The organism is Delftia sp. Cs1-4 (assembly GCF_000214395.1).
Lineage (GTDB): Bacteria > Pseudomonadota > Gammaproteobacteria > Burkholderiales > Burkholderiaceae_C > Comamonas > Comamonas acidovorans.
In genome coordinates, this window is the sequence record NC_015563.1 from 672501 (window position 1) to 787843 (window position 115343).

A 115343-nucleotide genomic window follows, 5' to 3' on the forward strand; every position below is an offset into this window, starting at 1 on the left:
TCTGCAAACACGAAAGTGGACGTATAGGGTGTGACGCCTGCCCGGTGCTGGAAGATTAAATGATGGGGTGCAAGCTCTTGATTGAAGTCCCAGTAAACGGCGGCCGTAACTATAACGGTCCTAAGGTAGCGAAATTCCTTGTCGGGTAAGTTCCGACCTGCACGAATGGCGTAACGATGGCCACACTGTCTCCTCCAGAGACTCAGCGAAGTTGAAATGTTTGTGATGATGCAATCTCCCCGCGGAAAGACGGAAAGACCCCATGAACCTTTACTGTAGCTTTGTATTGGATTTTGAACGGATCTGTGTAGGATAGGTGGGAGGCTTTGAAGTGAGGACGCTAGTTCTCATGGAGCCGACGTTGAAATACCACCCTGGTGCGTTTGAGGTTCTAACCCAGGTCCCTTATCGGGATCGGGGACAGTGCATGGTAGGCAGTTTGACTGGGGCGGTCTCCTCCCAAAGCGTAACGGAGGAGTTCGAAGGTACGCTAGTTACGGTCGGACATCGTGACGATAGTGCAATGGCATAAGCGTGCTTAACTGCGAGACTGACAAGTCGAGCAGATGCGAAAGCAGGACATAGTGATCCGGTGGTTCTGTATGGAAGGGCCATCGCTCAACGGATAAAAGGTACTCTGGGGATAACAGGCTGATACCGCCCAAGAGTTCATATCGACGGCGGTGTTTGGCACCTCGATGTCGGCTCATCTCATCCTGGGGCTGTAGTCGGTCCCAAGGGTATGGCTGTTCGCCATTTAAAGAGGTACGTGAGCTGGGTTTAAAACGTCGTGAGACAGTTTGGTCCCTATCTTCCGTGGGCGCTGCAGATTTGAGGAAGCCTGCTCCTAGTACGAGAGGACCGGAGTGGACACACCTCTGGTGTATCGGTTGTCACGCCAGTGGCATTGCCGAGTAGCTAAGTGTGGAAGAGATAACCGCTGAAAGCATCTAAGCGGGAAACTCGTTTCAAGATGAGATCTGCCGGGGCCTTGAGCCCCCTGAAGAGTCGTTCAAGACCAGGACGTTGATAGGCTGGGTGTGGAAGCGCAGTAATGCGTTAAGCTAACCAGTACTAATTGCTCGTGAGGCTTGACCCTATAACTTTGATGACGTGATCATCAAGGTGGTTATGCCAAGTAAGGCGCAGTCAAAATACAAAGCTGATTACAGACTCTATGAATTCGTTGTGTTGCTCCGTGAGCAGCATGACAACAAGTTATGCCTGATGACCATAGCAAGTTGGTACCACTCCTTCCCATCCCGAACAGGACAGTGAAACGACTTTGCGCCGATGATAGTGCGGGTTCCCGTGTGAAAGTAGGTCATCGTCAGGCTCTTACAGCCCAAGAAACCCCGTAGCCCAAAGCTACGGGGTTTTTTGCATTGGGCCGCAGGAAACGGGGAAACAGGCAGAACAGCCAAAACGGACAGCCAACCGAACATTCAAAACGGACATCCCAAAAAAAAGAGAGCGCTGACGCGCTCTCTTTTTATTCCTGCCGGGCTTCTTCGTCGCACCCGGATGCAACATCCGGCGCAGTTTCCTGTGGCCAATTCCGCTAGCATTGACGTTAACGTCAACGTCGCATTCCCATGGCCGCCGGCTGTGGATGCTGGCGGACTCTCCAGCCATGTCGACCACCTACACCATCAGCGATCTTGCCAAGGAGTTCGATCTCACGACCCGGGCCATCCGCTTCTATGAAGACATGGGCTTGCTTGAGCCCGAGCGCGCCGGGCCTGGCGGGCGCAATCGCGTCTACAGCGCGCGTGATCGCACGCGTCTTCGCCTGACCTTGCGGGCCAAGCGGCTGGGACTTTCTCTAAACGAAGCCAAGGAGATCATCGATCTCTACGACAGCCCCCGCGACACGGGCGTGCAACTGCGCAAATTCCTAGAAGTGCTGGCTGTGCATCGCCGCCAGCTCGAGGACCGCCTGGCCGATCTGCAGGCCAACCTGGCCGAGGTGCGAGAGCAGGAATCCGAGGCCCGCACTCTGTTGAAACACCTGGATGGGAAAAATGCTTCATAATTGACGTTTACGTAAACGTAATTTGTGAGGCTTGCCTTGACCGTGCCCCGCCTGGAACCTGCCAACAGCGACTTTGCCCGCCGTGTGCGAGACAGTTTTGCACGCCAGGGCGCGATGCACACCCTGGGCGCCGAGCTGTCCCTGCTGGAGCCCGGCGCCGTCGATGTCTGCCTGGCCTGGGCGCCCGGGCTGACGCAGCAGCATGGCTTTTTGCATGCCGGCATGGTTTCCACGGCGCTGGATTCCGCCTGCGGCTATGCAGGGCTGACCCTGATGCCGGCCGATGCTGCCGTGCTCACCATCGAATTCAAGATCAATCTGCTGGCCCCCGCCAAGGGCCAGCGCTTTCGCATGGAAGGCCGGGTGATCAAGCCGGGCCGCACGATCATCGTGACCGAAGGGCGCGCCTATGCCATCGACGAAGGCCGCGAAAAACTGATTGCCACCATGGGCTGCACGCTGATGTGCGTGCAGGGCCGCGATCTGGCCGACTGAGCCGGGCGGCGTTCTTTCACCAAATTTCCACAGGAGACACGAGATGAGCCTTTCCAACCTGCCGGGCCTGAACTTCCAACTGGGCGAGGACATCGACGCGCTGCGCGATGCCGTGCGCGAGTTCGCACAGGCCGAGATTGCACCGCGTGCCGGCGAGATCGACCGCGACGACCAGTTCCCCATGGACCTGTGGCGCAAGTTTGGCGATCTTGGCGTGCTGGGCATTACCGTGTCAGAGCAGTACGGCGGCGCCGACATGGGCTACCTGGCCCACATGGTGGCGATGGAGGAGATCTCGCGTGCCAGTGCCTCGGTGGGCCTGTCCTATGGCGCGCACAGTAATCTTTGCGTGAACCAGATCAACCGCAACGGCAACGAGGCGCAAAAGGCCAAGTACCTGCCCAAGCTGATCAGCGGCGAGCATGTGGGCGCGCTGGCCATGAGCGAGCCCGGTGCCGGCTCGGACGTGATCAGCATGAAGCTCAAGGCCGAGGACAAGGGCGGCTACTTCCTGCTCAACGGCACCAAGATGTGGATCACCAATGGTCCCGATGCCGACACCCTGGTGGTCTACGCCAAGACCGAGCCCGAGCTGAACGCCCGCGGCGTGACTGCCTTCCTGATCGAGAAGGGCATGAAGGGCTTTTCGATTGCCCAGAAGCTGGACAAGCTGGGCATGCGTGGCAGCCACACGGGCGAGCTGGTGTTCGAGAACGTCGAGGTGCCGGCCGAGAACGTGCTGGGCGGCCTGAACAACGGCGCCAAGGTGCTGATGAGCGGCCTGGACTACGAGCGTGCCGTGCTGACCGGCGGGCCGCTGGGCATCATGCAGTCGGTGATGGACAACGTCGTGCCCTACATCCATGACCGCAAGCAGTTCGGCCAGAGCATTGGCGAGTTCCAGCTCATCCAGGGCAAGGTGGCGGACATGTACACCGTGCTGCAAGCGGGTCGCTCATTTGCCTATACGGTCGCCAAAAACCTCGATCTGCTGGGAACGGAGCATGTTCGCCAGGTTCGCAAGGACTGTGCCAGCGTCATTTTGTGGTGCGCCGAGAAGGCGACATGGATGGCCGGCGAAGGCGTTCAAATCTATGGAGGTAATGGGTATATCAACGAATACCCACTGGGTCGCCTCTGGCGGGATGCGAAACTCTACGAGATCGGCGCCGGCACCAGCGAGATCCGTCGCATGCTGATCGGCCGCGAGCTGTTCGCAGAGACCTGCTGATCCCGCACCTGCCTGCCGCGCCGTTCTTGAGTTTGACCCAACAAAAGGATTGCTTATGAGCACAACCTCCATCGAAGAACTGTTTGTCCATAACCGCGAATGGGCCCAGCAGATGGAGCGTGACCGGCCCGGTTTCTTCACCGGGCTGTTGTCGCAGCAAAAACCCCGCTACATGTGGATCGGCTGTTCCGACAGCCGCGTCCCTGCGAACCAGATCACGGGCCTGGAGCCCGGCGAGGTGTTCGTGCACCGCAACGTGGCCAACGTGGTCGTGCCCAGCGACCTGAACTGCCTGTCCACCATCCAGTACGCGGTGGACCAGCTCAAGGTCGAGCACCTGATGGTCGTGGGCCACTATGGCTGCGGCGGTGTGCTGGCGGCACTGGAGGATGTGCGCGTGGGCCTGGCCGACAACTGGATCCGCCATGTGAAGGATGTGCGCGACAAGCACCAGGCGCTGCTGGCCAGCCTGTCTCCGCAATGGCGCCACGATGCGCTGTGCGAACTCAATGCCATCGAGCAGGTCATCAATGTGGCGCAGAGCACGGTGATGCAGGATGCCTGGGCGCGCGGCCAGAAGGTCACGCTGCACGGCTGGTGCTATGGCCTCAAGGACGGCCTGATCACCAATCTGCAGATGACCGTGCCCGGTGTCGGCGGCATCGCCAACATCCATGCCGAGGCTGTCGAGCTGGTCGCCAGCCGCCAGCGCGACTGAGCGGCCATGGCAGGCGGGACCCCGGGAGACTTCATGCCGATGCCTGCCCAGGACACCCTGCTTGCCCATGACATCGCGCGGGCGATGATGGATGGCTTCAATCGCCATTACCGCCTGTTCCGCGCCGAATCCGCCCGCGCCAAGCACCGCTTCGAAACCGCCGACTGGCTGGGCCAGCAGCGTGCCCAGCGCGAGCGCATCGAGTTCTACGACCTGCGTGTGCGCGAATGCGTGCGCCGGCTTGAAAAGGAATTTGCGGCCGGCGCCCAGCCCATGCCGGTCTGGCAGCAGATCAAGCGCCACTACATCGGGCTCATGGTCAACCACCTGCAGCCGGAGCTGGCCGAGACCTTCTTCAACTCGGTCACCACCAAGATCCTGCACCGCACGCATTTCCACAACGATTTCATCTTCGTGCGGCCCGCCGTCAGCACGGAATACATAGAGAACCAGGAGCCGGCTGCGCGCCCGGCCTACCTGGCCTTCTACCCCACGCGCGAGACGCTGCCGCAGACGCTGCGCGAAGTCGTGGAGCAATTCGCGCTGCAGCGCCCCTTCGAGGACCTGGAGCGCGACATCGCCCGCCTGGCCGAGCGCCTGGAGCCGCAGCTGCAGGCCATGCGCCTGTACGCCAACTTCCAGATCCAGGTGCTGTCCAGCCTGTTTTTCCGCAACAAGGGCGCCTACATCGTCGGCAAGATCATCAACGGCTTTGCCGAGCTGTCCTGGGCCGTGCCCATCCTGCACGGCGACAACGGCCGGCTGGTGCTGCATGCGGCCCTTTTCGGCGAGAAGGACTTCCACGGCCTGTTCAGCTTTGCGCGCGCCTACTTCATGGTCGATACCGACGTGCCCAGCGCCTACGTGCAGTTCCTGCGCAGCCTGATGCCGCGCAAGCCGCGCGCCGAGCTGTACAACGCCCTGGGCCTGGCCAAGCAGGGCAAGACGCTGTTCTACCGCGACTTCCTGCACCACCTGCGGCATTCGCGCGACCAGTTCCGCATCGCGCCCGGCATCAAGGGCATGGTCATGCTGGTGTTCGATCTGCCCAGCTTTCCCTATGTGTTCAAGCTCATCAAGGACCGCTTCGCCGCGCCCAAGGAGATCACGCGCGAACAGGTCAAGGCCAAGTACCGCCTGGTCAAGCAGCACGACCGCGTGGGGCGCATGGCCGACACGCTGGAGTACAGCCTGGTCGCCTTCCCGCGCGAGCGCTTTTCGGATGCGCTGATCGCCGAGATCCTGGAGCATGCGCCCAGCCAGGTCGAGATCAGCGACCGCGACGGCGATGGCCGGCAGGAGGTCATCATCTCCCACCTCTACATAGAGCGGCGCATGGTGCCGCTGAACATGCTGCTGCAGGAGTGCTTCGATGACGGGCTGGACCTGCCGGCACCGCGGCAGCGCCTGGAGAGCGCCGTGATCGAGTACGGCAATGCCATCAAGGACCTGGTCGCGGCCAACATCTTTCCGGGCGACATGCTGTGGAAGAACTTCGGCATCACGCGCGGCGGCAAGGTGGTGTTCTACGACTACGACGAGATCGAATACCTGACCGACTGCCACTTCCGCCAGGTGCCCGCGCCGCGCAACGAGGAGGACGAGCTCAGCGGCGAGGTCTGGTACCCCGTGGGCCCGCGCGATGTGTTCCCGGAAACCTTCGCTCCCTTTCTGCTGGGCAACCCGGCCGTGCGCGAAGTCTTCATGCGCCACCATGCCGACCTGCTCGACCCCGCCTTCTGGCAGGCGCACCAGCAGCGCATCCGCGAAGGCCATGTCCACGATGTCTTCCCCTACGAGCGCAGCCGCTGGCTGGCCTGACCCGTTTTCCCTTTCTTTCACCATCACGACAACCCAGGAGACAAGCATGCAAGACCCCATCGTCATCGTCGGCGCAGCCCGCACCCCCATGGGCGCCTTCCAGGGCGACTTCGCCGACCTCGCGGCCCATGATCTGGGCGGCGCTGCCATCAAGGCGGCCGTGCAGCGCGCGGGCGTGGCGCCCGAGAAAGTGGACGAAGTGCTGTTCGGCAACTGCCTGATGGCGGGCCAGGGCCAGGCGCCCGCCCGCCAGGCCGGCTTCAAGGGCGGCCTGCCGCGCAGCACGGGCGCCGTGACCCTGTCCAAGATGTGTGGTGCCGGCATGGAGGCCACCATCCTGGCGCACGACCAGCTGGTCGCAGGCAGCCGCGATGTCGTGGTCTCCGGCGGCATGGAAAGCATGACCAATGCACCCTACCTGCTCAAGAAGGGCCGTGGCGGCTACCGCATGGGTCACGACAAGGTCTATGACCACATGATGCTCGACGGCCTGGAGGACGCCTACGAGCCTGGCCGCTCCATGGGCACTTTTGGCGAGGACTGCGCCGCCAAATACCACTTCACGCGTGAGCAGCAGGACGCCTACGCCATCGAAAGCGTCAAGCGCGCCCAGGCGGCCACTGAAAGCGGCGCCTTCGCCGCCGAGATCACGCCCGTCACCGTCTCCACGCGCAAGGGCGACGTCACGGTCAGCATCGACGAAGGCCCGGCCAAGGCCAAGCTGGACAAGATTTCCAGCCTCAAGCCCGCCTTCAAGAAGGACGGCACGATCACGGCCGCATCGAGCTCCAGCATCAACGACGGCGCCGCCGCCCTGGTGCTGATGCGCGAATCCACGGCCAAGGAACTGGGCTGCAAGCCGCTGGCGCGCATCGTTGCCCATGCCACGCATGCCCAGGAGCCCGAATGGTTCACCACGGCCCCCGTGGGCGCCACGCAGAAGGCCCTCAAGAAGGCCGGCTGGACGGCGGCGGACGTGGACCTGTGGGAAGTCAACGAAGCCTTTGCCGTCGTGCCCATGGCCCTGATGGCCGAGCTGGGCGTGCCGCGCGACAAGGTCAACGTCAACGGCGGCGCCTGTGCGCTGGGCCACCCCATTGGCGCCAGCGGTGCGCGCATCCTGGTCACGCTGCTGCACGCCCTGCAGGCGCGCGGCGGCAAGCGCGGCCTGGCCACGCTGTGCATAGGCGGCGGCGAGGGAACAGCCATGGCGATAGAAATGGTCACCCCCTGAGGCGCTGCGCGCCCTCCCCCTGAAAGGGGGACGACACCCTCGGTGCGGGGCGGCCCTTCCTCGGTGTCTCTGATTTGCATTGCGCCAGTTTTATGGGCAGCGCCACAGACGTCCAGAGAGCTAGACTTGGATCGGCCGATCCGCTATTACTTTGACCTCTCGACCATGATTACCAGCGAAGAACAGTTGCGCAGCCTGTATGCCATGCCGGCCGAAAGGGCCTTGCTCAAGCAGCAGGTGGACCTGGACCGGCACTGCCTGCGCTTCATCGCGCTGTCGCCGCTGTGCATCGTGGCCACGGGGGGCGGGGCGGGCGCGATGATGGATGCCTCGCCGCGCGGCGGCAAGCCGGGCTTCATCAAGGCGCCCGACAACCAGACGCTGCTGATTCCCGATTCGGGCGGCAACAACCGCCTGGACAGCTTCAGCAACCTGATCGCCGATCCGCGCATCGGCCTGCTGTTCATGGTGCCGGGTTTCGACGAGACCCTGCGCGTCAACGGCGTGGCCAAGCTGCGCGACGAGGCCCATTACACGGCGCTGTTCGCCAGCGAAGGCTTCCGGCCCAAGATCGTTCTGGAGATCCAGGTGCACGAGGCCTATCTGCACTGTGCCAAGGCCCTGATGCGCGCCCGGCTCTGGAAGCCAGAGTCCCAGGTGTCGCGCAACGTCATGCCCTCGGTGAACCAGATGGTCCACCAGCAGATCGGCCTGCCTGCGCCCACCGAGACGCAGGAGGCCATGGTCGAGCGCTACGAAAAGCAGATCGCGGACGAGCAGGGCCGCTGACCGCATTCCATTTGAAAGGTCGAAAGACATGGCAGTCACTCTGGTGTTGGGAGCCTCGCGCGGGCTTGGTTTTGCCTTGGTAGAGGCCTATGCGGCCCAGGGCCGCAGCGTGGTCGCCACAGTGCGCAGCGAGGCCGACCGCGAGCGCGTCGAGGCCACGGGCGCCAAGGTGCTGCTGGTGGATGTGGCCGACCCGGCCAGCGTCAGCGGCCTGGCCTGGCAGCTCGACGGCGAGAAGATCGAGCTGGCGCTGTACGTGGCCGGCGTGTGGGATGCCCACAGCTCGGCCACGCCGCCCACGCGCGAGCAGTTCGACCGCGTCATGCACACCAATGTGCTGGGCGCCATGCAGGTGCTGCCCCAGGTGGCGCCGCTGGTCGAGGCGGCGGGTGGCGTGTTCGGCCTGTTCTCCAGCCAGATGTCGCTGCTGGCCGACGCCGAATCCGACGCCTGGCTCTACCGCGTCAGCAAGGCTGCGCTCAACATGGTCGTGGCCAGCGCACAGCCGCAATGGCCGGGCGCCACCGTGGTCGCGCTGGACCCGGGCTGGGTGCAGACCGACATGGGTGGCGCGGCTGCTACCTTCACCGTCGAGCAAAGCGTGCAGGGCCTGGTGCGCACGCTGGCCGGCGTCACGCCGGCCGACCGGGGCCGCATGCTGCGGCATGACGGGCAGCGCATCGCCTGGTAGATCCGACGGCAGATCCGGCCAGCGCAACGGACAACGAACAACGAAACAAGAATCAGGAGACAAGACATGCTGCTCAACGCAGACCAGGAAATGATCCGTGATGCGGTGCGCGACTTCGTGCGCACCGAAATCACGCCCCATGCCGCACGCTGGGACAAGGAACACCACTTTCCCAAGAACGTGCACCAGGGCCTGGCGGCGCTGGGCGCCTACGGCATCTGCGTGCCCGAGGAATACGGCGGCGCCGGCCTTGACTACCTGAGCCTGGCCCTGGTGCTGGAGGAAATCGCAGCCGGCGACGGCGGCACCAGCACGGTGATCAGCGTCACCAACTGCCCCGTCAACGCCATCCTCATGCGCTACGGCAGCGAGGCGCAAAAGCAGCAATGGCTGGCGCCGCTGGCGCGCGGCGAGATGCTGGGCGCCTTCTGCCTGACCGAGCCGCATGTGGGCTCGGACGCCTCGGCGCTGCGCACCACGGCCACGCGCGACGGCAGCGACTACGTGATCAACGGCGTCAAGCAATTCATCACCAGCGGCAAGAACGGCGACGTGGCCATCGTCATCGCCGTCACCGACAAGGCGGCGGGCAAGCGCGGCATGAGCGCCTTCATCGTTCCGACCTCCGCACCCGGCTACCAGGTGCTGCGGCTGGAGGACAAGCTGGGCCAGCACAGTTCGGACACGGCCCAGATCCAGTTCGAGGGCTGCCGCATCCCCGCCGCCAACCTCATCGGCGCCGAGGGCGAGGGCTACAGGATTGCGCTGTCAGCGCTGGAAGGCGGGCGCATCGGCATTGCCGCGCAAAGCGTGGGCATGGCGCGTGCGGCCTTCGATTGCGCGCTGCAGTACTCCAAGGAGCGCGAGAGCTTCGGCCAGCCCATCTTCAACCACCAGGCCGTGGGCTTTCGCCTGGCCGACTGCGCCACGCAGATCGAGGCCGCGCGCCAGCTGATCTGGCATGCGGCCAGCCTGCGCGATGCCGGCCTGCCCTGCCTCAAGGAAGCGGCCATGGCCAAGCTGTTCGCCAGCGAAATGGCCGAGCGCGTGTGCAGCGCCGCCATCCAGACCCTGGGCGGCTATGGCGTGGTCAGCGACTTCCCCGTGGAACGCATCTACCGCGACGTGCGCGTCTGCCAGATCTACGAGGGCACGAGCGACGTGCAGAAAATTCTCATCCAGCGCGCCCTGGCCTGAGGCCAATCCCCCACGCTGCGGGTCGGGCCGGATGGCCCTGACACCCGCAGGGCTTAGCATGGAGCATCGCCGGCACGGCGCCCGAGAGAGGCGGGCGGCCGTTTCCGGCAGGTTTGTGACCACCTTCGCAGGAGATCCCGACATGCCCATCGCTTCCGTCAACGGCCAGAACCTGTACTACGAGGACACGGGCGGTAGAGGCCCGGTCCTGGTGTTTTCGCACGGGCTGCTCATGGACCACACCATGTTCGCTCCCCAGGTCCAGGCACTGCAAGGGCGCTTTCGCTGCATCAGCTGGGACGAGCGCGGCCATGGCCAGACGGCAGACCCCGAGCAGTGCGCACCCTTCGACTACTACGACTCGGCCGACGACCTGGCCGCCCTGCTTGAGCACCTGGGCGTGGAGCGCGCGGTGCTGGTGGGCATGTCGCAGGGCGGCTATCTGTCGCTGCGCTGCGCGCTCATCCACCCCGAGATCGTGCGCGCGCTGGTGCTGATCGACACCCAGGCCATGCTGGAAGACCCCGAGCAGATGCCCCACCACGAAGCCTTGCTGCGCGCCTGGATGGAGCATGGCCTCAGCGACGACATGGCGACCACGGTGGAGCGCACCATCCTGGGCCAGGGCTGGAGCGGCGCGGCGGCCTGGCGTGCCAAATGGAAGAAGGCCACGCCCATCAACCTGGGGCAGAGCTTTCTGGCGCTGGCCCAGCGCGATGACATCAGCCCACGCCTGCCCGACATCCATGTGCCGGCCCTGGTCATCCATGGCACGGACGACACCGCCATCGCGCCCGACCGTGCACGCGCCATGGCCAAGGCCTTGCCCAGGGCGCAGTGGGTGGAGGTGCCGGGTGCCGGCCATGCGGCCAACCTCACGCATCCGCAGCCCGTGAACCTGGCCATCGAGCGCTTCCTGGAGCAGCTCGACTGACAGGGCCTGCCGGGCAGGGGGTCAGACCGGCGGATCGCCGTCGTTCTCGCTGTCGCGGCGGCGCAGGACGACGGTGATGCTGCCGTCGGTCTCCAGCGTGGCGCGTTCCACCTCGCGCAGGTGCAGGCAGCCGCCCGCGCGCAGCGCGGCCTCGATATCGTCGCGCGTGATGCGTTCCTCGCGCATCAGGTCCTTGTTCAGGTGTCCGTCCCTGATCAGGGCCTTGGCCTTGCCGTCGATGAGCCGCTCCAGCGCGGGAAAGCGAAAGGTCAGCCAGGACAGCAGCAGATGGCACAGGATCAGCGTGGAGGCCGAGACCATGCCGCCGATCAGCGAGTTGTCCCCGGCATTCATGGAGTTCTGCACCGCATTCGACAGGATGAGCAGCAGCACCAGGTCGAACGGCGCGTACTGCCCCGTCTGGCGCCGCCCGGTCAGGCGCAGGAATACCAGCAAAAACAGGTACACGGCCACGCCGCGCACCACGAACTCCCACCACGGGACCGACATTGAAAACATGGGCTCTCCTTACAGGCCCGAGGGCCCGCGGTCAGTATCATGGCCCGCCTGTCCTCCATCAAGAACCCGGTCGCAGCAAGGCGGCCGTGACTGACATGCATTCCTGCTCCCGCGACGTCCTCCCCCAAGTTCCGCAAGTTCCCCAAGTTCCGCAGGGCCAGCCGCTATGAGCGCTGCCGCCACCTCCCCGGCCTGTCCCTGCGGTCTTCAGGATGCCAAGGGCCGTCCCCTGGCCTTCGATGCCTGCTGCGGCCGCTATCTGGACCATTTCGACGACTGCCCTGCGCCCGACGCCCAGGCGTTGATGCGCTCGCGCTACAGCGCCTTCGTGCGCGAGGACGCCGCCTATCTGCTGGCCACCTGGCACGCCAGCCAGCGGCCCGCCACGCTCGACTTCGAGCCTTCGGCACGCTGGCTGGGGCTGGCGGTCAAGGACTTCCGAAGCACCGGCGAGGACAGCGCCGAGGTGGAATTCGTCGCGCGCTACCGCGTGGGCGGCCGCGCCGTGCGCCTGCATGAGCGCAGCCGTTTCATGCGCGAAGCCGGGCGCTGGCTCTACGTGGATGGCGACCAGTTCTGAACACGGCGGCGGCCCTGCCGAGCCGCTGTGGAAACTGCAGCAGCGCCAGCGGCTGCTGCTGTCCATCGCATCGCGGGGCTCGTCCGAGGCGGCGGCCCTCATCATCCCCGGCATCGTGGTCTGGCTGCAGCGGCACGAAACGGGCGCCTTCCAGGCGCCGCTGCTGCTGTGGTGGCTGGGCATGGCGGTCATGGCCTGCGTCTTTGTCGGGTTGCGGCGCCAGTTGCGTCGGGACCTGGGTGCTGCCGTGCCATCGGCCGAGTTGCCGGCGCGGCTGCAGCGCTGGGAGCGCGTGATGGGCCGCATGGCCCTGCTCAACGCCGGTTCCTGGGCGCTGGCGATACCGCTGACCCATGGCAGCGGCCATGAATTCCGGCTTTTCATCTACCTGGTGCTGTGCGGCGTCGTGGCCTCGGCCGCCACCTTCCTGGCGCCGGCGGCTGCCGTGTTCAAGCGCTTCTTCGGCGTGCTGTACGGCGCCATGTTGCTGGCCGTGGTCTGGTACTTCCCGAACAGGGGCCTGTACCTGCTGCCGCTGCTCATGCTGTATGGCGCCACCATCGCGCGCCATGCCTGGGGGGCGCGCCAGCTCATGCTGCAGCAATGGGCGCAGGAGCGTGACCGCCAGCTGCTGGCCGAGCGCTACCTGGCCGCCAAGGAGCAGGCCGAACAGGCGCTGGAGGCCAAGAGCCGCTTCCTGTCGGCCGCCAGCCATGACCTGCGCCAGCCGCTGCATGCCCTGGGCCTGCTGGTGGAAACCGCCCGCCAGCGCAATGCCGACGGCGCGCTGGCAGGCGTGCTTGACGATGCCCAGGCCTGCGCCCAGTCGCTGGGCACCATGTGCAACGACCTGCTGGACCTGTCGCGGCTGGAGAACGGCACCTGGGAGCTGCGCGCCCAGGTGATGGACCTGCGCATTCTGCTGGGCGATGCCACGCGCCTGTTCGCGGCCGAGGCGCGCCAGCGCGGGCTGGTGCTGCGCTGGCGCGTGGCGCGCGGCATGGACAGCCTGGTGCGTGCCGACGAGGCCCTGCTGCGCCAGATGGTGTTCAACCTGCTGCACAACGCCCTGCGCTACACCCAGCGCGGCGGGGTGCTGCTGGCCGCCCGCGTGCACGGCGGGGGCTGGCGCATCGAGGTCTGGGACACGGGCCTGGGCATTGCGGCCGAAGACCGGCCCCATGTCTTCGCACCGCACTTTCGCGCGCGCTCAGGCCAGGCGGCCCGGCGCGCGGCCCAGCCTGCGGCCGGCCCCCTGCCCGGCGTGAGCAGCCAGGGCCTGGGCCTGGCCGTCGTGGCCGCAGCCGCGCGGCGCATGGGCGTGGAGCACGGCCTGCTGTCCACGCCAGGGCGGGGGTCCTGCTTCTGGCTGCAATTGCCGTCCAGCCTGAATGTGCAGGCGGCCTTGCCGCAGTCCGAGGGACCGCAGGCACAGGCGCAGGCCCGGCCGCCCCTGCTCCAGGGCCGGTGCTGGGTGGTCGATGACGATGCGCAGGTGGCGCGGGCCCTGGCCGGCCTGCTGCGCGATTGGGGGCTGCAGGTGGATGTGGCTGCCACGGGCCGCGAGGTGGTTGACTGGCTGGCGGCGGGACAGCATCCCGATTTCGTGCTGTGCGACCACCATCTGGCCCGGGGCGAGAACGGCTTTGCGCTGCTGCAGAACGTGCTGGCGCAAGCGCCGCAGGCGGCGGGCGCCCTGCTCAGCGGCGAGCCGTCACCGGCGCTGGAGCAGGAGGCGCAGGAACTGGGCTATCTGCTGCTGCGCAAGCCCGTGGACCCGCTGGCGCTGCTGGCCCTGCTTCAGCGCAGGCTGGCCGTGGCCGGCGCCTGAACCGTATCGGTCGGCGGGACGGAGGGCGGCAGCTCCAGCGCAATGCCCTGCATGCGCGTGATGGCGTCGATGCGGCTGTGCACGCCCAGGCGCTGCAGGGCGCCGGCCACATGCTCCTTGACCGTGTGCGGCGACAGATGCAGCAACTGCGCAATGCTGGGATTGGGCAGGCCGCGCAGCACCAGATCCAGCACCTGGGCCTGGCGCGGGGTGAGGCCCAGCTCGGCCGCCGTCATGCGGATGGCATGGGCGCCGCCGGGCGCCTGTGGCGCCAGCGGGGCGGCGGGGAACCAGGTCTCGCCGCGCAGCAGGGCCGCCACGGCCTGCTGCAGCACCTGCGGCGGCTGCGACTTGAGCACAAAGCCATGGGCCCCGGCCGCGCGTGCCTTCAGGGCAATCGCGCCATGCGTGTCGCCGCTGGTCATGAGCACGCGGCAGGCGGGCGCCAGCGTGCGGATTTCGCGCACCACGTCCGTTCCCGCACTTGCACCCAGCCAGAAATCCACGATGGCCAGATGCGGCGATCCCCTGCCGGCCATGCACTGCAGGCCTTCACCCGCATCGGCCACGGCATGGACTTCGGACAGGCCGAATTGTTTCAGGAATTCGGACACGCCCATGGCCGTCAGCGGGTGGTCGTCGATCACCAGGGCATAGCGCCCCGATTGGAGACAGGAGGAATCGGTCAGGAGGGGATGGCTGTGCATGGTCCGCGCAAAGGCATGTCGAAAGGGCTGGAGCGCCAGGGCGCGCCCGGATACACCTTGCGCACATCGTAACGATTACCCCCCGGCCGGGGGGTGACCGGATGTCGGCCAACTCCCCAAAATCGCCGCCGATGCCCTGAGATTCCGCATGGAACGGGCACGTATTCAACGAGAAGGGGAGATAGTCATGAAGATGGTACAGCTCACGCGCCGCAGTGCGGCATTGATGCTTCTGGGAACCCTGGCCGCCTGTGGCGGTGGTGGTGGTGGTGGATTGGGAGAACCGGGCGGCGGAGATCCCGGCAATGGCGGAAATCCTGGCAACCCCGGCACGCCCGGCAACCCCGGCGGCGGCACAACGACCCCGGTGACCGGCCAGTACCGCATGGAGACGGCTGCCGAAAACTTCGACGCGGCCCTGTCCGCCATGAACACGCTGGGGGCGCAAGGCTATGCCTTCACCTACAGCCTCGCCTCGGGCGGCACGACCTTTCCCGTTCCCATCGGTGACTTCTACGTTACCGACACGGCCCACACCGGCACGCGCCTGGACTACCGCATGGTGGCCGACGTGGCGGGCGTCTCGGCCCTGGTGGCCCAGCTCAATGCGCAGGGTGCGCAGGGCTACCTGTACAAGTCGGGCATGGCGTTTCCCAGCAGCACGCAGGACCTGCGCAACCTCTATGTGCGCAGCAGCAGCGCCGCCGCCACCTACAGCTACGAGACGCGCCCCGCCGTGGGTGCGCTGGACACGTCCGGCTTCACGCAGCAACTGGCCGAGATGAGCGGCCGGGGTTTCCGCTACACGGGCCCGCTGATCTCGGGCGACGAGATGTTCAACCTCTACGTCAAGGACTCCAAGGCACCGGCCTTCGAGTACGCGGTGTTCGCCCTGGCCGCGCCCTTCGGCATGGCCAACGGCACGGCGCTGAAGCAGCGCCTGGACGAGATGGGTGCCAAGGGCCATCTGCTGCGCGGCGCCCTGGTGCTGCGCGGCAATACCGAAGGCGTGCAGCTGTACGAAAAGAGCGGCGACCAGCAGGGCGCCATCGAGTACCGCCTCGAATCCGTGTCCAACAACGCCAGCCTCGCGCAGCGCCTGGAGCAGTTCAACCGCAACGCGGCCGAAGGCTTTTTCGCCTTCGGCGATGTGGTCACCGACGATGGCCAGTTCCATTCCATCTCGGTGCGCAACGTCAAGCGCATGGTCCATCCGCTGGCCGGTGCCTCCTTCCCCTGAGCAGGGCACAGGCATGCGCGGCCGGCGCATAATCCGGCCATTTTCCGCAGCAAGGGCGCCCCAGGGCGCCCTTGCTCAGTTTGTTTCGAGAATCCATCCATGACTGCTTTCGAGGCCGTGCTCTTCGACTGTGACGGCGTGCTCGTCGACAGTGAATCCATCACCAACCGCGTGCTGTGCACCATGCTCAATGAATCGGGCTGGCCCATCAGCACCGAGGAATGCCTGCGCGAATTCATCGGCAAGACCGTGCGCAGCCAGGCCGCGCTGATTGAGGCGCGCACCGGCAAGCCGCTGACCGACGCATGGATGGCCGCCTTCTACGAGCGCCGCAACGCCGCGCTGCGCGCCGAGCTGGTGGCCATTGACGGCGCGCTGTCCGCCGTCAGCGAATCCCATGCGCTGTGCGCTGGCCGCATCGCCTGCGCCTCGGGCGCGGACCGCGCCAAGGTGGAGATGCAGCTGGCCCAGGTCGGCATGGCCCCGTATTTCGAGGGCCGCGTCTTCAGCGGCCATGAGCTGCCGCGCAGCAAGCCCTTTCCCGATGTGTACCTGGCCGCCGCCGCCGCCCTGGGCGTGGAGCCGGCGCGCTGCCTGGTCATCGAGGACACGGTGACCGGCGTCACCGCCGGCGTGGCCGCAGGCGCCACGGTCTGGGGCTACTTCCCGGCCGACCAGGGCCACGCATCGGCCGAGCAACTGCTCGAGGCCGGCGCCAGCTGCGTGTTCGGCGACATGGGCGAGCTGCCGGCCATGCTGCGCGCCATCGGGCAGGCCAGCGCCAGCGCCAGCGCTTGAGCTTGGGCTTGGGCTTGGGCTTGGGCTTGAGCCGGCCCTAGCGCAGCCGCGGCGAAGGCGTCTCGTCCACGGCCTGCGCACGCGCGGCCTGCTGCTCGGCCTGCAGCGCCCGCTGGAAGGCGGGCCGCTGCTGCAGGCGCTGCCAGTAGGCCTGGGTGGCAGGCCCCCATTGCGGCTCCATCTCCAGGTGCGCCGACAGCATCAGCGCATAGCCCACAGCCACGTCGGCAGCGGTGAAGCGGTCTGCCGTGAGCCAGTCGCGCTGTTCCACGGCCTGCTCCACGGCGCGCAGCCGCGCGAGGAACCAGCGCTGGTAGTCCTGGGCCACCTGGGGCTGGCGCCGTTCGGCCGGCTCGAAGTGCGCATAGCGCAGCACCAGGGTCTGCGGGAAGGTCAGCGTGGCATCGCTCATGTGCAGCCAGTTGAGGTAGGCGGCAAAGCCCGCCTCCTGCGGCTGCACGGACAGGCCCGCCCCGGGGTGCAGGGCGGCCAGGTATTCGCAGATGGCGGCTGACTCGGTCAGCCTGGCCTCGCCGTGGCGCAGCAGCGGCACCGTGCCCAGCGGGTTGAGCTCCAGGTAGCTGCGCTGCAGCACGCGCGGCGGAAACGGCAGCATGTGCAGCGTGTAGGGAAGCTGCAATTCTTCGAGCATCCACAGCGCGCGGAAGGAGCGCGCGCTGACGCAGTGGTGGAGATGGTGCATGCGCAAAGCCTAGGCCAGATGCGCGGACGGCGGCTGTCGCGCAGGATGCAAATCGCGCCAGGATGCGCGCGGCCCTCACTCGGGCCGGGCTCGCGCGCTCTTGCGGAATTCGGAAGGCGACAGCCCCGTCCACAGCCGGAAGGCGCGGATGAAGCTCTTGTCGTTGAGAAAGCCGCAGGACTGGGCGATGCGCTTGATGGGCCGGCTGGTGCGCAGCAGCAGGGCCACGGCACGCTCGCGCCGCACCTCGTCCTTGAGCGCCTGCAGCGAGGCGCCTTCTTCCTTGAGCTGGCGATGCAGGCTGCGCTGGGACAGGTGCAGCTGGCGCGCCAGCGTGTCGGCCGTCTGCAGGCATTCGGCGTCGGCCGCCAGCAGCTGGCGCACGCGCTGCACCAGCTGGCGCTCGCGCCGGTAGGGGCGCACCTGCAGCGGCAGGGCGCGCTGCAGCATGCGCTGCAGCGCAGGCTCGTCGCGCGTCAGCGGCATATCCAGAAAACGCGCGTCGAACTGGAGGCAGGCCCGGGCCGCGCCAAACTCCACCTCGCCCGGCGGGAACAGCAGCGCATACACGCCCGCATGCGGCGGGGGATCGAAGGGAAAGCAGGCGCGCCGCAGCGGCAGCGGCTCATCGATGAACCAGCTGGCCAGGCCGTGGATATTGCGCAGCACCGACAGCAGGCAGAACTCGCGCATGGCGCCCAGCGCGGACAGCTCCTCGATGGCCAGCGTGGCCAAGCCGTCTTCCTGCGTCAGCGTGAGCCGGATGTCATCGGCCAGCAGGCCATGGTGGCGGCACCAGCGCGCCAGCGCCAGGCCCAGCTGCTCGCTGCCCATGCTGGCGCGTGCCAGCATGCCGTAGCTGCCCCAGGGCAGGCGCCGGGAGAACCAGCCCAGGGCCTCGTCGTCGAGTTCGCGCATGGCGGCATCGGACAGTGCCTCCATCTGCAGCGCCGTGATGCACTCGTTGCGCTCTTTGACGGAGTCTGGCGCGATTTGTGCCTTCTCCAGGGCGGACAGGGCGCTGATGCCCCGGCGTTCGTAGGCCAGCATAATGGCCTGCACAAAGGCCATGGGCGTGACTGCAGGGTGTGCGGAGGCCATGGTGGCGGCCGCCTGGGGCAGGGGGGTCTTGACCAGCGAGGGGGTGAACATGCTGGCAATTATTGCAACCTTCGTGGCCTGTTCTGCTCGGGGTTGGCCCTTATGCTGCCACGCAATAGCTGCCGTGACGGGGCAGGCCACTGCATTTGCCCGTCCCAGGCGCCGCCGACGACACAGGAGACAACGCATGCCCGCCCAGAACGCCCCGCTCGCTTCCAGCCATGCCCAAGGCCGCACCGATGTGCCGCTGATCGAGCAGACCATCGGCGATTTCTTTGCCGACATGGCGGCCCGCCAGCCAGATCGCGAGGCCCTGGTCAGCCGCCACCAGGGCCTGCGCTACAGCTATGCCGGCCTGCACACCGAGGCGCGCCGCCTGGCCAGCGCGCTGCTGGGCCTGGGGCTGGACAAGGGCGACCGCGTCGGCATCTGGTCGCACAACAACGCCGAATGGGTGTTGATGCAGCTGGCCACGGCCCAGGTCGGCCTGGTGCTGGTCAACATCAACCCGGCCTACCGCACCTCCGAGGTGGAGTACGCGCTCAACAAGGTCGGCTGCAAGGCGCTGGTGACCATGGCGCAGTTCAAGACCAGCGACTACCTGGGCATGCTGCGCGAACTGGCCCCCGAGCTGGCCACGGCCGAGCCCGGCCGCCTGCATTGCGCGCGCCTGCCCCAGCTGCGCAGCGTGGTCTGGATCGACGTGGCAGGGCAGGGCGAAGAGCAGCCCGGCATGCTGCGCTTTTCCAGCCTGCTGGCCCGCGGTGATGCGCAGGATGCGCGCATCGACACCGTGGCCGCCACGCTCAAGAACACCGACCCCATCAACATCCAGTTCACCAGCGGCACGACGGGCTTTCCCAAGGGCGCCACGCTGACCCACCGCAACATCCTGAACAACGGCTTTTTCATCGGCGAGTGCATGCGGCTGACGCCCGAGGACCGGCTGTGCATTCCCGTGCCGCTGTACCACTGCTTCGGCATGGTGCTGGGCAATCTGGCCTGTTTCACGCATGGCTCGGCCATCGTCTACCCGAATGACGGATTCGATCCGCTGCTGGTGCTGGAGACCGTGCAGGCCGAGCGCTGCACGGGCCTGCACGGCGTGCCCACGATGTTCATCGCCGAGCTGGACCACCCGCGCTTCAAGGAGTTCGACCTGAGCACGCTGCGCACCGGCATCATGGCCGGCTCGCCCTGCCCCATCGAGGTGATGAAGCGCGTGGTCAGCGACATGCACCTGTCCGAGATCACCATCGCCTACGGCATGACCGAGACCAGCCCTGTCAGCTGCCAGAGCGATGCCGACACGCCGCTTCAGCGCCGCGTGTCCACCGTGGGCAAGGTGCAGCCGCACCTGGAGGTGAAGATCGTCGACCCGGCTACGGGCGAGGTGGTGGCGCCCGGCGTCTCGGGCGAGCTGTGCACGCGCGGCTACTCGGTCATGCACGGCTACTGGGGGGACGAGGCCCGCACGCGCGAGGCCATCGACGACGAGGCCTGGATGCACACGGGCGACCTGGCCACCATGGATGAGCAGGGCTACGTGAACATCGTCGGCCGCATCAAGGACATGGTGATCCGCGGCGGCGAGAACATCTACCCGCGCGAGATCGAGGAATTCCTCTACCGCCACCCGCAGGTGCAGGACGTGCAGGTCGTCGGCGTGCCCGACGCGCGCTACGGCGAGGAGCTGTGCGCCTGGATCATCGTCAAGCCCGGCCAGGCGCTGACCGAAGACGGCGTGCGCGACTTCTGCAAGGGCCAGATCGCCCACTACAAGGTGCCGCGCTACATCCGCTTCGTCGAGGCCTTCCCGATGACGGTGACCGGCAAGATCCAGAAGTTCAAGATCCGCGACGAGATGATCGCCATGCTGGATCTTCGCCCGGCCAGGACCGCCTGAGGGCTGCTTTCATGCGCTGCCGCCAGCTGTCCACCGCGTGCCGCCTAGTGCGTGCCGCCCTCGGGCGCGGCCACGGCCGAGGCGGCAGCGCGGCGCGCCACCACCAGGCGCTTGCGCAGCGAGATCTCCTGCATGTCCAGCTCGCTGACCAGGCGGCGCAGCGACTCGTCGTTGATGCGGTGGGCCTGGCGCTCGGCGTAGAGCGCGTCGCGCTCCTGGTGGATGCAGCGCAGGCGCAGCTCGATCTCCAGCAGGTAGCGCAGCTTGCGCTGGCGCACGACTTCGGGCGCCTCGCGCTGGATCTCGATGCTGGAGGCCGTGCCGCTGCCGTCGTCCAGCAGCTGGACGCGGTTGCGGTACTCCTGCGTCAGGTGGCCCATGACCTCCTGGTGCATGGCCACCCATTCGGGCGTGTGGCCCTGGATCTCTTCCTCGCTCAGCGTCAGCCCGCCAATGGCGGACTGGCAGGCGGCCACGCGCGCCAGGCGCTCCTCGCGCACCGTGGGCGATTCGCCGGGCTGGGGCATGCGGCGCAGGATCAGCGGCAGCGCGATGCTGCCCAGCACCAGGGTGAACAAGATGGTGCCGGTGGCCAGGAAGATCAGCATCTCGCGGCCCGGAAAGGGCTGGCCGTTGTTCAGCAGCATGGGCACGGACAGCGCGCCGGCCAGCGTCACGGCGCCGCGTATGCCGGCCATGGTGGTGGCCAGGTTCAGCAGGTGGGAAGGGCGCTCGGCCATCTTTCCCTGGAAGTGGGCGCGAGCCAGGCTGCGCTGCACGCCCAGGGTCAGCCAGATCCAGCGCATCAGCAGCAGCGCGCTGGAGATGATCACCACATAGCCCACCAGCACCCACCATTCGCTGCCCGCATCGTGCAGCGTCACGCCGATGATGGAGGGCAGCTGCAGGCCCAGCAGCAGGAAGATGGCGCCGTTGAACGAGGCTTCCACCATGCTCCAGGTGCCCTCGGTCTGCAGCCGCTCGCTGATGTAGCTGCTGCGCTCCAGGTCGGCGAAGTTGGTGGCAATGCCCGCGGCCACGGCCGACAGGATGCCCGACACGCCGATCTTTTCGCCCACGATGTAGGCGGCGAAGGGCAGCAGGATCAGCAGCAGCACCATCTGCGTGGCCGCCACGTCGCCCAGGCGGCGCGTGATGGTGCTGCGCGCATAGGAAAAGCCCCAGCCGATCAGCGTGCCCACGCCCAGGCCGCCCAGGGCCATCCACATGAATTCCTTGGCCACCTCGGTCCACGAGAACAGGCCGGTCAGCGTGGCGGCAATGGCGAACTTCAGCGCCACCAGGCCCGAGGCATCGTTGAGCAGGGACTCGCCTTCGAGGATGTGCATGGTCTTCTCGGGCATGCCCAGGTTGCGCGTGATGGCCGAGACGGCCACGGCATCGGTGGGCGAGACCACGGCGGCCAGCGCGAAGGCCACGGTCAGCGGCATGCCGGGCACCAGCCAGTGGATCAGCCAGCCCAGCCCCACCACCGTGAACAGCACCAGGCCCAGCGCCAGGCGCAGGATGGGGCGGTACAGCGAAAAGAACTCGCGCTTGGGGATGCGCCAGCCGTCGGCGAACAGCAGCGGCGGGATGAACAGCAGCAGGAACAGCTCGGGATCGAAGGCGATGTGCAGGCCCTTTTGCGGCCAGGCGATCAGCGCTCCCAGGGCGATCTGTATCAGCGGCAGCGGGATGGCGCGCACATAGCGCGCGGCAATGCCGGTCAGTGCCCCCAGCAGCAAAACGAGCAAGACGATTTCAACGGTGTGCATACGGCATTTTCCCCAGCCCGGGCCGCCGTTCTTTGCAGCACATTCGAAAAAACCAAGCGCCCGCATCGGGCAAACACAAGAAGAGGCCACACATGAGCATTCTGGGCACCCAACTCAATCCGCGTTCGGCGGACTTCCTGGCCAATGCCGCCGCCATGCGCGCCGTGGTCGAAGACCTGCAGGCCCAGGTGGCCAAGGTCGCCGATGGCGGCGGCGAGGCCGCGCGCGCCAAGCACGTGGCGCGCGGCAAGCTGCTGCCGCGCGATCGCGTGGCCATGCTGCTGGACCCGGGCACGCCCTTCCTGGAGATCGCCCCGCTGGCCGCGCTCAACATGTACCGCAACGATGCGCCCGGCGCGGGCCTGATCGCCGGCATCGGCCGCGTCAGCGGCGTGGACTGCATGATCGTGTGCAACGACGCCACAGTGAAGGGCGGCACCTACTACCCGATGACGGTGAAGAAGCACCTGCGCGCCCAGGAGATCGCCGCGCAGAACCGGCTGCCCTGCATCTACCTGGTGGACTCGGGCGGCGCCAACCTGCCCAACCAGGACGATGTGTTTCCCGACCGCGAGCACTTCGGCCGCATCTTCTTCAACCAGGCCAACATGAGCGCCGAGGGCATTGCCCAGATCGCCGTGGTCATGGGCTCGTGCACGGCCGGCGGCGCCTATGTGCCGGCCATGAGCGACGAGTCCATCATCGTCAAGAACCAGGGCACTATCTTCCTGGGCGGCCCGCCGCTGGTGAAGGCCGCCACGGGCGAGGTGGTCAGCGCCGAGGACCTGGGCGGCGGCGACGTGCACACGCGCCTGTCGGGCGTGGCCGACCACCTGGCCCACAACGACACCCACGCGCTGGCGCTGGCGCGCCAGTCCGTGGCCAACCTCAACCATGCCAAGCAGCCTTCGGCTGGCGACCTGCCCCCCGAGGCGCCGCTGTTCGACGGCGGCGAGCTGTACGGCGTGATCCCCGTGGACACGCGCAAGCCCTTCGATGTGCGCGAGATCATCGCCCGCGTGGTGGACGGCAGCCGCTTCGACGAGTTCAAGGCCCGCTTCGGCGCCACCCTGGTCTGCGGCTTTGCGCGCATCGAGGGCATGCAGGTGGGCATCATCGCCAACAACGGCATCCTGTTCAGCGAATCGGCGGTCAAGGGCGCGCACTTCATCGAGCTGTGCTGCCAGCGCAAGATCCCGCTGGTCTTCCTGCAGAACATCACGGGTTTCATGGTGGGCCGCAAGTACGAGAACGAAGGCATTGCCCGCCACGGCGCCAAGCTGGTCACGGCCGTGGCCACGGCGGCCGTGCCGAAGTTCACCATCATCATCGGCGGCTCCTTCGGCGCGGGCAACTACGGCATGTGCGGCCGCGCCTACTCGCCGCGCTTCCTGTGGATGTGGCCCAACGCGCGCATCTCGGTCATGGGCGGCGAGCAGGCGGCCAGCGTGCTGGCCACCGTCAAGCGCGACGGCATCGAGGCCAAGGGCGGCCAGTGGACGGCCGAGGAGGAAGAGGCCTTCAAGGCCCCCATCCGCCAGCAGTACGAGGATCAGGGCCACCCCTATTACGCGACGGCGCGCCTGTGGGACGATGGCGTCATCGACCCCGCCGACACGCGCCGCGTGCTGGCGCTGGGCCTGGCGGCCACGCGCAACGCTCCCATAGAGGACACGCGCTTCGGCGTGTTCCGCATGTGACGGCGGCCCCCCTTTCCTTGCAGCGAGGTACTTCATGAAAACCACCGCACTGACCCTCGAATTCCAGGGCCCCCTGGCCACCATCACGCTGACCCAGCCCGAAGTGCGCAATGCCTTCAGCGACGAGGTCATCGCCGACATCACCCAGGCCTTCCACTCCGTGGGCAAGCGCAGCGACGTGCGCGCCGTGGTGCTGGCCGCCGAGGGCCCGGCCTTTTGCGCAGGCGCCAACCTCAACTGGATGCGCCGCATGGCCGACTACTCGCGCGACGAAAACCGCGAGGACGCCGGCCTGCTGGCCGAAATGCTGCGCGTGATCTACGAATGCCCGCAGCCCACCATCGCGCGCGTGCAGGGCGATGTCTATGCGGGCGGCATGGGCCTGGTCGCTGCCTGCGACATGGCCGTGGCCGCCGAGGGTGCGGGCTTTTGCCTGTCCGAGGTGAAAATCGGCCTGATCCCCGCCACCATCAGCCCCTACGTGATCCGCGCCATGGGCGCGCGCGCCGCCCACCGCTACTTCCTGACCGGTGAGCGCTTCGACGCGGCCGAGGCGCTGCGCATCGGCTTCGTGCACCGCGTGGTGGCGGCCGACGAGCTGGACAACGCCGTGGACGGCCTGCTCAAGCACCTGGTCAGCGCCGGTCCCGCCGCCGCCCGCGCCTGCAAGCGCCTGGTGATCGACGTGGCCGAGCGCGAGATCAACGAGCAGCTGATCGCCGCCACCGTCGAAGGCATCGCCGACATCCGCGCCAGCGCCGAGGGCAAGGAGGGCGTGCAGGCCTTCCTGCAAAAGCGCAAGCCGGCCTGGCTGGCCTGACACGCGCGGGCTGCCCATTCATCGCGCCACCACCGAGCAACGCCGAGCCAACGCCGAGCCAACACCATGAGCACCCTGACCGACTCCCTCGTCCAGTGGCTGCAGTCCGTGGGCCTGTACCCGGGCCCGGCCGTGCACCACACGGTCACCGAGGCGGCTGGCGAAGTGGCCGAGCGCGTGGGCCAGGCCACCAGCGGCATGGACATGGCCGGCCTGCTGGCGCTGGCCGCCGCACTGGGCTGGGCCAGCGGCTTTAGGCTCTACGCCGTGGTCTTCGTGACCGGGCTGCTGGGGGCGCTGGGCTGGGTGGCGCTGCCGGGCGGGCTGCATGTGCTGGAGCATCCGGCCCTGCTGTTCGCCAGCGGCGCGCTGCTGTTCGTGGAGTTCTTCGCCGACAAGATCCCCGGCGTGGACTCGGTCTGGGACCTGCTGCAAAGCGTGATCCGCATCCCGGCGGGCGCGGCGCTGGCGGCCGGCGTCTTCGGTGCGGACAGCGCGACCATGGCCACCATGGCGGCCCTGATGGGCGGCTCGCTGGCCCTGTCCAGCCAGGTGGCCAAGAGCACGGCGCGCGCGGCCATCAACACTTCGCCCGAGCCGTTTTCCAACGTGGGCGCGAGCCTGGTGGAGGATGGTGCCTCGGTGGGCGCGATCTGGCTGGCGCTCACGCATCCGCTGGCCTTCGCCGCCGTGCTGCTGGTCGTGGTCATCGCCCTGTGGCTGCTGACCTGGGCGCTGTGGCGCTTTCTCAAGGCCGTGGTGCAGCGCCTGCGCTCGCTGTTGGGCGGGTCTCCCGCGATGAATCAAAAACCATAGCCGCCGGTCGCCGAATGACCGGGGCTGCAGAGAAAACACTGGAGATAACGCATGTTCAAGAAGATCCTGATCGCCAATCGCGGTGAAATCGCCTGCCGCGTCGCGGCTTCCGCCCGCCGCATGGGCGTGCGCACCGTGGCCGTGTACTCGGACGCCGATGCCCGCGCCAAGCATGTGCAGGCCTGCGACGAGGCCGTGCACATCGGCGGCAGCGCGCCCAAGGACAGCTATCTGCGCTGGGAGCGCATCCTGGAAGCCGCCAAGGCCACGGGCGCCCAGGCCATCCACCCCGGCTACGGCTTTCTCAGCGAGAACGAGGAATTCGCCCAGGCCTGCGCCGATGCCGGCCTGGTCTTCATCGGCCCGCCGCCCTCGGCCATCCGCGCCATGGGCCTGAAGGCAGCCTCCAAGCAGCTCATGGAAAAGGCCGGCGTGCCCCTGGTGCCCGGCTACCACGGGGCCGACCAGGACCCGCAGCTGCTGCAGCGCGAGGCCGACCGCATCGGCTACCCGGTGCTGATCAAGGCCAGCGCCGGCGGCGGCGGCAAGGGCATGCGCCTGGTCGAGCGCAGCGAGGACTTCGCAGCCGCCCTGGCCAGCTGCCAGCGCGAGGCCATCAACAGCTTCGGCGACGATGCCGTGCTGGTCGAGAAATACGTGCTGCGCCCGCGCCATATCGAGATCCAGGTCTTTGGCGACACCCAGGGCAACTGCGTCTACCTGTTCGAGCGCGACTGCTCGGTGCAGCGCCGCCACCAGAAGGTGCTGGAGGAGTCCCCCGCGCCCGGCATGACGCCTGCGCTGCGCCAGAAGATGGGCGAGGCCGCCGTGGCCGCCGCCCAGGCCGTGAACTACGTGGGCGCGGGCACGGTGGAATTCATCGTCGAGCAGCCCGGCGGCTACGACCAGCCCGAGGCCATGAAGTTCTACTTCATGGAAATGAACACCCGCCTGCAGGTCGAGCACCCGGTGACCGAGGCCATCACGGGCGAGGATCTGGTGGACTGGCAGCTGCGCGTGGCCAGCGGCCTGCCCCTGCCCAAGCGCCAGGACGAGCTGCGCATCACCGGCCATGCCATCGAGGCGCGCATCTGCGCCGAAAACCCCGACAACGGCTTCCTGCCCGCCACCGGCACCCTGCATGTCTACCGCAAGCCCGACTGCGCCAGCTTCCGTGTCGGCGACGTGCGCGTGGACGACGGCGTGCGCGAGGGCGATGCCATCAGCCCCTTCTACGACTCCATGATCGCCAAGCTCATCGTGCATGGCGACACGCGCGAACAGGCGCTGGCGCGGCTCGATGCCGCCCTGGCCGAGACACGCATCGTGGGCCTGGCCACCAATGTGCAGTTCCTGCGCCTGGTCATCGCCAGCGATGCCTTTGCAACCGCCAAGCTGGACACGGCGCTGATCGAGCGCGAGAAGCAGCATCTGTTCCACCAGCAGCGCCTGCCGCAGGCCCAGGCCGTGGCCGCCGCCGTGGCCCAGGTGCTGCAGGCCGAGCGCGCGCAGGAAACCGCCGACCCCTTCAGCCGCCGCGACGGCTGGCGCTCGCACGGCGTGGCCGAGCGGCGCTGGGACTTCCGCCAGGGCGAGGCCGCCGTGCCCGCGCGCCTGCGCTACCTGCATGACGGCGCGCTGCAACTGGCCGTGGGCGAGGGCGAGTCCCTCGCCGAGGGCCTGCTGTCCTGGCAACAGGCCGGGGACGGCGCCTTCGAGGTGCAGTTCGCGGGCCAACGCCTGCGCGCCCAGGTCCATGTGCTGGGCGAGCAATGCCATGTGTTCGCCCCCCAGGGCGCAGCCGTGCTGGGCCTGGCCGATCCGCTGGCCCATGCGGGCGAGGTGCAGTCCGAAGGCGGCCGCCTGACGGCGCCCATGCCGGGCAAGGTGGTCTCCTTTGCCGTCAAGGCCGGCGACAAGGTCAGCAAGGGCCAGCCGCTGGCCGTGATGGAGGCCATGAAGATGGAGCACACCATCGCCGCGCCCGGCGACGGCGTGGTGGCCGAGCTGCTGTATGCGCCCGGCGACCAGGTGACCGAAGGCTCCGAGCTGCTGCGCCTGGAAAGCTGAGCCCGCAGGCAAGACAGTTTTGCGCAAAAGTCGCGCGTGGGCGTCGCCAGGCCGTTAGGCTTGGCCACCTATGCGAGTGACTTTCTGCTGCGAAGACACCAGGCCCGACGCCTGGCTGCAAGGACTGCGCGCGGCCCTGCCGGGCGCCGAGGTGGACATCTGGTCGCCGGGCGCGCCGCAGGCCGACTACGCCCTGGTCTGGGCGCCACCCCAGCGCTTCATCGACGAGCAGCCCGGCCTCAAGGCCGTGTTCAACATCGGTGCGGGTGTCGATGCGCTGCTGCCGCTGCGCCTGCCGGCCGGGCTTCCCGTCTACCGCCTGGAGGACGCCGGCATGGCCGTGCAGATGGCCGAATATGTCAGCCAGGCCGTGATCCGCTTCTTCCGGGGCCTGGACGGCTACGAGGCCGACATGGCCGCCGGCCTGTGGCAGCACCGGCCCAATCCTCGGCGCGTGGACTACCCCGTGGGCGTCATGGGGCTGGGCCGCATGGGCGAGCGCGTGGCGCGCGCGCTGACGGTGTTCGATTTCCCCGTCAACGGCTGGAGCCGTACGCCGCATGCCATCGACGGCGTGCGGGGCTTCTGCGGCCCGCAGGACTTCGACGCCTTTCTGCGCGCCACCCGCATCCTCGTCAACCTGCTGCCGCTGACGCCCGAGACCGACAGCATCATCGACGCGCGCAGCCTCGCCCTGCTGCAGCCGGGCGCCTATGTGATCAACGTGGGACGCGGCGGCCATGTGGCGGACGAGGACCTCATCGCCGCCATCGACGGGGGCCATGTGTCCGGCGCGTTGCTCGACGTGTTCCGCACCGAGCCGCTGCCCGACGGCCATGCCTTCTGGCGGCATCCGCGCATCACGCTCACACCCCACACCTCGGCGCGCACCCTGGCGCGCGACAGCGTGGAGCAGATCGTGGGCAAGGTCGCGGCGCTGAGCCGGGGCGAGGCCGTGAGCGGCCGCGTGGACCTGCGGCGCGGCTACTGACGGGCGCGCTCAGTCCAGCGTCACGCCGGTGCTGCGCACCAGGGCACCCAGGCGCTGGGAGTCGCTCTTGATCAAGGCACCGAATTCGGCCGCCGTGCCGCCCACGGCCGGCGTGCCTATGGCCTCCCAGCGCGTGCGGAAGGCCGGGTCCTTGAAGATGGCGTTGACCGTGGAATTGAGTTTGTCGATGGCGGCGGGCGGCGTGCCCGCGCGCACGGCAATGCCATGCCAGCCCGTGATCTGGTAGCCGGGCACGCCGGCCTGGGCCATGGTGGGCACATCGGGCAGCACCTTGGTGCGCTCGGCCGAGGTGACGGCCAGCGGGATAAGGCGCCCGCCCTGGATGTGCTGCAGCGAGCTGCCCACGATGTCGAACATCACGCCCACCTGGCCGCCGATCAGGTCGTTGAGTGCCGGTCCCGCACCCCGGTAGGGGACATGGCCCAGCTTGACCTGCTCCATGGAGTTGAACAGCTCGCCCGCCAGGTGCTGGGGCGTGCCATTGCCGGCCGAGGCAAAGCTCAGTGTCTTGCCCGTTTTGGCCAGCGCCAGCAGCTCGGCCACGGTCTTGACGCCCAGCGAGGGATGGACCTCCAACACCAGCGGGAAGGCCGACAGCTGCACCACGGGCTCCAGGTCCTTGAGCGGGTTGAAGGGCATGCTCTTGTACAGCGAGGAATTCACGGCCATGGGGCCGCTGGCGGCCAGCAGCAGGGTGTGGCCGTCGGCCGGTGCCTGGCGGGCCACCTCGGCGCTGCCCAGGTTGCCGCCCGCGCCGCTCTTGTTCTCCACGATGACGGTCACGCCCAGGCGCTGCTGCAGCTCGGGCTGCAGCATGCGTGCCATCAGGTCGGTGGGGCCGCCGGGCGGGTAGGGCACGACGAAGCGAATGGTCTTGCTGGGGAACGCCGGCGACGGGGTCTGGGCCGAGGCCTGGCCCGCCAGGCCCAGGGCCATGAAGGCCAGGGGAAGCGCCGTGAATGCGGTGGCTGCCTTGATTTTGGCGATGGCGTCACGCCGCGTGCCGTGGGTGGGCTGTTGCATGGTTGTGTCTCCTGCCTGTGGTTGGAATGGAAGGCCCGTCTTGTGCGGGCTCATGGGCCTATCGGCTTATCGGCTTATGGGCTTATGGGCTTATGGGCCTGTAAGGCGCCTGGTGCTCAGCCCGGTGTGAAGCGCCGGCGTATGTCGTCGGCCGTGGCCAGGGGGCGGCCCAGCGCCTGGGCGGACACCACGGCCTGGCGGACCAGGGCGGCGTTGTCGGGCGCGGTGTGGCCGTCCCGCGTCAGCAGGTTGTTCTCGAAGCCCACGCGCGCATGGCCTCCGAAGGCGGCGGCTGCCGCGATGCAGGTGTTTTCCGTGGCGCCGAAGGCGCACACGGCCCAGGGCTCGCCGCCGTCATGCGCCGCAAGAAAGGGCAGCAGGTCCTGCGGCCGCGAGGTCTGGCCCGCGCTGTAGCGGCCCAGCACGAAGAGCAGGAACCAGGGCGCCTCGGGCACCACGCCCTGGGCGCGCAGCGCCTGCCAGCGGCGCAGGTCGGCCACGTCGTAGAGGATGACCTGCACCATGACCTGGTCGCGCACCAGGCCCGTGAAAAAGTGCGCCAGTCCCGCATCGCCGATCTCGGGCTGGTCGATCTCGCGCAGGCCGATGGAGACGGCCTCGGGCCGCAGCGCCTGCACCATGGCGATCTGCTCGGGCGCGCGGTAGACGCCGGCCGCCTCGCTGGTGATCTGCACCACCATGTCCGTGCCCACGGCCTCGCGCACCACGCGCCAGGCTTCGCGGTAGCCGTCCACATCCAGGCTGTGGCGCCCCTGGGCGTCGCGGATGTGCATGTGGATCATGGCCGCGCCGGCATCCAGGCAGGCGCGTGCCGTGGCGGCCAGCGCCTGCGGTGTGATCGGCAGGGCTCGGTGGTCGGCCGGCTGCTTGTAGGCGCCGTTGGGGGCCACGGTGACGATCAGCGGGTCGCTCCACTGCGACGCGGTTGACGTGGGCGACGTGGTTGACGTGGGGACCGGCGTGCTCATGGCGTGTCCTGTGCCTGCTCCGGCACCGGCAGCTCGCTGGCCAGCAGGGCCAGGCCCTGGCGCAGCAGCGCGTCGTAGCGTGCACGCTCGGCCAGGCGGCGCTCTTCGGGCCAGTCGAAGAAGCCCTTGCCGGTCTTCATGCCCAGATCGCCGCGCGCCACGCGATCGCGCAGGGCCTGGGCCGGCACATCGGTGTTGGACAGCGTGGGGTACATGGTGGCGGCGGCCGCGCAGTGCACCTCGATGCCCGCATGGTCGCGCTGCAGCACGGGGCCGGCCGCCAGGAAGCGGAAGCCGAAGCCGAAGCGCACGGCGGCATCCACGTCCTCGGGCGAGGCAATGCCCTCGTCGATGAGGGCGAAGGCCTCGCGCGACAGCGCGTGCTGCATGCGGTTGGCCAGAAAGCCGGGCTTGTCCTTCTTCACCAGCACCGGCACGCTGCCGCAGCCGCGCATGAAGGCGTGCAGCCACTGGCCCAGGGCCGGGTCGCTGCGCTCGCCCAGCACCACTTCCACCAGTGGCACCAAATGGGCGGGCATGAAGAAGTGCAGGCCCAGCATGCGCTGCGCCGTGGGCAGGCCGCTGGCGATGGCGCTGATGGGAAAGCCCGAGCTGTTGCTAGCCAGCACGGCGTCGGCCGGCGCATGCGCCTCAAGTTCGGCGAACAGCGCCTGCTTGGCATCCAGCCGCTCGGTGATGCATTCCACCACCAGGGCCACGCCGTCCCAGGCCACATCCTCCAGCGCCGCGCAGACCGAGACCTGGGACGCGCACCGGGCAAAGCCGGCCGTGGCCAGCTCGATGGCAATGTGCTGCAGCAGCAGCTCGCGCCGTGCCGCGCCGGGGTCGACCACGGTCACCAGGGCACCGCCCCGGGCCAGGACCACGGCCACATCGGCACCCATGGTGCCTCCCCCGACGACCACCGTGCGCGCGTTGCGCGGCGAACTGCTGTGCATGCTGTCTCCTGCTGATTTCATGGATTCGAGGCGCAGTCTAGGCAGCCGTCATTGAACGGTAAAGACGCATTTTTCGATAAACTGATCGGCCATGAAGATCAATTGGTCGGCCCGCGAGGTTGATGTCTTTCTGGCGCTGGCCGATTCGCTGAGCTTTCGGCGCACGGCGCTGCAGATGCACCTGTCGCAGTCGGCCGTCTCGGGCACGCTGGCGCGGCTGGAAGAGATGCTGGGCGCGCGCCTGTTCGAGCGCACCACGCGCGCCGTGGAACTGACACAGGCCGGCGAGGTCTTCGCCGAGCAGGCGCGCATCCTGCGCCACCAGATGGACGAGACCGTGCGCCGCGTGCAGGAGGTGGCCCAGGTGCAGGTGGGCCGGCTGGCGCTGGCGGCCCTGCCTTCGCTGGCCGCGGGCCTGCTGCCCCGCGTGCTGGCGCGCTTCGCGGCCGAGCATCCGGGCGTGCATCTGGAGCTGTTCGACAGCCTGGCCGGGCCGGCCTTCGACATGGTGCGCGCGGGCCGCGTGGACTTTGCGCTCACGGCGGCCAACCCCGCCTATGCCGACCTGGACTACCTGCCGCTGGCCTCCGACCGCTTCGTGCTGCTGCTGGGCCGCGGCCATGCGCTGGCGCGCGGGCGCGGCGATCTGGGCTGGGCCGACGTGGCCCATCTGCCCCACATCTCCATGCCGGCCGGCACCAGCGTGCGGCAGTACGCCGACGAGGCCCTGCTGACCCACGGCATACGCTTTGCGCCCCAGTACGCCGTGGAGCACCTGGCCACCATCGCGGCCATGGTGGCTGCCGATCTGGGCGTGAGCGCGCTGCCGCTGCTGGCCGCGCAGGTGGTGCAGCGGCCGGAGGTGGTGGCTCGCCCGCTGGCACGGCCGGTGCTGCGCCGCCCCATCGGCCTGGTGCGCCTGAGCGGCCGCCGCCTGTCGCCGGCTGCCGCGCGCATGGTGGAGATGCTGCGCGAGGAAATGGCGGCCCTGCCGGGCTGAAGGGGGCGCTGGCAGCCGTTGTGCATGGCCCGGCAGGATATGGGGTGGTGCCCGGGCCTGCAAGCCTGGACAATAGGGGCCGTACCCGTCATCCCGGTGAGAACACCCCATGAGCATTCCTTCCCGCGTCAAACTCGTCGATGTAGGCCCCCGCGACGGCCTGCAGAATGAAAAACAGCCCGTGCCCGCCGCCGTCAAGATCGAGCTGGTGCACCGCCTGCAGGAAGCCGGCCTCAAGGAAATCGAGGTCACCAGCTACGTCAGCCCCAAATGGGTGCCGCAGATGGCCGACAACGCCGAAGTCATGGCCGGCATCGTCCGCAGCCCCGGCGTGCGCTACAGCGTGCTCACGCCCAACATGAAGGGCCTGGAGGCCGCGCTGTCGGCGCCGCGCGAACTGTGGCCCGACGAGATCGTGGTCTTCGGCGCAGCCAGCGAGGCCTTCAGCCAGAAGAACATCAACTGCTCCATTGCCGAAAGCATCGAGCGCTTCGCCCCCGTGGCCGAGGCCGCACGCGCCCAGGGCATCTACGTGCGCGGCGCCATGAGCTGCACCGTGGGCTGCCCCTACGAAGGCGAGATCGCCCCCGAGCGCGTGGCCTACCTGGCCGGCCTCATGAAGGGCATCGGCGTGCAGCATGTGGGCGTGGCCGACACCATCGGCGTGGGCACGCCCGTCAAGGTGCGCAAGGCCATCGAGGCCACGCTGCAGCACTTCGCCATCGACGATGTCTCGGGCCACTTCCACGACACCTACGGCCAGGCCGTGTCCAACACGCTGGCCGCGCTGTCGCTGGGCGTGTGGCAGTTCGACACCTCGGTGGCGGGCCTGGGCGGCTGCCCCTACGCCAAGGGCGCCACGGGCAATGTGGCCACGGAGGACGTGGTCTACATGCTGCAGGGCATGGGCATAGAGACCGGCATCGACCTGGACAAGCTGATTGATGCCGGCCAGTTCATCAGCGACCACCTGGGCCGACCCACGCAGTCGCGCGTGGCCAAGGCACTGCTCACCAAGCGCGCCAGCGCGGCTGCATGCGAGGCGGTGTGAGCATGTGCGGATCTGAACTCCACCATCTTCCCGAAGGCGTGCAGCGCGTGGCGGCCTTCCTGCAGCAGGCCGGCCACGGCGACGGACCGCGCATGCTGGACGGCGCCGCGCGCACGGCCCAGGAGGCGGCCGACCAGCTGGGGATCCTCGTGGGCCAGGTGGCCAAGAGCATCATCTTCCGCCGCCGCAGTGACGGCGTGGCCGTGCTGGTCGTGGCCTCGGGCGACCGCCGCGTGGACGAGAAAAAGGTCGCCGCCCTGGTCGGCCCCGTGGGCCGTGCCGACGCCGATTTCGTCAAGGCACAGACGGGCTTTTCCATCGGCGGCGTCAGCCCCGTGGCCCATGCCAACACGCCCGTGACCCTGGTGGACCGGGAGCTGCAGCGTTTCGACACCGTCTGGGCGGCCGCCGGCCATCCGCATGCGGTGTTCGCGGCCACGCCGGCCGCGCTGCAACTGCTGGCCGGCGCGCCCTGGGCCGACGTGGTGCAGGAGGTGGCGGCATGATGGGCCCCAAGGAAATGCTGGCCCAGAAGGCCCGCGCCGCATACGCTCCGCGTGCCGAAGAGGAGCCCGTGCTCTCGCCCTGCATCTCGGTCTGCCGCATGACGCCCGACCGCAGCCATTGTGAAGGGTGCTTTCGCACCATCGACGAGATCCGCGCCTGGTCCAAGTCCGATGCGCCGCAGCGCCTGGCGATCTGGAACGCGCTGCTGGAGCGCGCAGGCATCGCGGCCACCGCACCCTAGACCCCCATCACGACGCACCCGCCATGAAGCAGATCACCTTCCATCTCGACTTCATCTCGCCCTATGCCTGGCTGGCGTTCGCGCAACTGCCGCAGGCGCTGCAGGGCATCAGCCACCACATGCAGTACCGCCCCGTGCTGCTGGGCGCGCTGCTCCAGCGCCACGCCAACCCGGGACCGGCCGGCATCGCGGGCAAGCGCGAATGGACCTACCGCCATGTGAGCTGGCTGGGCCATGCCACGGGCGTGGGGCTGGACATGCCGGCCCGCCATCCGTTCAACCCGCTGCCGCTGCTGCGCCTGGCGCTGGAGTGCAGCGATGACGGCAGCATCAACCGCTTTGTGGCGGACGCCGTGCTGCGCCATGTCTGGCTGGGCGGCGCCGACGCGCTGGACCCCGCGCGGCTCGATGCACTGCGCGCCACGCTGGCGCCGCAGCTGCGCACGGATGCGGCGGACAACGCCAAGCGCCTGCTGCGCGAGAACACCGACGCCGCCGCCGCGCAAGGCCTGTTCGGCGTGCCGGCGTGGGAGGTCGATGGCCGCCTCTTCTGGGGCCTGGACAGCCTGCCCATGCTGCGCGCCTACCTGGAGGGCGACAGCTGGTTCGACAGCGGCTGGGACGCGGCTGCAAGCGTGGAGCAAGGCCTGAAGGTTTGAATGGCGGGGCTGGAACAACGGCCCCGCCCCATGCCCAACGCCTTCAACTTCGCCGCCTCGCCCTTCGACTGCCTCACGCCCGACGAACAGGCGCTGGTGCGCGATGGCGTGGACATCGCCTACTTCCCCGAGGGCGCCGTGGTGCTGGACGCCGGCTCGGCGCCCACCCACCTCTTCGTCATCATCAAGGGCCATGTGGTGCAGACCGAGGGCGACGAGGTGCTGGCCAGCTACGGCCCCGACGACAGCTTCGACGGCCGCGCCCTGGTGGCCGGCCGCACGGGCAGCCGCTTCACCGTGGCCGAGGAACTCATCGCCTACCAGCTTGCGCGCGAAACCGTGGGCGAGCTGATCGCGCGCAACACGGCCTTTGGCGCCCTGCTGTTCTCCGACCTGGGCCACAAGCTGGGCACATTGGCCCAGCGCGCCGACCGGCACGAATTGCAGTCGCTGACGCTGGCGCGCGTGGACCAGGCCTATCTGCGTGCCGCCCATGTGGTGGATGCGGCCACCGACATCGTCTCCGTGGTGCGCCTGTTCCATGCCGAGCGCACGACCAGCGTGCTGGTCTCGGGACTGCCGCAGGGCGGCCTGGGCATCTTCACGGGCACCACGCTGCAGCGCGCCATCCTTGACGGCCGCCCGCTGGAGCGGCTGGCCGTGGGCGAGTTCGCCAGCCAGCCCGTGTTCACCGTGCGCGCCGACGACCAGCTGGGCGATGCCCTGGTCGTGCTGCTGCGCGCCCGCGTGCACCGGCTGGCCGTGCTCGATGCACAGGGCCAGGTGCTGGGCATCCTGGAGGCGCTGGACCTGTTCAGCTTTCTGGCCAACCACTCCCACCTGATCACCGTGCAGATCGAGCAGGCTGCCGACCTGCAGGCGCTGGAGCAGGCGGCCGCCCAGATCACGCGCCTGGTGGCCGCCCTGCACCGGGGCGGCACGCGGGTAGCCCTGATGGCGCGGCTGGTGCAGCAGCTCAATGCCCGCCTGTTCGAGCGTGCCTGGCAGATGCTGGCGCCGCCGGACCTGGTGGCCCACAGCTGCCTCTTCGTCATGGGCAGCGAGGGGCGCGGCGAGCAATTGCTCAAGACCGACCAGGACAACGGCCTGCTGCTGCGCGACGGCTATGCGCCGCCCCAGGACCTCGACGCCATCTGCGCGCGCTTTTCCGCGCAGCTGCAGCGCTTCGGCTACCCCGAATGCCCGGGCGGCATCATGCTCAGCAATCCGCAATGGCGCGGCACGGTGGCCAGCTTCGGCAGGCAGGTGCGCGAATGGCTGATCCTTCCCGGCCCTGAGGGCCTCATGCACCTGGCGATCTTCCTGGACGCCCATGCCGTGGCGGGCGATGCCGCGCTGCTGGCCACGGTGCGGCGCGACCTGATGGCGCTGGCCCTGGACAGCGATGCCCAGGTGGCGCGCTTCGCCTCGGCCGTCGACGCCTTCGCGCACGAGCCGGGCAGCTGGTGGGAGCGGCTGCTGGGGCGCGGCGGCGAGGGCGCGCCCGTGCACCTCAAGAAGGCCGGCATCTTCCCCATCGTGCATGGCGTGCGCAGCCTGGCGCTGTCCCAGCGCATCGCCGCCACCGGCACGGCCGAGCGCATCGCGGCCCTGGTGGACAAGGGCGTGCTCGACGGCGCCCAGGGCCAGGAGCTGCTCCAGGGCCTGCATTTCCTCATGGGCCTGCGCCTGCAGGCGGGACTGGCCGAGATCGACCTGGGCCGCCCCGTCACCGGCCATGTGGACCCGGCTCGCCTGAGCAGCCTGGAGCGCGACCTGCTCAAGGACACGCTGGCCGTGGTGCGGCGCTTCCGCGAACTGCTGCGCCAGCGCCTGCGGCTGGACGCCGTATGAGCGCGGCGCCCTTGCAGCGCTGGGTGGCGGGCCTGCGGCGCAACTGGCAGCGGCGCAGGCTGGCGGACCCCGCCTATGCCTTTCTCTTCGACGCGCCGCCGCCCGGCGAATGGGTAGCGCTGGACTGCGAGACCACGGGCCTGGATGTGCGCTGCGACGAGATCATCTCCATCGGCGCCGTGCGCATCGTGGGCGAGCGCATCCTGTCCAGCGAGCGCCTGGAGCTGCTGGTGCGCCCCTCGCGCAGCGTGCCCGGCGACAGCGTGCGCATCCACCGCCTGCGCGAGCGGGACCTGGCCCGGGGCCTGGCCATCGAGGACGCGCTGGCGCAGCTGCTGCGCTTCATCGGCAGCCGCCCGCTGGTCGGCTACTACCTGGAATTCGACGTGGCCATGATCGAGCGCGTGCTGCGCCCCTGGCTGGGCACAGGCCTGCCCAACGAGCGCATCGAGGTCTCGGCCCTGTACTACGACCACCGCTTCCGGCAGCTGCTGCCCTGGCAGCAGCAGGCGCCCGAGATCGACCTGCGCTTTGCCACGCTGATGGCCGACCTGGGCCTGCCGCAGCGCGAGGCCCACGACGCGCTCAACGACGCCGTGATGGCGGCGCTGGCCTTCATCAAGCTGCGCAGGCTGGCCGGCGCGACGTAGGGCGCCCGGAAAGGCGTTCGCTCAAGCGGCGGAGACCGCAGGGTTCAGGCTGTACAGGCCGGTGATGCTGGCCTTGCCCAGCACCTGGCCGGCTTGCAGCGCCGCGCGCACGTTGGCGCCGGTCAGCTCGCCGGAGACCGCCAGCGTGGGCGTGGCCAGCGCATAGACGGTGAAGATGTAGTGGTGGACGATGCTGTCGTTCCACGGAGGGCAGGGGCCGTCGTAGCCGAAGTAGTCGCCCTTCATCTGCTCGTCGCCCGCGAACCAGCCCGTGTAGTCGTTGATGCCGTGGCGCAGGCCGCCGGGGGCTGCCGGGCCGCTCTTGCCGCGCGGCGTGACGCCGTCGGACTGGGCGCCTGCCGCGATCTCGGTGGTGGCGGCCGGAATGTCCAGCAGCAGCCAGTGGAAGAAGTCCACGCGCGGCAGGCTGGCCGGCACTTCGCGGCCTTCCTGGTTCACATCGTCGCCGCGGCTGGGCACGTCGGGATCATGGCAGACCACGACGAAGGACTGCGTGCCTGCGGGCGCGCCGCTCCAGGCCAGGTGCGGGTTGCGGTTGGACGACAGCGCCACGTGCGAGGCCGCATCGGGCACCGCGAACGCGAATTCGCCGGGAATCGCCTGGCCGTCCTGGAAGCTTTGGCTGATGAGTTGCATGTCGGATCTGTCCTGTGCGTTGAAGAGGGAAGCGGTGCTGCACAGGCGAAGCTGCGCAGACCCCGCAAGTCTAGAGGCCTGGACGGCGCCGGCCATCGCAGATCCGATCAGGCGCCTTCTCCAGCCGATCAATCTGAGGGCGGCTGCTGCCACGCCAACGAAAAAGCCGGGCGCTGGGCCCGGCTTTTCATGGTGGGTGCCTGAGTGCCTGAGTGCCTGAGGGGCTCGGTGGCTCAGTGGCCCGAAGCTCCCGAGGCGCCAAGGCCTGTTTCCGAGCGCACCTGCTGCGCGGGGAAGATGGCGCGTTCCTTGGCGGCCTGGGCGCTCTTGTCGAGCACCGAGAACAGCCACACGCCCACGAAGCCGATGGTCATGGAGAACAGCGCGGGCGAGGCGTAGGGGAACCAGGCCGAGCCTGCGGGGTTGCCCAGCGTGGCCTCCCACACCGGGGGCGAGACCACGGTCAGGCCCACGGAGGAGATCAGGCCCATGAAGCCGCCGATCACCGCACCCTTGGTGGTGCAGTCCTTCCACAGCACCGACAGCAGCAGCGGGGGGAAGTTGGCCGAGGCCGCGACCGCGAAGGCCAGCGACACCATGAAGGCGATGTTCTGCTTCTCGAACACGATGCCCAGCAGCACGGCGATGGCGCCCAGCGTCAGCGTGGTGATGCGCGAGACGCGCAGCTCGGCGGCGCTGTCGGCCTTGCCCTTCTTGATCACGGTGGCGTACAGGTCATGCGACACGGCCGAGGCGCCCGACAGCGTCAGGCCCGCGACAACGGCCAGGATGGTGGCGAAGGCCACGGCCGAGATGAAGCCGTAGAACACGTCGCCGCCCACGCTCTTGGCCACCAGCACGGCCGCCATGTTGGCCGTGCCCGCGCCGCCGTGGATCACGCCCTTGACCGTATCGGCCATCTCGGGGTTGGTCAGCACCAGGGTGATGGCGCCGAAGCCGATGATGAAGATCAGCACGTAGAAGTAGCCGATCCAGGTCGTGGCCCAGAACACGCTCTTGCGCGCTTCCTTGGCGTCGGGCACGGTGAAGAAGCGCATCAGGATGTGGGGCAGGCCCAGCGTGCCGAACATCAGCGCCATGCCGAAGCTGATGGCCGAGATCGGGTCCTTGATGAAGCCGCCCGGGCCCATGATGGCCAGGCCCGCCTTGGCAGCGGCCGAGGGGTCGGCGCCGTTGTTGGCAGCGATCTCGGAGCGCACGCGCACGCCTTCGGCGAACAGCGCCTCGGGGCTGAAGCCGTACTTGGCCAGCACCATGAAGCCCATGAAGGTCACGCCGGCCAGCAGCATGCAGGCCTTGATGATCTGCACCCAGGTCGTGGCCGTCATGCCGCCGAACAGCACGTAGATCATCATCAGGCCGCCCACCAGCACCACGGCGATCCAATAGTCCAGGCCGAACAGCAGCTTGATCAGCTGGCCCGCGCCCACCATCTGCGCGATCAGGTAGAAGGCCACCACCACCAGCGTGCCGCTGGCCGCGAAGGCGCGGAACGGCGTCTGGGAGAAGCGGTAGCCTGCCACGTCGGCGAAGGTGAACTTGCCCAGGTTGCGCAGGCGCTCGGCCAGCAGGAAGGTCAGGATGGGCCAGCCCACCAGGAAGCCGATGGAGTAGATCAGGCCGTCATAGCCGCTGGCCATGACCGAGGCCGAGATGCCCAGGAAGGAGGCGGCCGACATGTAGTCGCCCGCAATCGCCAGGCCGTTCTGAAAGCCCGTGATGCCGCCGCCGGCCGTGTAGAAGTCGGCGGCCGACTTGGTGCGGCCCGCGGCCCACTTGGTGATCCACAGCGTGGCCACGACGAAGGCCGTGAAGAGAATGATGGCGGTCCAGTTGGTGGCCTGCTTGGCGGCCACGCCGACATCTCCGCCGGCGGCCAGCACGGGCCCTGTCAGGGCCAGCGCCACGGCGGGCGCCAGCAGCATGCGTTGTGCGGAATTCTTCATTTCGTGGCGTCCTTCAGGATGTCCTGGGTGAGCTTGTCGTACTCGCCATTGGCGCGGCGCACGTAGAGGCCGGTGATGATCACCGAGAAGACGATCACGCCCATGGCGATCGGGATGCCCAGCGAGGTCACGCCCGCGCCAATGGGCTGGGCCAGAAATGATTTGTCGAAGGCAATCAGCGCGATATAGCCGTAATAAACGACCAGCATCAGCAGCGTCAGAAAAAGGCCCAGGCGATTGCGTCTGGATCGCAACTCCTGGTATTTGGGATGGCGCTGTATTTTGTCTACCACCGGATCGGTCATGGTTTGTCTCCTGAAGTTGGAATCGCGGCGGCAGCCCCATGGATCTGCAGCCTTGCGGCGCATTCTGGAAAGCGCTTCTGACCGAGTGCTTACGCAGTGCAGCATGGTTTGGCAGGGTTTTTACGGTGCTTTTCACATGGAAAAAGACGGCATCAGGGTTGCTGCTGAGTTAGTAAGAAATCGTTCAGTTCGCCGTCAATTTCTGTAAGAGGTGAGTCAGATTCGCGTCAGCAGGCAGGCGGATAGTGAATTGGCGGGCCAATGTCAAACCCGCTGCAAATTCAATAAATCAAGGAGACAGACATGGCTATCAACGCATCGCAAGGCGCGGGGGTCAAGGCGACCCCGCGGCCCATGACTCCGGAAGAACGCAAGGTGATCTTTGCCTCGTCGCTAGGCACGGTTTTCGAGTGGTACGACTTCTATCTCTACGGATCGCTGGCGGCCATCATCGCCAAGCAATTCTTCAGCGGGCTCGATGCGGGATCGGCCTTCATCTTCGCGCTGCTGGCCTTCGCGGCCGGCTTCATCGTGCGGCCCTTCGGTGCACTGGTGTTCGGGCGGCTGGGCGACATGATCGGGCGCAAGTACACCTTCCTCGTGACCATCCTGATCATGGGCCTGTCGACCTTCATCGTCGGCATCCTGCCCACCTACGCCAGCATCGGCGTGGCGGCGCCGGTGATCCTCATCGGCCTGCGCATGCTGCAGGGCCTGGCCCTGGGCGGCGAGTACGGCGGTGCGGCCACCTATGTGGCCGAGCATGCGCCGCACGGCAAGCGCGGCGCCTACACCTCATGGATACAGACCACGGCAACGCTGGGCCTGTTCCTGTCGCTGCTGGTGATCCTGGGCGTGCGCACCTCCATCGGCGAGCAGGCCTTCGCGGACTGGGGCTGGCGTATTCCCTTCCTGCTGTCCATCGTGCTGCTGGGCATCTCGGTGTGGATCCGCATGACGCTGTCCGAGTCGCCGGCCTTCCAGAAGATGAAGGCCGAGGGCAAGGTCTCCAAGTCCCCGCTGACCGAGTCCTTCGGCCAATGGCGCAACCTCAAGATCGTGATCCTGGCGCTGATCGGCCTGACCGCCGGCCAGGCTGTCGTCTGGTACACGGGCCAGTTCTATGCGCTGTTCTTCCTGACCCAGCAGCTCAAGGTCGATGCGGTGACGGCCAACCTGCTGATCGCGGCGGCGCTGATCATCGGCACGCCGTTCTTCGTGATCTTCGGTTCGCTGTCCGACAAGATAGGCCGCAAGCCCATCATCATGCTGGGCTGCGTGCTGGCCGTGGTGACCTACTTCCCCGTGTTCAAGGCGCTGACCGAAGCGGCCAACCCCGACTTGGCTGCGGCACAGGCCAAGAACAAGGTGGTCATCGTCGCCGATCCCAAGGAATGCTCGTTCCAATTCAATCCCACGGGCACCTCCAAGTTCACCAGCTCCTGCGACGTGGCCAAGCAGTTGCTGGCCGCAGGCTCGGTCAGCTATGACTCCGAGGACGCAGCGCCCGGCAAGACGGCCTTCATCCGCATCGGCAGCACCGAGATCCCCTCGTTCTCCATCAAGGGCCTGAGCCCCGAGGAAGCGAAGGCCAAGGACGCCGAGTTCAAGAAGACCGTGGCCAAGGTGCTGGCCGAGGACGGCTACCCCACCAAGGCCGACCCCGCGAAGATGAACAAGGTCATGATGGTCGCCATCCTGACCTACCTGGTCATCCTCGTGACCATGGTCTACGGGCCCATCGCCGCCATGCTGGTGGAACTGTTCCCCACGCGCATCCGCTATACCTCCATGAGCCTGCCGTATCACATCGGCAATGGATGGTTCGGCGGCCTGCTGCCCACCATGTCGTTCGCCATCGTGGCCCAGACCGGCAACATGTACAGCGGCCTCTGGTATCCCATCGTCATTGCAGGCGCCACGGCCATCATCGGCACGCTGTTCCTGCGCGAGACCAAGGATGTGGATATCTACGCGAATGATTGAGGGCTCCCCCTGAGGCGCTGACGCGCCTTCCCCCTCTCTCGCTTCGCGGGAGGGGGACGACGCCATCGCCGCGAGGCGGCTCTTGCTCGGCGTCTCTGAGTTGGGTCGCGCCGGTTGCATGCGGTGTGCGCAGTATCCGACTGTGTTTTGTGGCGCTGCATTGACGAAAGCCCATGGCGGTTTGCCGTGGGCTTTTTCTTTGGGTGCTTCTAATGGTTTTCCATGTCATGCCTGTGGCAGCAAAGCATCAGATGGCGCATTTTCAGAGGCGGGCATACATTTTTTGACATGCCCGCACCTAGAATCCGCAGCAGCCGCAAATGGCACTGATCTAGAGCCGGAGTCGGCCCTGAGATTTCAAGAATACCCACTCAACAATCCCAAGGAGATGCCGAGATGATCAAGATGAACCGCGTTGCCCTGGCCGTGCTGGCCGTGCTGGGTTCCACCACCGTGATGGCGCAAAGCAGCGTGACGATTTATGGCCGTATCAACACGACCATCGAACGCGAAAAGATCGGTGACCAGACCGTCAACAAGATGGAGAACAACTCCTCGCGTTGGGGCATGCGCGGTGTCGAAGATCTGGGCGGCGGCCTGAAGGCCGGCTTCGTGCTGGAAAGCGGTTTCGCTTCCGACACCGGCATGGGTTCCTCCTCCACCGGCGCGCTGACCTTCGGCCGCCAGAGCGAAGTGAACCTGTCGGGCAGCTTCGGCAAGATCCGCATGGGCAACTTCTTCCCCGGTTCGTACTTCGCCACGGCCGACTACGTGAGCATGCACAACCATGACACGGGTACCTCGTCCGACGCGCTGTACTTCGATCCCGTCTGGTTCGCCAGCGGCCTGGGCACCGCCAACAAGATCTCCTACACCACCCCCAACATCGGTGGCCTGACGGTCGAAGGCTCGGTCTCCATGCACGAGAAGGCCACGCCCGCCCGCAAGAACGGCTATGACCTGGCCGTCAACTACGACGTCGGCCCTCTGGCCCTGGGCGCCGGCTACAGCCAGGTGGACGAAGACAAGCAGGCCGCCTTCCGCGCTGCCTACACCTTCGGCCAGTTCGTGGTCGGTGGCTACTACCAGCGCAACGACGAGCAGATCCGCGGCACGCGCAACAACTTCCGTCTGTCGGGCATGTACACCCTGGGCGCTTCCGAGTTCCACGTGAACCTGGGCCACGCCAACAAGTGGAGCAACATTGCCGACTCCGGCGCCAACCAGTGGACCCTGGGCTACAACTACAACCTGAGCAAGCGCACCAAGGTCTACGGCTACTACACCAAGGTGGACAACAAGGCCGGCGCCAACTACATGACCGGTGTGAAGGGCGCGGACTTCTCCTCCTTCGCGCTGGGCGTGCGTCACGCATTCTGATCGCCGCGCGGCGTAAGCCGCGAGCAAAGCAGGTCTGTTCCAATCAGCACCTGCCTGCCATATCAGGCCTCGTACCGAAAGGTGCGGGGCCTTTTTGTCTGGGCCCGTCTTTTCAAAGCCTGATCAAGGAAAAAACCATGAGGATCATCGCGGCCGGTTGCCTGGCCTTTGTCGTCGTCTCGCTGCTGGCCGTCACCCAGGCGAAGGGTGTGCCGGGTGAGCAGGCCATGCCTGCCTCCGTGCAGATGGCCAAGTAAGCCCTCGGCAAGAGGCACGAGCCCCGGACTGGTTCCGGGGTTTTTTTATGGTCGCGCGGATGCGTTGAGGGGGTATCTTTTTGTTTAACCTGTATGAAAATACAGGTATTGAGAAGCGTCTGATGCCTGACGCATGGACTGCCTAGAATGTTTGGCTCCCACTGACCACAGAACACCCATGACGCACGGTCTGATTCGAATTCGCGGCGCACGCCAGCACAATCTCCAGAACCTGGATCTCGACATCCGTACCGGCGAGCTGACCGTGGTCACGGGGCCCAGCGGCTCGGGCAAGTCCAGCCTGGTGTTCGATACCCTGTATGCCGAAGGCCAGCGCCGCTATGTCGAGACCTTCTCGGCCTATGCGCGCCAGTTCCTGGACCGCATGGACAAGCCGGCCGTGGACCGTGTGGAGGGGGTGCCGCCGGCCATCGCCATCGACCAGACCAATCCCGTCCGCAACTCGCGCTCCACCGTGGGCACGATGACCGAGCTCAACGATCACCTGAAGCTGCTGTTCGCGCGCGCAGCCCAGCTGTTCGACCGCGACACCGCCGTGCCCGTGCGCCACGACACGCCCGACAGCGTGCTGGAGGAGCTGGCCGAGCGTTGCCGGCAGGCCGGTGATCCGCGCATCGCCATCACCTTCCCCGTCGAGCTGCCCGCCAACACCACGGCTGCCGAGGTGGAGCAATGGCTGTCGGCCAGCGGCTTCACCAAGGTCCAGGCCGAACGCGAGGCCGAGAAGGCCGGCGCCGTGGAGCCTGCCGCCGACGCCAAGGGCAAGAAGGCCAAGGCGGCGGCGCCGCTCAAGGTCAAGATGCTGGATGTGGTGGCCGACCGCTTCCGCCTGGGCAATGTGGAGCGGGCCCGTGTCTACGAGGCCATCGAGGTCGCGCTCAAGCGCGGCAGCGGCCACATGACGGTCTATGTGCTGCCTGAATCCGCCGTGGAAGCTGCAGGTGGCCAGCCCACCGAGCCCCAGCTGTGGAAGTTCTCGCTGGGCCTGCACTGCCCCGAAAGCGGCCTGAGCTACCAGGAGCCGATTCCCTCGCTGTTCTCCTTCAACTCCGCCGTGGGCGCCTGCGAGGCCTGCCGTGGCTTTGGCCGCGTGATCGGCGTGGACTGGGGGCTGGTCATCCCCAACGACAAGCTCACCCTGCGCACGGGCGCCATCAAGCCCGTGCAGACACCGGCCTGGAAGGAGATCCAGGACGACCTGATGCGCCACGCCGAGGCCGAAGGCATCCCGCGCGACACGGCCTGGGCCAAGCTCACCGATGCGCAAAAGAGCTGGGTGCTGGACGGCTCGCCCAACTGGAACGGCAAGTGGACCCAGACCTGGTACGGCATCAAGCGCTTCTTCGAATACCTGGAGAGCAAGGCCTACAAGATGCACATCCGGGTGCTGCTGTCCAAGTACCGCAGCTATACCGAATGCCCCACCTGCGGCGGCGCGCGGCTGAAGACCGAAAGCCTGCTGTGGCGCCTGGGCGGCAAGCAGGCCGCCGATGCCGTGCTGCCGCCCGGCGACGAAGGCCGCTACCGCCGCTTCATGCCGAAGGGCGTGGCCTGGAGCCGTGAGCAGCTGGACGCGCTGCCGGGCCTGTGCCTGCACGACCTGATGCAGTTGCCCCTGGTGCGGCTGCGTGATTTCTTTCAGCAGCTGGCGCCGGCAGTCGACGCCCTATTGCATGACGGCGAGGCCCAGGCGCTCAAGATGCTGCACGCCGAAATCATGGCGCGCGTGCAGTACCTGTGCGACGTGGGCATCGGCTACCTCACGCTGGACCGCCAGAGCCGCACGCTGTCGGGCGGCGAGGTGCAGCGCATCAACCTGACCACGGCCCTGGGCACCTCGCTGGTCAACACCCTGTTCGTGCTCGACGAGCCGAGCATCGGCCTGCACCCGCGCGACATGGAACGCATCACCGAGGCCATGCAGCGCCTGCGCGATGCGGGCAACACCCTGGTCGTGGTCGAGCATGACCCGGCCGTGATGTTCGCCGCCGACCGCATGATCGACATGGGCCCCGGCCCCGGCGCGCGCGGCGGCCAGATCGTGTTCGACGGCACGCCCGAGGACCTGCGACATGCCGACACGCTGACCGGCGCCTACCTGGGCGGCCGCAAGCAGGTGGGCTTCGGCCTCAAGCGCATGGTGACCGAGTCCACGCCGCGGCTCATCCTCGAAGGCGCGCGCGAGCACAACCTGCGCAGCATCGACGTGGACTTTCCGCTGCAGCGCCTGGTCACCATCACCGGCGTCAGCGGCTCGGGCAAGTCCACGCTGATCCAGGACGTGCTGGTACCTGCGCTGATGCGCCACTTCGGCAAGCCCACGGATGCGGCCGGCGCCTTCGAGCGCCTGCTGGGCGCCGACCACCTGAGCGACGTGATGTTCGTGGACCAGTCGCCCATCGGCAAGACGGCGCGCTCCAACCCGGCCAGCTACGTGGGCGCCTGGGACTCCATCCGCGAGCTGTTCGCCATTGCGCCGCTGTCGCGCCAGCGCGGCTACACGGCCGCCAAGTTCAGCTTCAACAGCGGCGACGGCCGCTGCCCCACCTGCGGCGGCTCGGGCTTCGAGCATGTGGAGATGCAGTTCCTCTCCGACGTCTACCTGCGCTGCCCCGACTGCAACGGCACGCGCTACCGCCCCGAGATCCTGGAAGTCACGATCGAGCGCCACGCGGCCGGCGAGCTGCAGCCGCGCAAGCTCAACGTGGCCGATGTGCTGGAACTCACCGTGGCCGAGGCGGCCCTGCTGTTCGCCCAGGACCGCGAGGTCATCCGCGCCCTGCAGCCCATCGTCGATGTGGGCCTTGAATACGTGAAGCTGGGCCAGCCCGTGCCCACGCTGTCGGGCGGCGAGGCCCAGCGCCTCAAGCTCGCGGGCTTCCTGGCCGAGGCGGCCAAGTCCCAGGCCAAGTCGAAGCAGGCGCTGGCCAAGAAGGGCACATTGTTCCTGTTCGACGAGCCCACCACGGGCCTGCACTTCGACGACATCGCCAAGCTCATGCGCGCGCTGCGCAAGCTGCTGGAGGCCGGGCACTCGCTGATCGTCATCGAGCACAACCTCGACGTGATCCGTGCCAGCGACTGGCTGATCGACCTCGGCCCCGAAGGCGGCGACGGCGGCGGCGCCATCGTGGCCCAGGGCACGCCCGAGGAAGTGCGCCAGATTCCCGGCTCGCACACGGCCCAGGCGCTGCGCGAGTACGACCTGGCCATGGGCGTGGGCGGCGAGGCGGTGCGCGAGGTCGCCCCCATGCTCTACAAGAGCCAGCGCAAGGCGCATGCCATGTCGGGCGCCGCGGCCAGGAATGCCATCGAGATCGTCAACGCCAAGGAGCACAACCTCAAGCAACTGTCGGTGGAGATCCCGCGCGGCAAGTTCAACGTGGTGACGGGTGTCTCGGGCTCGGGCAAGTCCACGCTGGCCTTCGACATCCTGTTCAACGAAGGCCAGCGCCGCTACCTGGAGTCGCTCAACGCCTATGCGCGCTCCATCGTCCAGCCTGCGGGCCGGCCCGAGGTGGATGCGGTCTACGGCATACCGCCCACCGTGGCCATCGAGCAGCGCCTGTCGCGCGGCGGGCGCAAGTCCACCGTGGGCACGACCACCGAGGTCTGGCACTTCCTGCGCCTGCTCTACGTCAAGCTGGGCACGCAGCACTGCATCCACGACGGCGCCGCCGTGCAGCCGCAGACGGCGGAAAGCATCGCGGCCCAATTGCTCACTCAGTTCAGGGGCCAGACCATCGGCCTGCTGGCGCCGCTGGTGGTCAACCGCAAGGGCGTCTACACCGAACTGGCCGACTGGGCGCGCCCGCGCGGCTACACGCATCTGCGCGTGGACGGCGAATTCCTGCCCACCACGGGATTCCCGCGCATCGACCGCTTCAAGGAGCACACCATCGAACTGCCCGTGGCCAGCGTCACCGTCACGGCGGCCAACGAGCGCGAACTGCGCGGCCACCTGGCGCAGGCGCTGGAAACAGGCAAGGGCGTGCTGCATGTGCTGTCCGGCCTGGACAACCTGGCCGATGCCATGGCCGGCGGCCGGAGCACGGCCGGTATCGGCAGCCTGCAGGTGTTCTCCACCCAGCGCGCCTGCCCGGTCTGCGCCACCAGCTATGCTGAGCTGGACCCGCGCCTGTTTTCCTACAACAGCAAGCACGGCTGGTGCCCCGACTGCGTGGGCACGGGCGTCAAGCTCACCAAGGACCAGCGCAAGGTCTATGACGACACCCTGCTGGTCGAGGACAACCGGGGCCGGGAGGTCAAGTTCGAAGGCCAGGAAATCGAAGACCTGGCCGAAGTGACCTGCCCCACCTGCCAGGGCACACGCCTGAACGCCACGGCGCGCGCCGTGCGCTTCCATGGCGTGGGCATTGCCGAGATCGCCCAGCTGTCGGTCAACGACGTGCGCCAATGGGTGCAGGCGCTGGCCCTGTCCGGACGCGAGTCCGACATTGCGCGCGACCTCATCCCCGAGATCCAGAGCCGCCTCGAATTCCTCGAGGAGGTGGGCCTGGGCTACCTGACGCTGGACCGTGGCGCGCCCACGCTGTCGGGCGGCGAGGCCCAGCGCATCCGCCTGGCCGCGCAACTGGGCAGCAACCTGCAGGGCGTGTGCTATGTGCTGGACGAACCCACCATCGGCCTGCATGCACGCGACAACCAGATCCTGCTCAACGCCCTGCACAAGCTGGGCGACAAGGGCAACACCCTGGTCGTGGTCGAGCATGACGAAGACACCATCCGCCGCGCCGACCACATCATCGACATCGGCCCCAGCGCCGGCATTCGCGGCGGCCGCCTCGTGGCCCAGGGCACGGCGGCCGACATCATGGCGGCCGAGGACTCCATCACGGGCCGCTATCTGCTGCACGCCATGCGCCACCCGTTCCAGCCGCGCCGCTGGGTGGGCGAAGGCCAGCCGCCGCAGGCGGCCGCCGAGCTTGCAGCAGTGACCGAACCGGTGCCGGAACCCGCGCCTGTCAAGGTATCCAAATCCAAAAAGAAGGCCGCGCCTGTCGTTGTCGACGCCGAACCCGCCTCCGACGCACTGGGCTGGCTGACCGTGCGCGGCGCCCACTTGCACAACCTGCAGAACGTGGATGCGCGCGTGCCGCTCAAGCGCCTGGTGGCCGTCACGGGCGTCAGCGGTTCGGGCAAGTCCACGCTGGCGCGCGACGTGATGCTGGCCAATGTGGCCGCCTGGGTGGGCCAGCGCGCCACCAAGGCCGGGCGCGATGCCATGGACGCCGGCAAGGCGCCGCCGCTGTCCGGCTGCAAGGGCCTGCAGGGCTTCGAGGGCATTGACCGCGTGCTCGAGGTCGACCAGACCCCCATCGGCAAGACCCCGCGCAGCTGCCCGGCCACCTACATCGGCTTCTGGGACACCATCCGCAAGCTCTACGCCGAAACGCTGGAGGCCAAGGCCCGCGGCTATGCGGCCGGCCGCTTCTCGTTCAACACCGGCGAAGGCCGCTGCCCGGCCTGCGAGGGCCAGGGCATGCGCACCATCGAGATGAGCTTCCTGCCCGACGTGAAGGTGCCCTGCGAGGTCTGCCATGGCGCGCGCTTCAACCCCGAGACCCTGGCCGTCTCCTGGCGCGGCAAGAGCATTGGCGACGTGCTGCAGATGGAGGTCGACGAGGCCGTCGAGTTCTTCGCCAGCATGCCCAGCATCGCCCACCCGCTGCAGCTGCTCAAGGACGTGGGACTGGGCTATCTCACGCTGGGCCAGCCCTCGCCCACGCTGTCGGGCGGCGAAGCCCAGCGCATCAAGCTCGTCACCGAGCTGACCAAGGTGCGCGACGATGTGACCCGGCGCGGTAACAAGGCGCCGCACACGCTCTATGTGCTGGACGAACCCACGGTGGGCCTGCACATGGCCGATGTGGACAAGCTCATTCGCGTGCTGCACCGCCTGGTCGATGCGGGCCACAGCGTGGTCGTCATCGAGCATGACCTGGACGTGATCGCCGAGGCCGACTGGATCATCGACCTTGGCCCCGAAGGCGGCAAGGACGGCGGCCGCATCATCGCGGCCGGCACGCCCGAGGATCTGGTGGCTGCGGGCACGCACACGGGCAAGGCGCTCAAGCCCGTGCTGGCCCGTTGAGCCTCAGGCGCAGGCCACGCCTGCGCTGCGTGCGGAGCCTGCGGGCAGGCGGCTGCTCCAGAAGACCAGCACCAGGCCCACGGCCGTCAGCGCGGCGGCGGCCCAGCCCAGGTTGACCAGGCCCAGGCCACCGGCCAGGGCCAGGCCGCCGACCCAGGCACCCAGGGCATTGCCCAGGTTGAAGGCCGCAATGTTCAGGCTGGAGACCAGGTTGGCGCCCTGGGGGCCGGCCTGGTCCAGCACGCGCATCTGCATGGGGGCCACCGTGGCGAAGGCCACGACGCCCAGCACGATCACATAGGCCATGGCCACGGCCTGGTTCCCGAAGGCCCAGCGGCCTGCCGCCAGCACCACCATCAGCGCCGCAATGCTCCACACCAGGGCGCGCATCACGCCCCGGTCGGCCAGCTTGCCGCCCAGTAGATTGCCTGCGGCCAGGCCCGCGCCAAACAGCAGCAGGGTCAGTGCCACCAGGCTGTCGCCCATGCGGGTCACCTGGGTCAGCAGCGGCTCCACATAGGTGTAGAGCGCAAACACGCCTGCAAAGCCGAAGGCCGTGATGCCCAGGCCCAGCCAGACCTGGCCGTTGGCCAGCACGGCCAGCTCCTGCGCCAGCGGCGTGACCTCGGGGCGGCCCTGGTCGCGCGGGACGAAGGCGGCCAGGATGGCAAAGGCCAGCACGCCGATCGCGGCCACGGCCAGGAAGGCGCTGCGCCAGCCGAACATCTGGCCGATCCAGGCGCCGGCAGGCACGCCCAGCAGGGTGGCCAGAGTCAAGCCCGAGAACATCAGCGCAATCGCCGACGCCTTCTTGTCCACCGGCACCAGTCCCGTGGCCACCACGGCGCCCACGCCGAAGAAGGTGCCGTGGGTCAGCGAGGTCAGCACGCGCGCCGACATCAGCCATTCATAGCTGGGCGCGAACGCGGCGGCCAGGTTGCCGGCGATGAAGATCAGCATCAGCGCCAGCAGCAGGCGCTTGCGCGGCCATTGGCGCGTCAGCAGCGTGAGCACGGGCGCGCCCACGGCCACGCCGATGGCGTAGCCCGAAATCAGCGAGCCCGCCGTGGGAATGCTGATGTGAAGATCCTGGCTGACCTGTGTCAGCAGGCCCATGATGATGAATTCCGTGGTGCCGATGCCAAAGGCACCGGCCGCCAGGGCGAGTAGGGAAAGAGGCATGGACGGATTCCTTGTGATCCTTGGTGTGATGTCCATTAATGTCGCACTGCAACATACCTTTGTGTAGATGGAATAATGGAAACGGATCTGTTCCTGTGTGGAATAGATGACCTCTTTTCAGGAGACGCCATGCCCGCACTTGCCCCACCCACGGCCACCGATACAGGCAGCGCCGATGCCAACCGCTTTGCCGAGCTGGAGATGCTGATCCTGGTGGCCGAGCGCGGCAGCCTCTCGGCCGCTGCGCGCCACCTGGGCATCTCGCCCTCGGCCGTCAGCAAGAGCATGTCGCGGCTGGAGGCGCGCCTGGGCGTGCAGCTGCTGCAGCGCAGCACGCGGCGCCTGCATCTCACGCCCGAAGGCTGCCAACTGTTCGAGCGCGGCAAGCGCGTGCTGGCCGACCTGGAGGAACTGGAGGCCTGCGTGGCCGTGCGCAGCGAACCACGCGGCCTGGTGCGCATCAACACCAGCTCATCGACCGGAAAAATGCTGCTCGTGCCCCTGGTGCCGCAATTGCTGCAGCGCCATCCCGGGCTGAGCCTGGAACTGAGCTTCACGGACCAGATCGTGGACCTGGTCGAGGCCGGCACGGACATCGCCGTGCGCTGGGGCCAGCTTCCGCCCTCGGACATGGTGGCGCGGCTGCTGGGCCACACGCGGCAGGTCATCCTGGCCTCACCGGAGTACCTGGCCCGCATGGGCAGGCCGCTGCATCCAGACGAGTTGGGCCACCATGTGCGCCTGGGCTGGAGCTACCAGCGCGCCATACCGCACTGGCCATTTCTGGTGGACGGCCAGCGCGTGGCCGTCGATATCGGGGAGGTGGTGCGCGTCAACGACGGCGATGTGATGCGCGAGCTGGCGCTGCACGGCACGGGCCTGGCCCGCCTGTCGCTGTACCACGCCTGGGCCGACGTGCTCGCCGGCCGGCTGGTGCCCGTGCTGGAGGAATTCAACACGGGCGACCTGGAACCCATCCACGCCGTCTACCTGGGCAAGCCCGACCGCCTGCCCCCGCGCACGCGTGCCGTGCTCGACTTCCTGCAGGCGCATGTGGACCTGCGGCATGCGGAGCAGCTGCCGGCGCTGCCCTGAGGGGTAGCCGGCAGCGGGGGCGTCACTCCTGCTCGGCTGGCAGAGGTGCGGCGTTGAAGGACAGGTTCTCGATGTGCTCGTGCAGCGCGGTATACACAGGCTCTGCAGGCGCCGAATTCTCGTAGACGATGCCCGTGCCCACATCTTGGGGCGTGGTCAGCCGCTTGATGACCAGGCGCTGGTTGGGGCGGTTGCCATTGGTGCTGGACGTGCCCTCGCCATCGTTGACGCTGTAGACGAAGCGGTAGCTGCGCAGGATCTGGCCAGAGCTGTTGATCCACACACACAGCGTTTCACCTGCCAGTGCGCCGCGGACCTGGTGCTCGCAGCCGAACAGGCTATCTCCGCTAGTCATGAGGCCGTTGCCATTGGAAGTGGCGCTGGTCTGGCGTGTCAATTCCACGCCCAGGGTCTGAAGCCCCTCGGAACCGATTGAAGTCATGGTCCAGATGCCCCGCAGACTGGATGCCACGGCGGGGTAACCGAAGTTGAAACGCGAAATCGCCACTTCCTGCTCGCCGGGCAGCGTGATGAATCCCGAAACGCCGCTGGTGAAGCGCATGCTGACCTGGCCCATATTGCGGTCTTCGGTGCCCGACATCGGGCCGCTGCCCAGATAGCGGCCACCCTTGTAGCGGATCAGCGGCGCTGAAAATCGGTTGTTGGACAGGGCGCCGGTGGTCAGATAGAACGAAGGTTCGCCAGTGCGCTCATAGGCATACATCTGCATGACCAGATTGCCGTTCTGCGCGTCAATGGCCAGCCCGCGACCCGGCTTGCCGTTGAGTTCGGAAGTCACAACCCAGGTGCCATTGCTGGGCATGAATGCGTGCGCCAGGCCGCAGCCCAGCAAGATGGCTGCTGCCAATGTTTTCTTGAACATGGTCCCTCTCTGTCTGATTAAGAAAATGCATGGGCATTCTAGCCATCGTCTTTACAAAGAGAAACAGTGCGATGGTCTTGAGTGGTTTTTGCTGGCGTCCCTGAAATGGGTTCGTACGCCGGCAATGTGTTTTCCGGCGTGCGTATTCAACTTTCTTGAAAGCGCCCGAATTCCATCCATTCACAGGCCTGCCCTGGCATTGCCCACGGGCCGAAAGGCGCGGGCACCCTGCCCATCCCGACCAATCGCCCAGGCACACCACGCCGATACCGCTCCCGCAAACACCACATACAGGCACACCAGCCACGGGCTGCCACCGGCCGTCTTGACCAGCGCCGTCGCAATGATGGGCGTGATGCCGGACGCGAAGATGCCCGAGAACTGGTAGACGAAGGAAATGCCGGTGTAGCGCACCTTGGCGTCGAACAGGTCGCAGAAGAGGGCGGCTTCGGGACCGTAGACCGCCGCGTAGAGAATGCCGAAGGGCACGACGATGGCGATCCATATCAGCAGCACATTGCCTCCGCTGTGGGCCATGAGCCAGAAGGCCGGGAAGGCCGAGACTGCGGTGATCAGCGATCCCCACAGATACACGCGGCTGCGGCCCAGGCGGTCGGACAGGCGGCCGAACAGCGGAATCGTGAAGCACATCACCACGGCGGCGACCATCACGCCGATGAGCGCGTCCGTGCGGCTGATCTGCAGGGTAGAGGTCAGGTAGCTGATCGAGAACACGCCGAAGACGTTGAAGAAAACGCCGTCGATATAGCGTGCGCCCATGCCCTTGAGCACATTGCCCGGATAGCGCCGCATCATGTCCATGAAAGGGATGGCCGTTTCCGCATTGCGTGCCTTGACGGCTGCGAATTCGGGCGTCTCTTTCACATGCAGGCGGATGTACATGCCTACGGCCACCATGAGGCCCGAGATCAGGAATGCGATGCGCCAGCCCCAGGCCATGAATTGCTCTTCCGTACACAGCCAGGACAGCAGGGCCACCACGCCCGAGGCCATGAACAGGCCGATGGCCAGGCCCACCTGGGGCAGGGAGGCGTAGAAGCCCCGCTTTTCCTTGGGCGCGTATTCGTAGGCCATGAGCACGGCACCGCCCCATTCGCCGCCCAGGCCTATGCCCTGGGCCACGCGCAACAGCAGCAGCAGGATGGGCGCGGCCACGCCGATCTGCGCATGCGTGGGCAGCAGGCCGATCAGGAAGGTGGACACGCCCATGATCATCAGCGTGACCACCAGGATGCTCTTGCGCCCCACGCGGTCGCCGAAGTGCCCGAAGATCACCCCGCCCAGCGGCCGCGTGACAAAGCCCACGGCAAAGGTGGTGTAGGCCAGCAGCGTGGAGATCAGCGGATCATCGCTGGGAAAGTACAGCTTGCTGAACACGATGCCGGCGACCACGCCGTACAGGAAGAAGTCATACCACTCGATGGTTGCGCCGATGAGCGCGGAGGTCACCACCTTGCGGATGACCCTGGGATCGGTTGCCGTCGTCATGCTGTCTCCTGGTTGTCTGTCGCATTGCCGGGATGCAGGAACGGGCAGTCATGCGACCTTGAGCTGCCCTGTCTCTCCGTGCCTGTCTTCGCGAACCATGTCGGCGGCCTTCTCGGCCATCATCACCACGGGCGCGTTGGTGTTGCCCGAGACCAGGGTGGGCATGACCGAGCAATCGACCACGCGCAGCCCGGCCATGCCATGCACGCGCAGGCGCGCATCGACCACGGCCAGGGCATCGCTGCCCATGCGGCAGGTGCCGCTGGGGTGGAAGATGGTGGCGCCGTGGTTGCGGCAGAACTCCAGCAGCTCCGCATCGCTGTGTGCATCGGGGCCGGGCTTGACCTCCCGCTTCACGAAGGGGCGCATGGCCGGCGTGTCGGCAATGGCGCGTGCCGCGCGCACCGCCGCCACGTTGGTGCGGCGGTCCAGGTCGGTGGCCAGGTAGTTGGGCTGGATGGAAGGCGGCTCGAAGGCATCGCGCGAACGGAGGCGCAACTGCCCGCGTGACTCGGGCCGCAACTGGCAGACCGACATGGTGAAGCCCGAGTACGGATGGACCTGCCCGCCTGCCATGTCGGCCGACAGCGTGGAGACGTGGAACTGGATGTCGGGTGTGGCTGCCACGGGCCGGCCCTGCTCGTCCCTGAGCGCACGCATGAAGCAGCCGCCCTGGTTGATGCCCACGGCCAGCGCGCCCGAGCGGAACAGCAGCCACTCCAGCCCCAGCCTGGTCCTGCCCACCCAGGAATTGAGCTGGTCATTGGTGGTGATGGGCTGGCTGCATTCGTAGCCCAGGCGGATCTGAAGATGGTCCTGCAGGTTCTCGCCCACGCCCGGCAGATCGTGCACCACGGGAATCCCCAGGGACTGCGACAGCGCGGCCGGGCCTATGCCCGACAGTTGCAGCAGCTGCGGCGACTGGATGGCGCCTGCCGACAGAATCACCTCGGCCCGCGCCTGGGCCAGGCGCTCCTGCCCGCCTTGCCGGTAGCGGATGCCGGTGGCGCGCCGGCCACGCACTACCAGCTGCGTGGCCATGGCGTCGGTTTCAATGCGCAGATTGGGGCGGCGCCGGGCCTCGCCCAGATAGGCCTTGGCCGTGCTGCAGCGCAGGCCCTTGTGGGTGGTGAGCTGGTAGTAGCCTGCGCCCTCCTGGTCGCGGCCGTTGAAGTCCTCGGTGCGGGGCACGCCGACCTGGCCTGCACCGGCAATGAAGGCCTCGATCAACGGATGCTGTGCGCCGATGTCCGAGACCTTGAGCGGCCCGTCCGCGCCATGGCCCGGGAAGGCGCCGCGCGCATTGCCTTCGGACTTCACAAAGTAGGGCAGCACCTCCTCATACGACCAGCCCGCATTGCCCAGTGCCGCCCAGTGGTCGTAGTCCTCGCGCTGGCCGCGCACGTAGATCAGGCCGTTGATCGAACTGCTGCCGCCCAGCGTGCGGCCGCGCGGCCAGTAGATGCGCCTGCCGTTCATGTTGGGGTCCGGGTCGGTCTCGAACTTCCAGTTGTAGACGGGGCTCCACATGGTCTTGCCGTAGCCGATGGGCAGGTGGATCCAGGGCGAGCGGTCCGGCGGGCCGGCCTCCAGCAGCAGCACCCGCGTGGCCGGGTCCTCGGACAGGCGCGCGGCCAGCACGCAGCCGGCAGAGCCTGCTCCCACGATCACGTAGTCATAGCTGTCGATGGGGTCCGGCATGCAGTGGCTCCTTTTGAGTTTCTTTTGAAGGAACTATTTGTTCCTTTGAGTGAAACTTATTCGTTGCCGCCGTGGACTGCAACCCCGCGCAAACCCTTGCCGCCTCCTGGCGATCAGGCATGATCGAAAGCGTTTCCGGCCTTCCACACGACACGACACCGCCCCATGCCGCCATCCCTTGCCAGCGCTGCCCCGGACCCCACCCCTGCACGGCAGGACGAAGCGAACTCGGTCTCCGATCGCTCCCTGGCCGTGCTCGATTTCGTGACCCAGGCCGAGGCCCCGCCGGGCCTCATGGACATCGCAGCCGCGCTCAACCTGCCCAAGGCCACGGCCTCGCGCCTGTGCTCCCACCTGGAGGCGCGGCAATGGCTGCTGCGCCATGAGGGTGACCGCAGCTTCTCCCCGGGCCCCAAGCTGCTGAGCCTGGCCGTGCGCGCCCTGCAAGCCGACCCGCGCCAGGCCCTGCGCCATGAGCTGCTGTCCCAGCTGGTGGCCCGTCTGGGCGAGACCTGCAACCTCACCGTGCTGGACGGCACGCGCGTGCGCTACCTGGACCGTGTCGAGACCCACTGGCCGCTGCGCATCCAACTGGAGGCCGGATCGATGGTGCCCATCCACGCCACGGCCAGCGGCAAGCTGTTCCTGGCCCATATGCCTGCGGCCCGGCGCGCCGCCATTCTGGACAGCATGGAACTCACCGCCTGCACGGCCAACACGCTGACCACGCCCGAGGCGCTGGCACAGGAGTGCGCGCGCATCGTGCGCGAAGGCCACTCCTGCGATCGCGAGGAATTCATGCGCGGCATGATCGCCGTGGCCGTGCCCGTGCGCGATGCCAAGGGCCAGTGCCGCGCCACGCTGGCTGTGCATGCGCCCGAGGCGCGCATGCCGCTGGCGCAGGCGCTGGAGGGCCTGCCGCACCTGAAGGAAACGGCCCAGCGCATGGCCGGCCTGCTCTTCTGAGGCGCTGGGCACCCCAGAAAAAAGGCCCCCGCGCTACCCTTGCTGCGCAAGGTCCGCTGCCCCCCAAGGGTGCCGCTTTTTGCCTTGGGGCGGCCCGGCGGCAAAAAAGGCCCCCACGCTACCCTTGCTGCGCAAGGTCCGTTGCCCCCAGGGGGCCTCTTTTTCCTTGGGGCGGCCCGGCGGCAAAAAAAAGGGCCTCACTCGGAGGCCCTTGTCGTCACTGGAAGCCCAGCGTATGCGGCAACCAGGTGGACAGCGCGGGGATGAAGGTCAGCAGGCACAGCACCACGAAGTGGGCCAGCAGGAACAGCGGCATCTCGCGCGTGAGATCGGTGATGGACACGCGCGTGGCCACCGAGGTCACGAACAGCAGCCCGCCCACGGGCGGCGTGATCATGCCCAGCGTCAGGTTCACGATCACCACCATGGCGAAGTGCGTGGGATCGATGCCCAGGCTGAACGCAATGGGCGCCAGGATGGGCACCAGGATCATCACGCCGGGCAGCGGCTCCATGAAGATGCCGAACACCAGCAGCAGGATGTTCACCGCCACCAGGAACAGGGTGGGCGACAGCTCCCAGCTCACGATCAGCTCGGACAGGTACTGCGGAATGCCCTCCACCGTCAGCACCCAGGCAAAGGCGGCCGAAGTCGCCATCACCAGCAGCACCGAGGCCGTCAGCATGGCCGAGCGCGCCGCAATGCCCGGCAGCGCCGACCACTGCAGCGTGCGGTACACCCACTTGCCGCAGACCAGGGCGTAGAACACGGCCACCACCGACGCCTCGGTGGGCGTGAAGATGCCGAAGCGGATGCCCACCACGATGAGCACGATCAGCATCAGCGCGGGAATCGCCTTGAAGCTGTTGATCCACATCGTGCGGCCGTCGGGGCGCGGCTCGGTGGAGCGGTAGTCGCGCTTCCTGCACACCCACCAGTTCACGGCGGCCATGGCCAGCGCGATCAGGATGCCGGGAATGAAGCCGGCCATGAACAGCCCGCCCACCGACACGTTCTCATCCTGCAGCGCGTAGATGATCATGCTCACCGACGGCGGAATGATGGGCCCCACGATGGCCGTGCTGGCCGTCAGCGCCGCCGCGTAGGAGCGTGCATAGCCGGCCTTGTCCATCATCTTGACCATCATCGAGCCGGGACCGGCCGCATCGGCCAGGGCCGAGCCCGAAATGCCCGAGAACAGCGTCAGCGACAGCACATTGGCATAGCCCAGGCCGCCGCGCAGATGGCCCACGAACTGTGCGGCAAAGCGCAGCAGCACATGCGTGAGCGCGCCGCCCGACATCAGCTCGGCCGCCAGGATGAAGAAGGGCACGGCCATCAGCGGAAAGCTGTCTATGCCCGTGAACATCTCCTTGAACACGATGAGCTGCGGATAGCGGCCCCCCACGAAGACGGCCAGTGCGGCGGAGATCGCCAGCGCGAAGGCCACCGGAAAGCCCAGCGTGAGCAGGACGATGATGGCGATGAAAAGCGTGATACCCATGATGTGCGTTCGAATCAGTTATTCATGGCAGAGCGATGGAACTGACACGCTCCAAGGCAGGAGACACCAAGCAAGGGCCGCCCCGCAGCGAGGGTGTCGTCCCCTGGGGGAAGGCGCGCAGCGACTCAGGGGGGTCATATGGACGCGGCTGCGTCGGCATCCATCTCATCCGACTCCGCGAACGAGCCGTCTGCGATATACCCGCGCGCAATGAACAGCAGATGCACCAGCATCAGCACGAAGCCCACGGGCATGGCCGCGTAGACGAAGGAAATCGGAATGTCCGTGGCCGCCGTGGTCTGGAAGCGCGTGGCCCAGACGTACTGCGACGAGGCCACCGCCATCACCGCGCAGAACAGGCCCACGCCCAGCACCACGAGGCGGCGAAGCCACTGCGCCTTGCGCGTGCCCACCGAGCGGTGCAGGTTGTCGATGGCCACATGGCCGCCGAAGCGCAGCACCAGCCCCGCGCCCAGGAAGGTGACCCAGATCATCATGTGCCGGGCCACTTCCTCGGCCCAGACAATGGAGTCGCCCGTGGTGTAGCGCAGCACCACATTGGCAAACACGATGCAGGCCATGGCCAGCAACAGCACGATCAGCAGCCAGCGGTTGCAGGCCACAAGGGCGCGTTCGATTCGGTTGAGCATAGGAGTGGGCGAGGGCAGGAGGGGAGTGGCGCAAGGGCCGGGCTGCCGTCGGAGGTCAGATCATCGGCGTGGGCGCCGTGCGGGGCCATGGGGCTTGCCCGCAGCGGCGGCCCGGTGCCACGGGCAGGCCGCCCGTGGCAGGAAGGATTACTTGGCGTTGGCGATGGTGTCCAGCGTCTTCTGGCCGAACTTCTTCGCGTATTCCTTGTAGGCCGGCTCCAGCGCGGTGCGGAAGGCGGCCTGGTCCACCTTCTCCACCACCTGCATGCCGTGGCTCTTGGCCTCTTCCACTCCCTTCTTCTCCACCGTGTCCACGAACACGCGCGAAGCAATGGCGCCCGACTTGGCGCCCTGCGTGAAGGCCGCCTTCTGGCTGTCGTTCAAGCTGCCCCAGAACGAGGGCGACACCAGCAGGGCCATGGGCGCGTACACATGGGCGGTCAGCGTCAGGTGCTTTTGCACCTGCCACAGCTTGGCCGAGGCCAGCACCGAGATCGGGTTCTCCTGGCCGTCGATCGTGCCCTGCTGCAGTGCACCGATCACCTCGGGCCAGGACATGGGCGTGGGCGATGCGCCCAGCGTGCGGAAGGCCGTGATGTGCACGGGGTTCTCGGTCACGCGGATCTTCAGGCCCTTGAGATCGGCCACGCCGTTGACGGCGTGCTTGTTGTTGGACAGGTGGCGAAAGCCCTGCTCGCCCCAGGCCAGCGCGACCAGGCCGCGCTTGCTGAACTTGGCCAGCAGCTCCTGGCCGAAGGCGCCGTCCAGCACGGCGCGCGCATGCTGCGTGTCGCGGAACAGGAAGGGAATGTCCACCACGCCCACATCGGGCACGAAGTTGCTGATGGCGCCCGTGGAGACGATGGCCGCCTCCACCGTGCCCAGCTGCAGGCCCTCGATCAGCTCGCGTTCGCCGCCCAGGGCGGACGCGGGGAACTGCTTGAACTTGTAGGCGCCGTTCGTGCCCTTTTCCACCGCATCGGCCCAGGCCTGGGCGGCCGCGCCGTAGTGCGAATTCACGGCCAGGGCGTAGCCCACCTTGACCTCCTTGGTCTGGGCCAGTACGGCGCCAGCCGAAGCAGCCGCCATGGCGGCCACGCAGGTCGAAAGAAGGGTGCGGCGGATCATTTGCATAGCGGCAGTCTCACTTGTTGTGTGTTGAAAAATGGCCCCCACGCTCCCCTTGCAGGGCAAGGTCCGCGGTCCCCCGCAGGGGGCCGCTTTTCATCCTGGGGCGGCCCGGCGATGAAAAAAAGAGCCCATGGATTGTAGTGACCACTCCCCTTGTGGCGACCACGTACAAAGCGCTCGTCATGTGCGTTGAGGTGCATCTGATTTGGCGATGTCGTGGGCAGCGATCGGCATATCAACCAATGGACAGACGCACCGGCTTTCCCACGCGGCTCAACATTTCAACCAGGGCGTCAATGGTGAACTTTGCAGTCTTTCTGTTCACCACATCCGAGATGCGCGGGCGGGACACCATCAGGATCTCTGCCGCGTCTGACTGCTTCAGGTGATGCTGTGCAATCCATTGCGCCAGCTCCGCCATCAGTTGCTCCTTGAGAAGATGGGTGTCGTTGATCTGCTGGCGCGATGCAGCTTGCAGCTTCAATGCCTCGTCTTCAGGAAAGCCCAGCTCCAGAAAGAGGTTTGCCTTCGCCTTGGTCACATGGCGGATTTCTGTATCGATCTTCATTTGTTGGCCTTTCTCATGTGGACCACGGCACGGTAGCGCGCCGATGCGATGTCCTTGTCGTGCCGGCTTGTCACCTGTGATTTCTTCTGGAAGCAGTGCAAGACATAGACCGCTTCCTCGAACTTGGCCACATACATCACCCGGAACGCTCCGCTGGCGTCCCTCACGCGGATCTCCCGTGTCCCGGCGCCCACGTCGTCGAAGGGTTTCCAGTCCTCCGGTTCCTGGCCTGCCTGAACCTTGCTCAACTGAAAGCCCGCATCTCGCCTGGGGCCTGCGGGAAAGTCCCGCAGATCGTCGTATGAGGATCCGACCCAGCGGATGTCTTTGTCCTGCTCCATGGAAGATCCTTGTATAAAATTTTATACAGGCATGCCGAAGGCGTAAAGCGGCTGTATGGCCTTTCGAGTGCGTGCATCAAAGCAAAAACGCCCGAGGCGCAGGCATCGGGCGTTTTGCGTCATGGCAGGGGTGCCGTCTTCGTGCGCACGGCTCAGCGTGCCCCGATCCGCTCGAACTCGCTCTCCACCGCCGCATGCGCTTTCAGGATGCTTTGCGAAGGCGCAGCGCCCATGCGGCTGACGACCACCGTGGCCAGCCAGGCCAGGATGAAGCCGGGGATGATCTCGTACAGGCCCAGCCAGCCGAACTGCTTCCACACCAGCACGGTCACCGCGCCGGTGATGATGCCGGCCAGCGCGCCGCCGCGCGTCATGCGGCTCCAGAACAGTGACAGGATGATCACCGGGCCGAAGGCGGCGCCGAAGCCGGCCCAGGCGTAGCTGACCATGCCCAGTACCTTGGAGTCGGGGTTGCTGGCGATGGCGATGGCGATCAAGGCCACCAGCAGCACCATGGCACGGCCGATCCAGACCAGTTCGATCTGGCTGGCATTCTTGCGCAGGAAGGTGCGGTAGATGTCTTCGGTCAGCGCGCTGGAGCACACCAGCAGCTGGCACGACAGCGTGCTCATCACGGCCGCCAGGATGGCCGCCAGCAGTGCGCCCGAGATCCAGGGGTTGAACAGCTGCTTGGTGATCTCCATGAACACCGTCTCGGCATTGGCGTTCACGGCGGCGGCGCCACCGGGGTTGGCCGCGAAGTAGGGGATGCCGATGAAGCCCACGGCCACGGCGCCGGCCAGGCACAGGATCATCCAGGTCATGCTGATGCGGCGGGCCGAGGGAATGGTCTGCACCGACGAGGCCGCCATGAAGCGCACCAGGATGTGCGGCTGGCCGAAGTAGCCCAGGCCCCAGGCCAGCAGCGAGACCACGCCCACGAAGCTGGCACCACGGAACAGGTCGAACTTCTCTGCCGCCACGATGGCGTGCAGGTCCTGGCCCGGCTGCAGATGGCCCTGCACGGCCAGCCAGGCGATCACGGGCGCCAGGATCAGCGCCGTGATCATCATCGAGGCCTGGATGGTGTCCGTCCAGCTCACGGCCAGGAAGCCGCCGATGAACACATAGGCGATGGTGCACAGTGCGCCCACCCACAGGGCCGTGCTGTAGGGCATGCCGAACATGTTCTCGAACAGGCGCGCGCCCGCCACCACGCCCGAGGCGCAGTACAGCGTGAAGAACACCAGAATCACCACGGCCGTCACGATGCGCAGCACGTTGGAGTGGTCCTCGAAGCGGTTGGCCAGGTAGTCGGGCAGCGTCAGCGCATTGCCGGCGCGCTCGGTGTACAGGCGCAGCCGCGCCGCCACCAGGCGCCAGTTCAGGTAGGCGCCCAGGATCAGGCCGATGGCGATCCAGGCTTCCGACAGGCCGGACAGATAGATGGCGCCGGGCAGGCCCATCAGCAGCCAGCCGCTCATGTCCGAGGCGCCGGCCGACAGCGCCGTCACGAAGCTGCCCAGGCTGCGGCCGCCCAGGATGTAGTCGGAAAGATTCTTGGTGCTGAAGTAGCCGATGGCGCCGATGCCGAGCATGGCGACCAGGTAGATGGCGAACATGATCGCCGTCGGGTCGTTCCAGTTGAATTGCATTGAAGTGTCCTGCGTTGGTCGTGTTTTTTCGGGTTGTGCGGGGCGCTTGCCAGGGGCCGGTTGTGCCGGCCCCGGCGGTTCAAGCCATGGTCATGAGCTGTGCATTGCCGCCTGCGGCGGCGGTATTGGTGCTGATGGATTGCTCGTGGAACAGCGCAGCCAGGTCATAGCCGCGGCCCGCATGCAGCTCGTCGCTGTTGCGGCTTTCCACGCGCACCAGGGCACCGTCGCGCGCGGCGACCTGGGCGCAGACCTGCAGCAGGGCGTCGCCGTCGCCCTCGAACAGCAAGGCCGCCATGGGCGCTGCCGAATCGGCCAGGGAGTCGGCGCTGGCGCTGTGCAGCCATGGCACGCCGGCATCGCCCGCAGCGGCGCGCAGCGCCTGCCAGGTGGCGGCGCAGCCGCTGTCGGCGCCTGTTCCGTTGTCGGGCAGCACGGCATGGCAGGCGTTGCCGCTGGCCAGGGCTGCTGCCACCTGGGCCACCAGGCCCAGCGGCGTGCGCGGCAATGCCCAGACGGGGCCGCGCGGCAGCAGGCGGTAGCGGTTGGATTCGCCCGTGGGGCCGGGCAGCTGCATGGCGGCGTCCAGGCGCGAGGCGGCCAGGGCCTCGTCGCAGGCGGCCAGGGCCTGCACCTGCTCATCGGCGGACATGTCCTGGGGCGGTGCCTTGGACAGCGTCTCGCGCAGCAGGCCCAGCAATTGCAGCGGTGCCTGGGCGGACGACTCGGCCCGCGCAAAGACGGACAGCGCCGCGCTGGCCGGCCCCTGCGCCAGTCGGTGCAGGTACAGCGGGCCGCCGGCCTTGGGGCCGGTGCCCGACAGGCCCATGCCGCCAAAGGGCTGCACGCCCACCATGGCGCCGATCACATTGCGGTTCACATAGATGTTGCCCGCATGCACGCGCTGGGTGAGGTGGGCAATGGTCTCGTCGATGCGGCTGTGCACGCCGAAGGTCAGGCCGTAGCCGGTGGCGTTGATGCCATCGACCAGCGCGTCCAGCTGCTCGCGCTTGAAGCGGATCACATGCAGCACGGGGCCGAAGACCTCGCGCTGCAGGCGCGTGGTGCTGTCGATCTCGATGAGGGCCGGGGCCACGTAGTGGCCATTGAGCACGCCGTCCTTGCGTTCCACGCGGGTGACCTTCTGGCCCGCCGCGGCCATCTGCTCTATGTGCTGCTCGATCTGGCGGCGCGCCGCATCGTCGATCACGGGGCCCACATCGGTGCTCAGGCGGTCGGGGTTGCCCATGTTCCACTCCTGCAGCGCATCGCGCAGCATGGTCAGCGTGCGGTCGGCCACCTCGTCCTGCAGGCACAGCAGGCGCAGGGCAGAGCAGCGCTGGCCGGCCGAATCGAAGGCCGAGGCCAGCACATCGGCCACCACCTGCTCGGCCAGGGCCGAGGAGTCCACCACCATGGCGTTCTGGCCGCCGGTCTCGGCAATCAGAGGAATGGTGCGGCCCGCAGGCGACAGGCGGCGGGACAGCTGGCGTGCAATCAGGCGCGCCACCTCGGTGGAACCCGTGAACATCACGCCCGCCACCTGGGCATGGGCCACCAGGGCCGCGCCCACGGTCTCGCCCGTGCCCGGCACCAGCTGCAGCGCGTCGCGCGGCACGCCAGCCTCGTGCAACAGGGCCACCATGGCGGCGGCCGTCAGCGGTGTCTGCTCGGCAGGCTTGGCCAGCACCGTGTTGCCGGCGGCCAGGGCCGCAGCCACCTGTCCGCAGAAGATGGCCAGGGGGAAATTCCAGGGACTGATGGCCAGCACCACGCCCAGAGGGCGCTGCGCGGCGTTGTCGAAATGCGCGGCCGCCTGGGCGCCGTAGTAGCGCAGGAAGTCCACGGCCTCGCGGACCTCGGCCACGGCGTTGGAAAGGGTCTTGCCCGCCTCCCGCATGATCAGGCCCATCAGCGGCTGGCTGCGTTGCTCCAGCAGGTCGGCGGCGCGGGCCAGCGCGTCGGCACGGGCGGCGGGCGGTGTGCCGGCCCAGATGGGCGCGGCCTGCGCGGCGCGCGCGGCGGCGGCTTCGGCCTCGGCCGCCGTGGCCTCGCGCACCCAGCCCACGATGTCGGACAGCTCGGCCGGGTTGCGCATGGGCTGCCAGCCTTCGGTACGCGCCGGGTCGGCCGGCAGGTCGGCATCCGCGGGGGCGGCCAGATAGGTCTGGCGCGTGCTGTGCAGCAGCGCGGCGGCCAGCGAGGCCAGTTGCTGCTCGTGCGCCAGGTTCAGGCCCTGGGAATTGGCGCGGGCCTGCCCTGGCTTGTCTCCCTGCTGCGCGAACAGATCGGCCGGCAGCGCAATGCGCGGGTGGGGGGCGCCCAGCCGGCCTTCGTTGCGCGCGATCTTCATCACCTCGTCCACCGGGTCGGCCACCAGGTCGGAGACCGGCACGGAGGCATCGCCGATGCGGTTCACGAACGAGGTATTGGCACCGTTCTCCAGCAGGCGGCGCACCAGATAGGCCAGCAGCGTCTCATGGCTGCCCACGGGCGCATAGATGCGGCAGGGGCGGGCCAGCTTGCCTTCGGAGGCCGGGCCCGTCACCTGTGCGTACAGCGGCTCACCCATGCCGTGCAGGCACTGGAACTCGTACTGGCCGCTGTAGTAGCTGCCGCCCACGGCCTGGGCCAGGTGGTAGATGCTGGCCAGGGTCTGCGCGTTGTGCGTGGCGAACTGGGGGTAGATGGCATCGGGCGCATCCAGCAGCTTGCGCGCGCAGGCCAGGTAGCTCACATCGGTATAGACCTTGCGCGTATAGACCGGGTAGCCGGCCTGGCCGCCTTCCTGGGCGCGCTTGATCTCGCTGTCCCAGTAGGCGCCCTTGACCAGGCGCACCATCAGGCGGCGGCGGCTGCGGCGGGCCAGGTCCACCAAATAGTCCAGCACCTGCGGGCAGCGCTTCTGGTAGGCCTGGACCACAAAGCCTATGCCGTTCCAGCCCTTGAGCGAGGGCGCGGCACACAAGGCTTCCAGCAGGTCCAGCGACAGCTCCAGCCGGTCGGCCTCTTCGGCGTCGATGTTCATGCCGATGTCGTACTGCTTGGCCAGCTCGGCCAGCTGCAGCACGCGCGGCAGCAGCTCGGCCATCACGCGCTCGTACTGCGCGCGGCTGTAGCGCGGGTGCAGGGCCGACAGCTTGATGGAGATGCCCGGCCCCTCGAAGATGCCGCGTCCGTTGGATGCCGCGCCAATCGCGTGGATGGCCTGCTCGTAGGCCTGCAGGTAGCGCTGTGCGTCGGAATCGGTGGCGGCCGCCTCGCCCAGCATGTCGTAGCTGTAGCGAAAGCCCTGTTTTTCATAGGCGCGGCTGTTGGCCAGCGCCTCGGCAATGTCCTGGCCCGTCACGAACTGCTCGCCCATCAGCTTCATGGCACGGTGCACGCCCTGGCGGATCAGCGGCTCGCCGCCCTTGCCGATCACGCGCGTCAGCGCCGACGACAGGTTCTTCTCGCTGCTGGTGGACGTGAGCTTGCCCGTCAGCACCAGGCCCCAGGCCGCCGCGTTCACGAACAGCGAGGGCGAGCGGCCCACATGGGCGCGCCAGTCGCCCTTGCTGATCTTGTCGCGGATCAGCGCATCGCGCGTGGCACGGTCAGGAATGCGCAGCAGCGCCTCGGCCAGGCACATCAGCGCCACGCCTTCCTGGCTGGACAGCGAGAACTCCTGCACCAGCGCCGCCACGCCGCTGCCGGCCGGCGCATCGCGCAGGCCCTGCACCAGCCGGGTCGCCAGCTCGCGCACCTTGTCGGCCTGCTGGGCATCCTGGGCGCGTGCCAGCGGCAGCAGCACCGGCAGGCACTCGGGCTCGGGCCGGTGCCAGGCGGCCGTGATGGCAGCGCGCAACAGCGTCTGCGGCAGGATGGACTGGGCGAATTCCAGAAAAGGTTGTACCTCTTGGCCAGCGTTGGGTTGCGCCTCTTCGATCGCGACATCGCCAGGGCTGTCGCCTGCGCCTGCAAGCCGGATGGTGGTTGCGCCGCGCTCCAGCGCATCGACGTACTGGACGACGGCCTGTTTGATCAGCCAGTGCGGTGTGCGACCCATCTGCTGGGCTGCGACGCGGATGCGCTCGCGCAAGGCGTCGTCGACTTTGATGCCTACGGTGGTGGACATAATGGATTGGAAAGGGAAAGTGCTTTTTCGATTACTGTGGTGCAACCGGATTCGGCGTGATTTCACATGGGTTGCACCTTTTTTGATAGGGGGTAAACCCTTTGTATTTACTCAGGCAAGCTGGGTCCCATGGAGCCCGTCCAGGCGGGCCGCTCTCACGGCTTCCCGGGTCGTCCTGCGGATGGCTCCAGCGCCTGCGCTTACTGGTAATGGATGGTGAACTCTGCGGAAGCGTTGGCGCTGCCGGGTACAACCCGGTCTTCCGTCTGCACGTAGCGTCCCTGCAGCGGAATCAAGAACGCCGTCTGCCCTTGGGGAACGTCGCCCGCCAACCATCGGCTGGTGTCGTCCGCTTCTGCGCCGAACCGCACCGGCTTGCCGTTGCTGAGGATTTGCGCGGCAATGCCTCGTGCCGTGGAGGTCCTGTTCAGCGTGAGGTTGGAGGACGTGTTGTTGCGGTCGGTCACATCGGTCAGTGTCACGTACACCTGCGTTGCGGTCCCTGTATCGCCGCCCGAGCAGTCCAGCTGAATGTTCTGTTCCTCGCTGCTGGCGCTGGTGGCTCCCACGCCACCGGACGACCTCATGAGCACGGCGCCCATGTCGAACCTTATTTCTTTCACCCTGACCTTGCAGGTAGGAACGCGGGGACGAATGACGACCGGGCCCGCGAAACGAAAATCGACCAGCAATTGTCCGGTCGCATCATTGGCACGGGATTGAGCGAATGAGCCAGATAATGTGCCCCCACTGGAGATGGGGCCCGTTTTGATTAATTCGATATCATAATAAAAGCTCGCTTCATTCCAATTGCCACTTGTCTTTGGAACTGTTGAGTAGACCAAAAAAGGGAACGGAATTGTGAAGGCGCTTAATTTTAACTTGATATTCTTGATGGTTCCAGGGGCTGCATAAAGACCATTATCATGAGGGCCGATGCCAGTGAGGTAGTCTTCTATTCCAGGAACACATTCAAACTGTGGCTTCTTGGATTCTGGGATTTTATTGGTAAGTTTCAACGGGCCGCTGTATTTGTAGATGGTGCTTCCAATGTCGTAGTCACCAGGTGCGAATTCGGGAACTGTCATGCCGGAGAGTTCGGCCGTAAAGTACGGCAAGCCGTCGCTGGTGTTCAATTTGCACAAGGCCCATGTTGAAGGGGTAGTCAAGGCCCAAGTCAATGGAATAAATGAACTTTTGAGGATGCGAAGTGCATTTTTCACGGAGTTTCCTTTCGAGCATCGGGTAAGGTCTGCCCAATGCACGCATGAACGTTGGTTCCCCAAAGGCTCAGAAGTATCAGACCGTGCTACTGATAGCTCATCGTGAATGTGGCCGCACCATTGGCCTTGCCCGGCGTCACCTGGGGAGCGGTGTTCAGATGGCGGGCCTTCAAGGGAATATCCAGTTTGCCTTGCCAGAATACGGCGCTGCCTGCAAACCACTGGTTGGTATTGCCTACGGCTCTGCGAAGTGGTGCCCACGGGCGTGGAAGACGAAAAATGCACATTTCCCAAAAGAAGATTGATAGGGGGCGGATACGCGGCAGGTAAGCACCTGAGGGGTAATTCTTAATGGTGTGCTTATTTGAAAATAGACCAAGAGTTGGCCAGAATTGCTGCCGGCACGGTATTGCATATTGAACCGCTCATTTTTCAATCTGCTGCGCAGCCGAGCCGCCGGTTGCAGCCGTCAAACGGCAAGCAGGCGTGGCAGCACGAGCCAATGACTGCAAGAGTGCGTTGTGTACGGTAGGGCCGCGCAGTGCTGCGTGCCGCTGGCGCGTAAAAGGGCACTATCGAAATGCTTGTCGGTTGCCGCACCATGTGGCGTTTCCTGGGCTAGCGCGAACCCTCTTTTGGGAAGAGGGTTCGCCTCAGATTCAGGTCTTGTCAGCCGCCTTCAAGGCGCTGATCTTCAGGCTGGGCTGCAGGATGGCCAGCGGACGGTCAGCCCGCAGGGTTTGCTGCGGCGGCTTGTGCTTGCCGGTGCCTGCGTCGTGCCCTGCCGCCACGGGAGTTCTGCCCGCGTTGCTGGTGACTGGCACCGTGGTGGGCAAGGCGCTGATCTTGACGCTCATGCGCAGGCCGTCCAGGTTGCGCTCCAGCTTTAGTGCCTGCTGGCTGTCGCTCGGCTGTGTGGCACGAGCGGGCAGCACTGCCGCCGCAGTGACTGCCGGGGCGCTGGCGACTACCGTGGCCGGTGCCGTTGCTGCCGTACGTTCCTGGGTCATGCCGGCCAGAGCCACGGCCGACGCAGCGTTGGAGGCCGGGGCGCCTGCCACGGCTGTCTTGGCATTGGTGGTTGCGGTTGAGGTTGCCGCGGTCTTGCCCGGCTTGGCCGATGCCACGTCGGTGGCCGCAGGCAGCAGCTTGTTGCTGGCCACGCAGGGCAGTTCCAGGCTTTGCGGCGGCTGGTAGGTGGTGCTGCGCTTTCTTTCAGGCAGGGTATAGGAGAGGTTGCAGCCCACCATGCCGGTGTCGGTCTTCCATTGCACCTGCAGTTCGCCCTGGTCTGACAGCCCGCGCGCCAGCAGCTTGCCGGCCTGGCCGATCACGCCCAATTCCTTGCCGTCCATGTCCAGCACGCTGGCGCCAAAGGGCACAGGCATGTTGCCGGCCTGCCGCGCGCGGATCACGGCCGAGCGGCCATAGGCTGTCTTGAACACCAGCAGTGGCACGGCGCCGGCCAGCGGCGCGACGTGCTGGCTGGTTTCCTTGAGTTCCACGTCCGTCGACAGGCCCTTGGGATCGATGGAGACCTCGTTCATCGAGAACGGCGTCAGATACGGGACGACGGCATAGCCCCGGCTGTCCACCTTCACTCCGGGCGCGTTGTTGATGCGCGCGCCTTCCGCGTTCTTGGCCTCCACGATGGCAAAGGTGTCAGACACCGATTGCGACAGCGTCACGCCGCCCGGGTGGGCCACGATGGCGCCACGCGCGCCTACCGAGAACTGCTGGTAGCCGCTGCTGGCGCTGACGCTGCCGCTGAGTTCGGTCTGCGATGCGCGGTAGGTGGCGTTGGCGCTGGCACTGGTGCTGCTGCCATTCATGCCACCGGTGTTGTGGTTGGCGCTGAGGCCGTAGGAGATGGCGTTGTCGTCGCCCAGCAGCCCGGACAGGTTGGCCTGGGCCTGCACGCGGCCGCGCGAGTCGCGGTTGGTATTGGTGGAGAGCATCATGCCGCGCTCCATGCTCAGCGGAATCGACAGGCCCACGTGCAGGAACGTGTTGGACTGTCCCCAGGCATCGCGCTGGCGCGCCGCGGAGAGGTTGTAGGAGATGTTGCGGAACGAGTTGCTGTAGCCAATGGCGTAGTCGACGTTGGAGCCCTGGCGGTTCCAGTACTTGGCAGTGGACGCCGTGAGGCTGAGACTGCCTCCCCCGGGGCCAAACTGCTGGCCCATGACCAGAGAGGCGCGGTTGCGAGGCCGGTACAGGTCCGTGGAGGGCCGTAGCAGATTGGCCTGATCCCGTGCGCGCATGGCGTCGTTGAGGCCGAAGAATCCGTTGGTGGAGTAGCGATAGGCGGCAATGGCCACGTGGGTGCCGGTCTGCGCAAAGGACTTGGCGTAGCTGGCACGCAAGCTCTGTCCGGAAAAGGAGCCGTCATTGGGAATGCTGGTGGAGGCGTGCGTGATATCTGCACCAAAGGCACCCCAGGGCGTGGTGAGCGCCGCGCCAATCATGGGCGAGATATGGCCCTTGGCCACGGACACGCCGCCGTAGCCGGTCAGCATGTTGGTGAAGCCGTGCTGCCAGGTCGCCTGCGAGAACAGCGGCGAGGTATTGGGCAGGTGGCGCACCACGCCCGCCGTGAGGCTGTAGCGGTCCTGCCCCTCGCGCAGCGACAGCGGCACGGCTGCGTAGGGCACGGCAAAGCTGCGCACGGCACCATTGGCCTCGGTGATGCTGACTTGCAGGTCGCCACCGTAGCCCGTGGGATAGAGGTCGTTGATGACGAAGGCGCCGGGCGCCACCGTGGTTTCGTAGAGCTTGATGCCGTTCTGCGTGATGGTGACTCGGGCATTGGTGTTGGCCACGCCGCGCACCACGGGCGCGTAGCCGCGCTGGGAGTCGGGCAGCATGCGGTCGTCACTGTTCAAGCGTATGCCGCGAAACGAGGTGGAGTCCATCAGGTCGCCACCCGTGTAGGTGTCGCCCAGTATGAGCTGGGAAGACCAGTCGGCAATGTCGCGCTGTGCGTAGGTGGAGATGTTCTGGTAGTTGCCCCGTCCAGTGTCCGCCCAGCTGAAGGAGCCGTTGTGCCGGAAATGCCAGCGGTCGATGTTGACGCCGCCGTTCAGGCCCAGGTAGCTCTGCGTGGTGTTTTCTGCGTTGCTGGAGCGCCCGTGGTAGGTGTTGAACTGGTAGCCGAGCAGGCCGACAGGCACGCCAGCGCTCCATTGGTCAGGGCTGACATAGCCACGCACCGAGCGGCGCAGCGAGGCCTGGGGCACGCTCAGGTCCAGTCGCTGCTTGCCGAAGTCGAAACTGGTGAAGGCGCCCGCGATGATCTGGTCCAGACGGTTGCAGCCACCGTCGGCCACCAGCTTCAAGGCGGCCTCGGGCGGCAGGCGCGAGAGGTCGATGCCCACCTTCTCCAGCAGTGCTTTGTCCAGGCAGGGCAGCGCGTCCTGCGAACCGGCGAGTGCCTTGAACTGCACTTCGCTGCGGCCAACCCAGTTGCCGTTGATGTAGATGTCTGGGTTGTAGCTGCCTGCCGTGACCACGTTGGCGCGCGAGTAGCGCGAGACGTCAATGGTCTGCTTGCCGGTATTCAGAAAGCTGGGGTCGAAGTCGACGGCAGCCGGCGTGGGCTGCCACTGGCCGGTGGACGTGGAGGTCGTGACTTCCTTGACCTGCTGGCCCTGCTGGGCCTCGGACTGCCAGCACACCAGCACGGAGAGCAGCAGCGCATGGCCGGGCTTCAGTTGGAAATATCCGGCAGGGCCTTGGCCTGGCCCCGGCATTGTTCCTTTTCCTTGCCTTGTATGCCGGCTTTTGATTCCCTTTTCTGAATCTGGAAAGACTGGCCTGATCATTTGCTTATCTCCTAATGCTGTGCGCCCGATGCAAAGCGAACGGCCAAGGCCGATGTGCCAGTCCCGGTAAAGAGACCGATGCAGTTTCGCTGGGTATTAACGCTGGGTATCGGTGTGCTGGCCGGGCTGAAAATGCAGTGGCATTAGATAATCAGACCGGAGAGGACGGGGGATTCGCGTGGCTGTGCTCGCATTGCCCTGTTTATTGGGCGGAATTGCCAATTCTGGCTTCGTGGTTGAGACTGGCGCCCCAATCATTGATGCTGCTGAACATCACCGTGGCACCGGTCGCACCAGCCATATTGGCACCCGCAGGTTCCTTGATTGGGAAAGTGGCCACCTGGCCGGGAAGAACGGGCCCAACGCCTGCCTCGAAGGATTTGCCGTTGAGCTGCACTTCAACGCCAGCCACATTGACCACAAAGGCGCTGGGATTGCGTGCGTTCAACACAGGCTGGTTTTTGGCGTCAACGCCTGCCGACCATTGAAGCAGGGCAGGAGCCTCCTGGGCATTGCCGGGCAGATTGCCGGGCCGGTACATGAGCTTGACGCGAGTGCGAAAGGCGAACTGGAGATTGTTGGAGTCGCCTTCCATTTTCGCCTTGGGCGGGACGTCCAGCACGTTGAGCCAGAACAGGGATTCCTTGTCAGCAGGCAGTGCTTCGCCCGAATAGATGATGCGCAACGTCTGGGTCTTGCCCGCCTCGATGCGCATGATGGTGGGCGTGATGACGAAGGGAACGTCGATGTTCTCAGGCGATTCCTGGTTGTTGCCCTTGTCCAGCCAGGCCTGCACCAGGGCAGGTTTGCTGCCTTCGTTGGTGAGCTGGATGGTGGCTTCCTTCTCGCCACTGGGGAAGATGATGCGCGTGCCCGTCAATGTCACGCTGGCCTGTGCCGCCGTTCCAAGAAGAAGGGACAACAGGATGGCAGCAAGCCCATATGAACGTTTGATCGTCAGCATCGGAGAACTCTCTGGGTTTTGAGCGAAAGAATGGGGCCGGGCCCATGTCAGGAAAGCAGAAGACACGGCATATCGACCACCGCAAGGCGGCCGATATGCCTGAAAGTCAGTGATTACTGATAGACCAGCGAGTAGGTCACCGAGGTGTCGGTACGGCCTGCGGTCACGGGGCCGGTGGCCACGTATTCGGAGGCGAAACGCATGATGGCCCGGCCATTGCCGCCGACCTTGTTGTCGATGTCCACAAAGCGCGATTGGGCGGAACCGATCTTCAGGCGCTCGTTGTTGCTGGGATCCACGATGGCGATCTGGACACCGGAGGCCACGGTGGGCGCACCAGTACCGCTGGCCGCTGCGGGCTTGAGCATGCCGGTGACCAGGTCCACGTTGGGGCCGGCTTCGAAGAACACGGCGACCTTGGAGACGGGCGCTGTGGAGGTGGCGGTGGCCAGCTCACAGCCGCTGAGTTCCAGCGAGAACGCCTGGCGGCCGACCGTGGCACCCACGGTGGCCAGCTGGTTGTTCGCCACGTTGGGCAGCTTCACGCCGTCCTTGGCGGCGCCGGCGACCGTGGTGTCCACCTTGCAGGTGGTGGTGACCACCTCGCCCGTGAAGTTGATGGTGCCGTCTGCTGCTTGAGCGGTGTTCATGGCCATCATGACCAGGCCGGCAACCGATGTCAGCAATGCGATCTTTTTCATGGGTATTCCCTCGAGTTGAAGAGATAAATAAAATTCCAGCAGCGATGAATGCGCTGATGGAATAAGAGAGTGTGTGAATGGTTGAGTGGTTAATAAATCATCAGTGTTCCATGTTCACCTCATCAATCCAATGGTTGGTAACTGTCAGCATGGTCAAGGATTTGCAGGGGTTGCGATCATGCTGGAATAGGTGGTGGCGCTGACATGGAGAAATTGTTCGGATGAGGGAGCGTTGGCGAGGGATGGGCGAGGTTTGTTTCTCTGGCATGTTTGAAGTTGAATTTTTCAAATACACCAGTGCCCAATGGCGCGGATGAGGTGCAGGAGAGAATCTGTCAAAGAAAAAGGCGAAACAAAAACCTGTTCTTTGGGTATATGGTGGATTCTAGGTGTGCACCGCTACTATATGAAATAGGGCGCATTCTGATAATTGATGCTTGATCTAGGAATAGTCCTAGATTTGCTCTGTCGAATGAAGAAAGAGGGTGCACAGCCCGCCTGCGCCGGGCGGTTGGCTGTGCTGAGGGTGATGGTGTCTGCGGGAGGGGCGCGGGTCCCGCAGATCAGGAGGGGCTGATGGGGGTGCTCGAAGGCGAAGGCCTGCACCGGCCTTCGGTCCTGTGGATCAGGGGCGCTGGGTCAGCAGGTACTGCGCCATTTCGGCAAAGCCGTCTCCACGCTCGGCCTGGGTGACGTGGCGAGGCAGGTGCTTGAGCTGGGGCACGAAGCGCGCGATGTTGGCCACGCCCAGGCTGTGGGGCATGTGCTCGAACATGAGCTGGTCGTTGGTGGAGTCGCCGATATAGATCCAGCGGTCCAGCGTGGCGTCGAGGTCGATGTCGAACAGCGTGCGCAGGATCCAGCGTGCGCCTTCGAGCTTGTTGTGCGCGCCAAACCAGCCGTTGATGTGGATGGAGCTGACGGTGGCGTTCATGCCCGCCGCCTTCATGATGGCCACGCAGCGGTCGATGTCCTGCTGGGGCATCTGAGTGAATTCGCTGTGGTCCACGGCAATGTCGCATTCGCGGCCCGCCGAGTCGGTGGCGCGCAGCGCCCCGGGCACGGTGGCCTCGATCTCGGTCAGCACCTGCTGCATGCGCGCGTAGTTGGCGGTGCGCGTGGCCTCGTCCTGCTGGTAGAGCTTGTCCAGCCCGCCTTGCGCGTTGCGCCGCAGGGCCACGGCGCCGTTCTCGGCCACGATGGCATCCACGGGCCAGGCTTGGGCAAAGGGCTCGCTCCAGCCCACGGGCCTGCCCGTGATCGGCACCACGCGCAGGCCGGACTGCTTGAGCCGGGCGATGGCATCGACGACATGGTCCGGCACCACGCCCTCGGTGGTCAGGGTGTCGTCGATGTCGGTAAGGATGCCGAGCGGCGATGCGGGAGGTGTCCAGAGGGACAGCGGCTGGAGGGTTGTAGGCACGGTCGTCAAAATGCAAAAAGCCGCCCGGGGCGGCTTGTAAAAGGGGAGCGTTTGCGCGCACGGACCGTGCGCGCAAGGGCTCCATCCTACTGCCTGGCGAATTCGACGATGGCCTTGTAGAACTTGTCGGAGCCGTCCTTGGGGTTGTCGGGGGACAGCTCCATGCGGTTGACGCCGTGTTCGGCCGCGCCCTTGAAGCGCTGGTTGATCACCGAGAAGTAGTAGGGGCTGATGAAGGTGGCGCCTGCGTCATAGTGGGCCTCCAGCGCGGCCAGGTGCGTTCCTTCCAGCTTCCATTGCTGGGGGTTGAATTCAGGTGCGCCATAGCCGCTGCCGATCTGGTGCTGCTTCATGAAGCCGCGCAGCCAGTCGCTGTCGGTGGCGCCGCCGTACATGTTCAGGCCCTGCTTCCAAGGTGCCTTGCCATCCAGGGTCTGGGTGGAGGCGAACAACTGCGGATTCCACGAGGGGTTCACATCGGGAATGATCTGGTGGGAGTAGAGCTTGGCGGCGGGCAGGCCGGCTGCAATGGCGCGCTCGTGGAACACCGCAAGCTGTGCATACACCTGCGATTCGCGGTAGTGGTTCCAGTCGCGGGCCAGGGGGTTGTAGTAGACGTCCTTACCGGAGCCAGGCATGTCCAGCCAAGAACGCACCCCCTTGAGCCGCAGCATGGCAATGGGCGGCAGCCAGCCCAAGCGTTTGGGTCCCATGCTGTTGACGACCTTGCCTTGGTCGCGTGGCACGATGTTGAAGTCGATGTTGGCCAACTGGTACTTCCTGCCCCCCGATTCGGCCACTACCTGCACCACATGCTTGCCAACGGACATCTGGCTGAAGTCGAGGTTGTGCCGGAAGCCTGTATTGGGACTGGTGATGTTGTCTACCGCGCGGTAGACATCCAGGCGGTTGAGGCCGCTGGCCATGGGACCGACCAGCTTGCCGTCCACGTACAGCTCCAGCCGCTCGATGGCTTTCTCAGGGTCCCAGAGCCAGCCGGCGACGGGAAGCGTGCCGTCGGCGAAGGCATCGTAGTGTTCGCCGAAACCGTTGAGCTTCTCCTTGCGGATGTCCTTGGAGGGGGCTGGAATGGCATCGAACGATGGGTAGTCCAGCCCGGTCTGGGCCTTGAACTGGGCAATGTCCTTGTATTTGGTGCGAAGCCATTGGCGAAAGCCTGCGACCGAGCCCGGGCTGTAGTCGGTGACACGGATGTCCTGATAGGCACCCATGCCGTTCTCGAAGTCCGGGAACATGTGGTGCAGCTCGCCCGGCAACGTGTAGGCAATGATGCGGTCCTGCACAGGCTTGGGCAGCTCCCGGATCTTCCTGGCCATGTATTCAAGGGCCTTGAAGCGGTAGTGATTGACAGGAACCGAAGCATCAGTCGAGAGCGTGTAGGGCAGGATGCGGTAGCCGAAATAGCCCAGTTCCAGGGGCTTGCCGTCGCGTAGCTGCATCAGGTTGACGGGGTCCTTGGCCAGCTCGGCAGTAATGGGGCCGACCGAGTCGAAATGGTCTGCCGAGAAATACAGCACGACCGGACGCTGCACCTTGCGGATAACGTTCAGGAAGCTGTCCACCTTGGCTTCGTCGATTTCCCAGCCCTTGGCCGTGCGCTGGTAAAGACCCAGCAATTGCAGCGTGGCGGTGTAGCCGATCTGCACGTTGCCCTTGGGGCCGCCTGGCTCCAGCGTGTCCAGCAGGCGGTTGACGGCAGCGGAGCCGTCCAGCTTGCGCTGCTGGCAGAAGGCATAGGCCTTGTCCATGGACTTGATCCTGGTGTCTGCAACGGCTTCATCGCACAGGAGCATGCCTTCCACCGTGGGCGCGATGACCAGGGGCTGGCTGCGCGTGGCACCAGAACCTGTCTGTGCATGGGCTGCCATGGATGTCAGGGCAATGCCTGCGGCGATCAGCGTGGATGCGTATGGAAGGTGGAAGGTGCGAGGCAGGTGGGGCATGGATGGGCTGGTGGACAGGACTGGATGTGGCAGGCCGCGAAGACTGCGCGGTCAGGCGACGGCTTCGTCTTCGAGGGACAGGCTAACCGGCTCGGTGGGCACGCTGCTCACGTCGTAGTGCAGAAAGGCGATCAGGCACTGGATGCCGATGATGATGGGCAGCGCCGCCAGCATGACAGTCCCGCTGGTGGCGGGATGACTGCTGTTGCTGCTGACGATCCAGCGCCAGAGACCAAAGAGGGTGCCCAGCAGCACAAGCAACGTACCGCTCAGGCTATAGAGCGTGCCCACGTTGAAGTCGCGCACCAGGTAGTTGTAGACATAGCGCCGCCACAGGCGCGAGGCGTGCTTGCGCAGGAATTCGGGCAGCACCTTGCCGATCCTGAGGTTGGACTCCTCATCGGCATAGACCGAGTCCATGGGCACGTCCTTGACGACGGCGCGCACGGTGTTCAGACGGAACAGCATGTCGGTCTCAAAGAAGTAACGGCTTTCCAGCTTGTCCAGCGGCAGCTCGGCCAGCACGCAGGTGCGCACGGCGGTGTAGCCATTGGTGGGGTCCATCACGTTCCAGTAGCCGCAGCTGAGCTTGGTCATGAAGGACAGCACGGCATTGCCGAACAAGCGTACCGGCGGCATGTCCTGTACCGACTCAGGCCGGTAGAAGCGGTTGCCCTTGGTGTAGTCGGCCTGGTGACGCAGCAGGGGACGCACGAACAGCGGCAGCAGCGAGGGGTCCATCTGGCCGTCACCGTCGATCTTCACCACGATGTCCATGCCGTCGGCAATCGCCGCCTTGTAGGCCGTGACGATGGCGCCGCCCACGCCCCGGTTCTCGGGGTTGTAGAGCACGCGCACGCGTGGGTCCGTGTTGTTCTCCTCGATGAAGCGTCCGCTGCCGGCAGGGCAGGCGTCGTCCACGGCATAGATGGCCTCGACTTCGGGGCCGATGGCGTTGATGACACCGAGCACATGCTGGGTGACCTTGTAGCAGGGGATGGCGACGGCAATGCGCATGGGGTGTCTCGTGAGTGCGTCTTCAGTCATGGAACTCCGGCCTCGGCCGACGCGGGAGGATAGCCTAGTTGCTCGGGTGTCGATTGTCTGTGTTGGGCGGTTTGTCCGGGTGCTGATCTTCTACCCAAAAGCACAGGTAGCAAAATCAGCGGAAGCAGAAAAAATGGCAGAAGATAACGGTACTCACCAGCAATCGAAAATGCGAATATGCCCCCCACTTGGGCAAGCATTGGTATTGCAACGAGAAGAAGTGCCTTGTCTTTCTCCTGAAAACCCACCCGTGCCGCCCAGAAGAGTAGTGCGATTCCAAGGAATGGTGTCCAAAAAATCCAGCGATACCGGTAGCTGAAATTAAATACCTGCGTGGCAAAATTTTCCAGTATCTTGAGCTGGAATTTTCGATAAATGGATTGAGATCCGGTGCTTTGTAGTATTCGCTCAGAATAGGAAAGGCTGGGGAGACCTCCGTCTGCCAATGCGCTAGTCATGAAGATATTTACGCGGCTGCCAAGAAACTTGGGGAAATTCTGCCAGAGATTGTAGCGTATGAATTCTTTGATGATGACTCTGCGCTCGGCCTTATCCATTTTCATTACCTGCGGACCGTCGGGCTTGAACGTCAGGGTGTCCCAGTAGTCTGGGTCATAACCTTTGATATATGTCTCCAGCGGTCTGTGCTTTTCAAGCGCTATTATTGTGTCAGGAGATATTCTTGGGTTGTCCCTCGCCAGATCCATGGCTCTTGGTTGAAGGAAGCCGACCGTTTCATGGATTGCTAGCGGAAAGATGGTTCCATGGCTATAGAAAAATCGCGCATTTGACCCCGCAACCATCAGGCCGCACCACGCTAAAAGCAAGGTTCCCAAGAGATTTCGGCTTCTGCGATCAACCAAAAATAGTAAGAAAAATGTTGGCGCCAGAAATATAATACCATTAGGTCGTGCGAATGAGGCGAAGGGTAGTGTGATAAAGATTATGGATAAGGCAGCGATAGAGATTTTTTTGTTCTTCGCGGCAAGCCATATCTCGAAGAGCAGTCCGACGGTCGCAATCGAGTAGATGCCGTCGGGATACAAAGAACTGGAGAAAAATATAAAATGCGGAGCAAGGCAAATAAAGGATAGAAGAAAAATTGCCGTTTTGTGCATTCCCTGGAACCAGCACCAGGAAAGAATTCTTGCCTGAATTAGTATGCTTATGAAAATAATAAGCAGGATAGGAATTTCGGCCAATTGTAGATTTTTGTAAAGAAATCCGACAAAATAAAACCAGAATGCAGGCTTGCCAGAGTGGTGTGTTTCGGGTTCCATTACATGCTGAATAATGGCAAGACTGTCCTCTCCTAATATCCCTGGCCAAAATATCAGGAGCCAGCTGCCGTAAGCCAGTGCCAACGTCAGGAATAGTGCCGCAAATGATCTATTTCTATTCATTTGATTGCTTCATGCTGGCTGCATGCTTTCTGGTTGAGAGTGTGGGTCGCAAATTCGGCATACGGATGAGGCTGATCGGAAACGAATGGTTCGTACGGAGTGTGGAGTGCGAGCGTTTGTTCCCGAGTGCTCACGATGCATGAGCAGTGATGGTGATTCCAGCAAGGATCAACGTGCCGCCGATGATGGTGGGCATGCGGATGGGCTCGCCAAGGAAGAGCCATCCCAAGCACGGAACGATCAGGAAGGCCAAGCCCATGAACGGGTAGGCTAGATGAAGAGGGGCATGACGCAGCACCCATATCCACACCAGCGTGGTGATCCCATAAAGAGCGAGGGCGGTGATGAGCCAGCCGTTGAAGACCCAGTGCTGCCAGCTTGCAGCCTCGGGCATGGACAGGGCTGCCTTCTTGAAGAGCATCTGGCCGAGAGAGATGCCGATTACACACAGGATGGTGATGGTGGTGAGTAGGGGAGTCATGGGTAAAGAACTGCAAGGCTAAAAGGCTGCAAGTCGAGCGTCAGGCTGGATGCTGCACATTGGTGCTTCCTAAAAGACGCTACAGTACATATGCAAATGTAATGCATAGAGGTTGAGGAAAAACTGCGCGAACTGGTACTTGACTGTCACTTTACAACGGAGGATATCGTGTCAGGTATGTTCGTGAAGAGTCGGACTATCCTTAGTGGCAACATTCGTGATATTGTGAAATTTTGGTGTGCATCGGTTTGAATTCTAGTTTAATATAACTGAGTTTTTAGATTTTTTAGATCTGGAAAATTGGCATTGAGAAAAGGAGAAGGCTTCTTGCCTTCTTTAAATTATATGAGCATGATCCGTTTACTGCTAATTCTGTTTTTGCTTATTACTTCTTCGGCTGGGTATGCTCAGAGTTCGGGCGTGCATCGGTCGCCGGGGGTGCTGGAGCGATGGCTTTATGAATCTTCCTCTGGAGGGCTCACGCTTGAAGGGTGGATGCTTGCCGGAAAGGATGGCAAGGACATACCCTCTCTGAGGCTTTCAGTTGCTGGGCTGGATTTTGAGTCTAAGGATGTGGGATGGGCCGTGAGGGAAGATGTTCAGGCAGATAATCCTGTGACAGGTGGGCAGATCGGGCTTGGGTTCAGGTGGGTGCTGCAGTTGCCTGACGATATGGCTGCGGGTGCGTATCCGCTAAGAATTGAGGCCACATATGCTGATGGTCATAAAGAATTTTTTCCTAATGGGACTGATAAATCTTATGTTATTGTGGAACGAATTAAATCTCGACATTGGTGGATGTTGGGTGTTGTTATTGCAGTGCTTGCGGTTATAAGATTTTTCGGGACAGGTCGCGGCATATTGGTGCGCACTTTCTCGAAGTGGGTGCGAGGTAAAAGATCTTATGTCATTGGTTTAATTATCTTTGCTGCGCTGGTTGCATTCGGAGTCACTGGAAGCTCGGTGAGAATGATGTTTGAGACACCTTATGGGCATAGCATTCTGGATGCTCGAGGTGGAAATGCCAAAATTTTTGGTTTGCGTTCTATCCGGGCTGATGAATGGGGGGTTTTGATGCCCAATGTGTTGGCGCAAATTCATCATGAGCCACCTTTTCCTGTCATCAACACCAATATCGGCCCTGATGGACAAAATATGGGAGTCATAGGCATGACTGGGGCTCCTGTGCTGCAGTTGGCTGCATTGGCGCGTCCCGCGACATGGGGATATTTCTTTTTGCCATTGCGACAAGCCATGAGCTGGCAATGGCAATTGCCGTTTTGGGGGGGGCTGCTGGCAGTTTGGTGTTTGCTCAATTTTCTACGGCCATGCCAGAGGGGATTGAATCTCGCAGTTTCGCTGACCTTTGCTGTTGCCCCCTATGCTGCGGCATGGTCTAACTGGCCTTTATATGCCACGATGTTTCCGGCGATGGCTTTTGTGTTGGCTGGTCATCTGTTGACGACTTCTCGGCGCTGGTTGGGTGTGGTTCTCGGACTGCCTCTGGGCTGGGCCGTGGCGGCGTGGTTTCTCGTGCTTTATCCTCCATGGCTTATTACGGTTGGTAGCGTATTGTTTTTTGTTGGGGTGGGTTGGTGCATAGATCAGCGTAGCCAGCTGAGATTCGGCTGGCCGCAGGTACTTGGTATTTTTGTCGCTATTGGTGTGGTCTCGGCTATTTTGGGCAGCTGGTGGTTGGATTCGCAAGAGGCTGTGGCCTTAATGAAGGCAACTGAATATCCTGGAAAAAGAGGGACCATACTGGGTGGAGATATGGCCTGGTGGTGGCATCTACGTGGCTATACGAATGCAGATACCGTTCTTCGTACATCGGGGCCCGAAACAAATCAATCCGAAATCAGTTCCTATTTCTTTTTGCCATTGCTGATGATTGTGCTATGCGTAATGCGCTGGAAAAATAGTTCGCAGTATCGATGGGAGATATTGGGGTGCTTTGTATTTATGGGTCTATACTGGATATATGGCTTCTATGGGTTTCCTCTTTGGTTGTCAAAATATTCCTTATGGGGGAATGTGCCCGTGACGCGTATGGATGTGGGAGTGGGATTGACTACCTGTATTTTGATCGCACTCTTCGCCACAAATCGTGAAAAATATTCCGATCTTGCGCGGCATACAACTATTAGACTGTGGAGAGGTTACTTGATTTCAGCAGGGGTGGCCGCTATGAGTGCCCTGCTTATTGCAGCAACTCTGATGCGTATGCCCAAAGTCTTCATGCCGGGAGGGAGTGTCATTTATACGGCTTCGATGGGGATCGCAGGAGCTGCCATATGCTGGTGGATGATGAGAGGTCGGACTGGGTTTGCTGTTGCCGCGTTGATTGCGGTGCATTTGCTTACGACACTTTCCTTTAATCCATTAAGTCGAGCGCCTCAGAGTATAGAACTAGCGGAGGGTAATCTTCCTTTTGTTATTGATTCCAATAATTCAGGGAGAAAGCTTAGAACTCTGGCTGTGAATGGTGGGGGGATAGGTCCCCTGATAATGTCTGGCGCAGGAATTCCTATGTCCAATGGTGCCTTGTATTATCCGCATAAGGATTTTTGGAGAAGAATGGGGGTTCCTGATTCTCAGTGGCCTGTGGTGAACCGTTACCAACATCTTTTCTTTGAGGTTGATGCCAGTGTAAAGGCTTCTGAGGGGTTTGTGGTTTATTCTCCTATCTTAGACCATGTTGGCGTCAAGATACATCCGCAGCGCTTTGATTTTTCAAGAACTGGAGTGCAAAGGGTTGTGGTGATTTCTGAGTATTCGCAAGATCTTCGCACTAACCCAACATTGCGATGGATAGGTGAATTCAAGGATTTGCATTGGTTTGAGGTTTTGGATAATTCTGCTGCCGAATTTCAGAAATCTCCTCTTCGGAATTGATGAAATTATTTTGCACAGAGTCGAAGAATATCCTGTGGATCTCGTGTCCATAATATGATGTGAGATTCCGGAGAGCCATGGTGCATTCTCCAGTGTACGGTCCCAGGAAGTCATGGTGTATTCTGCAGCCTGGCACAGGAGAAAGCACTTTGGCAATCCGCCAGCATGGCAGCGCCCGCACGACGTCGCGTATTCGCACAGGGCTCCAGCTAGCGACCGGTTCCCATCGGTCCTTCGCCAAGTTCTACGGCATCAAGCCTAAGACCGTGGCGAAGTGGCGTACCGCACCTCTGTGCTCGATGAGCCTCTGGTCCGCAAGACAGAGCAAGCCAAGAGCAAGAGCATCTGGCAATTGCGTTACGCAAGCAAGGGTATCTGTCGCTGGACGATCTCATGGCGCAACTGCTTGAGACAGCGCTCAAGCTCAGCCGCAGCGCCCTGCACCGTGCCTGCAGCGTCACGGAATCAGTCGACAGCCCGCAATGCAGGTGCCGCGAAGGAACGGAAAGTTTGAAGAAACAACGCTGGGCTCCGTGCACATTGACAGCGCCGAAATGAAGTTCTCCAGCGGCAAACAGCAAATGTTTGTCGCCATAGATCGCGTCAAGAAATTCATGTATGTCGCGCTCTCTAACAGGGCCACAAAAGCCAATGCAGCGCAACTCCTTCGATAGGTGCTTATGGCCTCCCCGTATCGCATTCATACCATTCTCACGGGCAACGGCATGGCCTTTACAGGGTAAGAACGCGTCAGAGGCTGCGTCACCGACACATACATCGGTCACATCTTTGAGCGGATCTGTTGATCAATGGCATCGAGAAACGACATAACAAGCCGTACCACCCCTAGACTAACGGCATGGTCGAGTTGGAGTTGGATTTGGAGTTGACCCGGTCCGGTGGACGGTTTCTGGTTTGATTCTCAAACCATCTGGGGTGCTTCGTCAGCGTACGATGGGTCGTGCTTGCAGGCATTGAATCGTGCCTGCTGGCTCCTTTCAAAGTTTAGAGGTGAGAGGTAACCCAGACCGCTGTGACGGCGCCTGGGGTTGTACCAACCTTCAATTCAAGTGAAGACGGTCATGCGGGCCTGAGCCTTTGACTCAAAGCTGTGACGCTCAATGAGTTCAGCCTCCAGGCTGGCGAAGAAGCTCTCAGCCATCGCGTTGTCATAGGCATCTCCCACAGTCCATTGAGGGGCGACACCCATCTGGCGGCGGCGCTCGCTGAAGGCCAAGCTGGTGTATTGGCTGCCCTGGTCACTATGGTGGATGACGTCTTGCGGCTTGCGCTGGGTCAGCGCCATGTTGAGCGCCGATAGCACAAGGTCGGTCGTCATTCTCTCGCCCATAGACCAACCCACCACACGCCACACGTTGATGACCACGGCCAAGTAAAAGAACCTCGTCCAGGTGGGCGCGTAGGTCATGTCGGCCACCCAGAGTTGATTGGGACCGCTGGACTTGAACTGGCGCTTGACCAGGTCGTTGGCGGGTGAGACACGTTTGTCTTGGCGCGTGGTAATCATGAAGCCACGGCGGCGGCTGATGCACTGGATGCGGGCCAGACGCATGAGGCGCGCAACACGCTGTCGGCTGATGGAGACGCCTTGCTCGATGAGCTCGGCCCTCACGCGCGGCATGCCGTAGGACTCGTATGAGTCCTTGTGAATCTGGCGTATTCGTTCGGTCATTACCGCGTTGGTGATGCTGCGCTGGGAAGACCTGCGCTCTCGCCAAGCGTAGAAACCGCTGGCGGATACGCCTAGAACACGGCACATGGTGCGCACGGGGAGTCGGCCTGGTTTGCCATCACGAGTCCGAAGACTTCATCGAAGTCGCATCGATGCGACTGGCAAATCAGGCCATAGCCTTTGCCAGGATGTCACGCTCCTGCTGAACTTGACGCAGTTGTCTGCGCAGCCGTACCAACTCCTCGCGCTCGACGCAGGTCAAGCCTTCCTTGCCGCTATCAATGGCGGCTTGACCTACCCAGTTGGTGATGGACTGCGCGGTGACGTTGAATTGGCGTGAGAGTTCGGCAGGCGTGCGTCCGGCACGTACCAACTCGACTATCTGCCGCCTGAACTGCACCGGATACGGCGGCCTGACTTTGGAAATTTGCGGCTCCTTGAACGCAAAGAATGATGTGTCCACGCAACCGGGTCAACTCCAATACATCCTCTTGGTCCAGTCTGAAGAATGCAAATGACTTTCTGTTATCGTACATCTAGGGTGGCTCGGATTCATTATTGGAGTAGATATATAGTATTCCTTGGTTTGTTGCATTGGGTAGATAATGGGGGATTATTGCAGCGTGACTTGGTGAATAAGCAACTGTTCTTGCCCTGCTAATTTTGATTGACTAGCTTCTTAGAATTTGGATAATTATTCTTCCACCGTAGCGCGCGTGACTCTAGTAGCAACCAAGATGCATATCCTGCGCAGATGGAAAATGCGAAAGTTAGGAGAAGGCTTGGAAGAAATCTCATGTCTGGCCATAATGTCTCGACCGATTGCGCTATCGGATATCCATAAAGATAGATGCCGTATGAGGGATCTCCGAGCCGGCTGAGCCAGTTTTCTTTCGCGGGAAGATTTCCTAGATATATAATAAGCGGGGAAAGTAAGAAGAAGCGCGATGTGCCCGTATAGGGTGTTAGAAAATAAATGGCAGCCAAGAGTGGGGTAATGTAGAAAAGCAGTTTGCCTCCGTGTAGTCGGAACCATTCTTGGTGCAGGGCAATGAGTGCTCCCGAAGCAAAAAATGCTGGATATTCGACCCAGTGATTGATTCTTCCTGTAATATCGGAGTTTTCGAACCAGAGAAAACTTGCGATATAGATGAGTAAGAGAATTTTGAAGAGCACAGTCTTGCGAAGAATCCCTGCTAGACCCAATCCAGCCAGAATTAGGTAGCAAATGAACTCCATCGGGATGGTCCAATAGACCCCATTCACTGCTCCAGGATTGGGGGTTTTCACGAATGCCCCAGGGATGGTGCCATACTCCTGTATCAGTGTTAAGTTAATCCAGAGAAAATGCCAGGTTGCCGTGCTCTGTAGGTATTCGGCTAGTGACTGGCTTCTGGATAAAAGGCCAAAGAGGAAAACTCCGCAAAGAACGGAGCCCAGCATTCCTGGCCATAGACGCAGGACACGTTTCCAGAGAAAGGGGAAAAATTCTGGCTGCCTGTACCAGCTCTGTGTCACCAGATAACCGCTGATGCAGAAAAACACCATGACACCAATTCCACCCATCATGGACCAGTTCAGCCATGGAGTCTCCAGCCAGGCTGGTGGAGTGTTGCCCGTGAGTGGATAATGGTGCGAAAAAATAACAACCAAGGCGGCCAGAATTCTTATTTTATCCAGTTGATTTCTATGCATGTGATGCGATTTTTTGAGGAGTGACTGATGCCTCAAACTATAGTGCGGGAATTGTTGTATTTATTCATTCCTTCGGGTTTTCGAAAGCCTGGAATATTTCCCTATCCTGTCTATTTCTGGCCTACAGGCGAATCGTTTTGTTCATGCCGGTGCGGTGACAGGGCAAGACGCCCTGGCCACTTTAGCTAGCCTGCAAAGCCAACCCCGCATGCTCGCGCAGCGGATGGAAATGTATCTTCGGAAACCGCTCCTGCGCCAATCGCACGTCATAAGGTGACGTGCACAGATAGGCCAGCGTATCGGCCGCATCGCGCGCCATGCGCAGCGGGTAGGCGTTCTCGAATTCGCGCAGCTCGGCCGGGGTGTCGGCCGTGATCCAGCGAGCGCCGGTGTACTGGCAGCCTTCCAGGCGGATGTCGCAGTCGTATTCGGCGTTCAGGCGGTGCTGGACGACTTCGAATTGCAGTTGGCCCACGGCCCCCAGCAGCATGTTGCCGCCGGCCTCGGGCTTGAAGACCTGGATGGCGCCTTCCTCGCCCAGCTGCATCAGGCCCTGCTGCAGCTGCTTGGTGCGCAGCGGGTTCTTTAGCACCACGGTCATGAACATTTCCGGGGCGAAGAAGGGCAGGCCCGTGAATTGCAGGTTGGTGCCGTCGGTGATGGTGTCGCCCAGCTGAACGCCGCCGTGCGTGGTGAAGCCGATGATGTCGCCCGCATAGGCTTCTTCCACGGCCTCGCGGCGCTGGCTCATGAAGGTCACGACCGAGGTGGGGCGCAGCTCCTTGGCAGTGCGCTGGACCTTCATCTTCATGCCGGGCGTGTACTTGCCCGAGGCCACGCGCACGAAGGCGATGCGGTCGCGGTGGTTGGCGTCCATGTTGGCCTGGACCTTGAAGACCACGCCGGAGAAGCCTTCGTCCTCGGGCTGGATGATCTTTTCCACAGGCTGTTTGTTGACCAGCAGCGAGCTTTTGCGGGGGCCGGGCGGGGGCGACATGTCGACCACGGCATCCAGCACTTCCATGACACCGAAGTTGTTCACGCCGGAGCCGAAGAAGACCGGCGTGAGCTTGCCTGCCAGGAAGGCCTCGTGGTCCCAGGGGGCCGAGGCGCCCTGGGCCAGTTCCATGCTTTCCAGCGCATCGTCGAAGGACTGGCCGAAGCGTGCGCGCAGCTTGTCGGCCTCGGCCAGGGGAATGGCCTCGAAGTCCTGAGGGCGGCGTTCGCTGCCGGGCTGGAACACCGTCATGGTCTGGGTGAGCAGGTTGATGATGCCGCCGAACTGCCGGCCCTGGCCCACAGGCCAGGTGACGGGGCAGCAGGGCATGCCCAGCTCGCGCTCGACTTCGTCGAGGATGTCCAGCGGATCGCGCACTTCGCGGTCCATCTTGTTGACGAAGGTGATGATGGGCGTGTCGCGCTGGCGGCAGACCTCGATCAGGCGGCGGGTCTGCGATTCCACGCCGTTGGCGGCGTCGATGACCATCAGCGCCGAGTCCACGGCCGTGAGCACGCGGTAGGTGTCTTCCGAGAAGTCCTTGTGGCCGGGCGTGTCGAGCAGGTTGACCACGTGGTCGCGATAGCTCATCTGCATGACCGAGCTGGCCACCGAGATGCCGCGCTGCTTTTCGATTTCCATCCAGTCGGAGGTGGCATGGCGGCTGGCCTTGCGGCCCTTGACGGCGCCCGCGATCTGGATCGCGCCCGAGAACAGCAGCAGCTTTTCGGTCAGCGTGGTCTTGCCCGCGTCGGGGTGGGAAATGATGGCAAAAGTCCGGCGGCGCCGGGTTTCCAGGGCGTAAGTCAAGGGGGAATCCAGGAGATGGGTAAATAGCAGGGCGCGCGTACCGGCTGGCGGCTGCGGCGAACCGGCGCATTTTACAGAGCGCGTGTCGCAAGCGGGTTGTCGGAGGAATCCGCCAATGCCTTCGGCGAAGCGGTTGTTACAGCATTTGCTCCGGAGATGCCGGGACGAGATATGAGTACAGCCAAAAGAGCTGGCGTGAGAGCGAAGAATGGCAGCAAGTATCGATATTCGCCTGCAGTAGCGAAGACCGCAATGGCGATCAGGTGAATGGCTGCTGGCACGCTGATCAGCAAGGCTGGCAGGTTCTTTTGGCGCACGCCATGCCACAGGACCATGGCCAGCAGCGCGAAGCCCAGCCAGGGCGTCCACAGCAGCCAGCGCCAGGCATGACTTTGGCGAAGCAGGCCGCGCAGCGCGGTTTCTGCGGAATCCAGCCTGAAAATCCGCATTTGCGATTGCGCCTGGGTGCGCTTGATCACATAGCGGGCATAGTCGAGCGCCGGAAACCCGCCCTGGGCCAGCGCGGCCGACAGAAGCACATTGACGCGGCTGGCCGTCACATCGGGCAGGTTGTGCCAAAGGTTGTAGCGCAGGAATTCACGCGCCAGCTCCTTGCGCTGTTCTTCGGTCAGGCCGAAGAGCTGAGGCCCCTGCGGATGGAACACCAGCATGTCCCAGTAGACCGGGTCCGAGTAGGCAAGCATGAGCTGGCGCGGAGCATGGCCTTCCAGGATTTCCAAAGTGCGTGCCGACAGCTTGGGCGACTGCAGTACCCAGGGGTCGTTCATGAGAGGCTGCTTTTGCCAGAGGTCGTTCATGGCCCTGGGCTGCAGCAGCTTGACCGTTTCGAAGAGCACCAGTGAATCCGTGGCGCTTTGCGCAGCAGGCTTGTGCATCTGCGTGCCCGCATAGGCCAGGGCACACCACAGGCCGATGATGGCGCACAGCGGCAAGCGGCTTTTGCGGTGGACCAGAAAGATCGCAACCACGGCTGGTGCCAGAAAGAGGATGCCGTTGGCGCGCACAAAAACCGCAAACGGCAGTGCCAGCGCGATGAGGGCCAGGCTGGCATGGCTATGTCGCTTCTGGCTGCAAATCCACCAAAGCTCGAACAGCAAGGCGCAGGAGGCCACGGCGAAGACGGCGTCTGGATACAGCGTGGCCATGAAATAGACCATATGAGGCGCCGCGCAGACGAAGACCAGCAGCACGGCGTACAGCAGGCGGTGCCCGCGCGCCCAGTACCAGGCCAACATGCGCGCAAAGAAGAGGGCGCACAGCAACAGCAGGATGGCAACGGGCACCTCTACCCTGTGGGTGACGCCATATGTCCAGCGCACGAAGTAGTACCAGAACACGCTCTTGCCCGAGCGAAAGTGCTCGGGCCTGTCCACTTCCTGGAGGATGGCCGAACTGTCCTCGCCCAGTACGCCGGGCCAGAAGACCAGCAGCCATCCCAGATAGATCAGCACGAGCAGGCCGGCGCTGGCCAGGAAGGCGCGGCGCTCGTTGGAGCCTTCAAGACGGGCCTGCGCGGGCACGGCCGCGGAAGTCGGTGGGCCGGTGGCGGAGAGGTATCTGCTGTTCATGGGCCGTCGACGATGCGTTCAGGTCCTTGGGTAGTGGCAGTGCGGTCAGCGGGGAGCCGCTCATCTTCTTGATGCCGTCTTGATACGGCTCCTGCCAATCTCAACCCATCCTTGACAGCCCCGGCCCTAGAGTTTTCCCCATCGCAACAACAGGTGCCGCCAAGCGGTGCCGATGCGGGAGAAATTCCTATGACCCTGACCGAAATCACCGGATGGCTGGGCGCCCTGGGCGCCCTGGCTGTGTTTGTCTACCTCGGATACGCATTGCTGCGGCCCGAGCAGTTCTGAGGTGGCGCAGATGCAAGACCTGATCTTTATCGCCCTGAGCCTGGGCTGCTTCGGGGGCCTGCTGGCCTTCGTGGCAGCGCTGGGCCGGATTTGACTGCCTGAAAGGAGACCTCCATGTGGTTGACCTGGATGGAATATGCACTGGTGCTGCTGTTGATGACGGCGCTGGCCGTGCCCATGGGGCAGTGGCTGGCACGCTGCTTCACGAGTGAGCACCATGCCTGGATCGAACGGCTGAGCTTTCGCGCCCTGGGCGTGAACCCGGCCGAGCGCATGGGTTGGCAGCGCTACGGGCTGGCGCTGCTGCTGTCCAACGGCGCCATGCTGCTGCTGGGCTATGCGCTGCTGCGCCTGCAGGGCTGGATGCCGCTCAATGCGCTGGGCAATGCGGCGCAGACACCGGACCTGGCCTTCAACACGGCCGTGTCCTTTGTGACCAATACCAACTGGCAGGCGTATTCGGGCGAGAGCAGCCTGTCCAACGCCACGCAGATGGTGGCCATCACCTTCATGATGTTCGCTGGCGCGACCACGGGCGTGGTCGCCGCGGCGGGTGTCATCCGCGGCCTGGCGCGCTCCAGTGCCTCGGACCTGGGCAACTACTGGGTGGACTATGTGCGCATGCTCTGGCGCGTGATGCTGCCGCTGAGCTTTGTGGTGGCCCTGGTCTATGTGTGGCAGGGCGTGCCGCAGACGCTGGATGGCCAGGCCTGGGCGACGACGCTGGAGGGCGCTCGCCAGCAGATTCTTCTCGGCCCCGTGGCCAGCCTGGAGAGCATCAAGCACATCGGCACCAACGGTGGCGGCTTCTTCGGCATGAATGCGGCCCATCCGTTCGAGAACCCCACGCCGCTGACCAACGCATTCCACATCCTGGGCATGCTGCTGATCCCGTCGGCGCTGACCTATGCGCTTGGCTCCATGCTGCTGCGCCGTCGCCAGGGCTGGGTGCTGTTCGGCGCCTGCCTGGTGATGTTCGTGGGCTTTCTGGCGCTGGTGTTCACGGCCGAGCAGGCCGGCAATCCGCTGCTGACGGCCGCAGGTGCCGACCAGCAGATCAGCGCCACCCAGCCGGGCGGCAACATGGAGGGCAAGGAGCTGCGCTTCGGCATCGCCGATACGGCGCTGTTCGTGGCCACGACCACGGCCGCGACCACAGGCTCGGTCAATGCCATGCATGACTCGCTGACGCCGCTGGGCGGGCTGGTGCCGCTGGCACAGATGATGCTCAACTGCGTGTTCGGCGGTGATGGCGTGGGCCTGATCAACCTGCTGCAGTACGCCATCCTCACGGTCTTCCTGGCCGGCATGATGATCGGCCGCACGCCCGAGTTCCTGGGCAAGAAGATCGAGGCGCGCGAGATCAAGCTGGTGATGCTGGCCGTGATGGCGCACCCGATCTCAATCCTGGGCTTCACGGCGTTGGCTGCGGTCTGGCCCGACACCATGGCCAGTCTGACCAATCGGGGGCCGCACGGCTTCTCGGAGGTGCTCTATGCCTATGCCTCGGGCACGGCCAACAACGGTTCGGCCTTTGCGGGCCTGAATGCGAACACGCCGTTCTTCAACACCACCATCGGCCTGGCCATGCTGGCGGGCCGGTATCTGACGCTGCTGCCCATGCTGGCCCTGGCCGGCAGCCTGGCGGCCAAGCCCACCGTGCCTGCGGGGCCGGGCACCTTCCCGACGGCCACGCCGCTGTTCATGGGGCTGCTGGTCTTCGTGGTGGTCGTGGTCGGCGGGCTGACCTTCCTGCCTTCGCTGGCCCTGGGGCCCGTGGTCGAGCAGCTGCAGATGCTGTCAGGACAGGTCTACCCCTGAATCCCTGAGCCAGCTGAGCCCGTTTTTTTCTTGGCCGCCGGTTCTGCCTTGGCAGGGCCGTGCGGCGGAGGTTTCGAGATGCAAGTTCAAACACATACTTCCGGCCCCTTGCCGGTGCTGCGCGCTGATGCGCAGGCTCAAACGCAGGCCGTTCCAGGCGGGCTGCGCTCGCTGTTCGGTCCCAGCCTGCGGTCGGCGCTGTTCGTCGCCGTGGTCACGGGCCTGGCCTATCCGCTGGTCACCACGCTCGTGGCCCAGGCCGCGTTTCCCAAGACCGCCAATGGCAGCCTGGTCATGCGCCAGGGCTCGGTCGTGGGCTCGGCCCTGATCGGGCAGGAGTTCGCCTCGCCGCGCTATTTCCAGGGCCGGCCCAGTGCCACCACGGCGCCAGACCCCGACAAGGCCGATGCCACGGTGGCCGCGCCCTACAACGCTGCGCTGTCGGCTGCCACCAACCAGGGGCCCACCCATGCGGCGCTCAAGGAGTCCGTGGCGGCGCGCGTGGCGGCCTACCGCGAACTCAATGGCCTGGCGGCAGATGCCGCTGTGCCTGTGGATGCCGTGACGGCCTCGGCCTCCGGCCTGGACCCGCACATCTCGGTGGCCAATGCCGAGCTGCAACTGCCGCGCGTGGCCCGCGAGCGCCAACTGCCCGTGGCCAAGGTCCAGGAACTGTTGCGCCAGCAGGTGGAGCCGCGCGTGCTGGGCCTGCTGGGCGAGCCGCGCGTGAACGTGCTGCAGATGAATCTGGCGCTGGACGATCTTTCGGCCGCGACGCTGCAGCCTGCGGCAGTCCATGCCGCCAAGGAGTAAGCCATGTCGCGCAAAACTGCTTTGTCCCTGTTCGATCCTTCGCTGGTGCGCCAGGCGCTGGGTGACTCCATCCGCAAGCTGGCACCCAGCGCGCAATGGCGCAACCCGGTGATGTTCGTGGTCTACCTGGGCGCCATCTTCACCAGCCTGCTCTGGGCCCAGGCCCTGGCGGGGGAAGGCGAAGCGCCTGCGGGCTTCATCCTGGCGATTGCGCTGTGGCTGTGGTTCACCGTGCTGTTCGCCAACTTTGCGGAGGCGCTGGCCGAGGGGCGCAGCCGCGCCCAGGCCGCCAGCCTGCGCAGCATGAAGCGCAGCACCGTCGCCAAGAAGCTGGAGCAGGCCAACTACCAGAGCCGCTGGCATCCCGTGGGTGCCGAAGAACTGCGTTCGGGCATGTGGGTGCTGGTGGAGGCCGGCGACACCGTGCCGCTGGACGGCACCGTGATCGAGGGCGTGGCCTCGGTGGACGAGAGCGCCATCACCGGCGAATCGGCCCCCGTGATCCGCGAGGCCGGTGGTGACTTCTCTTCGGTCACGGGCGGCACGCGCGTGCTGTCGGACTGGCTGGTGGTGCAGATCACCGTCAATCCCGGTGAGTCCTTCCTCGATCGCATGATCTCCATGGTGGAGTCGGCCCGCCGCCACAAGACGCCCAACGAGCTGGCGCTGACCATTTTGCTGGTCGGGCTGACGCTGCTGTTCCTGTTGGTCATCGTTACGCTGCGGCCCTATTCGTCCTTTGCGGTGGAGCTGACGGGCAGCGGCCAGGTCGTGGGCCTGACGGTGCTGGTGGCGCTGCTGGTGTGCCTGATCCCGACCACCATCGGCGGCCTGCTGTCGGCCATTGGCGTGGCGGGCATGAGCCGCATGATGCAGGCCAACGTGATCGCCACCTCGGGCCGCGCCGTGGAGGCGGCCGGCGACGTGGACGTGCTGCTGCTGGACAAGACCGGCACCATCACTCTGGGCAACCGCCAGGCCAGCGAGTTCCTGCCCGCGCCCGGCGTGACGGCCGCGCAGCTGGTGGATGCGGCGCAGCTGGCCTCGCTGGCCGACGAGACGCCTGAAGGCCGCAGCGTGGTCGTGCTGGCCAAGGAGATGCATGGCCTGCGCGAGCGCGACCTGGCCACGCTGCATGCGGTCTTCGTGCCCTTCACGGCCCAGACGCGCATGAGCGGCGTGGACATGCCCCAGCCGGACGGCGCCACGCGCAGCCTGCGCAAGGGCGCGGCCGACGCCGTGCGCCGCCACGTTGAATCCCTGGGCGGCCAGTTCCCGCCCGCCATGCTCAAGGTGGTGGAGGATGTGTCACGGCGCGGCAGCACGCCGCTGGTCGTGGCCGACGGTGCCCGCGTGCTGGGCGTGATCGAGCTCAAGGACGTGGTCAAGCACGGCATACGCGAACGCTTTGCCGAGCTGCGCCGCATGGGCATCAAGACCGTGATGATCACGGGCGACAACCCGCTCACGGCGGCCGCCATTGCGGCCGAGGCCGGCGTGGACGACTACCTGGCCGAAGCCACGCCCGAGGACAAGCTGCGCCTGATCCGCGAACACCAGGCCGCAGGCCGCTTGGTGGCCATGACCGGCGATGGCACCAATGACGCGCCCGCCCTGGCCCAGGCCGACGTGGCCGTGGCCATGAACAGCGGCACCCAGGCGGCCAAGGAGGCCGGCAACATGGTGGACCTGGACAGCAACCCGACCAAGCTCATCGAGGTCGTGGAGACCGGCAAGCAGATGCTGATGACGCGCGGCGCGCTGACCACCTTCAGCGTGGCCAACGACGTGGCCAAGTACTTCGCCATCATCCCGGCCGCCTTCGTGGGCACCTATCCGCAGCTGTCGGCGCTCAACGTCATGGGGCTGGCCAGCCCGGGCTCGGCCATCCTGAGTGCCGTGATCTTCAACGCGCTGATCATCATCGTGCTGATCCCGCTGGCCCTGCGTGGCGTGCCCTACCGCGCCATTGGCGCCTCTGCCCTGCTGAGGCGCAACCTGCTGATCTACGGCCTGGGTGGCCTGGTCGTTCCCTTCATCGGCATCAAGCTGATCGACATGCTGCTGGTAGCTCTGAACCTGGCGTGACTCTGTGCGGCCCGCCTGCCCGGCCGGGCAGGCCCCGCTTTGCTCTTCTCTTCAAGAAAACCAAGATGAAATCCGTTTCTTCCATGACGGCCGCTTGTGCCGTCCCCCATTTCTCCCTGGCCGCACTGCTGTCGCTGGCGGCCGCATCCTGCCATGCGCAGGCCGAGACCTCCCCCGTCAGCGCTGCCAGCGCCGCTGCCCAGGAATCGCCCGCACCCGCCTACGCCCTCACCGGTAGCGTGACGCTGCTCAGCGACTATCGTTTCCGGGGCATCTCGCAAAGCTGGATGGGGCCGGCGCTGCAGGGCGGGCTGGAGCTGTCGCTGCCGCGGGGCGCCTACCTGGGCGTGTCCGGCTCCAGCGTGTCGCGCCACAGCTATCTGGATGGCCGCGCGCTGGAGCTGGACCTGTACGGCGGCTGGCGTACCGAGCTGCTGCCGGGCTGGACGGGCGACATCGGCCTGCTGCACTACAACTACCCCGGCGCGCGCGTGCCCCGGGGCGATGGCAGCGGCGGCGTGCGCTACGACACCACCGAGGCCTATCTGGGCGTCACCAACGGCGGCTTCAGCGCCAAATGGTCGCTGGCGCTGACGCCTTACTTCGGGCTGCGCGACAGCACGGCGGCCACGGCCTTTGCCGAGGCGCTTCCCGGCAGCGGCAGCTCACGCGGCAGCAGCTATCTGGACCTGAACTACCAGCACCCGTTGGGCGACTGGGCGGTGCTGGGCCTGCATGCCGGCCACACGCAGGTGCGCAACTACAGCGAACTGTCATATGCCGACTGGCGCGTCTCGCTGGCCCGCAGCTGGGGACCGTGGACGGCCACGCTGGCCTGGGCCGGCACCTCGGCCGACACGCGCTACTACCGCGCGGCCAACGCGGCGGGCCAGATGCAAAGCCTGGGCCGCAGCGGCTGGGTGCTGTCGCTGTCGGCGGCGTTCTAGTGTGGGAGCACGCTCTGGTGCTAGGCTGAGAACCATGCCCATTTCGTCCTCTGCCGAGCCGGCGCCGCCCGGTCTGCCGCGCCCCGATCCTGACGCCCTGGTCGCGCGCCTGCGCCATGAGCGGGCGCAGGAGGGACGGGGCAAGCTGCGCATCTACTTCGGATCGAATGCAGGCGTGGGCAAGACCTACGCCATGCTGGCCGCCGCCCAGCGCGAACGCCAGGGGGGCCGCGAGGTTCTGGTGGGACTCGTGGAAACCCATGGCCGCAAGGAAACGGCGCAGCAACTGCATGGCCTGGAGCAACTGCCGCTGCGCGAGCTGCCGCATCAGGGGCGGACGCTGCGCGAGTTCGACCTGGATGCGGCGCTCGCGCGGCGGCCGCGCGTGCTGCTGCTCGATGAACTGGCGCACAGCAATGCGCCGGGTTCGCGCCATCCCAAGCGCTGGCAGGACGTGCAGGAGTTGCTGGACGCAGGCATCGATGTCTGGACCACGATCAACGTGCAGCACCTGGAAAGCCTGAACGACGTGGTGGGCGGCATCGTCGGCATCACGGTGCGCGAGACCGTGCCCGACCAGATCTTCGACGATGCCGACGAGGTCATCGTCGTCGACATCTCGCCCGACGAACTGCTGCGCCGGTTGAAGGACGGCAAGGTCTACATGCTGGAGCAGGCCGAGCGGGCCTCACGCAACTTCTTCAGGCGCGGCAACCTGCTGGCGCTGCGCGAGCTGGCGCTGCGCCGCACGGCCGACCGCGTGGACGAGGACATGCGCGACTACCGGCGCGAGCGCTCCATAGGCACGGTCTGGCCTGCGCGCGAGCGCCTGCTGGTGGCGGTGGCCGGCCACGCGGGCGACGACGCGCTGGTGCGCCAGGTCGCGCGCATGGCGCGACGGCTCGATGCGGACTGGATGGTGGTCTACGTGGACGCCCCCCAGCGCCAGCACCGCCCGCGCAGCGTGCAGGCCGCCGTGCTCAAGACCCTGGCCCTGGCCGCGCGCCTGGGGGCCGAGACGGCCACGCTGCCGGGCGCCGATGTGGCCGAGGCCCTGGTTGCCTTCGCGCGCGAGCGCAACGCCAGCCGCCTGGTACTGGCCCAGCCGCCGCGCCCGGCATGGTCGCCCTGGCGCTGGTGGGGCCGCAGCCTGCCTGACCGCATCGTCCAGCTGCATCCCGACATCGACGTGCTGGTGCTCTCCGGGGGCTCCAGCGCGGCCCGGACCGAGGCCGCGCCTGCCGCACCGCTGCGGCGCAGGCCGCTGCCCTGGAAGGGCTATGCCGGCGTGACCCTGGCCTGCTTGACCGCCACGGTGCTGGCCGAGCAGCTGCTGCGCATCTTCGACCCGGCCAACGTGGTGATGCTGTTCCTGCTCATCGTCGTGCTGTCTTCGTTGCGCTGGGGGCGTGGCCCGGGCGCCTGGGCGGCGCTGCTGTCGGTACTGTGCTTCGACTTTTTCTTCGTGCCCCCGCGCGGATCCTTCCATGTCAACGACACGCAGTACCTGTTCACCTTCGTGCTGATGCTGGGCGTGGCCCTGGTCTGCGGCCAGCTCATGGCGCGGCTGCGCCACGAGGCGCGCGTGGCGGCCGAGCGCGAGCGGCGCGCGGGCGCCCTGGCGCGGCTGGCGCGCGACCTGTCGGGCGCGCTCACGCAGGAGCAGGTGGTGGAGATCGCGCTGCGCACGGTCTCGGGCGTGTTCGACGCCCAGGCCGGGCTGCTGCTGCCCGATGCCGACGAGCGCCTGCGGCCCGCGGGCGGCGGCCCCTGCCCCATGGACGACAGCATTGCGCGCTGGGCCATGGACCATGGCCAGCAGGCCGGCCAGGGTACGGACACGCTGCCGGCCGCACCGGCCCGCTATGTGCCGCTGGCCGCACCCGTGCGCATGCGCGGCGTGCTGGTGCTGCAGCTGCGTGCGCCTCAGCGCCTGGAGGTGCCCGAGGAGCAGCGCCTGCTGGAGGCCTGTGCCAGCCAGGTGGCGCTGGCGCTGGAACGCCAGCACTTTGTGGCCGTGGCCCAGCAGACCCAGATCGCCATGGAGGGCGAGCGCATGCGCAACACCCTGCTGTCGGCCGTCTCGCACGACCTGCGCACCCCGCTGACCACCATCCTGGGCGCGGCCGAGGCCGCGCAGCGCCATGTACCGCCGGGCGGCGCGGCCGACATGCTGGAGCAGGTCCGCATCCAGGCGCAGGCCATGCAGCGCCTGGTGGAGAATCTGCTGGACATGGCGCGCCTGCAGCAAGGCGGCGTGCACCTGCAGCGCGAATGGCTGCCGCTGGACGAAGTGGTGGGCAGCGCGCTGCGCCAGATGCGCGCGCGCCTGGGCCAGCATCCCGTGAGCACCGACGTGCCCGCCAGCCTGCCGCTGCTGCAGATCGATGCTCTGCTCATGGAGCGCGTGCTGGTCAATCTGCTGGACAACGCCGCCAAGTACACGCCGGCCGGCACGCCGCTGGCCATCAGTGCGTGTGTGCAGGATGGCGAACTGCTGCTGTCCGTGCGCGACGGCGGGCCGGGCCTACCATCACACCTGCCGGTGGAGACGCTGTTCGAGCCCTTCACGCGTGGCACGGCCGAGTCCACCGTCTCGGGCATCGGCCTGGGCCTGGCGCTGGTGCGCAGCATTGTCGAGGCGCATGGCGGGCGCATCGAGGCTGCCGCCGCACGGCCCGGCCCGGGCACCATCTTCACGCTGCGCTTTCCCGTGCCCGAGCAGCCTGCGCTGGATTAGAGTCCCGCCATGCACGAAAGCCCCCCATGAGCACGCCCGCCAACCGCATCCTGATGATCGAGGACGACCCCGGCATCCGCCGCTTCGTGCGCCTGGTGCTGGAAGACGAAGGCTGGCTGGTCTTCGAGGCCGACAGCGCGCGCCGCGGCCTGATCGAGGCCGCCAGCCGCCAGCCCGACCTGGTCATCCTCGACCTGGGCCTGCCGGACGCCGATGGCAAGCAGGTCCTGACCGAGCTGCGCGGGTGGTCCTCCGTGCCCGTGCTCGTGCTCTCCGCGCGCGAGCGTGAGGACGAGAAGGTGGCCGCATTGGATGCCGGCGCCGACGACTACCTGGTCAAGCCCTTCGGCGTGCCCGAGCTGCTGGCCCGGCTGCGCGTGATGCTGCGCCGCCGCCAGCAGCTGGGCGCTGCCGGTGGGGCGGGCGGCACCGCCGCGTCCAGCAAGGTGCACTTCGGCCCGGTGCAGGTGGACCTGGCCACGCATGAGGTGCGGCGCGCGGGGCAGCCGGTGCACCTCACGCCCATCGAATTCCGCCTGCTGGCGGCCCTGATCGCCGCCCAGGGCCGTGTGATGACCCACCGCCAGCTGCTGCTGCAGGTCTGGGGCCCCGAGTACCTGGGCCGCGCCCACTACCTGCGCGTGCACATGGCCAATCTGCGCCAGAAGATCGAGGACGAGCCGGCCCAGCCGCGCCACCTGGTGACCGAGCTGCAGGTGGGCTACCGGCTTGTGGGGCTGGGCGGTGAGGCATCCCCGGGATCGGTATAATCAGCGCCTCTCCGAGGAGCGTTGCAGCGGCCCCCACACATCAGGCGTGGTCGCGAGGCTCGGAGTCATACCTGCAACGACGCTCGCCCACGCTTTCTGTGCGGTGAGCTTTTTTTCGTCTCCCGCAGAACGTGGTTTTTCATTCATCTTTTGGAGAAAACCATGAACGCTGCTGTTCGTCCCGTTTCCGCCGACACGGCCATCGCTGACATTTCCCTCGCTGCCTGGGGCCGCAAGGAAATCCTGATCGCCGAAACCGAAATGCCCGGCCTGATGGCCACGCGCGAGGAATTCGCCGCTGCCCAGCCCCTCAAGGGCGCGCGCATCACCGGCTCGCTGCACATGACCATCCAGACGGCCGTGCTGATCGAGACGCTCAAGGCCCTGGGCGCCGAAGTGCGCTGGGCGTCGTGCAACATCTTCTCGACGCAGGACCATGCTGCTGCCGCCATCGCGGAAACCGGCACGCCCGTTTTCGCCATCAAGGGCGAATCGCTGGCCGACTACTGGGACTACACCCACCGCATCTTTGAATTCGGCGCTGCCGGCACCGAAGGCGAAGGCCCCAACATGATCCTGGACGACGGCGGCGACGCCACCATGCTGCTGCACCTGGGCATGCGCGCCGAAAAGGATCTGTCCGTGCTGGACAACCCCGCCTCCGAGGAAGAGAAGATCGCCTTCGCCGCCATCCGCGCCAAGCTGGCCCAGGACCCCACCTGGTACACGCGCAAGAGCGCCCACATCATCGGCGTGACCGAAGAGACCACGACCGGCGTGCACCGCCTCAACGAGATGTCGGCCAAGGGCACGCTGAAGTTCCGCGCCATCAACGTCAATGACTCCGTCACCAAGAGCAAGTTCGACAACCTCTACGGCTGCCGCGAATCGCTGGTGGACGGCATCAAGCGTGCCACCGACGTAATGATCGCCGGCAAGGTTGCCGTGGTGGCCGGCTACGGCGACGTGGGCAAGGGCTGCGCCCAGGCGCTGCGCGCGCTGTCGGCCCAGGTCTGGGTCACCGAGATCGATCCCATCAACGCCCTGCAGGCGGCCATGGAAGGCTACAAGGTCGTGACCATGGAGTGGGCAGCCGACAAGGCCGACATCTTCGTGACCACCACAGGCAACCGCGACATCATCCGCCACGAGCACATGGTGGCCATGAAGAACGAAGCCATCGTCTGCAACATCGGCCACTTCGACAACGAAATCGACGTCGCCTCCATCGAGCAGTACCAGTGGGAAGAAATCAAGCCCCAGGTGGACCACATCACCTTCCCTGACGGCAAGAAGATCATCCTGCTGGCCAAGGGCCGCCTGGTGAACCTGGGTTGCGCCACCGGCCACCCCAGCTTCGTGATGAGCGCCTCGTTCGCCAACCAGACCATCGCCCAGATCGAGCTGTTCACCAAGCCCGATGCCTACGAGGTCGGCAAGGTCTACGTGCTGCCCAAGATCCTGGACGAGAAGGTTGCCCGCCTGCACCTGAAGAAGGTCGGCGCCATGCTGACCGAACTGACGGACGGCCAGGCCGCCTATATCGGCGTGAGCAAGCAGGGCCCCTACAAGCCCGAAACTTATCGCTATTAAGCACCCCCTGAGCGGCTTGCGCCGCTTCCCCCTCTCTACCCGCTTCGCGGGGGAGGGGGACGACGCCCTCGCTGCGGGGCGGCCCTTGCTTGGCGCCCCTGAGTTGGGTCGCGCCGGTTTCGGGCATTAGTCAACTGAGATTTCCTGGAGCGACGCTATGCGCGCAGATGTATTTTTGGTGGAAGCCGGCCATGCGGCCACGCGCTCGCAGGCGCAGCGGCTGATTGCAGGCGGCGTGCAATGGCGCATGACGCCGCTGACGCCTTGGAAGAAGGTTGCCAAGAACGGCGACGAGATTCCTGCGGGTGCCGAGCTGCAGCTGCTGGACGGGGCCGAGGCCCGGTTCATCTCGCGCGGCGGGCTGAAGCTGGAAGGCGCGCTGGCGGCCACCAAGCTGTCGGTGGACGGCCTGCGCTGCCTGGACGTGGGCCAGAGCACGGGCGGTTTCACCGACTGCCTGCTGCAGGCGGGCGCCGCCCAGGTCATCGGCGTGGATGTGGGCCATGGCCAGTTGCACGACCGGCTGCGTTCGGATGTGCGTGTGATCTGCGTCGAGGGTGTCAATGCCCGCGCGGTGACGGCCGAGGGCCTGCAGGAGTCCTGCGAGGAAGTGCTGTCCGAACGCTGGGAAGAAGATCCCGACGACAACGACACCCAGCCCGTGGCGCCCTATGCCTGGATGCGCAACGGCGGTCTGGTCGATGAAGACTACGACGACAGCGACGACGCCAAGGAAAAAGAGATCGAGGCCTTCAAGGCCGAGCGCGCGGCCAAGGGCAAGGCCCGGGAGGAAGGCACGGTGGCCACGCAGCGCCGCCGCCGCGCCGAGTTTGCCGACGTGGACATCACGCCGCAGTTCGACTTCGTCACGGGTGATCTGTCCTTCATCTCGCTGACCCTGGTGCTGCCGGCCGTCACGCGCCTGCTCAAGCCGCATGGCCAGCTGCTGATGCTGGTCAAGCCGCAGTTCGAACTGCAGCCGGGCCAGGTCGGCAAGGGCGGCATCGTGCGCGATGCAGCCTTGTTCACCGAGGTGGAGCAGCGCATCCGCACCTGCCTGGGCGAGCTGGGCCTGGAGGTCAAGGGCTGGATGGAGTCGGCCATCGAAGGCGGTGACGGCAACCGCGAATTCTTCGTGCATGCCCAGCAGGCGGCCGTGGTGAAGGAGCCTGCACAGCCTGAAACGCAGGACGAGGACGAACCCCGTTCGGCCGTGAAAGCCGCGCCCAAGCGCGTGTCCCGCACCGTGCTGCGCGAGCAGCGCAACGAGCGTGTGATCGACACCAGCACCGAGTTCGGCGTGCCCGGACCGGGCCGCGCCAAGCTGCGCAAACGCAACGAATGAAACACTGAGCAGTGAGTCTTACATGAGCTTTCCGATCAGCTTCGAATTCTTCCCGACCAAGACGCCCGAAGGGGCGGCCAAGCATGTGCAGGTGCGCAAGAACCTCTATGCGCGCAAGCCCCAGTTCTGCTCCGTCACCTATGGCGCGGGCGGCTCCACGCAGGCCGGCACCTTCAACATGGTGCGTGACATCCAGAGCGAAGGCGTCAGCGCGGCATCGCATTTCTCCTGCGTGGGCGCCACGCACGACAAGGTGCGTGCCGAGCTGCAGGAGCTCAAGGCCATGGGCGTGCGCCGCATCGTCGCGCTGCGCGGCGACCTGCCCAGCGGCTACGGCCTGGGCGGTGAATTCCAGTACGCCAGCGACCTCGTGGAATTCATCCGCCGCGAGTTCGGTGACTGGTTCCACATCGAGGTGGCAGCCTATCCCGAGGTCCATCCGCAGGCGAAATCCCCACAGTCCGATCTGGATGCGTTTGCGGCTAAAGTGCGCGCTGGCGCGGATTCCGCGATCACCCAATATTTCTACAATGCCGACGCCTACTGCCGTTTCGTTGATGCGGCGCGCGGCATGGGGCTTGATGCACCGGTTGTTCCCGGCATCATGCCCATCACCAGCTCTACGCAGCTGATGCGCTTCTCGGACGCCTGCGGCGCCGAGATCCCGCGCTGGATCCGCCTGCGTCTGCAGGCTTACGGAGATGACACGGCGTCCATTCGCGCCTTCGGCCTCGATGTCGTGTCCCGTCTATGCGAGCAGTTGCGCAGCCAGGGCGCTCCCGGGCTGCACTTCTATACGATGAACCAGAGCGTCGCCACGCTGGAAATCTGCGATCGATTGGGCCTTTGAGCGCGCAGCCACTGCGCCGGCCCCGGGCGGCCCTCTAGAACTTGGGAACGGTCAGGCGTTCCCTGGAGGTTTTTGCCCATGGATCGTAATTTTCGACGCCTGCACTGGCGCTGGCTGGCCATGTGTTCCATCACCGCCACCCTGGCTGGCTGCGCACCGGCTCCCGTGGCCGAAACCGATGCCGAGTCCGGCGCCCTGATGGCCGGTTCTGCAGGTTCGGCAGGTGCCGAGGCCATGGCTGAAGGCCAGACGCCTGCGGCCGTTCCCTCCGCAGGCAAGCGCAGCAGCCGCGCCTCGCGGGCCACGCCGCCTGCCAGCAGGTCCGCGGATGCCAGGCCCTCTGAACCGGCTTCGTCCGAAGAGAGTGCCGACACTCCCTCCAATCCCGATTTCGCCCTCGTTCCCTCGCGCGACAGCGACCAGCAAGGCCTGGCCTCCTGGTATGGCCCGGGCCTGCATGGCCGGCTGACGGCCAGCGGCGAACGTTTCGACAAGGAAGAGCTGACGGCTGCGCACCGCAGCTTCGCCTTCGGCAGCCGCGTCTGCGTGCGCAGCGCCGCGACAGGCAGGACGGTGGTGGTGCGCATCAATGACCGGGGGCCGTTTGCACCCGGCCGCGTGATCGACCTGAGCCAGGCCGCTGCGCAGGAGCTGGGCATGGTCGGCCTGGGCATCAAGCCCGTGGAGCTGTGGCAGCTCGACGAAGGCGAGGAAGAATGCCCCGAAACCCTGGTCACGGCCAGGAAGGCCGAGTCTCTCAAGAAGACTCAGCAGGCCAAGGCACAGACACAAACACAAACGCAGGCGCGGACCCAGGTTCAGGCAAAGTCCCCGGTCCGGCCGCGTGTGCAGGCCAAGGCGCCCGCATCCAGGCCCAATGCACGCACGGCCGTGGCCAGCCGTGCCGCCCCTGCCGCCAAGCCGGTGGCGAAGGCCGCTGCGCCCGCCGCAGCCTCGGCCACGGCAGTGGCCTCTGCGGCGTCGAGCTCGCGCTGAACCGTGTTCAGCCGCCCGATTCGAGCGTGAAGGCCGCGTTCTCGTCCTGACCGAGCAGCTTGACCAGCTGCGGCATGGCCGGCTTGAGCTGTTCCTTGAGATTGAACGGCGGATTGATCAGGAACATGCCGCTGGCCGGCAGGCCGCCGCGCTCCGACGTCTTGTTGCTCTTGACCGTGAGCTCCACATGCAGCCAGCTCTTGCCGGCCTTGGTGGTCATGGTCTTCAGGCGGCGCGGCAGATCGTGCGCTTCAGGGCGCGGGATGATCGGATACCAGACCGCATACGTGCCTGTGGCAAAGCGCTTGAGGCTGTCGGCCGCCATGTCCAGCACCTTGGCGTAGTCGCTCTTGAGCTCGTAGCTGGGGTCGCACAGCACCAGGGCGCGGCGAGACGGTGGCGGCAGGAATTTCTTGATGCCTTCGAAGCCGTCCTCGTGCAGCACGGCCACCTGGCGGCCCGCTTCGAGCTGGGCAATGTTGCCCACCAGCGAGCGCATGTCGGTGGGATGCAGCTCGAAGACCTTGAGCTTGTCGCGCTCCTGTACGCGCAGCAGGGACTGGATGATGAAGGGCGAGCCCGGGTAGTTGCGCAGCTGCGCGCCCTGGTTGAAGGAGCGCACCGTGGCCAGGTAGGCCTGCAGCACCGGGGCCAGCTCGGCCTCCTTGGCCTGGGCCAGGCGCATGATGCCGTCGGCGGACTCGCCGCTCTTGTTGGCGTAGTCGCCGTCCAGTCGGTACAGGCCGGCGCCGGCGTGCGTGTCCAGCACCGTGAGGGCGGCATCCTTCTGGAGGAGGTATTGCAGGGTGGCGATCAGCACGGTGTGCTTGAGCACATCGGCATGGTTGCCTGCATGGAAGGCGTGGCGGTAACTGAACATAGGCGTATGGTAACCAGCCGCGCTGCCGGGTGGTTGTCCGTGGCGGCTGAAGGATGGGGGCCGGCGCTGAAGCCAGGGCGGCGCAAGGGGGGGGATGGCGAAGACCTGCCGTTTTTGTATAATGGAGGGCTTCGCAGCGATTTTAGGGTCCCGCGGCGAAGTTTACATCCCCGCCTAAGAGGCTTCCTTTTTGAAGAAGCGCCGACCGCGGAAAAGGGCCCGCCAAACCTTTCTTGAAAGAGAAAACTCATGTCTACATTCAGCGCAAAGCCCGCTGAGGTGCAACACGAGTGGTTTGTGATTGACGCCACCGATAAGGTGCTCGGACGTGTCGCCAGCGAAGTGGCACTCCGTCTGCGCGGCAAGCACAAAGCCATTTACACACCTCACGTTGACACCGGCGACTTCATCGTCATCATCAACGCCTCCAAGCTCAAGGTCACCGGCACCAAGAACCTGGACAAGGTGTACTACCGCCACTCTGGTTTCCCCGGCGGCATCACTGCCACCAACTTCCGCGACATGCAGGCCAAGTTCCCCGGCCGCGCTCTGGAAAAGGCCGTCAAGGGCATGCTGCCCAAGGGTCCCCTGGGCTACGCAATGATCAAGAAGCTCAAGGTGTACGGCGGTGCTGAGCATCCCCACACCGCCCAGCAGCCCAAGGCTCTGGAAATCTAAGGAGACCTAGATGATTGGTGATTGGAACAATGGCACCGGCCGTCGCAAATCCAGCGTCGCACGCGTGTTCCTGAAGAAGGGCTCCGGCAAGATTACCGTGAATGGCAAGGACATTCAGGAATACTTCGGCCGCGAAACCTCGATCATGATCGCAAAGCAGCCCCTGGCTCTGACGAGCAACCTGGAAGCTTTCGACATTCAAGTGAACGTCCACGGTGGTGGTGAATCCGGCCAGGCCGGCGCTACCCGCCACGGCATCACCCGCGCCCTGATCGACTATGACGCAGCGCTCAAGCCCGTCCTGAGCCAAGCCGGCTTCGTGACGCGTGACGCTCGTGAAGTCGAACGTAAGAAGGTCGGCCTGCGCTCCGCACGCCGCGCCAAGCAGTTCTCCAAGCGTTAATCCGCTGGCACTGCAGGAAAGTCCCCCGGGGCTTTCCCCAGAAAAAAACCGCCTTTGCCGGCGGTTTTTTTCTGGGCGATGCAAACCCTTCGCATTCATCTTCGCCGTCGGTGGCCAATGCCCCCACTTGCACTGTCGTCAAGCCGGCGGCCCCGGGAATTCCCGAGCCCTTTGCTGTACCATTCGGGCCAATTGAGAACTTCGGAGTATCCCCATGAGCGCCGTCGCAGAAATCACCGAAACCACCACCGCCGAAATGCCCACCCCGATCGTCTTCACCGACAGCGCAGCTGCCAAGGTGGCCGATCTGATCGCCGAGGAAGGCAACCCTGACCTGAAGCTGCGCGTGTTCGTGCAAGGTGGCGGCTGCTCGGGCTTCCAGTACGGCTTCACCTTCGACGAGATCACCAACGACGACGACACGACCATGACCAAGAATGGCGTGTCGCTGCTGATCGACGCCATGAGCTACCAGTACCTGGTGGGTGCCGAGATCGACTACAAGGAAGACCTGCAGGGCGCGCAGTTCGTGATCAAGAACCCCAACGCCTCCACCACCTGCGGCTGCGGATCGAGCTTCTCGGTGTAAGCCTTGTCGGCCGCGCTGCAGTGAAGCCCGCAGCAGCCCGCCGCACAACACGCCACCAACCGCCGCGCAGCAATGCGCAGGCGGTTTTTTAACGCCTGCGCCCTTCCTGCCTTGCCATGATTCCTGAAGACAAAAGCGCTTCCGCCTCCACCACATCCTCCTCGCGTTCGGTGCTGCTATGGCTTGTGGCCATCGGCTTTTTCATGCAGACGCTGGACGGCACCATCGTCAACACCGCGCTGCCCACCATGGCCGAGGCCCTGGGCGAGAGCCCGCTGCGCATGCAGTCGGTCATCGTCGCCTACTCGCTGACCATGGCCATGCTGATCCCGGCCTCGGGCTGGATGGCCGACCGCTTCGGCACGCGGCGCGTCTACCTGTGGGCGATTGCGCTGTTCGTGCTGGGCTCGGTGATGTGTGCGATTGCGCCAAACTTGCAGCTGATGGTGGCCGCGCGCGTGCTGCAGGGCATGGGCGGGGCACTGCTCATGCCGGTGGGGCGGCTGGCCGTGCTGCGCGCCTTTCCGCGCGAGCAGTTCCTCAAGGCCATGAGCTTCGTGGCCATCCCCGGCCTGGTCGGGCCGCTGATCGGCCCTACGCTGGGCGGCTGGATGGTGGAGTACGTGAGCTGGCACTGGATCTTCCTGGTCAACGTGCCCGTGGGCCTGATCGGCCTGGCCGCCACGCTGCGCTTCATGCCCGTGGGTGACCGTTTTGCCGTCAAGCGCTTCGACGGCGTGGGCTATGCGCTGCTGGCCTTTGGCATGGTGGCCGTGTCGCTGGCGCTGGACAGCATGTCGGGCAAGGGCATCCATGGCGCCATGGTCTTCGTGCTGCTGATCTTCGGCCTGGCCAGCCTGGCTGCCTACTGGCTGCACGCGCTGCGCCGGCCAGACCCGCTGTTCGCCCCCGAGCTGTTTGCCGTGCGCAGCCTGCGCGTGGGCCTGCTGGGCAATCTGTTCTCGCGCCTGGGCAGCTCCTGCATGCCCTTCCTGATCCCGCTGGTGCTGCAGGTCTGCCTGGGCTTTTCGCCGCTGCAGGCCGGCATGATGATGCTGCCCACGGTGCTGGCCAGCATGGCCATGAAGCGCCAGACCACCACCCTCATCCAGCGCATCGGCTACCGCCGCGTGCTCATGGGCAACACCCTGGTGCTGTCGCTGATGATTGCCAGCTTCGGCACGGTCTCCACGGCGCTGCCGCTGTGGGTGGTCATCGTGCAGCTACTGATCTTCGGCGCCACCAACTCCATGCAGTTCACGGCCATGAACACCGTCACGCTCAAGGACCTCGATGCCGGCAACGCCAGCAGCGGCAACAGCCTGCTGTCCATGGTGCAGATGCTGGCCATGGGCATGGGCGTGGCCGCCGCAGGTGCGGTGCTGGCCGGTTTCAGCGAATGGTTCGGCGGCGACACGCCGCAGCACACCCTCAATGCCTTCCGCGCCACCTTCGTCTGCATGGGCGCGGTGACGCTGGCCTCGACCATGATCTTCTCGCAGCTCGGCGACGATGAGGATGTGCGGCCCAAGCCTTTGGAGCCGGCCGAGCACGAGTGAGGGCGGTGCATAGCTTTTGAACCCTGAACCGTTGCAATCCACACTTTTGTTGCGGGTTTACCCTTGTTTTTGACAAGGATATATGGCAGCCCGCATAGGAAATATCGAGGCCGTCTTATGCGTTTGGGCGGGGCTGGACTTAATCTCGGGTACATCCGCAGGACTTACGCAAGCAAGAACGCAAACACGCCATCGCCACAGGGCCAGCGGCTTTCTTCCTCGGAATTTGCGTAAGTCGTGATCCGAACAGTCCACGCACCAGCAGTTGCCCCCACGAGCATGAGCCAGAGCCCCAGTTCCCAACCCATCCGCTTCTATCACCGCGGCCAGATCGTCGAGGTACAGGGGCCGCATCCCACGCGCTCGGTGCTCGACTGGCTGCGCGGCGACGCGCGCTGCACCGGCACCAAGGAGGGCTGCAACGAAGGTGACTGCGGCGCTTGCACCGTGGTCATCGCCGAGCTGGCCGAAGACGGCGCGCCCGACGCCGTGGGCGGCCTGCAGCTGCAGACGGTCAATGCCTGCATCCAGTTCCTGCCCACGCTGCACGGCAAGGCACTGTTCACGGTGGAGGACGTCAAGGGCCAGTGCGCCGGCAAGCAGGGCTGTGCCACCGGCAAGCCCGCAGGCGGTGCCGAGCTGCACCCCGTGCAGCAGGCGCTGGTGGACTGTCACGGCTCGCAGTGCGGCTTTTGCACGCCGGGCTTCGTGATGTCGCTGTGGTCGGCCTATGAGCACCACCAGCAGGCCGGCACGCGCCCCTCGCGCCAGCAGCTGGCCGACGAGCTGTCGGGCAATCTGTGCCGCTGCACGGGCTACCGTCCCATCCTGGACGCAGGCCAGCGCATGTTCGACCTGCCCGCCACGCGCATGGCCACCGACCCCGTGGTGCAGGCACTGCAGGGCCTGCGCGCGCAGGATGCCGGCTTGGACTACGCCGCGCCCAACGCCGCCCAGGGCGGCCGTGTGGACAGCTTCCACGCTCCGCGCACGCTGGACGAGCTGGCCGCCGTGTGCGAGGCCAAGCCCCGCGCGCGCCTGCTGGCAGGCTCCACCGATGTGGGGCTGTGGGTGACCAAGCAGTTCCGCGACCTGGGCGACATCGTCTATGTGGGCGACGTGGCCGAGATGAAGCGCGTCGAGGAACGCCGCGGCGCGGGCAGCCTGGACGGCGGCGAGCTGTACATCGGCGCCGGTGCCTCGCTGGAATCGGCCTGGTCGGCGCTGTCGCAGCGCTTCGAGGGGCTGACCGATGTGTGGCTGCGCTTTGCCTCCGTGCCCATCCGCCATGCGGGCACCATGGGCGGCAACGTGGCCAATGGCTCGCCCATTGGCGACTCCCCGCCCGTGCTGATGGCGCTGGACGCGCAGATCGAGCTGCGCAAGGGCGCACGCGTGCGCCGCATGCCGCTGCATGACTTCTATCTGGACTACATGAAGAACCAGCTGGAGCCGGGCGAGTTCGTGCAGGCACTGGCCGTGCCGCTGGACGCTGCACGGCGCCAGACCCGTGCCTACAAGATCAGCAAGCGCTTTGACTGCGATATCTCGGCGCTGTGCGCGGGGCTGGCCATCGAGCTCGATGGCGAGGTGGTGAAGTCCGCCCGCCTGGCCTTTGGCGGCATGGCTGCCGTGGTCAAGCGTGCGGCCCTGGCGGAGGCGGCCATCGTGGGCCAGCCCTGGGACCAGGCCGCAGTGAAGGCCGCCCAGGCCGCGCTGGCCCAAGACTTCAAGCCCATGTCCGACATGCGCGCCAGCGCCGACTACCGGCTCAAGGTGGCGCAGAACCTGCTGCAGCGCCTGTGGCTGGAGACACGTCCGCAGCAGCCGCTGCCGCTGCAGGCCACCAGCGTCTGGAGCGTGATGCCCCATGCAGTGCACCAAGGAGCCTGAAATGAACCGCCCCATCGATCCCTCCCTGCTGCACTCGTCCGAGGCCTTTGCGCATTACCTGAAGAACACCGCCTTCCGCGTGGACGAGCGTGCCGAGGCCGGCGCCCACACCCAGGGCCAGCGCGTGGGCATCAGCCGCCCGCATGAATCGGCCCATCTGCATGTGGCCGGCGAGGCCGCCTACATCGACGACCTGCCCGAGCTGGACGGCACGCTGCACTGTGCGCTGGGCCTGTCGCCCGTGGCCAATGGCCGGCTCAATGCGCTCAAGCTCGACGCCATCCGCGCCATGCCCGGCGTGGTTGCCGTGCTCACGGGCGAGGACATTCCCGGCGTCAACGACTGCGGCTCCATCATCCACGACGACCCCATCCTGTGCAGCGGCGAAATCCGCTACCTGGGCCAGCCGCTGTTCGCCGTGATCGCCGAAAGCCGCGAGGCTGCGCGCCTGGCTGCGGCCCAGGCCAAGGCGGCGGCCGACATCACGGCCGAGCCGCCCGTGCTCACGCCCCAGCAGGCGCATGAGCTGGGCCAGTACGTGCTGCCGCCCATGCACCTGGCGCGCAGCACGAATGAAGGCGGCGCGCGCCGCGCCATGGACGAGGCGCCGCACCGCCTGAAGTCATCGTTCTACGTGGGCGGCCAGGAGCAGTTCTACCTGGAAGGCCAGATCAGCTACGCCATTCCCAAGGAGGACGGCGCCGTCCACCTGTACTGCTCCACCCAGCACCCCAGCGAGATGCAGCACCTGGTGGCGCATGCGCTGGGCGTGGCCTCGCACGCCGTGCATGTGGAGTGCCGCCGCATGGGCGGCGGCTTCGGCGGCAAGGAGTCGCAGTCGGCCCTGTTCGCCTGCGTGGCCTCGGTGGCCGCGACGCGGCTGCGCCGGCCCGTCAAGCTGCGCCTGGACCGCGATGACGACTTCATGATCACGGGCCGCCGCCACTGCTTCTGGTACGAGTACGAGGTGGGCTACGACGACGAGGGCCGCATCCTGGGCGCCGAGATCTCCATGGTCTCGCGCGCCGGCCACTCGGCCGACCTGTCGGGCCCCGTGATGACGCGCGCGCTGTGCCACTTCGACAACACGTACTGGCTGCCCGATGTGTCCATGCACGGCTACTCCGGCAAGACCAATACGCAGAGCAATACGGCGTTCCGCGGCTTCGGCGGCCCGCAGGGCGCGATCGCCATCGAGAACATCATGGAGACGGTGGCGCGCGAGCTGGGGCGCGACGCGCTCGATGTGCGCCGCGTCAACTTCTATGGCAAGACCGAGCGCAATGTCACGCCCTACAGCCAGGTCGTGACCGACAACGTGATCCACGAGCTGGTGGCCGAGCTGGAGACCTGCAGCGACTACCGCGCGCGCCGCGATGCCATCGCCGAGTTCAACGCGGCCAGCCCCGTGCTAAAGCGCGGCCTGTCGCTGACGCCGCTCAAGTTCGGCATCTCCTTCAACGTCAAGCACTTCAACCAGGCCGGCGCCCTGGTCCATGTCTACAACGACGGCTCCATCCTCGTGAACCACGGCGGCACCGAGATGGGCCAGGGCCTGAACACCAAGGTGGCCCAGGTCGTGGCGCACGAGCTGGGCGTGGGCTTCGGTCGCGTGCGCGTCACGGCCACCGACACCACCAAGGTGGCCAACACTTCGGCCACGGCGGCATCGACGGGGGCCGACCTCAACGGCAAGGCCGCGCAGGACGCGGCGCGCCAGATCCGCGAACGCCTGGCCGCCTGCGCCGCAGAGCGCCATGGCGGCCGCGCGGAGGACGTGCGCTTTGCCAACGACCAGGTCCACGTCAACGGCAAGGTGCTGGATTTCAAGGCCGTGGTGGGCGAGGCCTACATCGAGCGCGTGCAGCTGTGGTCCGACGGCTTCTATGCCACGCCCGGCCTGTCGTGGAACAAGGACACCATGCAGGGCCGGCCCTTCTTCTACTACGCCTACGGCGCCGCCGTGAGCGAGGTGGTGGTGGACACGCTGACCGGCGAGTTCAAGCTGCTGCGCGCCGACGTGCTGCACGACGTGGGCCGCTCGCTGAACCCGGCCGTGGACGTGGGCCAGGTCGAGGGCGCCTTCATCCAGGGCATGGGCTGGCTGACCACGGAAGAGCTGGTCTGGCACCCGCAAAGCGGCAAGCTCACCACGCACGCGCCCAGCACCTACAAGATCCCGACGGCCAACGACTGCCCGCCCGTGTTCAACGTGCGGCTGTTCGAGGGCGACAACTTCGAGGACTCCATCCACCGCAGCAAGGCCGTGGGCGAGCCGCCGCTGCTGCTGCCGTTCTCGGTGTTCTTCGCCATCCGCGACGCCGTCTCGGCCGCGGGCGGGCACCGCAGCAACCCGCCGCTGCAATCGCCGGCCACGCCGGAATCCATCCTGCGCGCCATCGAGGCCGTGCAGGCCGCCGGGAGCTGAGCGGACCGGCGCCGCCCCCTCATTCCTTGAATCCGCGCGCAGCGATGCGCGCAACCAGGTCCATGGCCGCCCGGCAGGGTGCCATGCCTTGTGCCGGCCTGGACAGCCGGTGCTCAACCCTGGGCGCTTTCACAACCGTTGCGCCCCGCATGCGAAAACAACACGGAGACAATGCGATGAACTGGATGGAACGGGTGTTCAAGCTCAGTGAGCACGGCACCAATGTAAGAACCGAGCTGGTCGCGGGCCTGACGACCTTTCTGACGATGGCCTACATCATCTTCGTCAATCCCTCGATCCTGGGGGATGCGGGGATGCCCAAGGGGGCCGTCTTCGTGGCCACCTGCCTGATCGCGGCGCTGGGCACGACCATCATGGCGCTGTACGCCAACTATCCCATCGCGCTGGCGCCGGGCATGGGCCTGAACGCCTACTTCGCCTACGTGGTGGTGCTGCACATGGGCTTCACCTGGCAGGCCGCGCTGGGCGCGGTCTTCGTCTCGGGCTGCCTGTTCCTGCTGGTGACGCTGTTCGGCCTGCGGGAGCTGATCATCAAGGGCATACCGCAGTCCATACGCATAGCGATCACCGTGGGCATCGGCCTGTTCCTGGCGCTGATCGCGCTCAAGAGCGCGGGCATCGTCGCCGCATCGCCGGCCACCTTCGTGACCCTGGGCGACCTGCACAAGCCCGAAGTCATCCTGGCCTCGGTGGGCTTTCTGATCATCGTGGTGCTGGACCGCCTGAAGGTGCCGGGCGCCATCCTGATCGGCATCGTCGCCGTCACCGTGGCCTCGTTCTTCTTCGCAGGCAACGAGTTCCACGGCGTGTTCTCGGCGCCGCCCTCCATTGCGCCCACCTTCCTGCAGCTGGACATCAAGTCCGCGCTGACGGGCGGCATCCTCAACGTGGTGCTGGTGTTCTTCCTGGTCGAGCTGTTCGATGCCACGGGCACGCTGATGGGCGTGGCCAAGCGCGCGGGCCTGCTGGTGCCCAGCCGCATGGGACGCTTCAACCGCTCGCTGCTGGCCGACAGCGGCGCCATCTTCGCGGGCTCGCTGCTGGGCACCTCCAGCACCACGGCCTATGTGGAAAGCGCGGCCGGCGTGCAAGCGGGCGGCCGCACGGGCCTGACGGCGCTGACCGTGGCCGTGCTCTTCCTGTGCTGCCTGTTCCTGTCGCCGCTGGCCGGCGTGGTGCCCGGCTACGCCACGGCGCCCGCGCTGTTCTTCGTGGCCTGCCTGATGCTCAAGGAGCTGACCGAGATTGAATGGGGCGAGACCACCGAGGCCATCCCCGCTGCCGTCACGGCCCTGCTCATGCCCTTCACCTACTCGGTGGCCAATGGCCTGGCCTTCGGCTTCATCACCTATGCCGTGCTCAAGCTGTTCACGGGGCGCGCCAAGGAAGTGCACTGGATGGTGTGGCTGATCGGCGGCGTCTTCCTCTTCAAGTTCGTCTATATAGGCGGATAGCACCCCCTGAGGCGCTTACGCGCCTTCCCCCGTATGCACGGCGCCCTCTCTCGCTTCGCGGGAGGGGGACGACGCCCTCGCCGCGAGGCGGCTCTTGCTCGGCGTCCCTGCTTTTGGGCCGCGCCAGTTTCATAGGCTTTGGGCTCAGGCAAGATGTTGGTGGGCCCATGCTTGGCGGATGCCTTGCATGGTTTTCTTATGCGGGGTGGATGGCGCCCAGGATGCGCGGGCCGCGTGCGCCCGTCACGGCGGGCAGGTTGCCCGGCAAACCCAGCAGGGCCTGGCGCGCCAGCCAGGCAAAGGCGGCGGCCTCCACCTGCTGAGGCGGCAGGCCGCGCGCGGCCGTGGTGTCCACGGCCACGCCGGGCAGCAAGGCGGCGATGCGCTGCATCAGTTGCGTGTTGAAGGCGCCTCCGCCGCAGACCAGCAGCTCCCCGCCGCCACGCCCGAAGCGCTGCACGGCACCGGCGCAGGCGCGGGCCGTGAATTCGGTGAGCGTGGCCTGCACGTCGGCAGGGCGGGCATCGGCGGCGCTGGTTGCACTGGCGGAAAGATGGCCGGCCAGCCAGTCCGCGTGGAACAGGTCGCGCCCCGTGCTCTTGGGCGGCGGCTGCTGCAGGAAAGGCTCGGCCAGCAGGCGGTCGAGCAGGGCGGGCAGCACCTGGCCCGTGGCCGCCCATTGGCCGCCGTCGTCATAGGGCTGGCCGTTGTGGGTCTGGCACCAGCCGTCCATCAGCGCATTGCCGGGGCCGCAGTCGAAGCCCAGCACCGTGCCATCGCCCGCCAGCACGCTGAGATTGGCAATGCCGCCGATGTTGAGCACCAGCAC

General features: G+C 65.6%; 87 protein-coding genes, 2 rRNA genes, 1 pseudogene and 1 riboswitch (2 of these 91 cut by a window edge). Of the genes and pseudogenes, 53 read left to right on the forward strand and 37 right to left on the reverse strand.

What is annotated here, in order from left to right:
• From DELCS14_RS03020 to DELCS14_RS03075, 12 genes are all read left to right on the forward strand, one after another.
• Positions 1 to 1099, forward strand: a 23S ribosomal RNA gene (locus DELCS14_RS03020) (it extends 1777 nt beyond the left edge of the window).
• A gap of 124 nt (positions 1100 to 1223) precedes the next feature.
• A 5S ribosomal RNA gene (gene rrf, locus DELCS14_RS03025) occupies positions 1224 to 1336 on the forward strand.
• A gap of 297 nt (positions 1337 to 1633) precedes the next feature.
• Complete coding sequence (locus DELCS14_RS03030; protein WP_013800379.1) at positions 1634 to 2035, forward strand: MerR family DNA-binding transcriptional regulator; 402 nt, start codon at positions 1634 to 1636, stop codon at positions 2033 to 2035.
• A gap of 36 nt (positions 2036 to 2071) precedes the next feature.
• Positions 2072 to 2530, forward strand: a complete 459-nt coding sequence (locus tag DELCS14_RS03035; protein WP_013800380.1) for a PaaI family thioesterase — start codon at positions 2072 to 2074, stop codon at positions 2528 to 2530.
• Between the two features lie 43 nt (positions 2531 to 2573).
• Positions 2574 to 3761: an isovaleryl-CoA dehydrogenase gene (locus tag DELCS14_RS03040; RefSeq protein WP_013800381.1), complete on the forward strand. Its 1188-nt coding sequence runs from the start codon at positions 2574 to 2576 to the stop codon at positions 3759 to 3761.
• Positions 3762 to 3816: 55 nt separating this feature from the next.
• Complete coding sequence (gene can, locus DELCS14_RS03045) at positions 3817 to 4479, forward strand: carbonate dehydratase (RefSeq protein ID WP_012207787.1); 663 nt, start codon at positions 3817 to 3819, stop codon at positions 4477 to 4479.
• Between the two features lie 33 nt (positions 4480 to 4512).
• On the forward strand, positions 4513 to 6300 hold the full coding sequence (gene aceK / locus DELCS14_RS03050; protein ID WP_013800382.1) for a bifunctional isocitrate dehydrogenase kinase/phosphatase: 1788 nt from the start codon (positions 4513 to 4515) through the stop codon (positions 6298 to 6300).
• A 46-nt stretch (positions 6301 to 6346) separates the two neighbouring features.
• On the forward strand, positions 6347 to 7534 hold the full coding sequence (locus DELCS14_RS03055; RefSeq protein ID WP_013800383.1) for an acetyl-CoA C-acyltransferase: 1188 nt from the start codon (positions 6347 to 6349) through the stop codon (positions 7532 to 7534).
• Positions 7535 to 7699: 165 nt separating this feature from the next.
• A complete protein-coding gene (locus tag DELCS14_RS03060) occupies positions 7700 to 8323 on the forward strand; it encodes a pyridoxamine 5'-phosphate oxidase family protein (RefSeq protein WP_013800384.1) in 624 nt (207 codons plus the stop codon).
• A 28-nt stretch (positions 8324 to 8351) separates the two neighbouring features.
• A complete protein-coding gene (locus DELCS14_RS03065) occupies positions 8352 to 9014 on the forward strand; it encodes an SDR family oxidoreductase (RefSeq protein ID WP_013800385.1) in 663 nt (220 codons plus the stop codon).
• 66 nt (positions 9015 to 9080) lie between these two features.
• Positions 9081 to 10211 (forward strand): acyl-CoA dehydrogenase family protein, encoded by a 1131-nt coding sequence (locus DELCS14_RS03070; protein ID WP_012207782.1) that lies wholly within the window; start codon positions 9081 to 9083, stop codon positions 10209 to 10211.
• Positions 10212 to 10353: 142 nt separating this feature from the next.
• Complete coding sequence (locus DELCS14_RS03075; protein ID WP_013800386.1) at positions 10354 to 11145, forward strand: alpha/beta hydrolase; 792 nt, start codon at positions 10354 to 10356, stop codon at positions 11143 to 11145.
• 21 nt (positions 11146 to 11166) lie between these two features.
• On the opposite strand, the gene DELCS14_RS03080 is transcribed toward DELCS14_RS03075, so the two are convergent.
• Positions 11167 to 11664 carry a YetF domain-containing protein gene (locus tag DELCS14_RS03080; RefSeq protein WP_012207780.1) on the reverse strand — a complete coding sequence of 166 codons (498 nt, stop codon included), beginning with the start codon at positions 11662 to 11664 and terminating at the stop codon, positions 11167 to 11169.
• Positions 11665 to 11830: 166 nt separating this feature from the next.
• Between DELCS14_RS03080 and DELCS14_RS03085 the strand changes: the two genes are divergently transcribed.
• Positions 11831 to 12244 carry a YchJ family metal-binding protein gene (locus DELCS14_RS03085; RefSeq protein ID WP_013800387.1) on the forward strand — a complete coding sequence of 138 codons (414 nt, stop codon included), beginning with the start codon at positions 11831 to 11833 and terminating at the stop codon, positions 12242 to 12244.
• The gene (locus tag DELCS14_RS03090) at positions 12228 to 14075 is read left to right on the forward strand and encodes a hybrid sensor histidine kinase/response regulator (RefSeq protein ID WP_013800388.1); all 1848 of its coding nucleotides are present in this window, start codon (positions 12228 to 12230) and stop codon (positions 14073 to 14075) included. The genes DELCS14_RS03085 and DELCS14_RS03090 overlap by 17 nt, the downstream gene beginning before the upstream one ends.
• Here DELCS14_RS03090 and DELCS14_RS03095 read toward each other — a convergent pair.
• Entirely contained in the window at positions 14045 to 14782 is a 738-nt protein-coding gene (locus tag DELCS14_RS03095) for a response regulator transcription factor (protein ID WP_013800389.1), read from the reverse strand. The genes DELCS14_RS03090 and DELCS14_RS03095 overlap by 31 nt on opposite strands.
• A 187-nt stretch (positions 14783 to 14969) precedes the next feature.
• On the opposite strand from DELCS14_RS03095, the gene DELCS14_RS03100 reads away from it, so the two are divergent.
• Together DELCS14_RS03100 and DELCS14_RS03105 are read left to right on the forward strand one after the other, a co-directional pair.
• On the forward strand, positions 14970 to 16022 hold the full coding sequence (locus tag DELCS14_RS03100; RefSeq protein ID WP_012207776.1) for a hypothetical protein: 1053 nt from the start codon (positions 14970 to 14972) through the stop codon (positions 16020 to 16022).
• 99 nt (positions 16023 to 16121) lie between these two features.
• Positions 16122 to 16820 (forward strand): HAD family phosphatase, encoded by a 699-nt coding sequence (locus DELCS14_RS03105; RefSeq protein WP_013800390.1) that lies wholly within the window; start codon positions 16122 to 16124, stop codon positions 16818 to 16820.
• Positions 16821 to 16857: 37 nt separating this feature from the next.
• Here DELCS14_RS03105 and DELCS14_RS03110 read toward each other — a convergent pair whose 3' ends face one another.
• Complete coding sequence (locus DELCS14_RS03110) at positions 16858 to 17523, reverse strand: glutathione S-transferase family protein (protein WP_013800391.1); 666 nt, start codon at positions 17521 to 17523, stop codon at positions 16858 to 16860.
• A 75-nt stretch (positions 17524 to 17598) separates the two neighbouring features.
• Positions 17599 to 18675, reverse strand: coding sequence for an AraC family transcriptional regulator (locus DELCS14_RS03115; RefSeq protein ID WP_013800392.1), 1077 nt, complete (start codon positions 18673 to 18675; stop codon positions 17599 to 17601).
• Between the two features lie 136 nt (positions 18676 to 18811).
• Between DELCS14_RS03115 and DELCS14_RS03120 the strand changes: the two genes are divergently transcribed.
• A complete protein-coding gene (locus DELCS14_RS03120) occupies positions 18812 to 20530 on the forward strand; it encodes an AMP-binding protein (RefSeq protein ID WP_013800393.1) in 1719 nt (572 codons plus the stop codon).
• Between the two features lie 44 nt (positions 20531 to 20574).
• On the opposite strand, the gene DELCS14_RS03125 is transcribed toward DELCS14_RS03120, so the two are convergent.
• Positions 20575 to 22308 carry a Na+/H+ antiporter gene (locus DELCS14_RS03125; protein WP_013800394.1) on the reverse strand — a complete coding sequence of 578 codons (1734 nt, stop codon included), beginning with the start codon at positions 22306 to 22308 and terminating at the stop codon, positions 20575 to 20577.
• Positions 22309 to 22400: 92 nt separating this feature from the next.
• Between DELCS14_RS03125 and DELCS14_RS03130 the strand changes: the two genes are divergently transcribed.
• The 5 genes from DELCS14_RS03130 (at position 22401) to DELCS14_RS03150 (ending at position 28705) form a co-directional block, all read left to right on the forward strand.
• Positions 22401 to 24008, forward strand: coding sequence for a carboxyl transferase domain-containing protein (locus DELCS14_RS03130; RefSeq protein WP_013800395.1), 1608 nt, complete (start codon positions 22401 to 22403; stop codon positions 24006 to 24008).
• Between the two features lie 34 nt (positions 24009 to 24042).
• Positions 24043 to 24828 (forward strand): enoyl-CoA hydratase/isomerase family protein, encoded by a 786-nt coding sequence (locus DELCS14_RS03135; RefSeq protein WP_012207769.1) that lies wholly within the window; start codon positions 24043 to 24045, stop codon positions 24826 to 24828.
• 66 nt (positions 24829 to 24894) lie between these two features.
• Positions 24895 to 25644 carry a DUF4126 domain-containing protein gene (locus DELCS14_RS03140; protein ID WP_013800396.1) on the forward strand — a complete coding sequence of 250 codons (750 nt, stop codon included), beginning with the start codon at positions 24895 to 24897 and terminating at the stop codon, positions 25642 to 25644.
• A gap of 51 nt (positions 25645 to 25695) precedes the next feature.
• Entirely contained in the window at positions 25696 to 27714 is a 2019-nt protein-coding gene (locus DELCS14_RS03145) for an acetyl/propionyl/methylcrotonyl-CoA carboxylase subunit alpha (protein ID WP_013800397.1), read from the forward strand.
• Positions 27715 to 27784: 70 nt separating this feature from the next.
• The gene (locus DELCS14_RS03150) at positions 27785 to 28705 is read left to right on the forward strand and encodes a glyoxylate/hydroxypyruvate reductase A (protein WP_013800398.1); all 921 of its coding nucleotides are present in this window, start codon (positions 27785 to 27787) and stop codon (positions 28703 to 28705) included.
• A 9-nt stretch (positions 28706 to 28714) separates the two neighbouring features.
• On the opposite strand, the gene DELCS14_RS03155 is transcribed toward DELCS14_RS03150, so the two are convergent.
• The 3 genes from DELCS14_RS03155 to DELCS14_RS03165 all read right to left on the reverse strand — a co-directional run bounded on the left by DELCS14_RS03155 (position 28715) and on the right by DELCS14_RS03165 (position 31697).
• A complete protein-coding gene (locus tag DELCS14_RS03155; RefSeq protein ID WP_013800399.1) occupies positions 28715 to 29749 on the reverse strand; it encodes a tripartite tricarboxylate transporter substrate binding protein in 1035 nt (344 codons plus the stop codon).
• 116 nt (positions 29750 to 29865) lie between these two features.
• A complete protein-coding gene (locus DELCS14_RS03160; protein WP_013800400.1) occupies positions 29866 to 30738 on the reverse strand; it encodes a 3-keto-5-aminohexanoate cleavage protein in 873 nt (290 codons plus the stop codon).
• Positions 30735 to 31697 (reverse strand): 3-hydroxyacyl-CoA dehydrogenase NAD-binding domain-containing protein, encoded by a 963-nt coding sequence (locus tag DELCS14_RS03165; protein WP_013800401.1) that lies wholly within the window; start codon positions 31695 to 31697, stop codon positions 30735 to 30737. Before DELCS14_RS03165 ends, DELCS14_RS03160 begins: the two co-directional genes overlap by 4 nt.
• Positions 31698 to 31788: 91 nt before the next feature.
• On the opposite strand from DELCS14_RS03165, the gene DELCS14_RS03170 reads away from it, so the two are divergent.
• The 7 genes from DELCS14_RS03170 (at position 31789) to DELCS14_RS03200 (ending at position 37659) form a co-directional block, all read left to right on the forward strand.
• Entirely contained in the window at positions 31789 to 32697 is a 909-nt protein-coding gene (locus DELCS14_RS03170; protein WP_012207762.1) for a LysR family transcriptional regulator, read from the forward strand.
• Positions 32698 to 32806: 109 nt separating this feature from the next.
• A complete protein-coding gene (locus DELCS14_RS03175) occupies positions 32807 to 33748 on the forward strand; it encodes a hydroxymethylglutaryl-CoA lyase (RefSeq protein WP_013800402.1) in 942 nt (313 codons plus the stop codon).
• 2 nt (positions 33749 to 33750) lie between these two features.
• Positions 33751 to 34254, forward strand: a complete 504-nt coding sequence (locus DELCS14_RS03180) for a YbaK/EbsC family protein (RefSeq protein WP_013800403.1) — start codon at positions 33751 to 33753, stop codon at positions 34252 to 34254.
• On the forward strand, positions 34254 to 34496 hold the full coding sequence (locus DELCS14_RS03185) for a DUF1289 domain-containing protein (RefSeq protein WP_049801477.1): 243 nt from the start codon (positions 34254 to 34256) through the stop codon (positions 34494 to 34496). Before DELCS14_RS03180 ends, DELCS14_RS03185 begins: the two co-directional genes overlap by 1 nt.
• Before the next feature lie 23 nt (positions 34497 to 34519).
• Positions 34520 to 35155 (forward strand): DsbA family protein, encoded by a 636-nt coding sequence (locus DELCS14_RS03190; protein ID WP_013800404.1) that lies wholly within the window; start codon positions 34520 to 34522, stop codon positions 35153 to 35155.
• The gene (locus tag DELCS14_RS03195; protein ID WP_013800405.1) at positions 35156 to 37009 is read left to right on the forward strand and encodes a DUF294 nucleotidyltransferase-like domain-containing protein; all 1854 of its coding nucleotides are present in this window, start codon (positions 35156 to 35158) and stop codon (positions 37007 to 37009) included.
• The gene (locus DELCS14_RS03200; RefSeq protein WP_013800406.1) at positions 37006 to 37659 is read left to right on the forward strand and encodes a 3'-5' exonuclease; all 654 of its coding nucleotides are present in this window, start codon (positions 37006 to 37008) and stop codon (positions 37657 to 37659) included. Before DELCS14_RS03195 ends, DELCS14_RS03200 begins: the two co-directional genes overlap by 4 nt.
• A gap of 21 nt (positions 37660 to 37680) precedes the next feature.
• On the opposite strand, the gene DELCS14_RS03205 is transcribed toward DELCS14_RS03200, so the two are convergent.
• The 3 genes from DELCS14_RS03205 to DELCS14_RS03215 all read right to left on the reverse strand — a co-directional run bounded on the left by DELCS14_RS03205 (position 37681) and on the right by DELCS14_RS03215 (position 40588).
• Positions 37681 to 38316: a YbhB/YbcL family Raf kinase inhibitor-like protein gene (locus DELCS14_RS03205; RefSeq protein ID WP_013800407.1), complete on the reverse strand. Its 636-nt coding sequence runs from the start codon at positions 38314 to 38316 to the stop codon at positions 37681 to 37683.
• 233 nt (positions 38317 to 38549) lie between these two features.
• Complete coding sequence (locus DELCS14_RS03210) at positions 38550 to 40283, reverse strand: cation acetate symporter (RefSeq protein WP_012207754.1); 1734 nt, start codon at positions 40281 to 40283, stop codon at positions 38550 to 38552.
• Entirely contained in the window at positions 40280 to 40588 is a 309-nt protein-coding gene (locus DELCS14_RS03215) for a DUF485 domain-containing protein (protein ID WP_013800408.1), read from the reverse strand. The genes DELCS14_RS03210 and DELCS14_RS03215 overlap by 4 nt, the downstream gene beginning before the upstream one ends.
• 303 nt (positions 40589 to 40891) lie before the next feature.
• Here DELCS14_RS03215 and DELCS14_RS03220 point away from each other — a divergent pair, with 303 nt between their 5' ends.
• The 3 genes from DELCS14_RS03220 to uvrA all read left to right on the forward strand — a co-directional run bounded on the left by DELCS14_RS03220 (position 40892) and on the right by uvrA (position 50347).
• A complete protein-coding gene (locus tag DELCS14_RS03220; RefSeq protein ID WP_013800409.1) occupies positions 40892 to 42574 on the forward strand; it encodes an MFS transporter in 1683 nt (560 codons plus the stop codon).
• A 396-nt stretch (positions 42575 to 42970) separates the two neighbouring features.
• Positions 42971 to 43954 carry a porin gene (locus tag DELCS14_RS03225; protein WP_013800410.1) on the forward strand — a complete coding sequence of 328 codons (984 nt, stop codon included), beginning with the start codon at positions 42971 to 42973 and terminating at the stop codon, positions 43952 to 43954.
• A 435-nt stretch (positions 43955 to 44389) separates the two neighbouring features.
• On the forward strand, positions 44390 to 50347 hold the full coding sequence (gene uvrA, locus DELCS14_RS03230; RefSeq protein WP_013800412.1) for an excinuclease ABC subunit UvrA: 5958 nt from the start codon (positions 44390 to 44392) through the stop codon (positions 50345 to 50347).
• 3 nt (positions 50348 to 50350) lie between these two features.
• Here the strand turns inward: uvrA and DELCS14_RS03235 are convergent, their stop codons facing one another.
• A complete protein-coding gene (locus tag DELCS14_RS03235; RefSeq protein WP_012207748.1) occupies positions 50351 to 51529 on the reverse strand; it encodes an MFS transporter in 1179 nt (392 codons plus the stop codon).
• Positions 51530 to 51658: 129 nt separating this feature from the next.
• Between DELCS14_RS03235 and DELCS14_RS03240 the strand changes: the two genes are divergently transcribed.
• Positions 51659 to 52624, forward strand: coding sequence for a LysR family transcriptional regulator (locus DELCS14_RS03240; RefSeq protein WP_013800413.1), 966 nt, complete (start codon positions 51659 to 51661; stop codon positions 52622 to 52624).
• A gap of 22 nt (positions 52625 to 52646) precedes the next feature.
• Here the strand turns inward: DELCS14_RS03240 and DELCS14_RS03245 are convergent, their stop codons facing one another.
• From DELCS14_RS03245 to DELCS14_RS03255, 3 genes are all read right to left on the reverse strand, one after another.
• Positions 52647 to 53507, reverse strand: coding sequence for a hypothetical protein (locus DELCS14_RS03245; RefSeq protein WP_013800414.1), 861 nt, complete (start codon positions 53505 to 53507; stop codon positions 52647 to 52649).
• A gap of 180 nt (positions 53508 to 53687) precedes the next feature.
• Positions 53688 to 55016 (reverse strand): MFS transporter, encoded by a 1329-nt coding sequence (locus DELCS14_RS03250; RefSeq protein WP_013800415.1) that lies wholly within the window; start codon positions 55014 to 55016, stop codon positions 53688 to 53690.
• Positions 55017 to 55064: 48 nt separating this feature from the next.
• Positions 55065 to 56717: a choline dehydrogenase gene (locus tag DELCS14_RS03255; protein WP_013800416.1), complete on the reverse strand. Its 1653-nt coding sequence runs from the start codon at positions 56715 to 56717 to the stop codon at positions 55065 to 55067.
• A 165-nt stretch (positions 56718 to 56882) separates the two neighbouring features.
• Between DELCS14_RS03255 and DELCS14_RS03260 the strand changes: the two genes are divergently transcribed.
• Positions 56883 to 57683 (forward strand): IclR family transcriptional regulator, encoded by an 801-nt coding sequence (locus DELCS14_RS03260; RefSeq protein ID WP_013800417.1) that lies wholly within the window; start codon positions 56883 to 56885, stop codon positions 57681 to 57683.
• Positions 57684 to 57900: 217 nt separating this feature from the next.
• Here the strand turns inward: DELCS14_RS03260 and DELCS14_RS03265 are convergent, their stop codons facing one another.
• The 16 genes from DELCS14_RS03265 to DELCS14_RS03340 all read right to left on the reverse strand — a co-directional run bounded on the left by DELCS14_RS03265 (position 57901) and on the right by DELCS14_RS03340 (position 80679).
• A complete protein-coding gene (locus DELCS14_RS03265) occupies positions 57901 to 59187 on the reverse strand; it encodes a TRAP transporter large permease (RefSeq protein ID WP_013800418.1) in 1287 nt (428 codons plus the stop codon).
• Between the two features lie 134 nt (positions 59188 to 59321).
• Positions 59322 to 59837 carry a TRAP transporter small permease gene (locus DELCS14_RS03270; protein WP_013800419.1) on the reverse strand — a complete coding sequence of 172 codons (516 nt, stop codon included), beginning with the start codon at positions 59835 to 59837 and terminating at the stop codon, positions 59322 to 59324.
• A gap of 147 nt (positions 59838 to 59984) precedes the next feature.
• Positions 59985 to 60971, reverse strand: coding sequence for a TRAP transporter substrate-binding protein (locus DELCS14_RS03275; RefSeq protein WP_013800420.1), 987 nt, complete (start codon positions 60969 to 60971; stop codon positions 59985 to 59987).
• Positions 60972 to 61203: 232 nt separating this feature from the next.
• Positions 61204 to 61536, reverse strand: a complete 333-nt coding sequence (locus DELCS14_RS03280) for an XRE family transcriptional regulator (protein ID WP_013800421.1) — start codon at positions 61534 to 61536, stop codon at positions 61204 to 61206.
• Positions 61533 to 61877 (reverse strand): type II toxin-antitoxin system RelE/ParE family toxin, encoded by a 345-nt coding sequence (locus tag DELCS14_RS03285; RefSeq protein WP_013800422.1) that lies wholly within the window; start codon positions 61875 to 61877, stop codon positions 61533 to 61535. Before DELCS14_RS03285 ends, DELCS14_RS03280 begins: the two co-directional genes overlap by 4 nt.
• A 152-nt stretch (positions 61878 to 62029) precedes the next feature.
• Complete coding sequence (putP, locus tag DELCS14_RS03290; RefSeq protein WP_013800423.1) at positions 62030 to 63532, reverse strand: sodium/proline symporter PutP; 1503 nt, start codon at positions 63530 to 63532, stop codon at positions 62030 to 62032.
• Between the two features lie 79 nt (positions 63533 to 63611).
• Positions 63612 to 67649, reverse strand: coding sequence for a trifunctional transcriptional regulator/proline dehydrogenase/L-glutamate gamma-semialdehyde dehydrogenase (putA, locus tag DELCS14_RS03295; protein WP_013800424.1), 4038 nt, complete (start codon positions 67647 to 67649; stop codon positions 63612 to 63614).
• Between the two features lie 200 nt (positions 67650 to 67849).
• Complete coding sequence (locus tag DELCS14_RS03300) at positions 67850 to 68872, reverse strand: fimbrial protein (RefSeq protein WP_049801328.1); 1023 nt, start codon at positions 68870 to 68872, stop codon at positions 67850 to 67852.
• Between the two features lie 659 nt (positions 68873 to 69531).
• Positions 69532 to 72624 (reverse strand): fimbria/pilus outer membrane usher protein, encoded by a 3093-nt coding sequence (locus tag DELCS14_RS03310; RefSeq protein ID WP_013800425.1) that lies wholly within the window; start codon positions 72622 to 72624, stop codon positions 69532 to 69534.
• 274 nt (positions 72625 to 72898) lie between these two features.
• Entirely contained in the window at positions 72899 to 73660 is a 762-nt protein-coding gene (locus DELCS14_RS03315) for a fimbria/pilus periplasmic chaperone (RefSeq protein WP_013800426.1), read from the reverse strand.
• Positions 73661 to 73773: 113 nt separating this feature from the next.
• Positions 73774 to 74361, reverse strand: coding sequence for a fimbrial protein (locus DELCS14_RS03320; protein ID WP_013800427.1), 588 nt, complete (start codon positions 74359 to 74361; stop codon positions 73774 to 73776).
• Between the two features lie 625 nt (positions 74362 to 74986).
• Positions 74987 to 75784: an HAD-IIB family hydrolase gene (locus DELCS14_RS03325; RefSeq protein ID WP_013800428.1), complete on the reverse strand. Its 798-nt coding sequence runs from the start codon at positions 75782 to 75784 to the stop codon at positions 74987 to 74989.
• Positions 75785 to 75870: 86 nt separating this feature from the next.
• The gene (locus tag DELCS14_RS03330) at positions 75871 to 77748 is read right to left on the reverse strand and encodes a hypothetical protein (protein WP_013800429.1); all 1878 of its coding nucleotides are present in this window, start codon (positions 77746 to 77748) and stop codon (positions 75871 to 75873) included.
• Positions 77749 to 77799: 51 nt separating this feature from the next.
• Complete coding sequence (locus tag DELCS14_RS03335; RefSeq protein ID WP_172642975.1) at positions 77800 to 78765, reverse strand: glycosyltransferase family 2 protein; 966 nt, start codon at positions 78763 to 78765, stop codon at positions 77800 to 77802.
• Between the two features lie 26 nt (positions 78766 to 78791).
• Positions 78792 to 80198 (reverse strand): hypothetical protein, encoded by a 1407-nt coding sequence (locus DELCS14_RS29640; RefSeq protein ID WP_013800431.1) that lies wholly within the window; start codon positions 80196 to 80198, stop codon positions 78792 to 78794.
• Between the two features lie 130 nt (positions 80199 to 80328).
• Positions 80329 to 80679, reverse strand: coding sequence for an EamA family transporter (locus tag DELCS14_RS03340; protein WP_013800432.1), 351 nt, complete (start codon positions 80677 to 80679; stop codon positions 80329 to 80331).
• Between the two features lie 300 nt (positions 80680 to 80979).
• Between DELCS14_RS03340 and DELCS14_RS29645 the strand changes: the two genes are divergently transcribed.
• Complete coding sequence (locus tag DELCS14_RS29645) at positions 80980 to 83574, forward strand: hypothetical protein (RefSeq protein WP_157158231.1); 2595 nt, start codon at positions 80980 to 80982, stop codon at positions 83572 to 83574.
• A gap of 922 nt (positions 83575 to 84496) precedes the next feature.
• Here DELCS14_RS29645 and DELCS14_RS29650 read toward each other — a convergent pair.
• The 4 genes and pseudogenes from DELCS14_RS29650 to DELCS14_RS03365 form a co-directional block, all read right to left on the reverse strand.
• Positions 84497 to 85694 (reverse strand): annotated as a pseudogene (locus DELCS14_RS29650) (IS3 family transposase).
• 230 nt (positions 85695 to 85924) lie between these two features.
• Positions 85925 to 86962 (reverse strand): acyltransferase, encoded by a 1038-nt coding sequence (locus tag DELCS14_RS29655; RefSeq protein ID WP_013800435.1) that lies wholly within the window; start codon positions 86960 to 86962, stop codon positions 85925 to 85927.
• Between the two features lie 181 nt (positions 86963 to 87143).
• Positions 87144 to 88769, reverse strand: coding sequence for a peptide chain release factor 3 (locus DELCS14_RS03360; protein WP_013800436.1), 1626 nt, complete (start codon positions 88767 to 88769; stop codon positions 87144 to 87146).
• A gap of 71 nt (positions 88770 to 88840) precedes the next feature.
• Positions 88841 to 90358, reverse strand: a complete 1518-nt coding sequence (locus tag DELCS14_RS03365; protein WP_013800437.1) for a hypothetical protein — start codon at positions 90356 to 90358, stop codon at positions 88841 to 88843.
• A gap of 189 nt (positions 90359 to 90547) precedes the next feature.
• Here DELCS14_RS03365 and DELCS14_RS03370 point away from each other — a divergent pair, with 189 nt between their 5' ends.
• The 11 genes from DELCS14_RS03370 (at position 90548) to DELCS14_RS03420 (ending at position 104609) form a co-directional block, all read left to right on the forward strand.
• On the forward strand, positions 90548 to 90646 hold the full coding sequence (locus DELCS14_RS03370) for a potassium-transporting ATPase subunit F (RefSeq protein ID WP_013800438.1): 99 nt from the start codon (positions 90548 to 90550) through the stop codon (positions 90644 to 90646).
• A gap of 114 nt (positions 90647 to 90760) precedes the next feature.
• A complete protein-coding gene (kdpA, locus tag DELCS14_RS03375; RefSeq protein ID WP_013800439.1) occupies positions 90761 to 92467 on the forward strand; it encodes a potassium-transporting ATPase subunit KdpA in 1707 nt (568 codons plus the stop codon).
• Positions 92468 to 92545: 78 nt separating this feature from the next.
• Positions 92546 to 93280 carry a K(+)-transporting ATPase subunit C gene (gene kdpC, locus DELCS14_RS03380; RefSeq protein WP_013800440.1) on the forward strand — a complete coding sequence of 245 codons (735 nt, stop codon included), beginning with the start codon at positions 92546 to 92548 and terminating at the stop codon, positions 93278 to 93280.
• A gap of 3 nt (positions 93281 to 93283) precedes the next feature.
• Positions 93284 to 95368 carry a potassium-transporting ATPase subunit KdpB gene (gene kdpB / locus DELCS14_RS03385; RefSeq protein ID WP_013800441.1) on the forward strand — a complete coding sequence of 695 codons (2085 nt, stop codon included), beginning with the start codon at positions 93284 to 93286 and terminating at the stop codon, positions 95366 to 95368.
• Between the two features lie 83 nt (positions 95369 to 95451).
• Positions 95452 to 96315 carry a TorF family putative porin gene (locus tag DELCS14_RS03390; RefSeq protein ID WP_013800442.1) on the forward strand — a complete coding sequence of 288 codons (864 nt, stop codon included), beginning with the start codon at positions 95452 to 95454 and terminating at the stop codon, positions 96313 to 96315.
• Positions 96316 to 96349: 34 nt separating this feature from the next.
• Positions 96350 to 99055 (forward strand): sensor histidine kinase KdpD, encoded by a 2706-nt coding sequence (locus DELCS14_RS03395; RefSeq protein ID WP_013800443.1) that lies wholly within the window; start codon positions 96350 to 96352, stop codon positions 99053 to 99055.
• Between the two features lie 26 nt (positions 99056 to 99081).
• Entirely contained in the window at positions 99082 to 99825 is a 744-nt protein-coding gene (locus DELCS14_RS03400; protein WP_013800444.1) for a response regulator, read from the forward strand.
• A gap of 7 nt (positions 99826 to 99832) precedes the next feature.
• Positions 99833 to 99917: riboswitch (S-adenosyl-L-homocysteine riboswitch) on the forward strand.
• A gap of 70 nt (positions 99918 to 99987) precedes the next feature.
• The gene (gene ahcY / locus DELCS14_RS03405) at positions 99988 to 101418 is read left to right on the forward strand and encodes an adenosylhomocysteinase (RefSeq protein ID WP_013800445.1); all 1431 of its coding nucleotides are present in this window, start codon (positions 99988 to 99990) and stop codon (positions 101416 to 101418) included.
• Positions 101419 to 101575: 157 nt separating this feature from the next.
• On the forward strand, positions 101576 to 102763 hold the full coding sequence (locus tag DELCS14_RS03410) for a TlyA family RNA methyltransferase (protein WP_013800446.1): 1188 nt from the start codon (positions 101576 to 101578) through the stop codon (positions 102761 to 102763).
• A 22-nt stretch (positions 102764 to 102785) separates the two neighbouring features.
• Complete coding sequence (metF, locus tag DELCS14_RS03415) at positions 102786 to 103613, forward strand: methylenetetrahydrofolate reductase [NAD(P)H] (RefSeq protein ID WP_013800447.1); 828 nt, start codon at positions 102786 to 102788, stop codon at positions 103611 to 103613.
• Between the two features lie 78 nt (positions 103614 to 103691).
• Positions 103692 to 104609, forward strand: coding sequence for a septal ring lytic transglycosylase RlpA family protein (locus tag DELCS14_RS03420; protein WP_013800448.1), 918 nt, complete (start codon positions 103692 to 103694; stop codon positions 104607 to 104609).
• A gap of 7 nt (positions 104610 to 104616) precedes the next feature.
• On the opposite strand, the gene rlmJ is transcribed toward DELCS14_RS03420, so the two are convergent.
• The gene (gene rlmJ / locus DELCS14_RS03425) at positions 104617 to 105489 is read right to left on the reverse strand and encodes a 23S rRNA (adenine(2030)-N(6))-methyltransferase RlmJ (RefSeq protein ID WP_012207712.1); all 873 of its coding nucleotides are present in this window, start codon (positions 105487 to 105489) and stop codon (positions 104617 to 104619) included.
• Positions 105490 to 105738: 249 nt separating this feature from the next.
• Between rlmJ and rplM the strand changes: the two genes are divergently transcribed.
• The 7 genes from rplM (at position 105739) to DELCS14_RS03460 (ending at position 114514) form a co-directional block, all read left to right on the forward strand.
• Positions 105739 to 106167, forward strand: coding sequence for a 50S ribosomal protein L13 (gene rplM, locus DELCS14_RS03430; RefSeq protein ID WP_012207711.1), 429 nt, complete (start codon positions 105739 to 105741; stop codon positions 106165 to 106167).
• Between the two features lie 10 nt (positions 106168 to 106177).
• Entirely contained in the window at positions 106178 to 106570 is a 393-nt protein-coding gene (gene rpsI / locus DELCS14_RS03435; RefSeq protein WP_012207710.1) for a 30S ribosomal protein S9, read from the forward strand.
• Between the two features lie 214 nt (positions 106571 to 106784).
• The gene (erpA, locus tag DELCS14_RS03440; protein WP_013800449.1) at positions 106785 to 107159 is read left to right on the forward strand and encodes an iron-sulfur cluster insertion protein ErpA; all 375 of its coding nucleotides are present in this window, start codon (positions 106785 to 106787) and stop codon (positions 107157 to 107159) included.
• Positions 107160 to 107275: 116 nt separating this feature from the next.
• Complete coding sequence (gene mdtD / locus DELCS14_RS03445) at positions 107276 to 108718, forward strand: multidrug transporter subunit MdtD (RefSeq protein WP_013800450.1); 1443 nt, start codon at positions 107276 to 107278, stop codon at positions 108716 to 108718.
• A 279-nt stretch (positions 108719 to 108997) separates the two neighbouring features.
• Positions 108998 to 110611 carry a xanthine dehydrogenase small subunit gene (gene xdhA / locus DELCS14_RS03450; RefSeq protein WP_013800451.1) on the forward strand — a complete coding sequence of 538 codons (1614 nt, stop codon included), beginning with the start codon at positions 108998 to 109000 and terminating at the stop codon, positions 110609 to 110611.
• Between the two features lies 1 nt (position 110612).
• The gene (xdhB, locus tag DELCS14_RS03455; protein ID WP_013800452.1) at positions 110613 to 113039 is read left to right on the forward strand and encodes a xanthine dehydrogenase molybdopterin binding subunit; all 2427 of its coding nucleotides are present in this window, start codon (positions 110613 to 110615) and stop codon (positions 113037 to 113039) included.
• Positions 113040 to 113215: 176 nt separating this feature from the next.
• Entirely contained in the window at positions 113216 to 114514 is a 1299-nt protein-coding gene (locus DELCS14_RS03460) for an NCS2 family permease (protein ID WP_013800453.1), read from the forward strand.
• Positions 114515 to 114710: 196 nt separating this feature from the next.
• On the opposite strand, the gene DELCS14_RS03465 is transcribed toward DELCS14_RS03460, so the two are convergent.
• Positions 114711 to 115343: the 3' portion of an anhydro-N-acetylmuramic acid kinase gene (locus tag DELCS14_RS03465; protein WP_013800454.1), read on the reverse strand. It continues 516 nt past the right edge of the window; 633 of the gene's 1149 nt are visible here — the last part of the coding sequence; its start codon lies beyond the right edge, outside the window — the gene reads right to left on this strand; it ends in the stop codon at positions 114711 to 114713.

Coding starts and splice junctions, on each gene's coding strand:
- DELCS14_RS03270 (WP_013800419.1), bottom strand. CDS start 59,837: ATGCTCAACCGAATCGAACGCGCCCTTGTGGCCTGCAACCGCTGGCTG.
- DELCS14_RS03215 (WP_013800408.1), bottom strand. CDS start 40,588: ATGACCGATCCGGTGGTAGACAAAATACAGCGCCATCCCAAATACCAG.
- DELCS14_RS03130 (WP_013800395.1), top strand. CDS start 22,401: ATGAGCATTCTGGGCACCCAACTCAATCCGCGTTCGGCGGACTTCCTG.
- DELCS14_RS03135 (WP_012207769.1), top strand. CDS start 24,043: ATGAAAACCACCGCACTGACCCTCGAATTCCAGGGCCCCCTGGCCACC.
- DELCS14_RS03170 (WP_012207762.1), top strand. CDS start 31,789: ATGAAGATCAATTGGTCGGCCCGCGAGGTTGATGTCTTTCTGGCGCTG.
- DELCS14_RS03410 (WP_013800446.1), top strand. CDS start 101,576: ATGCGCGCAGATGTATTTTTGGTGGAAGCCGGCCATGCGGCCACGCGC.
- DELCS14_RS03400 (WP_013800444.1), top strand. CDS start 99,082: ATGAGCACGCCCGCCAACCGCATCCTGATGATCGAGGACGACCCCGGC.
- DELCS14_RS03330 (WP_013800429.1), bottom strand. CDS start 77,748: ATGCCCCACCTGCCTCGCACCTTCCACCTTCCATACGCATCCACGCTG.
- DELCS14_RS03160 (WP_013800400.1), bottom strand. CDS start 30,738: ATGAGCACGCCGGTCCCCACGTCAACCACGTCGCCCACGTCAACCGCG.
- DELCS14_RS03420 (WP_013800448.1), top strand. CDS start 103,692: ATGGATCGTAATTTTCGACGCCTGCACTGGCGCTGGCTGGCCATGTGT.
- putP (WP_013800423.1), bottom strand. CDS start 63,532: ATGCAATTCAACTGGAACGACCCGACGGCGATCATGTTCGCCATCTAC.
- xdhB (WP_013800452.1), top strand. CDS start 110,613: ATGAACCGCCCCATCGATCCCTCCCTGCTGCACTCGTCCGAGGCCTTT.
- DELCS14_RS03185 (WP_049801477.1), top strand. CDS start 34,254: ATGGGCCCCAAGGAAATGCTGGCCCAGAAGGCCCGCGCCGCATACGCT.
- DELCS14_RS29655 (WP_013800435.1), bottom strand. CDS start 86,962: ATGCATAGAAATCAACTGGATAAAATAAGAATTCTGGCCGCCTTGGTT.
- rpsI (WP_012207710.1), top strand. CDS start 106,178: ATGATTGGTGATTGGAACAATGGCACCGGCCGTCGCAAATCCAGCGTC.
- ahcY (WP_013800445.1), top strand. CDS start 99,988: ATGAACGCTGCTGTTCGTCCCGTTTCCGCCGACACGGCCATCGCTGAC.
- metF (WP_013800447.1), top strand. CDS start 102,786: ATGAGCTTTCCGATCAGCTTCGAATTCTTCCCGACCAAGACGCCCGAA.
- DELCS14_RS03080 (WP_012207780.1), bottom strand. CDS start 11,664: ATGTTTTCAATGTCGGTCCCGTGGTGGGAGTTCGTGGTGCGCGGCGTG.
- DELCS14_RS03120 (WP_013800393.1), top strand. CDS start 18,812: ATGCCCGCCCAGAACGCCCCGCTCGCTTCCAGCCATGCCCAAGGCCGC.
- DELCS14_RS03165 (WP_013800401.1), bottom strand. CDS start 31,697: ATGCACAGCAGTTCGCCGCGCAACGCGCGCACGGTGGTCGTCGGGGGA.
- DELCS14_RS03255 (WP_013800416.1), bottom strand. CDS start 56,717: ATGCCGGACCCCATCGACAGCTATGACTACGTGATCGTGGGAGCAGGC.
- DELCS14_RS03340 (WP_013800432.1), bottom strand. CDS start 80,679: ATGACTCCCCTACTCACCACCATCACCATCCTGTGTGTAATCGGCATC.
- DELCS14_RS03065 (WP_013800385.1), top strand. CDS start 8,352: ATGGCAGTCACTCTGGTGTTGGGAGCCTCGCGCGGGCTTGGTTTTGCC.
- DELCS14_RS03180 (WP_013800403.1), top strand. CDS start 33,751: ATGTGCGGATCTGAACTCCACCATCTTCCCGAAGGCGTGCAGCGCGTG.
- DELCS14_RS03395 (WP_013800443.1), top strand. CDS start 96,350: ATGCCCATTTCGTCCTCTGCCGAGCCGGCGCCGCCCGGTCTGCCGCGC.
- DELCS14_RS29640 (WP_013800431.1), bottom strand. CDS start 80,198: ATGAATAGAAATAGATCATTTGCGGCACTATTCCTGACGTTGGCACTG.
- DELCS14_RS03285 (WP_013800422.1), bottom strand. CDS start 61,877: ATGGAGCAGGACAAAGACATCCGCTGGGTCGGATCCTCATACGACGAT.
- DELCS14_RS03205 (WP_013800407.1), bottom strand. CDS start 38,316: ATGCAACTCATCAGCCAAAGCTTCCAGGACGGCCAGGCGATTCCCGGC.
- kdpC (WP_013800440.1), top strand. CDS start 92,546: ATGCAAGTTCAAACACATACTTCCGGCCCCTTGCCGGTGCTGCGCGCT.
- DELCS14_RS03070 (WP_012207782.1), top strand. CDS start 9,081: ATGCTGCTCAACGCAGACCAGGAAATGATCCGTGATGCGGTGCGCGAC.
- kdpB (WP_013800441.1), top strand. CDS start 93,284: ATGTCGCGCAAAACTGCTTTGTCCCTGTTCGATCCTTCGCTGGTGCGC.
- DELCS14_RS03250 (WP_013800415.1), bottom strand. CDS start 55,016: ATGACGACGGCAACCGATCCCAGGGTCATCCGCAAGGTGGTGACCTCC.
- DELCS14_RS03060 (WP_013800384.1), top strand. CDS start 7,700: ATGATTACCAGCGAAGAACAGTTGCGCAGCCTGTATGCCATGCCGGCC.
- aceK (WP_013800382.1), top strand. CDS start 4,513: ATGCCGATGCCTGCCCAGGACACCCTGCTTGCCCATGACATCGCGCGG.
- DELCS14_RS03225 (WP_013800410.1), top strand. CDS start 42,971: ATGATCAAGATGAACCGCGTTGCCCTGGCCGTGCTGGCCGTGCTGGGT.
- putA (WP_013800424.1), bottom strand. CDS start 67,649: ATGTCCACCACCGTAGGCATCAAAGTCGACGACGCCTTGCGCGAGCGC.
- DELCS14_RS03370 (WP_013800438.1), top strand. CDS start 90,548: ATGACCCTGACCGAAATCACCGGATGGCTGGGCGCCCTGGGCGCCCTG.
- kdpA (WP_013800439.1), top strand. CDS start 90,761: ATGTGGTTGACCTGGATGGAATATGCACTGGTGCTGCTGTTGATGACG.
- DELCS14_RS03265 (WP_013800418.1), bottom strand. CDS start 59,187: ATGGGTATCACGCTTTTCATCGCCATCATCGTCCTGCTCACGCTGGGC.
- DELCS14_RS03275 (WP_013800420.1), bottom strand. CDS start 60,971: ATGCAAATGATCCGCCGCACCCTTCTTTCGACCTGCGTGGCCGCCATG.
- DELCS14_RS03240 (WP_013800413.1), top strand. CDS start 51,659: ATGCCCGCACTTGCCCCACCCACGGCCACCGATACAGGCAGCGCCGAT.
- DELCS14_RS03175 (WP_013800402.1), top strand. CDS start 32,807: ATGAGCATTCCTTCCCGCGTCAAACTCGTCGATGTAGGCCCCCGCGAC.
- DELCS14_RS03245 (WP_013800414.1), bottom strand. CDS start 53,507: ATGTTCAAGAAAACATTGGCAGCAGCCATCTTGCTGGGCTGCGGCCTG.
- DELCS14_RS03030 (WP_013800379.1), top strand. CDS start 1,634: ATGTCGACCACCTACACCATCAGCGATCTTGCCAAGGAGTTCGATCTC.
- DELCS14_RS03040 (WP_013800381.1), top strand. CDS start 2,574: ATGAGCCTTTCCAACCTGCCGGGCCTGAACTTCCAACTGGGCGAGGAC.
- can (WP_012207787.1), top strand. CDS start 3,817: ATGAGCACAACCTCCATCGAAGAACTGTTTGTCCATAACCGCGAATGG.
- DELCS14_RS03155 (WP_013800399.1), bottom strand. CDS start 29,749: ATGCAACAGCCCACCCACGGCACGCGGCGTGACGCCATCGCCAAAATC.
- DELCS14_RS03125 (WP_013800394.1), bottom strand. CDS start 22,308: ATGCACACCGTTGAAATCGTCTTGCTCGTTTTGCTGCTGGGGGCACTG.
- DELCS14_RS03210 (WP_012207754.1), bottom strand. CDS start 40,283: ATGAAGAATTCCGCACAACGCATGCTGCTGGCGCCCGCCGTGGCGCTG.
- rlmJ (WP_012207712.1), bottom strand. CDS start 105,489: ATGTTCAGTTACCGCCACGCCTTCCATGCAGGCAACCATGCCGATGTG.
- DELCS14_RS03100 (WP_012207776.1), top strand. CDS start 14,970: ATGAAGATGGTACAGCTCACGCGCCGCAGTGCGGCATTGATGCTTCTG.
- uvrA (WP_013800412.1), top strand. CDS start 44,390: ATGACGCACGGTCTGATTCGAATTCGCGGCGCACGCCAGCACAATCTC.
- DELCS14_RS03085 (WP_013800387.1), top strand. CDS start 11,831: ATGAGCGCTGCCGCCACCTCCCCGGCCTGTCCCTGCGGTCTTCAGGAT.
- DELCS14_RS03235 (WP_012207748.1), bottom strand. CDS start 51,529: ATGCCTCTTTCCCTACTCGCCCTGGCGGCCGGTGCCTTTGGCATCGGC.
- DELCS14_RS03190 (WP_013800404.1), top strand. CDS start 34,520: ATGAAGCAGATCACCTTCCATCTCGACTTCATCTCGCCCTATGCCTGG.
- DELCS14_RS03115 (WP_013800392.1), bottom strand. CDS start 18,675: ATGTTCACCCCCTCGCTGGTCAAGACCCCCCTGCCCCAGGCGGCCGCC.
- DELCS14_RS03075 (WP_013800386.1), top strand. CDS start 10,354: ATGCCCATCGCTTCCGTCAACGGCCAGAACCTGTACTACGAGGACACG.
- DELCS14_RS03280 (WP_013800421.1), bottom strand. CDS start 61,536: ATGAAGATCGATACAGAAATCCGCCATGTGACCAAGGCGAAGGCAAAC.
- mdtD (WP_013800450.1), top strand. CDS start 107,276: ATGATTCCTGAAGACAAAAGCGCTTCCGCCTCCACCACATCCTCCTCG.
- xdhA (WP_013800451.1), top strand. CDS start 108,998: ATGAGCCAGAGCCCCAGTTCCCAACCCATCCGCTTCTATCACCGCGGC.
- DELCS14_RS03110 (WP_013800391.1), bottom strand. CDS start 17,523: ATGCACCATCTCCACCACTGCGTCAGCGCGCGCTCCTTCCGCGCGCTG.
- DELCS14_RS03140 (WP_013800396.1), top strand. CDS start 24,895: ATGAGCACCCTGACCGACTCCCTCGTCCAGTGGCTGCAGTCCGTGGGC.
- DELCS14_RS03090 (WP_013800388.1), top strand. CDS start 12,228: ATGGCGACCAGTTCTGAACACGGCGGCGGCCCTGCCGAGCCGCTGTGG.
- DELCS14_RS03310 (WP_013800425.1), bottom strand. CDS start 72,624: ATGCCGGGGCCAGGCCAAGGCCCTGCCGGATATTTCCAACTGAAGCCC.
- DELCS14_RS03335 (WP_172642975.1), bottom strand. CDS start 78,765: ATGCGCATTGCCGTCGCCATCCCCTGCTACAAGGTCACCCAGCATGTG.
- DELCS14_RS03320 (WP_013800427.1), bottom strand. CDS start 74,361: ATGAAAAAGATCGCATTGCTGACATCGGTTGCCGGCCTGGTCATGATG.
- DELCS14_RS03145 (WP_013800397.1), top strand. CDS start 25,696: ATGTTCAAGAAGATCCTGATCGCCAATCGCGGTGAAATCGCCTGCCGC.
- DELCS14_RS03260 (WP_013800417.1), top strand. CDS start 56,883: ATGCCGCCATCCCTTGCCAGCGCTGCCCCGGACCCCACCCCTGCACGG.
- DELCS14_RS03220 (WP_013800409.1), top strand. CDS start 40,892: ATGGCTATCAACGCATCGCAAGGCGCGGGGGTCAAGGCGACCCCGCGG.
- DELCS14_RS03460 (WP_013800453.1), top strand. CDS start 113,216: ATGAACTGGATGGAACGGGTGTTCAAGCTCAGTGAGCACGGCACCAAT.
- rplM (WP_012207711.1), top strand. CDS start 105,739: ATGTCTACATTCAGCGCAAAGCCCGCTGAGGTGCAACACGAGTGGTTT.
- erpA (WP_013800449.1), top strand. CDS start 106,785: ATGAGCGCCGTCGCAGAAATCACCGAAACCACCACCGCCGAAATGCCC.
- DELCS14_RS03055 (WP_013800383.1), top strand. CDS start 6,347: ATGCAAGACCCCATCGTCATCGTCGGCGCAGCCCGCACCCCCATGGGC.
- DELCS14_RS03390 (WP_013800442.1), top strand. CDS start 95,452: ATGACGGCCGCTTGTGCCGTCCCCCATTTCTCCCTGGCCGCACTGCTG.
- DELCS14_RS03105 (WP_013800390.1), top strand. CDS start 16,122: ATGACTGCTTTCGAGGCCGTGCTCTTCGACTGTGACGGCGTGCTCGTC.
- DELCS14_RS03200 (WP_013800406.1), top strand. CDS start 37,006: ATGAGCGCGGCGCCCTTGCAGCGCTGGGTGGCGGGCCTGCGGCGCAAC.
- DELCS14_RS03095 (WP_013800389.1), bottom strand. CDS start 14,782: ATGCACAGCCATCCCCTCCTGACCGATTCCTCCTGTCTCCAATCGGGG.
- DELCS14_RS03195 (WP_013800405.1), top strand. CDS start 35,156: ATGGCGGGGCTGGAACAACGGCCCCGCCCCATGCCCAACGCCTTCAAC.
- DELCS14_RS03365 (WP_013800437.1), bottom strand. CDS start 90,358: ATGAACAGCAGATACCTCTCCGCCACCGGCCCACCGACTTCCGCGGCC.
- DELCS14_RS03150 (WP_013800398.1), top strand. CDS start 27,785: ATGCGAGTGACTTTCTGCTGCGAAGACACCAGGCCCGACGCCTGGCTG.
- DELCS14_RS03315 (WP_013800426.1), bottom strand. CDS start 73,660: ATGCTGACGATCAAACGTTCATATGGGCTTGCTGCCATCCTGTTGTCC.